A 111,344-nucleotide genomic window follows, 5' to 3' on the forward strand; every position below is an offset into this window, starting at 1 on the left:
CGTCTTCTGGATCCGTTGCCGGATCGGATGCGGGGTCGGATACGGGGTCGGATGCGTCTCTGCGGGACCGCACGGTCGCGACCCCCGTGGCCGTGGCCGGTGTGGCCGTGACCCGTGTGGGCCGTGGCCATGGGGTCACGGGGTCACGGGGTCATGGACCTGCCATACCGGTACGGACCCCGCGCTGTCACGGATCCGTGCCGATGGCACGGGTTCCGGCCGTTGGGCCCGGGCGGAAACGGACCGGGACCGACCTGTCGTCACGGCGCCGCGGCACCGTCGGCCCGTACCGCCGCACGTTCCGTACCGCTGCGAGGTCCGTTCGTACCGCTGCGAGGTCCGGATCGCGTCCGCCCGAGCCACGTCAGGCTCGCGTCGGTCCGAGTTGCGCCGGCCCGAGTCAGGTCGGCCCGGCTCGCGTCCGCCCAAGCCTCGTCAGGCTCGCATCGGTCCGCGTCGCACACCCCGGCTCGCGTCAGCCCGGCTCGCGTCAGTCCGTGGCGCCGGCGAGCGCGGTGGTGCCCGCCTCCCGCGCCCGGACGGCCTCCTCGTAGGCGAGTTTCGCGCGCTCGGGTGTGAAGTCGAGGCGGACGAGGACGCCGGGCACGGCGATGGCGCTCACCATGGTCCGCATCAGGTCGGCGACCCGCTCCACCATGTCCGCGTGCCGCGTCATGATCTTCGACAGCACCTGAACTCCGGTGAAACTGCCGGTGAACAGGGTGGCGGCGGAGGAGACGTCCACGTGCGGCAGCAGCTCGCCGGCCGCCTTCGCGCGGGCCAGGACGTCGGTGTTGTGGCTGATCCAGCCCTGCATCGGTACGCCGCGGTCCAGGCCGTCGTACGGCGAGCCCTGGTCGACGGTGAGGCGCACGCTGCCGCGCACCATGGGGTCGCCCACGTGCAGCAGATGCGCCAGGACGAGCGCCTCGTCGGTGAGCTGCTGGAGGAAGAGCTCACGCTCCGGGACCGGCGGCAGCGCGGCGACCTGCCCGGCGAGCACCTCCTGGGCCAGCTCCTCCTTGGAGGCGAAGTGGAAGTAGAGCGCGCCCTTGGTCACCCCACACCTCTTCAGGACCTCGGAAATCGTGGCGGCCTCGTAGCCGACCTCGTCGAACAGCTCCGCGGCCGCGAGCACGATCTTCTGGCGCGTGCGGATGGCTCGTTCCTGTTGTGCCACTACATCCTCCGTACCTCACGGCTCCGAAGGAGACCGGAGGCTGGTATTCCAACGGCTCGCATGGAGTGATGAGTCGGCGACCGGTCCCTGGATCGCCGCCGGCAGTAGGGTGAGCCGGGCGAGACCGGTTTCTTCACACGTCCACATTTCAAGAATAAAACCAGCTAGCCGGTTTGACAAGGCAAATTGAAACAAAACCGGTTGGTCCGTATCTTGTTGCGCAAGGTCACCACCTCTTCCCTGCCGGTCACACTCTTACGGGGGAGCCGATGCTCCAGCACGCGGAAGCACCACTCAGACACGATGGCGCCGTGGACACGGCCGTCCCCCCAGCCCAGCCGCCGGCCGTCCCCCTCGCCGATGACGGCGGGGACATACGGGCCCTCGCCGATCTGCTCTTCGACGGCGACGAACGCGCCCGCGTCCACGGGGAATGGCGGCGGCTGATCGCCGGACCGGCCTTCGCGCACCGGCCGGGACTGAGCCCCGCCGAGCGCACCGCCCTCTCCTACGAGCGGCTGCGCCGGGTCAACGACACGGTCGCCGGCCCGGCGGCCGAGGCCCTCGCGTACGACGCGCGGCGGCTCGCGGCCCTGCACGAATGGACCGGATTCGTGGACGGCGGCGTGTGCACGCTCGCCAGCATTCATTACAACCTTTTCCTCGGCAGCCTCCTCGATCACGACGGATATCGCCGCGACTTGACGGACTACACGTCAATGAAGCGCACCGGAACCTTCCTCTGCACCGAACTCGCCCACGGCAATGACGTCGCCGCGCTGGAGACGGTCGCCGTCCTCGACCGCGAGACCGGCGGATTCGTGCTGCACACCCCGAATCCGGGGGCGCGGAAGTTCATGCCCAACACGAGCCTCGCCGGCGGCCCGAAGACGGCCGTGGTCGCTGCCCGGCTGCTCGTCGACGACCGGGACCAGGGCGTCTTCCTCTTCCTCACCCCGCTCAGCGACGCCGACGGGCACCTTCCGGGCATCCACGTGCAGCGCCTGCCCGAGCGCACCGGCACCCCGGTCGACCACTGCCTCACCTCCTTCGACCACGTCCGGCTGCCCCGCGAGGCGATGCTGGAGGCCGCCCACGGCCGGCTCGACAAGGACGGGCGCCTGGTCAGCAACCTCGGCAACCGGCGCAAGCGGTTCCTGCGCTCCGTCGGCCGGGTCACCATGGGCAAGCTCTGCATGAGCGGCGGCACCCTCGGCATGGCCCGCGCCGCGCTCGCCATCGCCGTCCGTTACGCCCACCACCGTCAGGTCGCCGCGCCCAAGGCCGGCGAGCGGATACCCCTGAGTGCGCACCGCACCCACCACGGGCGGCTGCTGCGCTCGCTCGCCACCTCGTACGCGATGACCTTCCTGCACCGCGAGGTGCTCGACCGCTGGTGCGCCCACGACCCCGCGGACCCGCGACAGCGGGAGGAGGTCGAGCGGCTGATCGCCGTGGCCAAGGGCTGGATCACCTGGCAGGCCCGTGACATCGCGGTCGAGGCCCGCGAACGCTGCGGCGCGCAGGGGCTGTTCCCCGCGAACGGCATCTCCGAGCTGCCGCTCAACATCGAGGGCGGCATCACCGCCGAGGGCGACAACCTGGTCATCTGGGCCAAGGCCGCGTCCGAACTGGTCTTCGCCCACGAGGCCGGACCCGGCCCCGGCCCGGACCGCACCGCCGGCGGCGCGGCCGGTCCCGCCGCCCTCACGGACCTCGGCTTCCTGCGCGACCTGCACGCCCACGTCGAACGCATCTGGCAGACCCGGGCCAGGGCCGCCCTGCGCAACGGCCCCTCCGGCGACCCGATCGGGCGGTGGAACGAGACCTCCGGCGCCGCCCTGGAGATGGTCGCCGCGCACGCCCGCACCGCAGCAGCCGACGCCTTCCTGTCCGCCGTCGCCCGCGCCGCCACCCCCGGCAGCCGCCTCCTCCTGGAGCACCTGGCCCGCCTCTTCCTCCTCCAGGAGCTGCGCCCGCACACCGGCGACCTGCTCGCCGCGGGCCACCTCACCCCCGCCCAGGTCGAGGCCCTCCACCCCACCACGGACGGCACCCTCGCCACCCTGGCCCCCCACCTGCTCCCCCTGGTGGACGCCTTCGACCTCCCGCCCGAGTTCCTCACGACCACCCCGATCGCGAACCCGGACTACCTCACCCGCTTCGACACCTGAGCCCCCAACCCCCGGCACCCGCCATCCGCTACCCTGTTCACTGGTCCCGCCTTCGTAGCTCAGGGGATAGAGCACCGCTCTCCTAAAGCGGGTGTCGCAGGTTCGAATCCTGCCGGGGGCACCAGGCAGTGCAAAGGGCACCTACGGATATCCGTAGGTGCCCTTTCGTGTGACGCGCCGCCCGCCGACTAGCTCACCACCACGTTGTGGGCCGGGATGATCGTGGGCTGCAGGTCCGGGTGGCCCAGGGCGGTGAGGATGGGGGTGAAGGTTTTCGCGTGGGCTTCGAGGGCCTCCTGGTCGGTCCAGACCTCGGTGACGCGGAAGCCGCCCGGGACCGGGCCCGCCGCGTGGGAGAGGAGGCCCGGGTTGTGGACGTCGGCGAAGGTCGTGAAGCCGCGGCCCCCGGTGACGCGGTCGATGACCGCGTCGTAGAGCTCGGGGCCGGCGCCGGGGAGGTCGAAGGTGACGATGATGGCCATGGGGTGCCTCGGTCTGTCGTCGGGGGAATGGGTCAGGGCGCCAGGGAGGGCTGCTCGAAGGTGGTGGGGACCGGGAGGGTCGACCAGTGGGTGACCGGCCAGGCGACGACCACCGTGCGGCCGACCACGTCCGTCAGCGGGACCATGCCCGCGTGCGGGTCGGTCTGGTGGTAGCGGGAGTCGAGGGAGGCCTGGCGGTGGTCGCCCATGACCCAGACGCTGCCCTGGGGCACGGTGACCTTGAACTGGCCGGCCGGGTCCTGGCTGCACGGGGTGTTGCCGGGGTAGACGTACGGCTCGTCCAGCGGGTGGCCGTTGACCTTGAGCGGGCCGGTGCCCACGCACTCGACGGTGTCGCCCGCGACCCCGATCACCCGCTTGATCAGGTGCTTCTCACCGGCCGCCGGCATCAGGCCGATGAAGCCGAGCACGTTCTGGAAGGCGTTCGGCGGCGGCACCGGGCTGTTCGCCAGCCAGTCCGCCGGGTCGCGGAAGACCACGACCTCGCCCCGCTCGGGCTCCGAGCCGAACCACGGGGTCAGCTTGTCGACGAGCACCCGGTCGTCCTTCTGCAGGGTGTTCTGCATCGACCCCGAGGGGATCAGGAACGCCTGCAGCAGGAAGGTCTTGATCAGGAAGGCCAGGCCGAGCGCGATGGCGACCAGGATCGGGATCTCGACCCACATCGGACGCTTGCGCCGCGCCGCCTTCCCCTGGGGGGCCGGAGCCGCCGTCTCGTCCTGCGCGCCCGATCGCGCGTCCACCGCCATGTCGCCCACTGCTGTCCACCGCCGACTTCGCCACGTCACTTCCGTACGGACGGGACCCTATGCCCCTCGGCGCCCCCGGCCGGGCCGCTCCGGCCCCGCACCCCACGTACGAGTGACGTCAGCGCAGCTCCTCCGGACAGGCCGTGCCGCGCGGGAAGAGCTTGTACGGGGCGCCGAGCCGGTAGGTTCCGGCCTTCGGCGCGACGAGCTCGGTCCACTCGTCGCCCTCCGCGTCCGGCTCCGCCTTCAGCAGGCAGCCCTCCTCGTTGGCGAAGACCTTCGGGAGCTCGACGCCCGACTCCGCCTCGGCCTCCTCGCGGGCCTTCTTCGACGCCTCGGTCTCCTGCGGCGGCTCGATCTTGCCGCCGTTCCCGTCGAGCAGCGCCAGCCACGGCGAGTACGGCACCCGGATCCGGATCCTGGCCGGCCGGTCGAGGTCAAGGACCACCTCGTTGGCCTCGGCCCGCCGCACCCGGGCGGGCGCGTCGGCCAGCGGGGTCGGGTCGGTGACCGCGTACAGCCGCCAGTTCGCGTCCGACCACACCTGCTCCAGATACGGCAGACCGCCGTCGACCAGCTCCGCCTCGCGCTGCGCGCCCGAGTCCGGCGCCCCGGTCGGCAGCACCACGTAGTGCACGGCCCAGCGGTCGAGCCAGTCGTGGTAGTTCGCCGCGTTCAGGGTGTCGTCGTAGAAGAGCGGGTTGCGCTGGATGTCGGCCTGCCGGTTCCAGCCACGGGCCAGGTTGATGTACGGGGCGAGGGCGGAGGACTCGCGGTGGCTGGAGGCCGGCACGACCTCCACCCGGGCCTGCTCGGCGCCCCGCACCTGGAGCTGGTTGATCAGCGGCGCCACCTCACGCGCCCACGAGGCGTCCGGCGCGGTGCGGATGACGTCGTCGACGCCCTTGAAGCCGATCCACGCGTTCAGACCGGCGAAGGCCAGCAGCAGCGCGTACCAGCGGCGCGAGCGCGGCCGGGCGTACGGCAGCGCGGCCAGCAGCACGACGCCCGCGAACAGCATGACGAGCCGGCTGACGTTCGAGCCGATCTGGGAGTCGACCAGCCAGGTGAGCAGGGTGCCGGCCGCGTAGACGGCCGCCGCCGTGCGCACCGTGCGCCAGTCCTTCGGGACCAGCAGGAAGACGAGAACGCCGAAGAGGAAGGGGAGCGAGGTCGACGCGAGGCTCATCGGCTGGGTGCCGGAGAACGGGAACAGCCACGCCGAGAGCGCCACCACCGCGACCGGGGCGAGACCGACGGCGTACGCGCCCGGGCGCCGCTTGTTGAGGAAGAGCGCCGCCGCGACCACGCCCAGGAACAGCCCCGCGACCGGGCTGCACGCGGTCGCGAGCGCCGCGAGCGGCGCGGCCACGGCCGCCTTCGCCCAGCGGTGGTAGCGCCAGCGGTGCGGCCAGCAGAACACCGCGGCCACCGAGCCGATCGCGAACATCATGCCGAGGCCGAAGGTGACCCGGCCCGAGAGCGCGTTGCAGAGGAAGGCGAAGACGCCGGCCAGCGCGCACGCCATCGGATTGCGCACGGCCCGCACCCGCACCAGGATCAGCGCGGTCAGGGCCGCGGACAGCGTCCCGGCGATCATCATCGTGGTGCGCACGCCGAGCACCGACATCACGTACGGCGAGACGACGCTGTACGAGACCGGGTGCATGCCGCCGTACCAGGCGAGGTTGTACGCCGAGTCCGGGTGCCGGCCGACGAACTCGGCCCAGGCGTCCTGTGCGGCCAGGTCCCCGCCGCTGTTGGCGAAGAAGAAGAACCACAGGACGTGGGTGAGCGCGGCCACGGCGGTCGCGACGAGCACCGGGTAGCGGCGCTTGCGCCGCCAGGGCGGTGCCGTCGGAGCGGAGTCGTCCGGCGCGGAGCCGTCCGGCGCGGGATCGTCCGAAGCCGGGGCATCCGGGGCGGGGTCGCCCAGGGCTTCGGAGGGCGGCTCGGCGACCTCGGAGGGACCGGAGGGCGGCTCGGTGGGCGGCTCGGTGGGCTCGGAGGCCGCGCCGGAGCGCGGTTCGCCGGGCGGCCGCTGCTCGGGAAGTTCTATTCGCGAAGGTGAAGACACGTCGGGTTGGCCTCCAGCCTCACGGGTCCCCTCGGCGGTGCTCAATGCGGCCCTCTCCCGTGCAGCCCTTCTTCTCGTTCCCCCCGGGGAACGCTAACAGGCGGGCGCCCGGGGAGCTCCCCGGGCGCCCGTCCGATCAGCCCAGTCGGGTCAGCTTCTCCTGGAAACCGGGCTCCACGAGGTCCTTGGCCAGGGCCACCGGAGCGCTGACCGCGCCCGTGCCGGTGCCGATCGAGACCTGGCCGACGACGTCCCCGGCCTTCGCCGCGTGCGGCGGCTTCTTCCCGCCGTCACCGAGCCGGAGGCTCACCTTCAGGCCCGGCCAGCCGACCGCCTTCAGGTCCTTGGTGGACACCACCGGAGTGCGGCCGCCGAGGCCGTCGTCCACGTAGCCGACGACCTGTCCCTTCGTCACCACGGCGGCGGAGGTCACGTCGGCCTGCGCCTTCTGGATGACCTTGAGGCTGTTGGCGATCGCCAGGTCCAGCTTCTGGTAGAGCTGCGGGGCGTCCTTCGCCCCCATGACGATGCCGAGGATGCGGCGCTTCTGGCCGTCGACGACGGTGTTCGCCGCCCACAGCAGGTTGCCGCCGGCCGGGGTCGACGAGCCGGTCTTGATGCCGGTCACGCCCGGCTCCAGCAGGATCGTGTTGTTGTTCTCGATCCGGGTCGGGATGCCGTCGATGGTCACGTTCGGCATGTCGACGATCTCGCGGAACACGTCGTACTGCATGACCGCCTTCGCCAGCTTCAGCTGGTCGAGCGGGGTCGACACGGTGGTCGACTGCAGGCCGGACGGGTCCGTGTACGTCGAGCCGGTCATGCCCAGCTCCTTGGCGGCGGCGTTCATCTTGTCGACGAACGCGGCCTCGGAGCCGGCGTCCCAGCGCGCGAGCAGGCGCGCCACGTTGTTGCCGGACGGGATCATCAGGAGCTGGAGCAGCTCCTTCTCGCTGTAGGTCTGGCCCTCCTTGATGGGGGCCGTCGACTCGTCCTTGGCCTTCGCCTGCTCACCGGCGGTCCGGTCGACCTCGATCTCGGGGCCGTCGGCGTTCCCCTTGATCGGGTGGTCGCGCAGGATCACGTACGCGGTCATGGTCTTGGCCACGCTCGCGATCGGCGCCGGCTTCTGCGGGCCGTACGTGCCGAGCGAACCGACGCCCTCGACCTCGGCCGCGCCCTGGCCCTCGGACGGCCACGGCATCTGGAGCGGGCCGCCCTCGAAGGTGTACGTCGGGTCGGCGGAGAGCACGAGCTTGGGGTCCGGGAGCGGGCGCACGAACTGTACGACCGCAAAGACGACCAGGAGGAGAAGGACCAGCGGGGTCCAGATCTTCAGCCGCCGGAAGGTGGTCCGCAGCGGAGTCTCCGGCGGCGGCGGGGTGTTGGTCAGCTCCGCCAGGATCTCCAGCGGCGGGCGCGGCGGAAGCGGCTGCTGTCTGGTGCGCTCCGGCTCCGCGAGCGACGCGGGTACGGGCGCCGGCGCGGGCGTCGGCACCACGGCAACCGGCTCCTCGGGCTTCGGCCGGGCCGGCTTGGGCTGCTCCTGGGTGATGTCGCCCTGGAGCGGGCGGAAGGTCGACGGCGGCAGCTTGAGGGCCGTCGTCGGCTGGTCGACCGGCTTGGCCTGGGGCGGGGTGAACGCCTTGAAGACCGCGGTGGGCTGGTCCACGGGCGGGGCGGACTCCGCCTCGGGCGCGGGCTCGGCGGCCTCCGGCTCGGGCGTGGCAGCCTCGGGCTCGGGCTTGTGCTCCGACGTGCCCTCGGGCTTGGCGGCCTCGGGCTTGCCCTCCGGGGAGGGCGCGGGCGCGGGCGCGGGCTGGGCCGGCTTCGGCTGGGAGTTGCGCGGGGCGAACGCGTTGAAGACGGCCGTCGGCTGGTCGACCGGCTTGGCTGGTGTGGCCTCGGAGGCTTCGGCGGCCTCGGAGACTTCGGCGGCCTCCGCCTCCTCGCCCTCGCCCTCGTCCGCGGTCTCGTCCCCGTCCGCGTCCTCGGCCTCCGCGGTGGCAGGCTCCACCTCGGGCTCGTCGGCGTCGGGCTCGTCGGCCTCGGACCCGTCGCCCGTCTCCTCGGTCTCGTCCGCAACCGTCTCGCCCCCGGCCGCGTCCTCCGCCTTCGGGGAGTCCGAGGGCTCGGAGGGCTCCGAGGGCTCGGAGGACTCCGTCTCGGCGTTCACGGGCTTCTCGGCGGCCTCGGCGGCCTCGTCCCGGCTCTCCGGCGCCTCGGGCTCGTCCTCCGGCGCCGTCCGCGGGGCCAGGGCCCGGAAGACGGCCGTCGGCTCGTCCACCCGGTCCCGGAGAACGGACAGTCGGGGGTCCTTGCCGTCGCCTCCGACCGCGTTCTCCCGCTGCTCCGCCTTGTCGGGGGACTCGCCCGCCACCGTGCCTCCTCCATCGCTCATGCGCTCATGCCTACGTCCGAACCGTCTACCAGTGTCCTGTGTGAACCCCTTGGCTCCCGTGCTAGACGAGAACGACATACCTGCCGGTTCCCGTACGAACCGCCCAGGCACTCTCGACAGATGAATGTGAGAGGGGTCACCCTGTCATTCATCCACGCGGGGAGGCATGGATGGGCAGGAGCCGCAGAACTATTCCGGAGGAGCTTCTGCTGCTCGCTCTGGACCCGGCCACGGGTACCACAGCGCAGCCGCAGTCGCTCGACCTGGGCCTGGCCGGAGCACAGCTAGTGGAGCTGGCTCTGGCAGGACGGATAGCCCCTGACGGGGATCGTATCGCCGTGGTGATGCCACGGCCGACCGGAGATCCGACTCTGGACTCCGCACTGGAACTGCTGCGCAGACGTGGCAGTCCGGTCCGGGCCGTCCACTGGATCGGCGGGCCCCGACTGGGGCTGCGCCAGACGTATCTCTCGCATCTGGAGCGCTGCGGCATGGTGCATGCCGTGGAGGGCCAGATGTGCGGGGTGTTGCCGACGACTCGCTACCAGGCGACGGACACGGCCATCAGCCGGGAGATCAGGGCCCGGCTGGACAGTGCGATCCGCACCGGCGTACCGCCGGACCCGCGGACCGCGGCGCTCGCCGCCCTGGCCCACGCGGTCGGTCTCGGCAAGCACCTGTACCCCGGCAACGAAGGACGGTCGTCGCGGTCCCGGCTGCGCGACCTGATCCGGCACGACCCGATGGGCGGTCTCGTGGCGCACGCCGTCATGGACGTCCAGAACGGCGTGGGCGCCCAGCCCCGCCGGAGCGCCACGGCGGGCGGAGTGCCGTCCCAGCCGCGGCGCGGCACCATGGCGCGCGCCGCCATGTGACGCACGTTCCACGCACGTCCACGCGCGCGCCGGCCGAGCACGCGCACCGGCACCGCACCTGCACGGCACCACCGAGCACCACCAGGCACCACCGAGCACCACCAGGCACCGCCAAGCACCCCCACGTACGGGGCGGGCGTCCGCGACGGCGCCCGTCCCGTACGCGCACCTCCGCACCCGCCCCGCACGGGGCGCACGCACATACCCGGGCACAGGCCCACGCATATGCCCGCGTCTGGGCATTCGCCAGCGCACTCCACACCTTTGGTGGCAGTCTGCCAAGCGGTAGATACCCACAGCTACGCAGCCCGTCGGCGCTGCGCGGCCGACAGCCGGAGGTGCAGTTTCCGTGGCGTCCAATGTCAACCCCACCGTCAGGCGACGCCGATTGGGCCAGGAGCTGCGACGGCTCCGGGAGGCGAAGGGCATGACGGCCGAGCAGGTCGCCGAGCGCCTGCTGGTCTCCCAGTCGAAGATCAGCCGCCTCGAGAACGGCCGGCGCTCGATCAGCCAGCGCGACGTCCGCGATCTGTGCGGGGTGTACGAGGTCGAGGACGAGCGGATGGTCGACTCGCTCATGCAGATGGCCAAGGACTCCCGCCAGCAGGGCTGGTGGCACGCCTTCGGCGACATCCCGTACAGCGTCTACATCGGTCTGGAGACGGACGCGGAGAGCCTGCGGGTGTACGAGCCGCAGATCATCCCGGGGCTGCTGCAGACCCACGCGTACGCCGAGGCCGTGATCACCGGCGCGCTGCCCGAGTCCACCCCGGCGGACATCGAGAAGCGGGTCACCGTGCGCACCCGCCGCCAGGACCGCATCAAGGACGACGAGCGTCCGCTGCGCCTGTGGGCGGTCATCGACGAGGGCGCGCTGCGCCGGGTGGTCGGCGGCCGGCAGCTGATGGTGGAGCAGCTGGAGCACCTCGTCGAGCAGTCGCACCTGCCGCACGTGACGGTGCAGGTGCTGCCCTTCGACATGGGCGCGCACCCGGGCATCAGCGGGCATTACGCGATTCTGGAATTCCCGGACACGTCCGATTCGTCGGTGGTCTACATCGAGGGCGTGACGAGCGATCTGTATCTGGAGAAGGCGCAGGACGTCGGGAAGTACAGCGTCATGTACGAGCACCTGCGGGCACAGGCGCTGAATGTGGAGCAGACCCGGGAGTTCGTGACGCGGATTGCGAAGGAGTACGCCGGCGGGAAATAGGGGCAATGCGGGGTGTTGGCGGCTGAATGCCGCCATTCTGCCGGGGCCCGGGGGAAGAGGCCGGTACGGTACACCCCCGACTCGCCCCAGCGGAAGTCCACTTGGAATATGCCATCCGGTCGGGTGAACGCCGGTCCCGTACGACGTGGCCGGGCGAGTAGCGTCGATCACGCCAAAGCAAGCAGAACCTTGGCGCGATCACTCGCAGCACTCGCACTCGAAGAAACCGGAGTTGGGAACAATGGCGATTATTCAGGGCGGCACGGACAGCTGGACGAAGTCCTCGTATTCCGGCGGCAACGGCGCCTGCGTCGAGGTCAAGTCCCCCGTCGTGAACGCGATCGACGTGCGCGACTCGAAGGCCCCCGAGGGCCCCTCGATTTCTTTCGGACCGGGTTCGTGGAACGCGTTCGTGGGCGAGGTGAGCGCCGGGGCCCTGTGACCCCGCGCGCACCGCGCACTTCGTTACGGAATGAGCCCTCTCGACCGGTCCGCCGTCCTGGCCGAGGGGGCTCGGTCATGCCCGGCCGAACGCCCGGCCGAAAAACTTCGAACGTGCGTACAACCTCTTCCGGGGGTCGTGAGTCTGATCCGGCGCACCGCTGGTGCGACCGGTCAGACCCGAGGAGAACGCACTTGTCCCACGCACGTCCTGTCCGCCGTCGGCTCGCCGCGGCCGTCGTCACCGTGCTCGCCGTCACCGTCGGCGCGACCGCGCTGACCGCCCCGGCGTTCGCCGCCACCGCCGTCGAGGGCACGACGGCAGCGGACGCGACCACGAACGAGGTCGCCCCCTTCCCGAAGAAGAGCACCGTCTTCGGCGCGGGCACGACGGGCTACCTGGCCCTCACCCAGACCGCTCCCTACGGTGAGGAGGCCTACTCCCTGACCCGGTACTGGGTCCCCGCGGACGGTTCCGCACCGGAGGAGCTGAACTGGGGCACGCCGATCGAGAGCACCGGCTCGGGTGACATCGTGGCGACCCACGGGGGCGGCCAGGCCGCCCTCATCGACATGGCGACCGACAAGACGCTGCGCACCGTGCCGCTCGGCGGTGACGTCACGTACGCGGGTGCGGCCGGCAAGGCCCTGTTCACCACGATGCCGAACGCGTACGGGGACCGGATCCTCCACCTGAACGCCGTGGGCACGGCGAGCGGCAAGATGACCGTCGGCCTGCCGGGCGACGCGACGAACGTCCACGTCGCGCCGGGGACGGCCGAGCACGCGCTGCTGACGTACACCACGGGTGCGGACGCGGCCAAGACGTTCGTGGCGGCCACGATCGACCTCGCCACCAACACGGTGACCGAGACGTACCAGGCCTCGGCGCAGGGCGACATGGCCCTCTCGCCGACGCACCTGGCCTGGGTCGAGTACGACGCGGACGGCGTCGCCACCGTCGTGACCGTCGACCGCGCCACCAAGGCGACCCGCAAGACGGTGGTCGGCAAGGCGTGGCGGCGCGACGTCGAGGTGGGCCTGGTCGGGGACTGGGTCACGTACGGCACCCGCAGCGGTCTGACCGACCTGGAGAAGGACCCGCTGTACGCGCTGACCGCGCGCAGCCTGAAGGACGGCACGACCACCCGCAAGCTGCTCGACCACACCCTCTCGGCCACGGTGGCCCCGGACGGTGCCCAGATCGTGCGCGGCGGCACGGTCGCCCAGGGCGAGGGGCTCTACCGGATCGTCCAGGGCGCCGACGGGCTCCCGACGGCCACGCTGGTGGCGAGCAGCGGCGAGTCCACCAAGGTCGCCCTGCTGGGCTCCAAGGTCCCCGCCGTGGTCGACCTCGACCAGAACGGGGGCCGGGCGCGGCTCGAGTGGACGCTGTCCCGGTACAACGTGCACGCCAAGATCACCCTGCGGCACGTCCGCACCGGCAAGGTCTTCACCCAGACCTTCACCCAGCCGGAGAACGGCGTGGTCCGCCTCGACTGGGAGGGGCTGCTCAACGACGGGCGGTTCGAGAGCGCGTACAACGGCGACTACACCTGGGAGGTCAACGCCGAGCCGATGAACGGCATCGGCCCGAACCTGGTCACCTCCGGCACCTTCAAGGCCGTCCGCAAGGCCGCCCCGCACGACTTCAACGACAACGGCTCGCCCGACGTGCTCATGCGCGACAGCAAGGGCGGTCTGTGGCGCGTGGACACCTTCTACGACCGCTGGAACCACCAGCTCGGGTCCGGCGAGCAGAAGCTGATCGGCACCGGCTGGAACGGCTACAACCAGATCGAGGCCGCCGGGAACATCGGCGGCGCCGCCCACGCGGACCTCATCGCCCGTGACACCTCCGGCGTCCTGTGGCACTTCCTCGGCAAGGGCGACGGCACCTTCGCCGGCCGCTACAAGATCGCCTCCGGCATGGGCGGCTACAACAAGTTCGCCGCCGGCAGCGACCTCAACGGCGACGGCAAGGCCGACCTCGTCGCCACCGACACCGCCGGCGTCATGTGGCTCTACAAGGGCACCGGCAGCTGGAGCGCCCCCTACTCCCCGCGCGTGAAGATCGGCACGGGCTGGAACGGCTACAACCAGATCACCGCCACCGGCAACATCGCCGGCGGCACCGCCGGAGACCTCGTCGCCCGCGACAAGGACGGCGTCCTCTGGCTCTACCTCGGCAAGGGCGACGGCACCTTCGCACCCCGCGTCCGCATCGGCGCCGGCTGGGGCGGCTACAGCCACCTCGTCGGCATCGGCGACGCCGACCGCGACGGCCGCCCCGACCTCTACGCCGCCAACTCCGGCAACACCGACTCCTACCTCTACAAGGGCACCGGCAGCTGGAGCGCCCCCTTCGGCGCGCGCGAGTACACCGGCCTGCCCAACAACTGGCCCACCTCCCTCGCCTGATCCGGCAGCCCGAAGGCCCCGGTCCGACGTCACCTCACGTCGGGCCGGGGCCTTCGGCGCACCGCGAGGACCCGCCCAGTCGTTCACACACATGAACAGAGGTCAGCGAACCGAACGATTTTACCTCCCCTTGACCATACCCCGCATTGTCCCCGCCTCCCAACTCCCCACACCATGAACCGCGTTCACAAGGCGGACCGGATCCCAGGGAGAGGGAGGGGGCGCGATGAACAGTCTCGACTGGGCCGTGCTCATCGGCTATTTCGGCGTCATGGTCGCGATCGGCGTCTGGTCCCACAAGCGCGTGGACGACGTCTCCGACTTCTTCACGGCCGGCGGCCGCATGCCCTGGTGGCTGTCCGGGATCTCGCACCACATGTCCGGCTACAGCGCGGTGATGTTCACCGGGTACGCGGGCATCGCCTACACCTACGGCGTCACCTCCTACGTCACCTGGTCCTTCCCCATCGCGATCGGCATCGCCGTCGGCGCCCACCTGTTCGCGCCCCGGCTCAACCGGTTGCGGTCCCGGCTGCGGGTGGCCTCGCCGCTGGAGTACCTGAAGAGCCGCTACAACCTGCCCACCCAGCAGGCCCTCGCCTGGTCCGGGGTGCTGCTCAAGATCGTGGACGTGGGCGCCAAGTGGGCGGCGATCGCGACCCTGTTGTCCGTCTTCACCGGGATCTCGCTCAACCAGGGCATCCTCATCACCGGCGTCATCACCGGCATCTACTGCACGGTCGGCGGTCTGTGGGCGGACGCGCTCACCGAACTCGGGCAGTTCGTCATCCAGTTGCTCGCCGGACTCGCGATGCTGGTGGCCGTGCTCGGCAAGCTCGGCGGGATCGGGGCGCTGTGGACCGTGTGGGACCGGCCCGAGCTCCAGGGGCACACCGCGCCGACGGCCGGCCCGTACACGCTGACCTTCCTCCTGGCCTACCTCTTCATCAAGACCTTCGAGTACAGCGGCGGCATGTGGAACCAGGCGCAGCGCTACATGGCCACCCCGACCGCCCGCGAGGCCACCCGCTCCGGGCGACTGTCCGCGCTGCTGTGGCTGGTGTGGCCGCTGGTGCTGTTCTTCCCCATGTGGTGCGCGCCGCTGCTCGTGCAGCCGAAGAAGCCGGACGCCTCCGACGCGTACGCCCTGATGACCGAACAGCTGCTGCCGCACGGTCTGCTGGGCCTGGTCATCGTCGGCTTCTTCTCGCACACCATGGCCATGTGCTCCTCGGACGCCAACGCCATCGCGGCCGTCTTCACCCGGGACATCGCGCCGGTGCTGAGCAAGGCCGCCCGCTCGTGGACGCAGCGGGCGGGGCTGCTCGCGGCGCGCTGGTCGACGGTCGCCTTCCTCGCCCTGTCGATGGCGGTCGCGACCCAGGTCAACTCCCCCGCCTTCAAGGACATCATCACCGTCGTCATCAAGTGGGTGGCCGGGCTCATGGGGCCGATCGCGATCCCCTTCATGCTGGGTCTGCTGCGGGCCTTCCGGAAGTCCGGCCCGACCGCCGCGCTGGTCTCCTGGGCGGCCGGCCTCTTCGCCTTCTGGCTCACCAACTACGGCCTGGACGGCGTGGAGCTGCAGATCCAGATCGTCTCGCCGCTCGCCACCTCGCTGGTGCTGTACGTCCTGATCGGGTACGTGAAGCCCGAGGCGACGCCGGAGCGCGACGCGCTGCTGGACCGGCTGGGCGGCGGCGACGGTTCCGCTGCCCTGCCGGCCCAGGAGTCCGGCGCCCGGTCCGGTCAGCCCCTCGGGTAGCGGCTGAGCCAGCCCGAGGCCAGGTCGGAGGGGCCGTGCAGGGCGGCCCCCTGGGTCATCTCCATCGCGAAGTCGTCCGCCAGCGCCAGTACCGTGGCACGGCCCTCCAGCTCGGCCACCCAGGCCGGCGGGAGGGCCGTCTCGCCGTGCAGGGCGCCGAGCAGCGCCCCGGTGAGGGCGCCGGTCGCCGCCGACGGGCCGTCGTGGTTGACCGCGAGGCGCAGCCCGTGCCGGACGTCCTCGCCGACCAGCGTGCAGTAGACCGCGGCGGCGAGCTGTCCCTCGGCCCGGTCCTCGTCCGCCCCGAGGGCGGTGACCCGGGTGTCGTCCGGCACCCCTTGGCGTACGGCGTCCAGCGCGGCCCGAAGGGCCTCGGTCACCGGCTCGTGGCCCGGGCGCGGGGCGAGCTGGGCGAGCGCGGTCGCGACGGCCGCCTCGACGCCGCCGCCGCGGGCGAGGCCGTGCACCACGACGGCGAAGGCGCCGGCGGCGAGGTAGGCGGCGGGGTCGCCGTGCGTCTGGGCCGCGCACTCCACCGCGAGCTGGCACACCAGCTGCGGTTCCCAGCCGACCAGCAGCCCGAAGGGCGCCGAGCGGACCACGGCGCCGCTGTCGGCGGCCTGCGGGTTCTTGGGCCGGTCCAGGGTGCCGAGCCGGGCGTCGCCGAGACCGGTGAGGCAGGCACGGGCCGGGTCGCGGCGGGCGTAGAGCCACTCCTCGCGGGCCAGCCAGCCGAGGTCGGTGCGCCGCTCGTCGGGGCCCCAGTCGCGCTGGGTGGCGGCCCAGCGCAGATGGGCCCGGTGCACGTCGGTGGGCGGGTGCCAGTGGCCGGTGTCGCGGCGCACCTGGGCGCGGATCAGTCCGTCGACGGTGAACAGGGACATCTGGGTGGCGGCGGTGACCGCGCCGCGCCGCCCGTAGGCGGGGGCGAGCTCGGTCAGGCCCTCGGGGCCGTGCGCGGTGCGCAGCTCGGCGAGGGTGCGCCCCGCTGCCCCGGCGCCGAGGGCGTCGCCGACGGCCCCGCCGAGCAGGCAGCCGCGGACCCGCGCACGGAAGTCCTGCTGCTCGGTGCGGCCCCACACGGCCGCGGCTGTGGTGGTCACGACGTGCCCTCCCCCCGTACACCGGTCTGCTCAGCACTGTAATAGACCGGATCGGCTCGTTCGGGGGCCGGAACCTTATGTGGTCAGGCGCCCTTCAGGCCGCTTTTGACCGCAGTTGGTCTTCTCGGCTCGGGCCGCCTCGGTCCCCTGCGCCGGCAGGACCGGAAGGAGCTCCGGCAGGTGCCCGTCCGAGGCGCGGGCCGCGCGCTGCCGCTCCTCCGGGACCTCTCCGTAGAGGGTGGTGCGGGGGCGGGAGGGGCGGCCGGCGGCCTCGGCGATGGCCTCCAGGTCGCGGATCGAGCGGTACGAGCCGTAACTCGACCCGGCCATCCGGGAGATCGTCTCCTCCATCAGCGTGCCGCCGAGGTCGTTGGCGCCGGAGCGGAGCATCTCGGCGGCGCCCTCCGTGCCCAGCTTCACCCAGCTGGTCTGGATGTTCGGGATGTGCGGGTGGAGCAGCAGCCGGGCCATGGCGGTGACGGCGCGGTTGTCGCGGACGGTCGGGCCGGGGCGGGCGATGCCCGCGAGGTAGACGGGCGCGTTGGTGTGGATGAAGGGCAGGGTCACGAACTCGGTGAAGCCGCCCGTCTCCTGCTGGATCCGGGCCAGCGTGCGGAAGTGCCCGAGCCAGTGCCGGGGCTGGTCGACGTGCCCGTACATCATCGTGGACGAGGACCGGAGGCCCAGCTCGTGGGCGGTGGTGACGACCTCGATCCAGGTCGCGGTGGGCAGCTTGCCCTTGGTGAGCACCCAGCGGACCTCGTCGTCCAGGATCTCGGCGGCCGTGCCGGGGATCGAGTCGAGCCCGGCCTCCTGGGCGGCGGTCAGCCACTCGCGGATCGACAGGCCGGTGCGGGTGGCGCCGTTGACCACCTCCATCGGCGAGAAGGCGTGCACGTGCATCCCCGGGACCCGCTCCTTCACCGCGCGCGCGATGTCGAAGTAGGCGGTGCCGGGCAGGTCGGGGTGGATGCCGCCCTGCATGCAGACCTCCACCGCGCCGACCTCCCAGGCCTGCTGGGCCCGGTCGGCGACCTGGTCGAGGGAGAGGGTGTAGGCGTCGGCGTCGGTGCGGCGCTGGGCGAAGGCGCAGAAGCGGCAGCCGGTGTAGCAGACGTTGGTGAAGTTGATGTTCCGCGTGACGACGTACGTGACGTCCTCGCCGACCGCCGACCTGCGGACCTCGTCGGCCGTCCGGCACAGCGCGTCCAGGGCGGGGCCGTCGGCGTGCAGCAGGGCGAGGGCCTGCGGGTCGGTGAGCCGGGTCGGGTCGTCGGCGGCGACGGCGAGGGCCTCCCGGGCCTCGGCGTCGATCCGCTCGGGCGCGCGCCGGTCGGGCACCAGGCCGGGCGCGGCGGCCTCGCGCAGCGCCTCCCAGTCCCCGTACACCTCGTCGAAGTCGGCCCGGCGGTCGCCGGTGCGGCCGGTGGTGTCGATGGTGGCGTGGAGGTCGGTGCGGCCGCTCGCGGCGAAGGCCTCGTCGGGCTCCTGCCAGGGCAGGCCGCGGACGGGCGCGTCCGGGTTCGCCAGGCCGGTGGCGGGGTCGGCCAGCGCGCGCACGTGCGGCACGATGCGCGGGTCGAGCCAGGGCTCGCCGCGGCGGACGAACTCGGGGTAGACGCAGAGGCGTTCGCGCAGCTCGAAGCCGGCGGCGGCGGACTTCTCCGCGAGCTCCTCGATGCGGGGCCAGGGGCGCTCCGGGTTGACGTGGTCGATGGTGAGCGGGGAGACCCCGCCCCAGTCGTCGATGCCGGCGGCGATCAGGCGCTCGTACTCGGCGTCGACGAGGTTCGGCGGGGCCTGGAGGCAGGCGGAGGGGCCCATGATGAGGCGGGCGACGGCCACGGTGGCGACGAGGTCGTCGAGTTCGGCGTCCGGCATGCCGCGCATCGCCGTGTCCGGCTTGGCGCGGAAGTTCTGGATGATCAGCTCCTGGATGCCGTGGTAGGCGCGGGCGATCCGGCGCAGCGCGAACAGCGACTCGGCGCGCTCCTCGTGCGTCTCGCCGATGCCGAGGAGCAGCCCGCTGGTGAAGGGCACGGAGGAGCGGCCGGCGTCCTCCAGGACCCGCAGCCGGACGGCCGGTTCCTTGTCCGGGGAGCCGAAGTGCGGGCCGCCGGGCTCGGACCACAGCCGGGTCGCGGTGGTCTCCAGCATCATGCCCATGGAGGGCGCGACGGGCTTGAGCCGCTGGAGGTCGGTCCAGGACAGCACGCCGGGGTTGAGGTGCGGGAGGAGACCGGTCTCCTCCAGGACGCGGATCGCCATGGCGCGCACGTACGCGATCGTGTCGTCGTAGCCGTGCGCGTCGAGCCACTCGCGGGCCTCGGGCCAGCGGTCCTCCGGCTTGTCGCCGAGGGTGATGAGGGCTTCCTTGCAGCCGAGTTCGGCCCCGCGCCGGGCGATGTCCAGGACCTCGTCCGGCGACATGAACGCCCCCGCACTCTTCGAGGCGGGAGGTGCCCCCACCGCGGCCCGCTCCCGGCGCAGCTTGCCGGGCACGGTCGCGAAGGTGCAGTAGTGGCACTTGTCCCGGCAGAGCCGGGTGAGCGGGATGAAGACGCTCTTCGAGTACGTGATGACCCCGGGCCGCCCGGCGGCCGCGAGTCCCGCGTCCCGCACCCGCCCGGCCGTGGCGACCAGGTCCGCCAGATCCGCCCCGCGCGCCCGCAGGAGCACGGCGGCCTCCCCCACGTCGAGCGCGACCCCGTCCCGGGCCCGCTTCAGGGCCCTGCGCATGGCGTTCTCGGTGGGACGGGCGTCGCGTGCTGCCTGGTGATCCGTCATGGACCGAGCATACGAGCGGGCCGCCACGGCTCGGCAGGGTCGGGTCAGTCGGTGTCCTTGGGGTGCCGGCGAGCGGCGTACACCACGTGCACGGTGCGGCGTTCCTCGTCGACGAGGTGGCGCACCCGCCCGCCGGCCGTCACCTCGTACTCCCACCGCGGGTGGACACGGCCGCCCCTTACGGGCGGCCTCGCCACCTTCCGCGGCGAGGAGGGCGGCGAGGCCGCCTCAGAGGTACCGCGCGTATGCGTCGAGGACGCCCAGGACCTCCTTCTCGTCGGCCGGGGGGAGCTGGAGGACGACCTCCGGGCAGCCGAGGTCCGCGTAGTGGGCGAGTTTGCCCGGGTTGGGGTGGACGGCGAAGGGGACGACCTGGAGGGATTCCGGGGCGCGGCCGGCGGACGTCCAGGCCTCGCGGAGCAGCGGCAGGGTGGTGGACAGGCCGCGGCCGCCGATCGGCAGCCAGCCGTCGGCGTAGTCCGTGACGTGCGAGAACAGCGTGGGTCCCGCCGCCCCGCCGACGAGGACGCGCGGTGCGCCGCCGGACGGCTTCGGCCAGGCCTCGGAGGCGCTCACGGAGCGCCCGAACCGGCCCTCGTACGCGGTCGGTTCGGGCGCCCACAGGGCCCGCATCAGGTGCAGTGCGTCCCGGGTGCGCTCGCGCCGGGTCGCCCACGCGACGCCGTGGTCGGCGGCCTCCTCGCGGTTCCAGCCGAAGCCGACGCCGAGGGTGAAGCGCCCGCCGGAGACGTGGTCGAGCGTCGCGACGGTCTTGGCGAGCGCGATCGGATCGTGCTCGGCGACCAGCGTGATGCCGGTGCCCAGGAGCAGCCGCTCGGTGACGACGGCGGCCTGCCCGAGCGCCACGAAGGGGTCGAGGGTGCGGCCGTACGCGCGGGGCAGTTCGCCGCCGGCCGGATACGGGGACTCGCGCGAGACGGGGATGTGGGTGTGCTCGGGGAGGTAGAGCCCGGCGAAGCCGCGCTCTTCGAGGGCGCGGGCGAGGCGCACCGGGGAAATGGTCTCGTCGGTCAGGAAGATCGTGGTCGAGATCCGCATGGGGGCACGGTAGGGGGTGGGGCACGGAATTCCGAGGGGCGTGCGCGGGTGCGGTGCGGCGGGCCGCGCCGTGGGCCTCCCCGGGCCGCCCGGGGCCCCGGCCGGAATCCGCGCCCCCGGCCCGCTCCCGTTGTTCCGGTGTTCACGCGCGCGCGTCACAGTCGAAGGCATGACGGATACGACTCGACGCGCGCTCCTCGTGACGGGCGCCGCGACCGCGTTCACGTTGAAGGCCGTGAGCTTCGCGCAGGCCGAGAGCGGGGACTCCGGGGACGGGGCCTCCGGGGGCGTCCTGCGGCGGACGGTGAGCGGGACCTTGCCGTTCGGTGCGCCGGACTTCGTGTACCTGCCCGTGGAGCTGCCGCGCGGGGTGCGGGAGCTGCACGTCGCCTATTCCTACGAGCGGCCCGCCGTGCCGGCCGGCACCCAGGGGAACGCCCTCGACATCGGGCTCTTCGACGAGCGCGGGACCGCCCTCGGCGGGCGCGGGTTCCGGGGGTGGTCGGGCGGGGCGCGCACGGAGTTCTTCGTGCGGGCCGACGCGGCCACGCCGGGGTACGTGGCGGGGCCGCTGCGGGCCGGGACCTGGTACGTGGCGCTCGGGCCGTACACGGTGGCGCCGCAGGGGCTCGCGTACACGGTGACGATCACGCTGCGGCTGGGCCCGTCCGCGCCCGTCGTGCGCCACGCGTACCCGCCGGAGCGGGCCCGCGGCCGGGGCCGGGACTGGTACCGGGGCGACTGCCATCTGCACACCGTGTACTCGGACGGGCGCCGCACCCCGGCCGAGGTCGCCGCGCTGGCCCGGGCGGCCGGGCTCGACTTCGTCGTCGGCACCGAGCACAACACCCACGCCGGGCACGGCGCCTGGGCCGAGCACGCCGGCGACGACCTGCTGATCCTGCTCGGTGAGGAGGTCACGACGCGCAACGGACACGTGCTCGCCCTCGGCACCGACCCGGGCACCTTCGTCGACTGGCGCTACCGGGCGCGCGAGAACCGCTTCGGGCACTTCGCCCGCGCCATCCGCCGCGCGGGCGGCCTGGTCGTGCCCGCGCACCCGCAGGCGACCTGCATCGGCTGCGCCTGGAAGTTCGGCTTCGGCGACGCGGACGCCGTGGAGGTGTGGAACGGGCCCTACACCCCGGACGACGAGGTGGCCCTGGCGGGCTGGGACGCGGCGCTGGCCCGGGGCAGGTGGACGCCGGCCATGGGCAACAGCGACGCGCACCGGGACCCCGACCGGGTCGGGACGCCGCAGACCGTGGTGCTCGCGGAGGAGCTGAGCCGGGCGGCGGTCCTCGACGGGCTGCGGGCCGGGCGTTCGTACGTCGCCGAGTCCTCGGCGGTGGCGGTGGACTTCACGGTCGCCGACGCCCGGGGCCGCGCGGCCGGCCTGGGCGAGCGGCTCGCGGTGCCGCCCGACGAGCCGGTGACGGCCCGCCTGCGGGTGACCGGCGCGCCGGCCGGCGCGGTCCTCCGCCTCGTCACGGACCAGGGCGTGCTGCACACCGCGCAGGGCACGGACGCGACCGAGTGGACGACCACCGCCGCCCGGGCGGCCTACGTGCGGGCGGAGGTCCGCCGCCCGGCCACGGCGCCGCCGCTGCCGGGCGCGCTGGTGGCCCTCACCAACCCGGTGTTCCTCGGGGAGCCCGCCGGGCTCAGGCCTGGTACTCGGTGAGGTCGATGGCGTGGACCCGCAGCGGGTGCCCGTACACCGGGTGGACGGTCTCCCGCTCCGGGACCATGCCGAGCTTGCGCATCACGTTCTCCGAGGCGGTGTTCCCGATCCGGGCGATGCTGATCACCCGGTCGAGCCCGCGGTCCTGCAGGGCGAACTCCAGGGCCGCGTGCGCCGCCTCGGAGGCGTAGCCCTGCCCCCAGTAGGGCCGCCCGAGCCGCCAGCCGATCTCGACGGCGGGCAGCACCTCGGGCAGGAACTCCGGCACAGAGAGCCCGGTGAAGCCGATCAGCTCGCCGGAGCCGAGGAGCTCGACCGCGAAGAGCCCGAAGCCCTCCTCGTCCCACTCCTCCTCCATCCGCTCGATGCCCTCGGCGGTCTGCTCCAGGTCCCGCACGGACCCGTCGCCGATCCAGCGCATCACCTCGGGGTCGGCGTTGATCTCGGCCAGCGGCACGAGGTCGTCGTCGCTCCAGCGACGCAGCAGCAGGCGGGGGGTGAGGATCTCGGTCATGCCCCCATCATCCCGCGCGCACGCGCCGCGGGTATTCGGGTGCCGCCCGCCCGCCGTGTGCGTACGGTGGCCCGCATGCTGACGCGCCTCGAGAACTACTACGACTCCGTGCCCCGATCCGCCGCCCGCGCCGAGGAGTTCGGGCCGCTCACCCTCTTCGTACGGGAGGGGGAGGGCTGGCCGTACTACGCGCGGCCCGCGCTCGGGCACACCGGGGAGGTGCCGGTGGCCGCCGTGGAGAAGGTGCGGGCCCGGCAGCGGGAGCTGGGGGTGCCCGAGGCGTTCGAGTGGGTGGCCGAGACGACGCCGGGGCTGCGGGCCGCGGTGGAGGCGAGCGGGCTCGTGGTGCACGCGCATCCGCTGATGGTCCTGTCGGCGCCGGCCGAGGCCGTCCCGGACCTGCCCGAGGGGGTCACGGTGCGGAGGGTGGACGCCGGGGACCCGGGCCTGGCGAGCGCGGTCGCCGCCCCGTACGCGGCGTTCGGGATGAGCCCGGCGCCCGGTGCGGCCGAGCAGCTCGCGACCCGGCTCACGGCGGGCCTCACCCGGCTCGCGGCGGCCTTCGACGCCGCCGGCACCGCCCTCGCGGCCGGCCAGCACCAGCCGGTGGGCGCGGTCAGCGAGGTCGTCGGGGTGGGCACACGGCCGGAGGCGCGCCGCCGCGGGCTCGGCCTGGCGGTCACTGCCGCGCTGGTGGCCGACGCCCGGGCCCTCGGGGTCGAGACGGTCTTCCTGTCGGCCACGGACGCGGACGTGGCCCGGCTCTACGCCCGGCTCGGCTTCCGCACGGTGGGCACGGCGCTGATCGCGGAGCCGGCGGGCGACGAAGCCGCCTGAGCCGCGTCGGCCGTGCCCGGGCCGCCGGCCGGGCGGACCATCAACACGTCGATCGGGTCCTCGGACTCCACGGTGAAGCCCTCCCGCTCGTAGAGGCGGCGGGCCGCGCTGCCCTGGACCACGACGAGGTGCACGGGGGCGCCCTCGGCGTCCGCGCGGGCGAGGAGGGTGCGCAGCACCGCCGTGCCGAGGCCGCGGCCGCGGGTCTCGGGGGCGAGGTAGAAGTGCTCGACGTAATAGCCGGGGCCGGCCTTGTACGGGGCGAAGGAGACGCAGCCCGCGAAGGCGCCGTCGACCTCGACGACCGTGGTGTGGGCGGGGCGGAACTCGTCGCGCAGCCGCTGCCGCACCCGGTGCGGGTCGTACCGTCCGAGCCGCTCCAGGTCGGGCCGCATGACCCGGGCCTTCAGCTCGGCGACGGTCTCGACGTCGGCGGGGGTGGCGGGGCGGGCCGTCCAGTCGGGGCCGGTGGCCGGGGCAGGGGCGGGGGCCGAGTCCGGTGCGCCGTCGGCGACGGTGACCGTGGTGGTGTCCGGTGCGCTGTGCGGGGCGGGCATGGGCGCATCGTAGGAGGGTGGGCGTAACCCCGGGCGGCCGGGCGGCGTTCACGCGGCATGAAGAAGATCCTCACCACCCTCGCCCTGTCCTCCTTCGCCGTGGCGGGCGGCCTCGCCGCCGCCGGGACGGCCGCCGCCGACACCGGGGGCGCGAACCTGCCGTCCGTGGTGCCGCTGAGCGGTGTCCTCATGCCGAAGGCGAAGCCGGCCCAGGCCGAGCAGATGCCGGCCGCGAACAAGCTGGTGGAGGGGCTGCTGCCCGGGCAGTGACCGCCCTGCGGTGCCGTGGGAACGACGAAGGTGGCGGGACCCCCCACGGGCCCGCCACCTCGTCGTTTCCGTCACCGGACGGCCGAGGAGTCCATCAGTCCTCGACGACCAGCGACGGCGTCTCCTTGGTGAGCACCTCGCCCCGGAAGAACGCGGGGCTCTTGGCGCGCATCACCAGCATGATCACCAGGCCGAGCAGCAGCAGTCCGACGCCGATGACGAAGACCGAGCCGACGCCGAGGACGGCGGAGCCGGAGCCGTAGGCCGGGTCCCACATGTCGTACAGGGTCTTGCCGAAGACGGCCGCCAGGAGCAGTCCGCCGAGCAGCGGGAAGAGGCCCTTGAAGACCAGGTCGCGGAAGGACGAGGTCAGCTCGCGGCGGAAGTACCAGGCGCAGGCGAAGGCGGTCAGCGCGTAGTAGAAGCAGATCATCAGGCCGAGCGCGTAGATGGTGTCGACCAGGACGTGCTCGCTGACCAGGGTCATCACCGTGTAGAAGACGCCGGTGGCGACGCCGGCCACGATCGTGGCCTTGCCGGGGGTCTTGAAGCGCGGGTGGACCTTGGCGTACGAGGCGGGCAGGGCCTCGTAGGCGGACATCGCCAGGACCGTGCGGGCCACCGGGATGAAGGTGGTCTGGAGGCTGGCGGCGGCCGAGGCGAGCACCGCGAGGAAGAGCAGGATGCCGAGGGCGGGGCCCATGACGGGGCCGGCGAGGGCGGCGAAGACGTTGTCGGAGGTCTCCGGGTTGGCGAGGCCGAGGCCCTGGTCGCCGGAGCCGACGACCATCTGGGCGGCGACGCCGGTGGCGAGGTAGGAGCCGACCAGGACGACCATCGCGATGAGGGCGGCGCGGCCGGGGGTCTTCTCGGCGCCGACGGTCTCCTCGTTGGCGGTCAGGCAGGTGTCCCAGCCCCAGTACATGAAGATCGACAGCGAGAGTCCGGCGGTGAAGGCGCCGAAGGACTGCACCGCGAAGGGGTTCATCCAGGACCAGGAGAAGTCGACCGAGGTCTCGAAGGAGCCGGCCTTCGACAGCGCCATGCCGACGAAGACGGCGAGGACGAGGAGCTGGAGGCCGACGAGGGTGTACTGCACGCCCTTGGTGGCGGTCATGCCGCGGTAGCTGATCGCGGTCGCGGCGGCGATCAGGGCGAGGCAGGTGACGATGTGGACGGCCTTGTTGTCGTCCAGGGCGGCGATCGACGGGTCGGAGGTGATCTCCCCGGCGAGCAGCCAGAAGTAGGAGGTGGCGACGCCGGCCAGGTTGGAGAGCACGATGATCGTGGCGATCACCAGGCCCCAGCCGCACATCCAGCCGACCTTGGGGCCGAAGGCCTTCACGGTCCAGGTGAAGGAGGTGCCGCAGTCCGGCATGACCTTGTTGAGCTCGCGGTACGCGAATGCGACGAGCAGCATCGGCAGGAAGCCCGCGAGGAACACGGCGGGCATCTGCAGGCCGACCTCGCCGGCGGTGGAGCCGAGCGTGGAGGTCAGGCAGTAGACGGGGGCGACGGTGGAGATGCCGATGACGGCACTGCCGAGCAGGCCGACGGAGTTGCCGCCGAGGCCCTTGCCGCGCACGCCCTGGGCCGGCGCGTCGCCCGGGGCCGGGACGCCCCTTACCGTGTCTCCGGCCTGGGGCCGTACGTCCACCTGAGTCATGAACAGGACGTTAAATGCTGCGGTTTCCATATCCGGAAGATCAGAATCCGCTCACTTGAGCGATCACCCCCTTGCATTGAGAGGGCGAATCCGGACACTCGCCAATGATTGAAAGATCGACGACCGTGACGGACCGACCAACTGGTAGGCCCGTCGCCGGGTGTCCGATATGCGGGAACCGCAGCGCTGTCCCGAATGTCCGTTTTCAAATTTTCCCGAGGAATTTTTCGACGGGTCCTCAGCCCGGCCAGACCACCGCCTGCAGCTCGCTGTAGGCGTGCAGCGCGAAGGACCCGACGTCCCGCCCCACACCGCTCTTCTTGAAGCCGCCGAAGGGCGCCTCCATGTTCCGGCCGACGGTGTTCACTCCGACTCCGCCCGCCCGCAGCCGGGCGGCGACCCGGAAGGCGCGGGCCACGTCCCCTGACCACACGTAGTCGATCAGGCCGTAGTCGCTGTCGTTCGCGAGTGCGACGCCCTCCTCCTCGTCGTCGAAGGGCACCACGACCACCACCGGGCCGAAGATCTCCTCCCGCACCACCCGCATCTCCGGGGCGCACTCGGTGAGCAGCGTCGGCGCCACGTAGAAGCCGCGGTCCAGGCCGGGCCCGTCCGGGCGCTCGCCGCCGGTGACGACCCGCGCGCCCTCCTTGCGGCCCAGCTCCACGTACGCCTCGATCCGGTCGCGGTGGGCCGCCGAGATCACCGGACCGACCACCGTGCCCCGCTCGGCCGGGTGCCCCACCTTCAGGTGTCCGGTGTAGGCGGCGAGCCTCTCGACCAGCCGGTCGTGGATCCCGCGCTGGGCGAGCACCCGGGTCGGGGCGGTGCAGATCTGGCCGCTGTAGAAGGAGAAGGTCGTGCCGATGCCCGAGACGGCCGCGTCCAGGTCGGCGTCGTCGAAGACGAGGGCCGCGCCCTTGCCGCCCAGCTCCATCAGCTGCCGCTTCATGTCCCGGCCGCAGACCTCGCCGATGGCCCGGCCCACGGCCGTGGAGCCGGTGAAGGAGACCATGTCGACGGCCGGGGAGTCCACGGCCGCCTCGCCCACGGCGGGCGCCGAGCCGGTGACCAGGTTGACCACCCCGGCCGGCACGCCGGCCTCCTCCAGGGCCCGGACCATCGCGAACACCGACAGCGGGTCCTGCGGGGCGGGCTTCACCACGACCGTGTTGCCCATCGCGAGCGCGGGGGCGATCTTGCCGGCCGGGTTCGCCCAGGGGTTGTTGTACGAGGTGATGCAGGTGACCACGCCCACCGGGCGCCGTACCGCCACCGCCCCGAAGACGCCCGCCCGGCCCATCGGCCCGGCCTCGTTGATCTGCGGCGGGATCGCCTGCTCGACCGGCTCCAGGGCGCCGCGCGCGTACCGCCGGAAGCGGGCCGCGCCGACCGCGACCTGCATGCCGCGCGCGGTCGCGGTGGTGGCGCCGGTCTCGGCGCGGGCCAGCAGGGTGTGCGCGTCGGCGTCGCGGGCCATCAGGTCGGCGGCCCGGTCCAGGATCGCGGCCCGCTCCTCCGGCTTCGTGCGCGACCAGGTGGCGAAGGCGGTGCGGGCGGCCTCGGCGGCCTGGTGCACCTGGGCCCGGGAGGCCTCCGGGGCGAGGCCGACGAGCTCCCCGGTGGCGGGGTCGATCACCTCGTAGTGCCCGCCGTCGGGCTCGACCCACTCCCCTGCCACGTACAGGCGCTCGGCCCGGGTCATCGGGTGCTCACCGTCCTCGTGTCGCGGCCCGAGCGCAGCACCCGGCCCGGGATCGCGCCGGTGACCTGGTCGTCGCGGACCGTCTCCACGCCGTTGACCCGCACGGACACGATGCCGAGGGCCCGTGAGTCCAGGCGCGGGCTGTCGCCCGGCAGGTCGTGCACGAGGGTCGCCGGGCCCGCGTCGATCCGCTCGGGGTCGAAGAGCACCAGGTCGGCGTGGTGCCCCTGGGCGATCCGGCCGCGCCCGCGCAGCCCGAAGAGCCGGGCCGGGTCGTCGCTGAGCATCTTCACGGCCTGCTCCAGGGGCACCAGCTCGCGGCCGCGCAGACAGTCGCCGAGGAAGCGGGTGGTGTACGGGGCGCCGCACATGCGGTCCAGGTGGGCGCCCGCGTCGGAGCCGCCGAGCAGCACGTCCTCGTGCCGCCATGTCTCGGCGCGCAGCGCCCAGGACGCCGGGTCGTTGTCGGTGGGCATCGGCCAGAGCACGGTCTTCAGGTCGTCGTTGGCGCAGATCTCGACCAGGCACTGGAAGGGGTCCTGGCCGCGCCGGGCGGCGATGTCGCCGACCACCTGGCCGGTCAGGCCCTCGTTCTCGCGGCTGTAGGTGTCGCCGATGACGTAGCGCCCGAAGTTCGCCAGGCGGCGGAAGACGCCGGCCTCCCTGGAGTCGGCGCGGCGCAGCATCTCGGCCCGTACGGCCGGGTCGCGCAGCTTCGCGATCCGCTCGGGCACCGGCAGGCCGAGGATCTCGCCCCAGCCGGGGATGAGGTTGAGGGCGCAGAAGGTGCCGAGCGACATGTTCATGGGGGTGAGGATCGGCATGGTGAGGGCGACGATCCGGCCGCCGGACTTGCGGGCCCGCTCGGAGGCCAGGAGCTGGCGCGGGACGCGTTCGGGGACGGCGGCGTCGATGGTGAGGACGTTCCAGTTGAGGGGCCGTCCGGCGGCGGCGCTCATCTCGGTGAAGAGCTCGATCTCGGCGTCGGAGAACTGGTCGAGGCAGCCGGCGACGATGGCCTCCAGCTGGGTGCCCTCGTGCTCGCCGACGGCCCGGGCGAGGGCGATCAGCTCCTCGGGGCGGGCGTGCCGGGAGGCGACGGGGGCGCCGTCCCCGTCGGAGTGGGTGGCGGACTGGGTGGTGGACAGGCCCCAGGCGCCGGCCGCCATGGCCTCCTTGAGCAGCCCGACCATCCGCGCGAGCTGTTCCTCGCTCGGCTGTCCGCCGACCGCGTCGGGCCCCATCACGTACCGGCGCAGCGCGCAGTGCCCGACCATGAAGCCGGCGTTGACCGCGATCCGGCCCTCCAGCGCGTCGAGGTACTCGGCGAAGGAGGACCAGGTCCAGTCGACGCCCTCTTCGAGGGCCTTCAGCGCCATGCCCTCGACCCTGGACATCATGCGGCGGGTGTAGTCGGCGTCCTCGGGCCGGTCGGGGTGGAGCGGGGCGAGGGTGAAGCCGCAGTTGCCGCCGGCGACGGTGGTGACGCCGTGGTTCATGGACGGGGTGGCGTAGGGGTCCCAGAACAGCTGGGCGTCGTAGTGGGTGTGCGGGTCGACGAAGCCGGGGGCGAGGACGAGCCCGGTGGCGTCCTCGGTGGTGCGCGCCGTGGCGCCCGGGCCGGGGAGGACGATCCTGCCGTCCCGTATGCCGACGTCGGCGACGCGGGCGGGGGCGCCGGTGCCGTCCACGACGGTGGCGCCCTTGATGAGGTGGTCGAGCATGGCGATCCGTGACCTTTCTGCGCGTGGACGCGGGTGCGCCCCGGACCGGGGCCGCCGCGGGGGCCTCGGGCCGGGGCCGTGCGGGCGGCGGTCCGGGAAGACGCCGCCCGCGCTCGGGTCCGCTACTGCCCGGCCGCCTGCCGGAAGCGGGTGGTGCGGTGGACGGGGTCGGTGTCGATCTCGGGGATCACGTGCTCGCCGATCAGCTTGATCGTGTTCATCGTGTCCTCGTAGGAGATGCCGATCGGCAGGCCGAAGGACAGCTGGTCAGCGCCGGCCTGCTCCCAGCGCCGGCACTGGGCGAGCACCTCGCCGGGGTCGCCGCAGATCATCAGCTCCTCGCTGATGAGGAGTTCGATGATCTCGGCGGAGTACTCGGGGAGGAGCTCGGGCCACTCGGGGATGCCCTCGGGGCGCGGGAAGGTGTCGTGGTAGCGGAAGAGCAGGGACTGGAGGTAGTTGAGGCCGCCGCCGACGGCGATCTCGACGGCCTTGTCGTGGGTCTCGGCGCAGATCGCGGTCGAGGTGACCATGACGTTGTCGTTGACGAAGTCGCCGACCGCCTTGGCCTCCTTGATCGCGTTCTTGTAGGACTCGACGACCCACTCCATGTCGGAGACCTTCTGCACGCTGAAGCCGAGGACGCCGAGGCCCTTCCTGCCGGCCATGGCGTACGAGGCGGGCGAGCCGGCGGCGTACCACATGGCGGGGTGGGAGGCGCCGTACGGCTTGGGGAGCACCTTGCGGGGCGGGAGCGACCAGTGCTTGCCCTGGAAGCCCTCGTACTCCTCCTGGAGCCACATCTTGGGGAACTCGGCGATGGTCTCTTCCCAGATCTCCTTGGTGTGGTTCATGTCCGTGATGCCCGGGAAGAAGCCGAGGATCTCGTGGGAGCCGGCGCCGCGGCCGGAGCCGAACTCGAAGCGCCCGCCGGAGAGGTGGTCGAGCATGGCGACCTTCTCGGCGACCTTCACGGGGTGGTTGACCTGGGCGAGCGGGTTGAAGATGCCGGAGCCGAGGTGGATGCGCTCGGTGGCGTGGGCGAGGTAGCCCAGGTAGACGTCGTTGGCGGAGAGGTGGGAGTACTCCTCCAGGAAGTGGTGCTCGGAGGCCCAGGCGTACTTGAAGTTCGACTTGTCGGCCTGGATGACGTACTCGGTCTCCTCCATGAGCGCCTTGTGCTCGGCCTCGGGATCGGTCTCGGCCCGCTTGCCGACGTATCCCTGTACGAAGATCCCGAATTCCAAGGAAGGTCACCGCCCTCGTCCTTATCTGACGGTCCGTCAGATTCTTTGATGTGCCCGACTGTCGCACCGTGCGCCGGTGCGGTCAATACCTGACGAGACGTCAGCTCCCCGACTGGCCGCGCCTAGAAGAGCTTCACGCCGGCCAGCCACCCGCCGTCGATGACGAAGGGCTGTCCGGTGATGTACGAGGAGTCCTCGGCGGTCAGGAAGAGCGCGAGGGCCGCCACCTCCTCCGGCCGCCCGATCCGCCCCAGCGGCACCAGATCGCGGTAGAGCGCGGCGGTGGCCGCCGGGTCCACGCCCTCGGGGTTGCTCATCGGGGTGTCGATCGCCCCGGGGCAGACCGCGTTGACCCGGATGCCCCGCGGCGCCAGCTCCAGGGCCGCGACCCGGGTCAGGCCGAGCACCGCGTGCTTGGTCGCCGCGTAGGCCCCGACCCCGGCCATGCCGGTGACGCCGGTGTACGAGGCGGTGTTGACGATCGTGCCGCCGCCGGCCTCCGCGATCCGCGGCGCCACCGTCCTGATCCCCAGGAAGCAGCCCACCTGGTTGACCTGGACCAGCGTCTGGAACTCCTCCAGCGGGGTCGAGACCAGTTCGTTGAAGCGCAGGATCCCCGCGTTGTTGACCAGGCCGTCGATCCGCCCGAAGCGCTCCTCGGCGCGCGCGACCGCCGCCGCCCAGTCCTCCTCGCGGGTCACGTCCAGGTGGACGAAGACCGCCCGCTCCTCCCCCAGCTCCTTGGCCAGCGCCTCGCCCGGGGCGTCCAGGACGTCCGCGAGCACCACCTTCGCGCCCTCGGCGGCGAAGAGCCGCGCCTCCTGCTCGCCCTGCCCGCGCGCGGCGCCCGTGATGACGACGACGCGCCCGTCCAGCTTGCCCATGCGGTCCTCCTACAGATGGGGGGCGACCTCGGTCGCGAACGCGGCCATCTGGTCGGTGAGTTCGTCGCGGCTCCGGGAGCGGAACCGGACCTGGATCTGCTGCACGCCCATCGCCGCGTAGTCGCGCAGCGACTCGGCGAGGGCCTGCGGCTTGCCGGTGAGGGCGCGCCGACCGGTGTCCCAGCGGGGCTCGCCCACGTACAGCGCCTCGGTGATCGCGCCGACCGTGATCGGGGCCTCGACGCCGGCCTCGGCGCGCAGCCGCCGCAGCCTCGCGATCTGCCCGGGGAGCCGGTCGCGCGGGTCGCCCTGCGGCAGCCAGCCGTCGCCCTTGAGCGCGGCCCGGCGCACGGCGGCCGGGGACGAGCCCCCGACCCAGACCGGCACCCGGTCCTGGGCGGGCCGGGGCCGCTGCCCCAGGTCGCGGAAGGCGAAGCGCGGCCCGGCGTGCTCGGGGTACTCCTCGGGCCCGAGCGCGGCCCGCAGCGCGTCGATGGTCTCGTCGAGCACCCCGCCGCGCCCCTCGAAGTCGGCCCCGACGGCCGCGAACTCCTCCGCCACGTGCCCGGCCCCCACCCCGAGCACGAGCCGGCCGCCGGAGAGGTGGTCCAGGGTCGCGTACGCCTTGGCCGTGACCAGCGGGTGGCGCAGGCCCACGACGGCGACGTGCGAGAGCAGCCGGACCCGCCGGGTGGCGGCGGCGAGGAAGGAGAGGGTGGCCACCGGGTCGTACCAGACGGTGCTCATCGCCCCGGCGAGCCGGCGCGGGATGGCGACGTGGTCGCAGCAGGCGACGTAGTCGAAGCCGTGCGCGTCCGCGGCGCGGGCCACGGCGAGCAGGTCGTCCGGGCCGGCGGCGGCCTCCCAGGGTTCGGCGTAGAGGGTGCTCTGGGACTGGACGGGCAGCTGGATCCCGTAGACGACCATGGGAGACTCCCCTCTCGTGAACTGACGCTCCGTCAGTTCCGCTCGGGGAGCCATGCTGTCCGCTGACGAGCCGTCAGGCAAGGGGTCGGGCGGCCTCGACTCCGCCGCCGGATTGCGCCGGAATGTGGATGGCGTACAATTTTTTGTACAACGCCAACATCGTGCGAGGTGCGGCATGGCTGTGACCCAGATCGACATAGACGATGACGCGCTGCAGCGTGCCATGACGCTGTCCAAGGCCAGGACGAAGAAGGAGGCCGTCAACCTCGCCCTCAGGTTCTACGCTGACCGGCAGGAGCGCGCGGCACGCATCAGCCGCCACTTCGAGCGGGCACGCGCGTGGGGGGCGGTCGAGGACGCTCGGCGTCGGCATCAGGCCGAGAAGGACAGTCGGTGATCTACCTCCTGGACACGTCCGGCCTGGTCCGGCTGCTCAGCGACCCCGAACTCCAGGCGGCCTGGTACGACGCCATCGACGCCGAGGCGATCGCCTCCTGCTACCCGCAGCGCACCGAGTTTCTGTACAGCGCTCGGGACGGTCGCGAGTACGGCGAGATCTCGGAGATGTTCGCCGACCTCTACCCCGACGTGGCGGTGCCCAAGAACGCGGGACGCTGGATCGGCTCCGTACAGCATCGGATGGCGAAGGCCGGGGAGCACAGGAGCGCCTCGGCCGTCGACCTGATCATCGCGGCCACGGCAGCCCATCACGGGCTGACGGTCCTCCACGACGACACCGACTACCGCACCATCGCCCGGCACGCACCCGACCTGAGCGAACACTCCGTCCGTGACGCCCTGGGGTACGCGGCCCCCGCCGACTCCCAGGACGACGAGGACCGCGCCTAGGGGGTGTCTTGTCGATCAGGCCGGATCAGCGAGCGGCGTCCGGTGCATGGGGTCTCCCCAGGCCCGTCAGGGCCGAGGGGACGGATCGCAAGGCGGAGGAGGGAAGCGATGCGGTGGGGGTACCTCCCGGGCGAAGCCCAGGGGGCCATCGGCGACCGACGACAACGCGGCGAGGCGCGGTGCCGGACGCCGAGAGCCCGGCATGATCGGCGAGACACCCCTAGGGCGTCGCTTCCGGATCCTGCCGGAGCTCTCGACGCCCCGCTCCGCCGGTGAGCGCCCCCGTCACGGCACCCAGAGGCCGTCCTCCGTGAGCCCGAGCAGTTCGATCGCGTTGCCGCGCACGATCCGCTCGACGACGTCCGGGGGGAGGTGTCCCATCTGGGCCTCGCCGACCTCCCTCGACTTGGGCCAGGTGGAGTCGGAGTGCGGGTAGTCCGTCTCGTAGAGGACGTTCCCGGCGCCGATGGCGTCGAGGTTCCGCAGCCCGAAGGCGTCGTCGAAGAAGCAGCCGTAGACGTGCTCGGCGAACAGCTCCGAGGGCGGGCGCAGCACCTTTCCGGCCACCCCGCCCCAGCCGCGGTTCTCCTCCCAGACCACGTCGGCGCGCTCCAGGATGTACGGGATCCAGCCGATCTGACCCTCCGCGTACATGATCCGGAGGTTCGGGAAGCGCTCGAACTTGCCGCTCATCAGCCAGTCGACCATCGAGAAGCAGCAGTTGGCGAAGGTGATGGTGGAGCCGACCGCCGGCGGCGCGTCGGCCGAGGTGGACGGCATCCGGCTGGACGAGCCGATGTGCATCGCGATCACGGTGCCGGTCTCGTCGCAGGCCCGCAGGAAGGGGTCCCAGTGGTCGGTGTGCACCGACGGCAGCCCGAGGTGCGGCGGGATCTCGGAGAACGCCACCGCGCGCACGCCCCGCGCCGCGTTGCGCCGCACCTCGGCGGCGGCGAGCTCCGGGTCCCACAGCGGGATCAGGGTGAGCGGGATCAGCCGCCCGTGCGCCTCGGGCCCGCACCACTCCTCGACCATCCAGTCGTTGTAGGCGCGCACCCCGAGCAGACCGAGTTCACGATCCGAAGCTTCGGTGAAGGTCTGCCCACAGAACCGGGGGAAGGTCGGGAAGCAGAGCGCGGACTGCACGTGGTTGACGTCCATGTCGGCGAGGCGCTCGGGGACGCTGTACGAGCCGGGGCGCATCTGCTCGTAGGTGATGACCTCCAGTCGGATCTCGTCGCGGTCGTAGCCGACGGCGGTGTCGAGCCGGGTGAGCGGGCGGTGCAGGTCCTCGTAGACCCACCAGTCGCCGATGGGGCCTTCGTCCCCTTTGGCGCCCATCACGGGGGCGAACTTTCCGCCCAGAAAGGTCATTTCCTTCAACGGGGCGCGGACGATCCGGGGTCCGGTGTCGCGGTAACGGGACGGGAGCCGGTCCTGCCAGACGTGCGGGGGCTCCACGGTGTGGTCGTCCACCGAGATGATCTTGGGGAAGCTCTCCATGCGCTTCACGGTAGCGCCGATCTGACGATCCGTCAGTAAACTGGGTCGGACGCCCGCCCGAGGACCCCTCCCTATGCGGTGCGCACCGGTCCGGATCGGCCGACCCGATGCTGACGCGCGGCCCGGGGACAAGGCAGACTGTCTTGGGCGAAACCAGCGGTACGGGCAGGGGGACATATGGACCGTGAGAACGGGCCGCGCGTTCCGGAACAGCGGACACCGGCACCGGGTTCCGTCGGCACCGGCGACAGCGGTGACACCGGGGGCGGCACGGGCGCGGGCGCGGCCGTGCGCGCGGACGCCGGTGTACGTGCGGATCCGGCCACCGGGGCGACGGAGGCCGGCGGCGGCCCGGCGCGGACCGACGGCACGGTCGGCGGTGCGGCTGCCGGCGCGGCCACCGACGGCACGGCCGACGCCGCGTCCGCCGGCGCCGACGCGACGTCCGGCACCCCGGCCGACACCACCTCCGGCGCAGGGTCCGGCACCCCGGCCGACACCACCTCCGGCGCAGGGTCCCGCACCCCGGCTGACACCACCGCCCACACCACCTCCGGGGCCGCGTCCGGCACCCCGGCCGACACCACCTCCGGGGCCGCGTCCGGCACCGGGCCCGTCACCGCCCCCGCCGACGGCGGGCTCCGCTTCGCCGTGCTCGGGCCCGTGCGGGCCGCCCGGGGCGGCGAGCCGCTGCCCACCGGCTCGCCCCAGCAGCGCGCGCTGCTCGCCGCCCTGCTGCTGCGCAACGGCCGCACCGCCACCGCGGCCGAGCTCATCGACGCCATCTGGGGCGAGGACCCGCCCTCCCAGGCGCTCGCCGCCGTCCGCACCTACGCCTCCCGGCTGCGCAAGGCCCTCGATCCCGGCGTCCTCGTCAGCGAGTCCGGCGGCTACGCCATCCGCACCACCGCGCTCGACCTCAACACCGCCCACGACCTGGCCGCCGAGGCCGAGAAGCTGCGCGCCGGCGGACTGCGGCACGAGGCCCGTGAGCGGCTCGGCGAGGCCCTCGCGCTGTGGGACGGCGAGGCCCTCGCCTCCGTGCCGGGCCCCTACGCCGAGGCCCAGCGGACCCGCCTGGAGGAGTGGCGGCTCCAGCTCCTGGAGACCCGGCTCGACCTCGACCTGGAGGTCGGCGCGCACGCCGAGGCCGTCTCCGAGCTCACCGCGCTCACCGCCGCGCACCCGCTGCGCGAGCGCCTGCGCGAGCTGCTGATGCTCGCCCTGTACCGGTCCGGCCGGCAGGCCGAGGCGCTCGCGGTGTACGCCGACACCCGGCGGCTGCTCGCCGACGAGCTCGGCGTCGACCCGACCCCCGAACTCTCCCGCCTCCAGCAGCGCATCCTCCAGGCCGACGCCGAGCTCGCCCGCCCGGTCGAGGAACCGGCCCCGGCCGCCGCGCCCGTCGCCCGCCCCGCCCAACTCCCCGCCACTGTCCCGGACTTCACCGGCCGGGCCGCCTTCGTGCGGGAGCTCGGCGACCGGCTCGCGACCGCCGAGGGCTCCGTCATGGCCGTGTCCGCGCTCGCCGGCATCGGCGGGGTCGGCAAGACCACGCTCGCCGTGCACGTGGCCCACGAGGCCCGCCCGCACTTCCCGGACGGGCAGCTGTACGTGGACCTCCAGGGCGCCGGCGCCCGGGCGGCGGCCCCCGAGGCCGTGCTCGGCGCCTTCCTGCGGGCGCTCGGCACCCCGGACTCCGCGATCCCGGACTCGCTCGACGAGCGCGCCGCGCTCTACCGCTCCACGCTCGACGGACGGCGCGTCCTGGTGCTCCTCGACAACGCGCGGGACGCCGCCCAGATCCGCCCGCTGCTCCCCGGCACGGCGGGCTGCGCGGCCCTGGTGACCAGCCGGATCCGCATGGTCGACCTGGCGGGCGCGCACCTGGTGGACCTGGACGTCATGTCCCCCGAGGAGGCCCTGCAGCTCTTCACCCGGATCGTCGGCGAGGAGCGGGTGCGGGCGGAGCGGGAGGCGGCCCTGGACGTGGTCGCGGCGTGCGGCTTCCTGCCGCTGGCGATCCGGATCGCGGCCTCCCGGCTGGCGGCCCGGCGCACCTGGACGGTGTCCGTCCTCGCCGCCAAGCTGGGCGACGAGCGGCGCCGCCTCGACGAGCTCCAGGCGGGCGACCTCGCGGTCAAGGCCACCTTCGAACTCGGCTACGGCCAACTGGAGCCGGCCCAGGCCCGCGCCTTCCGCCTGCTCGGCCTCGCCGACGGCCCGGACATCTCCCTGGCGGCGGCGGCCGCGGTCCTGGACCTCCCGGAATGGGAGACCGAGGACCTCCTGGAGGCGCTCGTCGACACCTCCCTGGTCGAGTCCGCGGCCCCGGGGCGCTACCGCTACCACGACCTGGTGCGGCTCTACGCGCGTGCGTGCGCGGAGAGGGACGAACAGCCGCCGGCGGAGCGAGAGTCGGCGCTGTCGCGGCTGCTGGACTTCTACCTGTCGACGGCGGCGCAGGTGTACGCGATCGAGCGCCCGGGCGACCGCCTGGTCGACCACCTGGAGCCCACCCACTACGAGGGCCTCACCTTCACCGACCGCCACGCCGCCCAGGACTGGCTCTACGCCGAGGCCAACTGCCTCCTCGCCTGCGTCCGGCAGTCCGCCTCGGCGCCGGGGACCCTGCGCCGGGCGGTGGACCTGCTGTGGGCGGCGCTGGATCTGGGGGAGTCGGGAGCGAACGCCAAGGAGTTCGAGGCGGTCGGCTGTCTCGTCCGCGACGCGGCCCGGGACTTCGGCGACGCGCGGGCCCAGGGCCGGGCGCTGATGGCCCTGGCGGGCGTGCACCACACGGCCGGCCGCTTCACCGAGGCCGACCGGGACGCGGAGCTGGCCCTGCCGCACGCGGAGGCCGCCGGGGATCCGCTGCCCGCCTGCTGGGCCGCGAACGCCCGGGGGATCATCGCGCTGTACCAGAACCGCTTCGACGAGGGCGAGGTGCACCTCGCCCTCGCCATCGAGCGCTTCCGCGGCGTCGGTGACCGGCCGGGCGAGGCCAGTGCCCTGTGCAACCTGTCCCGGATCCACCTGGCGAAGGGCCGCACGACGAAGGCGATAGAGCTCGCGGAGGAGGGCACCCGGATCTACGACTCGATGGGGCACGCGCTGCGCGGCGCCAACGGGCGGTACGCGCTGGGGCTCGCCCTCACCGAGGCCCGCCGCCTCGTCGAGGCGGCGGAGCGGCTGGGCGAGGCGCTCGAGGTGTTCCGGGACAGCCGGCAGCGGCTCTGGGAGGGCATGACCCTGTTCCGGCTGTCCGAGGTGGACATCGCCGCGCGCCGCCACGCGCAGGCGGCGTCCAATGCCGAGATGGCGCTCACCGTCCTGCGCGGCATCGGCGGCGAGTGGCGGCGCGGCAACGTCCTGACCGTCCTCGGCCAGGCCCTCCAGGGCATCGGGCAGTCCGGCCGCGCGCAGGTCTGCTGGCAGGAGGCGCTGGACATCTTCGACGGTCTCGAAGCCCCCGAGGCGGCCCACGTCCGCCGGCTGCTGACCCCCGCCGCGGCGTAGTCCGCGGCGGGGCCGTGCCCGCCGGGGCGGCGGACTCGGGTGCGGTGTGCCCGGGTGACCTCCCGGCCTGCGCGTTCATCGTTCGTTTATCGCCGACCGGCATGCTCGTTGTTGTCGATCCGTCGCGTCGGGGGGCAGGCGAATCGACACGAGGCCCCACCGCTAAGGTGATCGGCTTTGGACGTCGTCCGCCCGGCGATTCACGGGGGAATGGCCGGGCGGACGACTCTTCTATCCGCCAGTGAAGACAATTTCAGGAGTCGACTCCATGGCTGACAACCTCAAGCCCGCTGACTCGCACGCCGACGGCGCGGACATCACCACGAAGGACATGCACGCCACGTCCGAGCCGGCGATCGACGCGATCACCGCGAAGGTCACGGGCGCCGCGGCGGGCGAGGAGCTCATCACCACGCAGGACATGCACGCCACGTCCGAGCCGATCAAGCCGTAACGGCCTGGGGCCACTTCGTACGGGGGACGGTTCCGGCGGCGCCATCGGGGGAGTCGCCGGGGCCGGGCGGGGACGTAGGGGCGCGTGCTCGGGGGACGTCTCAGGGGACCGGGGGGAAACCTGGGGCAGGGCGCGCGGGTCGTACGGACCCGGACGCGGAGGGGTCGGGCGAGCCGCCCGGCCCCTCCGGTGTGTTTCGGCCAGCGACCTGACGGATTCGGCGCGAATGACTCGCTCCCGCGTTCGACCTCGGGTGATGATCGAACCCGGCCGGGACGGCAGGCGGTGGGGACCGCCCGTCGGAGCGGCCGGCACGCCACGCGCGCGCAGGGGGGAGGGCCCGGGCCGGGAAACCGGTCCGGGCCCTTGGCGCGTCAGGAGGAGACGCGGGCGCGGAGCTCGGTCTTGAGCACCTTGCCGCTCGCGTTCCGCGGCAGCTCCTCCACGAACTCCACCTCCCTCGGCACCTTGTAGTTCGCCATCTCGCGGCGCGACCACGCGATCAGGTCGTCCGCCGTCGCCCGTGCGCCCGCGCGCCGGACCACGTACGCCTTGCCGACCTCCCCGAGCCGCGCGTCCGGGACGCCCACGACCGCCACGTCGGCCACGTCGGGGTGCAGGCCGAGGAGCTGCTCGATCTCGGCCGGGTAGGCGTTGAAGCCGCCGACGATGAACATGTCCTTGATCCGGTCGGTGATCCGGAGGTTGCCCTCGGCGTCCAGGACGCCGACGTCGCCGGTATGCAGCCACCCCTCCGCGTCGATCGCCGCCGCCGTCGCCGCCGCGTCCTCGAAGTAGCCCCGCATGACGTGGAAGCCGCGCACCAGGACCTCGCCCGCCTCCGAGAGGCGCAGCTCCGTGCCGGGGATCGCCCGGCCCGAGGTGCGGGCGACGACCTCGGGCGGGTCGCCGCGGCGGCACATCGTGACGATGCCGCTCGCCTCGGAGAGGCCGTACGCCGTGAGGACCGTGCCCACGCCCAGCTCCGTGCGCAGCCGCTCCACGAGCCGCAGCGGCACCACCGCCGCGCCCGTGACGACGAGCCGCAGGCTGGACAGGTCGTGGGCGCGGCGGGCGGGGTGGTCGAGCAGCGACTGGTGGAGGGTCGGCGGGCCGGGCAGCACCGAGATGCGCTCGGCCGCGATGTTGGCGAGCACGGTGTCCACGTTGAAGACGGGCTGCGGGACCATGACCGCCCCGCGCAGCAGGCAGGCGATGATGCCGGCCTTGTAGCCGAAGGTGTGGAAGAAGGGGTTCACGATCAGATAGCGGTCGCCCTCGCGCAGCCCGGCGAGCTCGCTCCAGGTCTCGTAGCAGCGCAGGGTCTGCTCGTGGGTGATGACGGCGCCCTTGGGGCGACCGGTGGTGCCCGAGGTGTAGACGATGTCGGAGGGGTCCGAGGGGACGATCCCGTCGGCCCGGGCCCGCACCCGCGCCGGGTCGACCCCGTCGCCCTCGGCGAGGAAGGACTTCCAGGTGCGGTACGCCGGGTCGTCGGGCACCGTGTCGCTGAACACCACCACCCGCCGCAGGTGCTGCAGTTCGGCGCGGGCGCGGCGCAGCGAGGCGACGTAGGAGGTGCCGAGGAAGGTGCCGGTGACGAAGAGCAGCCGGGCCCGGGAGCGGGCCAGCACGTCGGCGGCCTCGCTGCCCTTGAAGCGGGTGTTGAGCGGCACCAGGACCGCGCCCGCGCTCACCGCGCCGAGGGCGGCGACGATCCAGTCGAGGGTGTTGGGCGCCCAGATCGCGACCCGGTCCCCGGCCCGTACGCCGGCGGCGAGGCACGCGGCCGCCGTCCGTTCCACCCGGGCGCCCAGCTCGGCGTACGAGACGCGGGTGCGGCCCTCGACGACCGCCTCCCCGGGCCCGTACCGCTCGGCCGCCCCGCGCACCAACTCCGGTATCGAGCCCCACTCCATGCGCCCACCACCTCCGTAGCTGACTATCCGTCAGATTAGCTGTAGCCTGACGCGCTGTCAGCCATCAGGCGCACCGAGGGGGTCGACGTGCTCAAGGACCGCACCGCCATCGTCGGGATCGGCCAGACGGCCTTCGCCAAACACCTGCCGGAGACCGAGCGGACGCTCGCCTGCCGGGCGATCCTCGCCGCCCTCGACGACGCCGGGATCGCCCCCTCCGAGGTCGACGCCTTCGCCTCGTACACGATGGAGGAGACCGACGAGGTCGAGGTCGCCAAGGCCATCGGCGCCGGCGACGTCACCTTCTTCTCCAAGGTCGGCTACGGCGGCGGCGGCTCCTGCGCCACCGTCGGCCACCTCGCCGCCGCCGTGGCGAGCGGCCAGGCGAGCGTCGGCGTCGCCTGGCGGTCACGGAAGCGGGGGTCCGGGCCCCGGCCCTGGAAGAACACCAGCGTGCAGCTGCCCACCCCCGGGCAGTGGACCCGGCCCTTCGGGCTCCTGCGGCCCGCCGACGAGATCGGCATGCTCGCCCGCCGCTACATGCACGAGTACGGCGCCACCCGCGACCACCTCTTCAACGTGGCCCTCGCCTGCCGCAACCGGGCCAACCAGAACCCCGCCGCGATCATGTACGAGCGTCCGCTGACCCGCGAGATGTACATGACCTCCCGCTGGATCAGCGAACCCCTCTGCCTCTTCGACAACTGCCTGGAGACCGACGGCGCCCTCGCCTGCGTCCTCGTCTCCGCCGAACGCGCCCGCGACTGCCGGCAGAAGCCCGTCTACGTGCACTCCGCCGCCCAGGGCCTGCCCGCCCAGCACCACGGCATGGTCAACTACTGGAACGACGACCCGCTCTCCGGCCCCGCCTGGACCGCCGCCCGGCACCTGTGGAAGACCGCCGACTTCGGCCCCGAGGACGTCGACGTCGCCCAGATCTACGACGCCTTCACCCCGCTCGTCCCGCTCTCCCTGGAGGGCTACGGCTTCTGCGGCCGCGGCGAGGGAGCGGCCTTCACCGAGGGCGGCGCCCTGGAGATCGGCGGCCGGCTGCCCCTCAACACCGGCGGCGGCGGCCTCTCCGAGGCGTACGTCCACGGCTTCAACCTCATCAACGAGGGCGTGAAACAGCTCCGCGGCAGCTCCACCGCCCAGGTCCCGAACGCCGCCACCTGCCTCGTCACCGCCGGCGAGGGCGTCCCCACGTCCGCGATCCTGCTGAGGAGTTGAGATGCTCACCCCCGTCATCGACGAGGACGGCGCCCCCTTCTGGGAGTACGCCGCCCGGCACGAACTGCGCGTCCAGGGCTGCGCCGACTGCGGCCGACTGCGCTTCCCGCCCCGCCCCTGCTGCCCGCACTGCCAGTCCTTCGACAGCGAGTGGCGGCTGATGTCCGGTCGCGGCCGGATCTGGTCCTACGTCCTCCCCCACCCGCCGCTGCTGCCCGGCTACGCCGAACAGGCCCCGTACAACGCGGTCCTCGTCGAACTCGCCGACGCCCCCCGCATCCGGCTCGCCGGCAACGTCGTCGCCGCCCCCGACGCGCCCCTGAACTCGGTCGACCCGGTCCGGCTGCGGATCGGCGCCGCCGTGCGGGTCGCCTTCACTGAGATCGACGGCGTGACCGTGCCCCGCTGGCTCCTGGAGCGCGGATGACGATCGGGCTGGAGAGGAACAAGGAGACCGGGGTCGCCGTCGTCACCCTCGACCGGCCCGAGAAGCACAATGCCGTCACCCTGGAGATGGCCCGCCGGCTCGGCGAGGTGTGGCGGGGCTTCCGGTACGAGGACGAGGTCCGGGCGGTCGTCGTCACCGGGGCCGGCGGGCGGGCCTTCTGCACCGGCATCGACCGCGCCGACGCCGCCCGGGTGCCGCAGCCCCCGTCCCCGTACACCATCGACGATCCGCTGATCGCGCTCGGCCCCAAGGCCAACGACCTGTGGAAACCGGTGATCGCCGCCGTCGAGGGCATGGCCTGCGGCGGCGCCTTCTACCTGCTCGGCGAGGCGGAGTTCCTGATCGCCGGCGAGGGCGCCACCTTCTTCGACCCGCACGTCAGCTACGGGATGGTCAGCGCCTTCGAGACCATCCACATGGCCCAGCGGATGCCCTTCGGCGAGATCGCCCGGATGGCCCTGATGGGCAGCGCCGAACGCGTCTCCGCCCGGCGGGCGTTCGAGATCGGCCTGGTCAGCGAGGTGACCGAGCGCGGCGGGGCGCTCGCGGCGGCCGTGCGCGCCGCCGAGGTGATCGCCGGCGCCCCCACCGAGGCCGTCCAGGGCACCGTACGGGCCCTGTGGACCGCCAAGGAGGCGGCCAGGTCCCAGGCCCTCGCCCAGGCCCCGCACCTGGTGGCGCTCGGGAACCTGCCGCCGGAGCGGCAGGCCGAGCTGTTCACCGGGCGGGCCCGGGGCGGGGGCGCGGGCGGGGGCTTCCGGCTGCGCTGAGGCGCGTCGCCCCGGGCACCCGGGGCGCGGTGCGTCAGGCGGAGTCGCGGCTCGCGAAGGCGACCTCGCACTTGGTGTACTCGGACCCGTCGCCCTTGCCGGTGTACGGGGTGCTCGCCTCGGTCGACTTCGAGGCGCCGCCCTCCACCCGCAGGTCGCTGACCTGCGCGATCGCGAGGTCGACGGTCTGGCCGGCGGCGCCCTTGAACTGCAGGGTGGCGTCGTACAGGTAGGCCGAGGAGTCGCTGTTGGTGAAGGTCAGCTTGGCGACCAGCTGCTTGCCGTCCGCGCTGAGCGCGCACTCGTCGATCTTGATGTCGCGCATGGCGCGGTCCCGCGACGAGCCGCCGACGCCGGCCACGCTGCCCGAGGAGCCGCTGCTGGAGCTGGAGCTGCCGTCGGAGCCGCTGCTGGAGTGGCTGGAGCTCCCGCCGGAGCCGTGGCTGCTGCCGCCGCAGCTGGCGCCGTGGGAACCGCGGGCGCCGGTGAGGGCGACGACGGCGAGACTGAACACGGCAATGGCACGGACATGACGAAGCTTCACGCTTCAACCCCCGTTGAGTGTGTGCGAGTGCATAGGAAAGGGCCCGTCCGAAACCTCGTTGACAGGCGCACGACACCCTACTGGACGTTGACGCTCTCGACTTCACACCGCTTGGTCTGTCCGACCCTCTTCGGGTTCCGCATCGCAACGTCCACGGTCTTCGCGGCGTTGCCGTCCACCGAGACCACGACCTCGGCCCGGTCGACGTCCTGGCCCGCCACCCCCTCGAACTCCACGACGACCCGGAAGGTGCGCGGGTACGAGGTGTGCGAGACCACCTTCAGACTGGCGGTGGTGTCGGCCTTCCGGGCCGGCCTGCCCTTGCGCTTGCTCTGCGCGGGCTCGACGCAGTCGACGATCCAGGCCTCGACGTCCGAGGTCGGCGAGGAGGTGACGGTCGGCTCGGACGTGTAGGTCGAGTCGTTCGACCCCGAGCCGCTCGAACCGCCCGAGCCGCCGTCGTCGTCGTAGTCGTCGTTCTTCTTCTTGGAGCTGGAGCAGCCGCCACCGCTGCTGCTGTGGCTCTTGCTCTTGCCGCCCTTGCCGCTCTTGCCGCCCGTGCTCGTCTGGAAGCCCGTCAGGGCGAGCACCACCACCGTGAGCGTCGCCGCCAGCTTCAGCCTGGTGCGGACCATCGCCGTCCCCCGTCCGTCCTCGTGTCCGTCCCCGTGTCGTTCGCCGTGCGCACGTCACCCTAGCGCCGGTCCTCCGCCACGTGGCGGGCCCCCCGCACCCGGCGTAGCGTCGACAGCGAGAGCCGGATCCGCTGGAGCCGCACCCGAAGGAGGCCGACCGGTGATCCGTAACGTCGTCGGCTCCGTCCTGGCCCTCGCCGGAGCGACGGCCGCCGTCTGGAGCCCCTTCCGTGCCTGGTACGACGGCCGTCATGGGCGCACCTATCGGATCGATGACCTCTTCACCGGCATCACCGACGCCAGGGCCGAGGTCATCGGCTCGATCCTGCTGCCCTTCGCCTTCGCCGCGCTGCTGACCCTGGTCGGGGTCGTCATCCGCAGCCGCTGGCCGGTCGCCCTCGCCGGCCTGGTCGTGCTCGGTTTCACCGTCCTGTGGATGGTCCGGGTCGGCCAGGTCGAGGACGGCATCGGCGTCGGCTCCGACGGGCGCGGCCTCGGCACCGGCGTCGCGCTCGCCCTCGGCGGCGGCGTCCTGCTGCTGCTCGGCGCGCTGGTCATGTCGGGACGCCCCAAACCGCACGCCACCCGCGTCGACGGCCCGGCCACCCGACCGTCCGACGGCCCGGCGACCCGACCGACCGACGGCCCGGCGACCCGACCGTCCGACGGCCCGCCGGACAGCCCGCCCCCGGAGGACCGGACCTAGTCACCCGTACGAGGGACGGACGAAGACCGGCGAGGGACGGGGCGACGGGCCACCGGGGGGTGATCGGGGGTCAGGCGCTGCCGCGGTTGGTCGCCGTGCCCTTCACCGCGTCGAGCGCGTACACGCAGCGGTCCTTGCTGCACGCGTACACGACGCCGTTGCGGGCCACCGGCGAGCCGGTGATCTCGCCGCCGGTCGCCAGCTTCCAGCGCAGCTGCCCACCGCTCGCGTCCAGCGTGTACAGCACGTGGTCGGCGGAGCCGAAGTGCACCCGGCCGTCGGCGACGACGGGGGCGCCGATCAGCTCGCCGCCCGCCGCGAACCGCCACTTCGGGGTGCCGGTGACCGCGTCCAGGGTGTAGAGCGCGCTGCCGCTGCCCACGTGCACGTTGCCCGCCGCGACCAGCACCGGCTCGGTCGACTGGCGCGGCTCGGTCGCGATCCGCCAGCGGTCCTTGCCGGTCGTCGCGTCGAGCGCGTACACCGTGCCCAGGTGGTCGGCGAGGTACACGCCGCCGCCGGTGACCGCCGGGCCGGGCGCGAAGGCCGGCGGCGACAGGAAGACGGCCGGGGCCTCGAAGTGCCAGCGCACGTGCCCGCTCGCGATGTCCACGGACAGCACGCGGGTGCCGGCGGAGACGTACACGCAGCCGTCCTCGGCCGGTGCCACCCGCACCGGCACGTGGGCGCAGGAGGCGGCGTCGCCGACCGGGTACGACCAGCGTTCCGTGCCCGTGCGGGCGTCGAGCGCGACGAGCCGGGCGTCGCGCCACACGTACACGGTGTCGCCGTGCACGGCGGGCCCGCCCTCGGGCGTCTCGAAGTCGGTCTGGGCGCCGGTGATCTCCCACAGCTTGGCGCCGTTGGAGGCCTCCCAGGCCTGGACGCCGCCACCGCGGGTGCCGGTGACGACGGTGCCCCGGTCCACCCGGAGGGAGTACACCCAGGCGTCCGTGTGCAGCCGCCAGCGCTCGCTCCCGTCCTGCGCGTCGAGCGCGTACAGCGTCGGGCCGTCCGAGGCGTGGATGCGGCCCCCGGACACCGCCATCGACCAGGCGACGTCCCGGGTCTTGAACTGGCGCCGGCCGCTCGCCGTGTCCAGCGCGTGCACCTCGAAGGAGGTCACGTAGAGCAGGTCGCCGTCGACCACCGGGGTGCCCCACACGTCGTTCGACATGCGGAAGCGCCACGGCCGCCAGTGCCCGGGCCCCTCGGGCGCCGGGGTGGCCGGCTCCGGCGCGCGGGACGGGCCGGGCAGCGGGCGGGAGCCGGGCGGCGGGCCCGGCTCGGCGCCGTTCGCGCCGCCGCCGGGCGGCCGGATCCAGCCGGTGGCCGTGTCGGCGGAGGAGCCGGGGCCGACCCGGAGCGCGGTGCGGGTGTCGGCCACCCGCGGGCCGGGGCCGATCGGCAGCGCGGCGCCGGCCAGACGTACCGGACCGGGGTCCGCGGACGGCGTCGACGCGGGTACGGACACGGGCGCGGAGGCCGGCACCGACACGGGCGCGGACACCGGCGCGGAGTCGCCGGCCGGACCGGCGTGCCGCCCGCCCGGGAAGCGCGGGTCGCCGCCCGGCGCGGCGGGTTCGCGCGGCGGGCGCGGCGGCATCGGCGGCTGCGCCGGGGCCGGCGGGGCGGGGCGGCCGCCGCGGCGGGTCTCGATCATGGCGACGGCGCGCTGCGGCAGCCAGGCCGCGGCGGTGCCGCTGTCGTCCTCGCCCGAGCCGAAGAGGTGCGGGGCCAGCATGGCCTGGAGGTCGGCCGGGGTCGGGCGCTGGGCCACGTCCATCTGCATGCAGGCGTCGATCAGCGGCCGCAGCTCGTCGGGCAGGCCCTCCAGGTCCGGGCCCTCGCGCAGCAGCATGAACACGGTCTCGACCGGGTTCGCGCCGTGGAAGGGGGCGTGGCCGGTGGCCGCGAAGACCAGCATGGAGCCGAGCGAGAAGACGTCGCTGGCGCCGGTGACGCTGCGCGAGTCGCGGGCCTGCTCGGGCGACATGTAGGCGGGGGTGCCGACGGCGACGTTGGTCATGGTCAGGCGCGTGTTGGAGACGCCCGACGCGATGCCGAAGTCGATCACCCGGGGGCCGTCCTCGACCACGAGGACGTTGGAGGGCTTGAGGTCGCGGTGGACGAGGCCGGCGCCGTGGATGGACTGCAGGGCCTCGGCGACGCCGGCCGCGAGCCAGCGCACCGCCTGGGCCGGGAGCGGCCCGCACTCGTTCACTATCTCCTCGAGCGAGGGCGCGGGCACGTACGCCGTCGCGAGCCACGGCACGGCGGCGCGCGGATCGGCGTCGACGACGGCCGCGGTGTAGAAGCCGGAGACCGCGCGCGCGGCCTCGACCTCCCGGGTGAAGCGGACCCGGAACAGCTGGTCCTCGGCGAGCTCCGTCCGCACGGTCTTGATCGCCACGCGCCGCCCGGACGCCGAGCGCGCGAGATAGACGAGGCCCATTCCGCCCGCGCCGAGCCGGCCCAGCACCTCGAAGGGCCCGATCCTTCTCGGGTCGTGCTGCGTCAGCTGCTCCACTTGCCTGCCACCTCCCCGTAGGGCCATGAGATTACGGCCCCGTGGCCCCTGATTGTTCCTGTCCGGGGCGGTGGTTGCGAACCCGGGGGCGGATCGGGGTGTCCTATCGCATATCGGAGCGCGGGGCGGGGGGCGTGTCGCCGCGCTCCGTGGCCGGATTCGTTCGCTCCGTGGCGGTTCCGGACTCCCGTACGGGGGCGGTTCCTGGCTCCCGTACGGGGGCGGTTCCGGTGTCCCGTACGGGGGCGGGCTCGGCCCCTGGCTCCGTCGCCGGCTCAGTCGCCGGCTCGGGTCCGGACTCGGGTCCGGGCTCGGGTCCGGGCCCCGCCCCCGGCTCCCCGCCCCGCTCCCCGGTCCGGCCGTCGGTCCGCTCCTCGGTCCGGTCCGCCGCCGACTCCGCGGCCGGGGCCGGGGTCGGCTCGGCCAGGACCGCGAAGCGGGCGCCCTGGTTGTCGTGGAGGACGGCGACGCGCCCGTACGGGGTGTCGACCGGGCCCTCGGCGACCCGGCCGCCGAGGCGGACGGCGGTCGCGCAGGCCTCGTCGCAGTCGCGGACGGCGAAGTAGACGAGGACGTGGCCCGGCATCTCGGCCGGGAAGGCGTCGGTGATCACGGCCCGGCCGCCGAAGGCGGTGTCGTCGCCGGGCCGGGAGCCGGGCGGGGACCACACCCGGTAGTCGAAGCCCTCCGCGCGCCCCTCCTCGGCGGGGTCGACCTGGCGGCCGAGCCAGCCGAAGACCTTCGCGTAGAAGGTGTCGACCGCCTCCGGCTGCCGGGTGTAGACCTCCATCCAGCAGAAGGAGCCGGGCTCGCCGGTGACCTCGAAGCCGTCCTCGTCACCGGCCTGGCGCAGCCCGAGCACGGCGCCGCCGGGATCGGCGGCGAGCGCGAGCACCCCGAAGGGGCCGACCGGGTAGGGCTCCATCACCATCCGTCCGCCGGCCGCCTTCACCCGGGCGGCCAGCGCCCCGGCGTCGTCGGCGGCCAAGTAGACGGTCCAGGTGGTCGGCATCCGCCCGTCCCGCTTGGGCACGAGCCCGGCCACGCGCCGGCCGTCGAGCAGCGCCTCGTCGCGCGAGGGGTCGAAGCTCCAGCCGAAAAGTTCACCGTAGAAGCGCTTGCCCCCTTCGAGGTCGGGGAGCTGCGCGTCCACCCAGCAGGGGGTGCCCTGTGCGAATGCGGCCATGCCACCAGAATGGGTCGGCTCCGCCCGCCCCGCACCCGCCCGAAATGAAACATACGTTCCCTTTGGGTGGCTGGAGCCCTTGTCCCGCCTGGCTTGTCCACCGAAGTTGTCCACAGGCTGTTCATAAGCCTTATGAGGGGGGCGGCCTGCGGGGAGCACGCGGAGGCAGGGCTCCGGGGGTCGCTCGGCGGCCCTCAGCCGGGGGTGCACCCCATTTGCAGTCGGCCGAATCGCGCGTCGATCACCCCTCGGTAAGCTGACGGCATGACAGGACAAGTACGCACCGTCGACGGCCGCGTGGCCGGACGACGCGGCCAGGCGACGCGGCAGAAGCTGCTCGACTGCCTCGGTGAGATGCTCAGCTCCTCGCCCTACCGGGACGTGAAGGTCATCGACGTGGCCCGGAAGGCGGGTACGTCGCCCGCGACGTTCTACCAGTACTTCCCTGACGTCGAGGGTGCCGTCCTCGAGATCGCGGAGGAAATGGCCAAGGACGGCGCCGGGTTGACCGATCTGGTCGCCGGGCGTTCCTGGGTCGGCAAGGCCGGCTGGCAGACCTCCGAGGAGCTGGTCGAGGGATTCCTCGACTTCTGGCGCAAGCACGACGCGATCCTGCGGGTGGTGGACCTCGGGGCCGCGGAGGGCGACAAGCGCTTCTACAAGATCCGCATGAAGATCCTGAACTCGGTCACCAACTCCCTGACGGACGCGGTGAAGGAGCTCCAGTCGAAGGGCAAGGTCGACAAGGACGTCAGCCCCGCGGCGATGGCGGGCTCGCTGGTGGCGATGCTGGCCGCGGTCGCCGGCCACCAGAAGGGCTTCCAGACCTGGGGCGTGAAGCAGGCCGAACTCAAGCCGAACCTCGCCCTGTTGGTGCACCTGGGGATCACGGGCAAGAAGCCCACGAAGTAGCCCCGCCCCTCCCCTTTCCCCCTTCCCCCAGCCCCAGCCCCCAGCTCCCTTCACCCGTCCTGTCGCGCCGGCGGCGGTCGTCCCGTACCCCTCCCCGAGGTCGTACGGGAGACCGCCGCCGTTCTGCTTTCACCCCTGGGGCCCCACGCGCGTCAGCCGGAAGAGGCGGATCTCGCGCTCGATCCGCGCCTGGTACGTGGCGTAGGGCGGCCAGAAGACGAGCGCCGCCCGCCAGGCCTCGGCGCGTTCCTCGCCGGTGAGCAGTCCGGCCCGTACGGCGATGGTCTCGCCGCGCCAGCTGATGTGGGCGTCGGGGTGGGCGAGCAGGTTGGCGGTCCAGGAGGGGTGGCCGGGGCGCCCGAAGTTGGAGCCGACGAGCAGCCAGCTGCCCTCGCCCTCGGGCATGCAGGCGAGCGGGGTGGTCCGGGGCCGCCCGGTCCTCGCGCCCTTCGCGGTGAGCACCACGCCGGGCAGCATCCGGGCGCTGAGCAGCACTTTTCCGCCGGTGAGCCGGTGCACGGCGCGGTCCACGGCGGGGATGACGCGGGGCGCGACCTTCGCGAAGGCGCGGGTCGAGGAGACCTTCTGGATCAGGCGGAGTCCGACCGGCATCAGGCCACCGCCCCGTCCGCCCCGAGGAGGCCGTCCCGTTCGGCGGCGCGGGCCCGGAGCCGTACGGCGGGGCCGAAGAGGAGTTCGTCGGCGGTCGCCCGCTTGAGGTACAGCTGGGCGTCGTGTTCCCAGGTGATGCCGATGCCGCCGTGCAGCTGGATCGTCTCGGCCGCGGCGGCCCGCTGGGCGTCGAGGGCCTGGGCGAGGGCGAGTCCGGCGGAGACGGGGTCGCCGTCGGCGACGGCGCAGCGGGTGAGCGAGCGGGCCGACTCGATCTGGACGAGGAGGTCGGCGAGGCGGTGCTTGACCGCCTGGAAGGAGCCGATGGGGCGGCCGAACTGCTCGCGGGTGGCGGTGTGTTCGACGGTCCGGTCGAGGGCGCCGCGGGCGGCTCCGACGGCCTCGGCGGCGAGCATGACGGCGGCGGTGCGGCCGGTGGCGGCGAGCGCTCCGGGGACGTCGAGGGGTTCCTCGCCGAGCAGTTCGGCGCCGACGTCGCGGAGTTGGACGGTGGCCTGGGGGCGGGTGAGGTCGAGGGTGGGTTCGCGGCGGCGGACGAGGCCGGGGACCGGTTCGGCGCCGTCCGTCCGGACGAGGAGGAGCAGGGTGCGGCTGCGCGGGAAGCCGCCGGCGTGGGCGGCGACGAGGAGCAGTCCGGCGCTGTGTCCGTCGAGGACGTGCCCGGCCTCGCCGTAGAGCGTCCAGCCCTCGCCGCCGGGCGCGGGGACGGCCTGGACGCCGCCGGCCCGGCCGCCGCCCGCCCAGGGGGTGGCGGTGTTGTCGCCGGTGAGGCCGAGGGCGAGCGGGAGGGAGCCGCCGGGCAGGGCGAGGGCGCAGGTCAGGCTGCCGTCGGCGATCCGGGGCAGGAGTGCGGAGCGCTGTCGTTCGGTGCCGAGGGCGGCGATGAGCGGGGCGGCGAGGACGCCGGTGGCGAGCAGCGGGGTGGGGGTGAGGGTGCGGCCGGTCTCCTCGCAGGCGAGGGCGAGTTCGGCGGGTCCGCAGCCGGCTCCTCCGTAGGCGGTGGGGAGGGCGAGGCCGGGCAGGCCCAGGGTGCCGGCCAGGGTGGCCCAGAGTCCGGTGTCGTATCCCTCGGGGGTGGCGACGGCGGCGCGGGTGTCGGCGGGGCCGGCGCGTTTGGCGAGGAGTTCGCGCAGGGTGCGGCGGATCTCCCGGTGCTCTTCGGGGTCGGTGGCGGCGCTGTCCATGGGCTGGGGCTCCCCTCCGTATCTGACGGGCCGTCATATTAGGGCCCGGCCAGGCAGAAGCACAGCCCGCCGGGGCCCTCCGGATCCGGCCGCATCCCGGGCGGGGTGGAAGCACGGCCCGCCGGGGCCCTCCGGATCCGGCCGTATCTGATGTACCGTCAGATTCATGCCCACCACATCACGGGACCGCCGTCGCGTCGCCGTCGTCGGTATATCCCTCTCCGACAGCGGCCGGGTCGACGAGGCCACTCCCTACGCCCTGCACGCCCAGGCCGCCCGCCGCGCGCTCGCGGACAGCGGCCTGGACCGTTCCGTGATCGACGGCCTCGCCTCGGCGGGCCTCGGCGTCCTCGCCCCGGTGGAGGTCGCCGAGTACCTGGGGCTGCGTCCGCGCTGGGTGGACTCCACCTCGGTCGGCGGCGCGACCTGGGAGGTCATGGCGGCACACGCCGCCGACGCGATCGCCGCCGGGCACGCGAACGCGGTGCTGCTCGTCTACGGCTCCACCGCCCGCGCCGACATCCGGGCGCGCCGCCGCACGGGCAACCTCTCCTTCGGCTCGCGCGGCCCGCTGCAGTTCGAGGTGCCGTACGGGCACAGCCTGATCGCCAAGTACGCGATGGCCGCGCGCCGTCACATGCACGAGTACGGCACGAGCCTGGAGCAGCTCGCGGCGGTCGCCGTCGAGGCGCGGGCGAACGCGGCGCACAACCCGGAGGCGATGTTCCGCGAGCCGATCACGGTCGACGACGTGCTGGGCGGCCCGATGATCGCCGACCCGTTCACCAAGCTGCACTGCTGCATCCGCAGCGACGGCGGCTGCGCGGTGCTGCTGGCGGCCGAGGAGTACGTGCCGGACACGGCGAAGGCCCCGGTCTGGATCCTCGGCACGGGCGAGCACGTCTCGCACACCACGATGTCGGAGTGGGCGGAGTTCACCGTCTCGCCGGCGGCGGTCAGCGGCCGGCTGGCCTTCGAACGGGCCGGGGTGCGGCCCGCGGACGTCGAGGTGGCCGAGGTCTACGACGCCTTCACCTACATGACCCTGGTGACGCTGGAGGACCTCGGCTTCTGCCCGAAGGGCGAGGGCGGGGCCTTCTTCGCGGAGAAGGACCGCATCCCGGTGAACACCGACGGCGGCGGCCTCTCGGCCTGCCACCCGGGGATGCGGGGCCTGTTCCTGCTGGTCGAGGCGGTGCGACAACTGCGCGGCGAGGCGCCGGGCGTCCAGGTGCGCAGGCCGGACGGCTCACTGCCGGAGCTGGCGGTGGCCTCGGGCACGGGCGGCTGGTTCTGCTCCTCGGGGACGGTGGTGCTCGGCCGGGGCTGAGCCCGCCCCCGACCCGGGGCCGAGCCCCGGGCCTCACCATCCCCTCGATCTATACATACGTCATAGACAGTCGTGTAGGACATCCGTATAGTCGTCGGTGCGGGGCCGGGCGGCCCGCCCCGCGTCACCCGACAAGGAGTCCTGCCATGCGCGCTGCCCGCACCGTCCTGATCTCCGGCGCCTCCGTCGCCGGTCCGGCCCTCGCCCTCCAGCTCAAGCGCCACGGCTTCGCCCCCACCGTCGTCGAGCGCGCGCCCGAGCTGCGCGCCGGCGGCTACAAGGTCGACATCCGCGGCACCGCGATCGAGGTCTGCCGCCGGCTCGGCATCCTCGACGCGGTCCGCGCCCACTCCACCGACATGGCCGGCGGCTCGTACGTCGACGACACCGGGCGCACCATCGGCGAGCTGCCCGCCGACATCTTCGGCGGGCGGGCCGAGGGGGACGACGAGGTCATGCGCGGCGACCTGGCCCGCATCCTGTACGAGCGCACCCGCGACGAGGTCGAGTACGTCTTCGGCGACTCCATCGCCTCGCTCGACGACGACGGCGACGGCGTGGACGTCGTCTTCGCGAGCGGCGCCCGGCGCCGCTTCGACCTGGTGGTCGGCGCGGACGGGATGCACTCGAACACCCGGCGCCTGGTCTTCGGCGACGAGCGGCGCTTCAAGCGCCACCTCGGCGCGTACATCTCCATCTACACCGCGCCCAACCACCTGGGGCTGACCCGCTGGGAGACCTACCACGCCCTGCCCGGCAAGCTGGTGTGCGTCTACAGCTCGGCCGGCGAGAGCTCCGCGAAGAACCTCTTCGTCTTCCGCTCGCCCGGGGAACTCCCGTATCACCACCGGGACGTCGCCACCCAGAAGCGCCTGCTCGGCGAGGCGTTCGCGGGCGACGGCTGGGAGATCCCCCGGCTGCTCGGACACGCGGCGGACGCCGACGACTTCTACTTCGACTCGATCAGCCTGATCGAGATGGACCGCTGGTCGCGCTGCCGGGTCGTGCTGCTCGGCGACGCCGCCCACTGCGCCTCCCCCGCCTCCGGCCAGGGCACCGGGCTCGCCCTCACCGGCGCGTACGTCCTCGCGGGCGAGCTGGCGGCGGCGGGCGGCGACCACCGGCGGGCGTTCGCGGAGTACGAGCGCGTGATGCGGCCGGGCGTCGAGCTCAACCAGCGGATGGCGGAGGGCTTCGTGAAGGAGATGGTCGTGGACACCCGGTGGAAGATCGCCCTGCGCATGTTCATGGTGCGGACGCTGCCGAGGACCCCGTGGAAGAACCTGATCGCGAAGAAGATCCGCGACGACATCCAGAAGGCGGCGAACGCGATCCCGTTGAAGGAGTACGAGGCGTACGCGACCGGCCGCGCGAGCGCCTGAGCGGGCGGCCGGGGGCCCATGATGGACGCCATGGACGACGAACGGCGTTTTCAGGAGGCCCTGCGGTCTCTGCGGGTGTGGGACACCGAGCTGCCTGGCTTCGACCCGGCGGACGTGCCGGAGGAGCCGGTGGCGCTCTTCCACGGCTGGTTCACCGAGGCGGTCGAAGCAGGCGCGGTCGAGCCGCACACCCTGTCCCTGGCCACCGCCGACGCGGCCGGGCGCCCCGACGTGCGGATCGTGATGCTGCACGGGGCGGACGCCCGCGGCTGGCACTTCGCCTCGCACGCCGGCAGCGCCAAGGGCCGCCAGCTGGCCGCCCGGCCCGAGGCGGCGCTCGTCTTCTACTGGCCGGTGCGCGGCCGCCAGGTGCGGGTGCGGGGCCGGGTGGTGACCGGGACGCCCGAGGAGGCGTACGCGGACCTGCACGCCCGCACCCCCGGGGCGCTCGCCTCCGCGCTCGTGGGCCACCAGAGCGAGCCGCTGGAGTCCCTCGACGCGCTGGCCCGGGCGAGCGAGGCCGCCTGGGACCGGGCCCACCGGGAGCCGGAGGCGCACGCGGAGAGCTGGACGCTCTACGTGCTGGAGCCCGAGGAGGTCGAGTTCTTCCAGGGCGACGAACGCCGCCGGCACGTACGGCTCCGCTACCGCCGGGCCGAGGGCGGGAAGCGCTGGACGCGCGAACTCCTCTGGCCCTAGGCCCTGTCCGGAAAGTTTCGCCTGGCTCGCGGCGCCTGGCACGCACTCCCCCGTAGCCCTGCGGGCACGGGAGGTGCCCCCACGCCGCGTTGTCGTCGGTCGCCATGGCAAGCCATGTCTCCGCCCCCTCGGCCTGGCGGCCGGGGAGGTACCCCCACCTCCGCCTTGCGATCGCACGCACCAGACACCGCGAGCCCTGCCCTGCGGGCAAACGACGCCACTTTCCGGACAGGACCTAGCGCCCGTTGTCGTACATCTCGTCGACCTCCTTGGCGAAGTCCCGCAGCACCGCCCGCCGTTTCAGCTTCAGCGACGGGGTGAGGTGGCCGCTCGACTCGGTCCACTCGGTGCTCAGGACGCGGAAGGCGCGGATCGACTCGGCCCGGGAGACCAGCCGGTTGGCGTCGTCGACGCCCCGCTGGACGACGGCGAGGAGTTCGGGGTCGCGGACGAGTTCCCACAGGGCGAGGTGGTCCTTGCGGCGCATCCGGCGCCAGTGCAGCAGCCCCTCGTGGTCGAGGGTGACGAGCGCCGTGACGTACGGGCGGTGGTCGCCCAGGACCATGCACTGGGCGATCAGCGGGTGGGCGCGCAGCCAGTCCTCGAGCGGGGCGGGGGCGACGTTCTTGCCGGCGGAGGTGACGATCATGTCCTTCTTGCGGCCGGTGATCCGCAGATGGCCCTCGTCGTCGAGGGAACCGAGGTCTCCGGTGGGGAACCAGCCCTCGTCGGTGTACGGCAGGGCGACCCCGCGCTGGGAGTCCCAGTAGCCGGCGAAGACGTGCCCGCCCCGGACCCAGATCTCGCCGTCCCGGGCGATCCGCACGGCGGTGCCGGGCAGCGGGCGGCCGACGGTGCCGGGGCGCGGTCCGTGCAGCGGGGTGACGGTGGTGGCGGCGGTGGTCTCGGTCAGGCCGTACCCCTCGTAGACCTCGATGCCGGCGCCGGAGTAGAACTCGGCGAGCCGGGCGCCGAGCGGGGAGCCGCCGCTGATGACGTGCCGGACGCGGCCGCCGAGCACGGCCCGGATGCGCTTGTAGACGAGCGGTTCGTAGAGCGCGTGGGCGGCCCGCAGGCCCAGGGCGGGGCGGGCGGCGGCGGCCGTGCTCTGTCCGTAGCGCTCGGCGATCCTTGCGGCGCGGTCGAAGGCGGCGGCGCGGCCGGAGCGTTCGGCGGTGGCGCGGGCGGTGTGGAAGACCTTCTCCAGGACGTAGGGGATGGCGAGGAGGAAGGTGGGCCGGAAGGAGGCGAGGTCGGCGAGGAGTCCGTCGCCCTCGACGCTCGGCGCGTGCCCGACCCGGACCCGGGCGCGGACGCAGCCGATGGCGACCATCCGCCCGAAGACGTGGGAGAGCGGCAGGAAGAGCAGGGTGGAGGCGGGTTCCTTGGTGGCCGAGCGGAAGACGGGGTGGAGGAGGGCGACGGCGTTGTCGACCTCGGCGAGGAAGTTGGCGTGGGTGAGGGCGCATCCCTTGGGGCGGCCGGTGGTGCCGGAGGTGTAGATGAGGGTGGCGAGGGTCTGCGGGGTGAGCAGCCCGCGGCGGGCGGTGACGGCCTCGTCGGCGACCCGGGCTCCGGCGGCCCGCAGCTGGCCGACGGCGCCGGTGTCGAGCACCCAGAGCTGGCCGAGGGAGGGCAGTTGGCGGCGTTCGCCGGAGACGAGCCGGGCCTGGGCGGCGTCCTCGACGACGCAGGCGGCGGCGCCGGAGTCCTGGAGGATCCAGCGGACCTGGTACGCCGAGGAGGTGGGGTAGAGCGGGACGGTGACGAGTCCGGCGGCCCAGGCCGCGAAGTCGAGCAGGGTCCACTCGTAGCGGGTGCGGGCCATCAGGGCGAGGCGGTCGCCGGGGCGCAGGCCCTGGGCGACGAGCCCCTTGGCGACGGAGTGCACCTCGGCGGCGAAGGCGGCGGCGCTGACGTCGGTCCAGGTGCCGTCGGGATCCTTGCGGGAGAAGAGCGGGACGGCGGGTTCGGCGCGGGCGGTGTCGTAGGGCAGGTCGGCGAGGGAGCCGCGGCGGGGCGGCGGCACGAGGGCCGGCACGGAGGCCTCCCGCACGATGCCGTCGACGCGGACCAGCTCGGGCTGGGGCGCGGGCCGCGGTCCGTACCGCGACGCGGAGTGCGGCTCGTGCTGCGGCGCGGAGTGCGGCTCGCGCGGTGGCTCGGGGACGGGCACGTGCGGCTCCTCGGGCGGGAGAACCGGACAGTAACCTTACTTCCGAGTAAATCTAGGGCGTGGAAAGGGATTTGGACAGATCCGGCACCAGGCTTCCCAGCCCGCGCCACACCAGCCCCATCAGGGTCTCGGCCGCCCGCTCGGGCGGCACCCCGGGCCGCCCGTTCGCCCAGTTCGCCAGCGCCTCGGCGGCGCCGACCAGCGCCTGCGCGAGCCCCTCCGCATCGCAGGACCCCTGCGCGGCGGCGGCGACGAGCTGCCCCACGTACCCGGTGATCCGCTCCCGCATCCGCTCGGCCTCGGTGGCGAACGGCTCGCCGTGCGCCCGCGCCTGGCGGCTCAACACCGCCCAGGAGTCGGGGTGTTCGGCGGTGTGCGTGAAGAAGGCCAGGACGCCGGCCCGCAGCCGCTCCTCCGCGGGCCCGTCGCCCTCCACGGCGGCGGCGACCACCCCGAGCAGCGCCTCGGACTCGCGCCGGATGCACGCGGTGAACAGCTCCTCCTTGGAGTGCAGATACAGATAGACCAGCGGCTTCGACACCCCCGCCAGCTCGGCGATCTCGTCCATCGACGCCGCCTGGTACCCCCGCCGCCCGAAGGTCCGCACGGCCGCGTCCATCATCTGCCGCTCGCGCACCTCGCGCGGCAGCCTCTTCGTCCCCGCCACGCGCCCCACCCTATGCGGCCCCGACAACCCACCCGCAGCCCACGCACGACGCCCCGGAACCCCGGCCGCGGATCGCCCGCCCGCAGCCATCGCAGCTCACCGGGGGCAGCGCCGCGGGCGACGTCCCGCCAGGACAGCAACAGCCGGGGATCGGCGAAAGCCCGATCGTCACGCGCCGCGCCACGATCCGACCGGGCCTCGATCGGGAGTTACGCCGACGTGGTGTGGGTGAAGCCGAGGGAGGTGAGTGCTTCGGCCTGGCACAGCCGGTCGGAGGGGCCGCCGACCTCGGTCTGGAGGAGTTGGTAGGCGGCGCCGTTGGACCGGCCCCAGTGCATCGCCGCTCGCCACAGGACGCGTCCCAGGCCCTGGCCTCGAGCCTCGGGCAGGACGGCGAAGTACTGGGGCATGAGTTGAGGGCGTCCCATGGCGTCGGGCTGGATCTCCATGGGGCCGATCGCGCCCACGATGCGGTCCTCGATCGCGGCGGCGAGAACCGGGCCGCACCGGCCTGCCTGCATCCGGGCGTGGAGGAATGCCAGACCATCGCCCGCCATGGTCTCGGCGAACGGGGCGAAGGTCTCCTGCACGGCGGTCGGCCAGCCGGTGACGGGCCGGACCGGGCCACCGGGGGCGGGGCAGGAGCCGGCGGTGAAATCCTTCAGCTGGATGCGGGTGCCGTGCGGGTGCGCGGTCTCGGGACCGAGGGGCCTCACGACTCGGGCGCCGACCACGTCGTGCACGGCGGCGAGTTTTGCGGCCAGGTCGGCGGCCTCCTCCACGACGCTGTCGCGGAGCCCGTAGGCGAAGACCTTCACGCTGCCGCGTCCGCGTCGCATCAAGGTGGGAACGAGCGTGCGCTCCGGCTGGTGAACCACGTCCTCGTGGAGGACTCTCTCATCCTTCCCGCCACCCCACCGCCGGTCCTTGTCGTAGGGCAGGAAGTCCCCGGTTTCGGCCGCCCGCAGGACGTCCTCGAAGATCTTGGCCGTCAGGATGTCGGGATGGACAGGCCCGAGGGTCGGCACAATCGGCGCGGTCAGTTGGGGCCGGAGCCAGTCCCAGCGGAAGAACATGAGCGGCACCCTAGCGGTGAGACGGGCAGGGCTCAGGCCCCGGCGCGAGTACGCCGGGGCCTGAACGGAGCTGACCGGATCGTGTTGGTCAGTGGGGGTTGTCGTCCCCAGCGTCGCAGGAGCACTCCGCGCTCTCCACGATCACGTCGAGGTCCTGGACGGCAGTGATCGACGCGGTCGCGACGGGCGGGGCGGCGTGGCGGGCCGAGGTCGGCGGGCCGGGGAGGATGGTCACCGGTACGGGCGGGGTCATGAGGTGTTCTCCTTGTCTCCGTGCTGGCAGTAGCTCTGCAGCGGCGCCTTGGCCTCCTGGTAGTGCTTGGCCAGGGGGCGGCAGACCCGGCAGGTGCCGGACAGGGCGCAGCCCTCGCACCCACCGGTGCGAAGCATGAGGCGGTCGGCGATGGCGCCGAGCCGGGTGAGGCCGTCGATGCCTTCGGCCATCAGGTCGATCTGGTCGTCGCGGCCGACCTTGCAGATCGAGACCTTGGCGTGCGGGTCGGCGTGGAAGAAGGTGTGTCCCGCGTTGCAGCCGGCGAACGGCTTGCGCTGCCGCAGGTGAGCGGCGGACTGGGCGAGCAGCGGCTCACCACCGCCGTAGATCGTGGGCGTCATGTTCGTGTACGCGTGGTTCTCGACGTTCCACTCGTCGGCGAGGGCGGCCATCTCGTCGGCCTCGGAGGCGTTGTCCTCGGTCACCACGACGTTGATGCGCAGTGGAAGCCCTGCCTCACGGGCGGCGTCCATGCCGCGCCGGAACACCTTCCATGCGCCACGGCGCTGGGTGAGCGTGTCGAAGGACTCCTCACTCGCCCCGTACATGCTCACCACCAGCCGGTAAGGCGGGCAGTCGCGGAAGAGCTTGAGGAGGTCCGGCCGCCAGAGCAGCGAGCCGTTGGTGGAGATGGTGAGCATCATCCCGACCTGCCAGGCGTACCGGTAGGCACCCTGGAAGTCCGGGTCCATGGTGGGCTCACCGCCGGTGATCTGGAGCCAGAGGACACCGGCCTCGCGCATGATGTCCAACAGCCGCACCTTCTCCTCCCAGCCGAGGCCGGAGAAGGGCCGCTCGCCGAGGTAGCAGTGCTTGCAGCCGAAGTTGCAGCCGAGGTTGATCTCCCAGGAGGCCCGGCAGTAGCCGTACGGGGACGGCTCGCGCACCAGCACGGTGCCCTGCGCGGTCTGGCCACCCAGGTCCAGGCCCCACACGTCGGCGGCGGTCTGCACTGCCCAGGCTGGGAGCGACTCACCCTCGGTGGCGGCCTGGCGCAGGCCCTCGTAGTGGTCGGCGGAGATGCGGGCGCCAGCCCGCGCTCCCGGCTTGAGGAGAAGGTGTCCGTCGAGGAACGGGGAGGCGATCAGAGCGTGGGCCATCGGTGGCCCTCCTTCCGGATCACGGAGCGGGACAGCACACGGAACTGCTGGTGGCCGACGCGGCAGTGGATCTCGCCCAAGCCGTTGCAGGTGCCGCAGGTCTTGCCGGACGAGTTGGCGCCGCTGCCACCGCAGTCCCCGCACTGTTCGTTTCGAGGCGATCGAGGGCGCCGGGACTTGTGCAGGCTCGCGATCAGCTGGTGCACGAGACCCCCTCCAGGACGTCTTCCCAGGTGTGCTGTTCAGAGTGGTCGGCGAACAGACAGCAGCCCTCGCCGTCGGGCCCCTGGGCGGCCACCGGGCAGTCCGGCAGTACGACAAGTTCCGTCTCGTCCGGCCCGCTCCAGCGCAGCCACAGTGCGGTCCCGTATGCGGCGGCGTCGGTGAGGAGACCGAAGTGCTCACCTTCGTCGTGCGCGGACAGCTGGCACTGCACGGCCCTGTCGATGTACGTAGCGGCCGACTTCTCCCGCGCTTCCCGCGCCAGGTCGAGGGGCACCCGGCGCCAGTGCACGCACCGCATCACGACACCATCCGGAAGGACGCGACGGAGTTCCGGGCCTGCTGCGAGCACCGGGGGCAGACGCACGGCGGGTAGCGGCCCGGGTTCTCCGGGACCACCGGGTCCTCGCCCACGCGTACCTCCGTACGAGGTCCCCACGTCTGGCCGGAGTCGCGGGAGACCCGCAACGTCATCCGTACGTTGTCCTGTCCGTTCGTCATGGTCAGGAGCATCGCGATCTGCGGGCACGGCCAGAAAGGCCAAGCGGATTACCCAACTTGGGTAACATCACGCTCGGTTGACCAAGTGCAGCGATCCGTAGTCCTCATGTCGGAGCGTGCCCGATGCCCGAGCCATCTCGCTCGAAGGAACTCCCGGTCAGCCTGCTCACGGACCCAGTGATGATCGAGGCATGCCAGGCCAGAGACTTCGGCCGCATCTTTCAGCTGGTCAAGGCACGAGCAGGCATCCATCCGTCGATGATCGCGCGGCGCTGCGACCTGACCCCGAGCCGCGTGGGCGAGGTGATCGCCGGACGACGGCAGTTGCTGCACATGGACGTGATCGAACGGATCTCGGACGGGCTGCGCATCCCCGGACACATGCTCGGCCTTGCCCGACGCTCCTGGGAGACGCCGCGCAGCCTGACGGTCACACCCCGCGAGCCGGGTGAGGTACCGGCCCCCTCAGCCGTCGGACCACTGGCCGCCGGACTACCGGGGGCGGACGTCGACAGCATCCTCGCCCTGGCGGCCGAGCGGGATCTCAGCGCCTCGACGCTGGACGCGCTGCATTCGTCGATCACGGACTACTGGCGCCGGGACGACGAGCACGGCGGCGAGACCTTACGGCCGGCGGTCGTCGGCCAGCTCCGCTACGTCGTCGACCTCCTCAAGGAGCAGCGTCCGGCTCCTCTGCGGGACGGCCTGCACGGCATCGCGGCCGAACTGGCCCGGCTCACCGGATGGACCTACTTCGACGCCCGCCAGTACAACCAGGCACGCTCTTACTTCACCGAAGCCCTCGGACTGGCCAAGGCCATCGACGACCGCCAGTTCATGGCCAACGTCCTCGCCTGCATGAGCCTCCAGGCCACCTACCAGGACAAACCCGGCGACGCCCTCGCCCTCGTCACGGCCGCCCAGGACCAGGCCCGAGCAGCCGCCGGAACGACACCGCGTGTGCTGGCCATGCTCGCGATGCGCGAAGCCTTCGCCCACGCCACCCTTGGCAACCGCGGCGCGACCCACACCGCGATCTCGGAAGCCCACACCCAGTTCGGCCGGATCAGCACCAGCGACCCGGACCCGGCCTGGGTCGCCTACTTCGACGAGCCGAAGCTGATCGTCGACACCGGCATCGCGCACGGTCGCCTGGGCGAAGCCGCCCTCGCCGAGCCCCTCATCACGGACGCCCTGCGCCGGGAACACCAGACGAACCACCGAGGCCGCGCCTTCCACGCCTTCTGGCTCGCCCGCACTCAGCTCCAGCGGGGCAAACTCGACGAGGCGTGCCACACGGCCGTGGACGCCCTTGTCCCGGCAGCGGCCGTCAGCTCGCAACGAGTCGCCGGCCACCTCCGCGAGTTCTACGAGCAGCTGGAGCCCTTCCGTCGCGAACCCGCCGCGGTGGCGTTCGAGTCCCGGCTCCGGGAGGTGCTGCCCCGTCAGGTCAGCGGATCGCTTCGTCCATGAGCACATAGAGCAGCCCGACCAGAGAGCCACTGCTGACGATCTCGCGGCGGTCGATCATCCCCCGCACGTCGGCCAGCGGGATCCACTCGATCCGGTCCGACTCGTTCTTCTCGGTTGGCGGACCCTCGTACGCCGCCCCGTCGGCCCGGAAGACGTGGTGCTGGGAGTCGGTGATGCCGTTCGCCGGCTCGGCGTAGATCAGCGGCTTGATGGGGCCCGGGCGCCAGCCCGTCTCCTCCAGCACCTCACGGGCCGCCGCCTCAGCAGGAGTCTCGCCCTCCTCGACCAGTCCCATGGGCAGCTCCCACGCCCAGGCGTCCGTGATGAAGCGATGCCGCCACATCATGAGAACTTCGCGCCGCTCGTTGACGACAGCGGCCACCGCCAGGTGCCGGAGCTTGACGACGTGGTGCTCCCAGCGGTTGCCGTCCGGGGTCTCGACGTCGGTGAGCCACAGGTTCACCCAGCTGTTCTCGTAGATCGGACGTTCCCCGTGGATCTTCCACTGCATCGCTGCGGCCCCTCTCGATCGACCTCCAGCATCGCAGAACAAGGAGAGGAGCCAACGAGGTTCGGGGCTTTGCCGTCACTCCGACGAATAAACGACCTCCCGAGAGACAACGACCGAGGCCCGCACCCCCTCCAGGGGTGCGGGCCTCGAAGGCCTGGGTGGGCGGCGGGTCAGGCGGCTGCCGGGACCGGGGTCTTCTGGTCGGCGGACGGGGCCGGGTCCAGGTCGTCGACCGGGGAGGCCGAGGCGGACTCGTAGGCGTTGACGTCCAGGATCTTCTCGCGGGCCGAGACGATGACCGGGACCAGGGCCTGGCCGGCCACGTTGGTGGCGGTGCGCATCATGTCGAGGATCGGGTCGATCGCCATGAGCAGGCCGACGCCCTCCAGCGGGAGGCCGAGCGTGGACAGGGTCAGGGTGAGCATGACCGTCGCGCCGGTGAGGCCGGCGGTGGCCGCCGAGCCGATGACCGAGACGAAGGCGATCAGCAGGTACTCCTTGACGCCCAGCTGGACGTCGAAGATCTGCGCGATGAAGATCGCGGCGAGCGCCGGGTAGATCGCGGCGCAGCCGTCCATCTTGGTGGTGGCACCGAACGGCACGGAGAAGGAGGCGTACTCCTTCGGGACGCCGAGGCGCTCGGTGACCCGCTGGGTGACCGGCATGGTGCCGACCGAGGAGCGGGAGACGAAGGCCAGCTGGATGGCGGGCCAGGCGCCCTTGAAGAACTGGATCGGGTTCAGCTTGGCGACGGTCGCGAGCAGCAGCGGGTAGACGCCGAAGAGGACCAGGGCGCAGCCGATGTAGACGTCGGCGGTGAAGGTGGCGTACTTGCCGATGAGGTCCCAGCCGTAGTTCACGATGGCGCGGCCGATGAGGCCGGCGGTGCCGATCGGGGCGAGCCGGATGACCCACCACAGGGCCTTCTGGAGCAGCTCCAGGACGGACTCGGAGAGGGACAGAATCGGCTGGGCCTTCTCGCCGAGCTTGAGCGCGGCGATGCCGGCGACGGCGGCCATGAAGACGATCTGCAGGACGTTCAGCTCGGTGAAGGGCGTGATGACGTCGGTCGGCACGATGCCGGTGAGGAAGTCGATCCAGCTGCCCTGGTGCTCGGGGAGCTTGCCGTCCTTCGGGGTGAGGCCGGTGCCGGCGCCCGGGTTCGTGATCAGGCCGATGGCGAGGCCGATGGCGACCGCGATCAGCGAGGTGATCATGAACCAGACGAGGGTCTGCGCGGCGAGCCGCGCCGCGTTGTTGACCTTCCTCAGGTTGGTGATGGAGACCAGGATCGCGAAGAAGACGAGCGGGGCGACGGCCAGCTTCAGCAGCTGGACGAAGATGCCGCCGACCTGGCTCAGGGTCTCCTTGAGCCAGTTGACGTCCTGGCTGCGGGCGAGCCAGCCGAGCAGGACGCCGAGGACGAGACCGGCGACGATCTGGGCCCAGAACGGGACCTTGGGTATGCGGGACTTCGTCACGGGCGCGGACGAGGACGCGGACACGGACACACTCCAGTGGTGCGTATCGGGGAAATACGGGGACGGGTGTGCGGCACTCACACGCGCTCGAAGCGCGGGCGCCGCTGCATGATGCCGGGTCAGAGCTCGCGGCAACAGACCGCGGACATACAGCGGCACAGATCGACGTGCAGGCGCGCCACGAGCGGGGTGCCCGGGGCAGGAGGAAAGCGCACTGGTGTCGTCATGTCGACTACGTTAACACTTGAACTTTGAGAACCTCAAAGCCATTCTTTGAGGCAAGATCGCGCCACAGCGGGCCGAAACCCCTGCGAAACGCAGAAAACCCCAGGCGGGAGCCTTCGAAGGCACCCGTCCGGGGTCGGGACGAATCGGTCGGCGCGGAGCGGCGCAGAGCGGCGCAGGCGCGTTACGCCGCGTCCTCCGCCGAGCGGTTGGCCTCCAGGCGGCCCTTCGCCCGGTCGACCCGCTCCACGATCTGCGCGCTCATGTCGTCCCGCTGCTTGCGCAGCAGCACGAAGCTGAGCGGCGCGGAGACGACGAGGGAGAGCAGCAGGACCCAGAGGAAGTTGGAGTCGCCGAGGCCGCGCGGCAGCACGCCGACGTAGACCAGGCCCCACAGCGCGAGGAAGCTGCCGGCGAAGATGCCGAGGCGCATCAGGGTGTAGCGGAGCATGTGCGTGTTCCTCCCATACCGGACGAGCGTCCCTCCAGTGAAGCACGGGGCGGACCGGCGGCCCGGAGGGGGGCCCGGAATCCCCTTGAGGCCCCTGCCGGTAATAGGTAATCTCCGGCTATGAGTCTTACGTTCCAGCTGGATCCGGCCGTCGACCGCGAGCTGCGCGACGGCGTCCTCGCCCTCTGGGCGGACGTCAGCAACGCCGGCGGCGCCGTCGGCTTCGTCCCGCCCGTGACCCCGGAGGAGATCCGGCCCGCGCTGCTCAAGCACCTGACCGGCATGGCCGAGGGCACCACGCGGCTGCTGGTCGGCCGGGACGAGGAGGGCAGGATCGCCGCCACCGCCTTCCTCGCGCAGAACGGCCACCGGCTGATGGCCCACTGGCTGTGGCTCTACACGGTGATGGTGCATCCCCGGCACCAGGGCAAGGGGTACGGACTCGACCTGATGGCCGCGGTCGAGGAGGCGGTCCGGACCGGCGAGGGCCTGGAGCACATCGAGGCGATCCGGCTGGGCGTGCGCGGCGGCACCGGCGTGGACGCCTTCTACGCGCGCGCCGGCTACAAGGAGGTCGGACGCGTCCCGGCCGCCATCCGGGTGGCCCCCGGCGACGACCGCGACGACATCACCATGCTGCTCCGGCTGACGTGACGTCCGCCGTGGGTCCTCAGACCCGCATCGGCTGCGGCGACTCGCGGCGCGAGGCGTCCGGGCCGGGGTACTCGCGGATGATCTCGTAGCGCGTGTTGCGCTCGACCGGCCGGAAGCCCGCGTCCTGGATCAGCTCCAGGAGGTCCTCCCGGGTGAGCTTGTTCGGCGTGCCGTAGTTGTCGGCGTCGTGCGTGATCTTGTACTCGACGACCGAGCCGTCCATGTCGTCCGCGCCGTGCTGGAGCGCCAGCTGCGCGGTCTGCACGCCGTGCATGACCCAGAAGACCTTGACGTGCGGCACGTTGTCGAAGAGCAGCCGGGAGACCGCGAAGGTCTTCAGGGCCTCGGCGCCGGTCGCCATCGTGGTGCGCGCCTGGAGCTTGTTGCGGACCTTGCCGTCCTGCATGTCGACGAAGTCGTGCTGGTAGCGCAGCGGGATGAAGACCTGGAAGCCGCCGGTCTCGTCCTGGAGCTCGCGCAGCCGCAGCACGTGGTCCACGCGGTGACGCGGCTCCTCGATGTGGCCGTAGAGCATCGTGCACGGGGTCTTCAGACCCTTCTCGTGCGCGAGCCGGTGGATCCGGGACCAGTCCTCCCAGTGGGTGTTGTGGTCCACGATGTGCTGCCGGACCTCCCAGTCGAAGATCTCGGCGCCGCCGCCGGTCAGGGACTCCAGACCGGCCTCGATCAGCTCGTCGAGGATCTCGGAGGCCGACAGGCCCGAGATGGTCTCGAAGTGGTGGATCTCGGTGGCGGTGAAGGCCTTGAGCGAGACGTTCGGCAGCGCCTTCTTCAGCTCGGAGAGCGAGCGCGGGTAGTAGCGCCAGGGCAGGTTGGGGTGCAGGCCGTTGACGATGTGGAGTTCGGTGAGGTTCTCGTTCTCCATCGCCTTCGCGAGGCGCACGGCCTCCTCGATGCGCATGGTGTACGCGTCCTTCTCGCCCGGCTTGCGCTGGAAGGAGCAGTAGGCGCAGGAGGCGGTGCAGACGTTCGTCATGTTGAGGTGACGGTTGACGTTGAAGTGGACGACGTCGCCGTTCTTCCGCGTCCGCACCTCGTGGGCGAGACCGCCGAGCCAGGCGAGGTCGTCCGACGCGTACAGGGCGATGCCGTCCTCACGGCTCAGCCGCTCGCCGGCGAGGACCTTCTGCTCCAGCTCACGCTTGAGCCCGACGTCCATCACGGCCGCCTCCCTTTATCTCCGAAACCAGGCTTGCCCACCGTACTCTCAGGCCTCTTCCGGCAGATCCCCGACCCGGTTCTCCCACTTGGTGGAGAGCACGATCGTGGTGCGGGTGCGGGAGACGCCCTTGGTGCTGGAGAGGCGGCGGATGGTCTTCTCCAGGCCGTCGACGTCGCTGGCGCGGACCTTGAGCATGAAGGAGTCGTCGCCGGCGATGAACCAGCAGTCCTCGATCTCGGCGAGGTCCTTCAGCCGGCGGGCCACGTCCTCGTGGTCGGCGGCGTCGGAGAGGGAGATGCCGATGAGCGCGGTGACGCCGAGGCCGAGGGAGGCCGCGTCGACGGTGGCGCGGTAGCCGGTGATGACACCGGCGGCCTCCAGGCGGTTGATGCGGTCGGTCACGGAGGGGCCGGAGAGCCCGACGAGCCGGCCGAGCTCGGCGTACGAGGCGCGTCCGTTCTCGCGCAGGGCCTGGATGAGCTGCCTGTCCACGGCGTCCATAGGGAAATACCTTCCATTGTCCAGCGGTACCGCGAGTTTAGGTATAGAATCTAAGGTACACAGGGGCCGACACCCTGTGAATCTTTCAGCGGATCAAAGACGATCTTTCAGGAGTGGTGTTTCACCGTGTACACGATCGAGATGGCCTACGCCCGTATGCGCGAGCTGCAGGAGATGGCCAACCGCTCGCGTGCCCACCAGCCGTCCGCCTCGAAGCGCGGTGCGAAGAAGCGCACCGCCGCCAAGAAGCGCTAGTCCGGGCGGGGAGCGGCACCACCGAGCTCTCCCTCCCACCGGCGGTACAGCTCGTGCGGCACCCCTGCCGCGTCGAGCACCCGCCCGGCGACGAAGTCCACGAGGTCCTGGATGTGCGTCGCCCCCGCGTAGAACGCCGGAGAGGCGGGCAGCACCACGGCGCCCGCCTCGTCCAGCGCCACCATGTGCTTCAGGGTCTGCCCGTTCAGCGGAGTCTCCCGCACGGCGACCACCAGCGGCCGGCGCTCCTTGAGCGTCACGCTCGCCACGCGCTGCAGCAGGTCCTTCGAGAGGCCGAGCGCGATCCCCGCCACCGCGGCCGTCGACGCCGGCACCACCAGCATCCCCTTCACGGGGTACGAGCCCGAGGACGGCCCCGCCGCCAGGTCACCGGCCGGCCAGTAGCGCACGCCGCCCACCTCGACGTCGAACGTGTCCGGCTTGCCGTCGGCGCCCCGCGCCAGCCAGGCCGCCAGGTCCTCGCGCCAGTGCGCGTCCCGGAAGGCGATCCCCGTCTCGTCGAGCAGCGTCAGCCGCGAGGCCCGCGAGACCACGAGGTCGACGTCCTCGCCCGCCGCGAGCAGCCCCCGCAGCACGGCGGCGGCGTACGGGGTCCCCGAGGCCCCCGACACCCCCACGACCCACGGACGACGCTGCTGCTTGTTCACCGGCTCCACGCCGACGAGCCTATCCGGCGGCTAGGGGGTGTCTTGTCGGGCAGGCCGGATCAGCGAGCGGCGTCCGGTGCATGGGGTCTCCCCAGGCCCGTCAGGGCCGAGGGGACGGATCGCAAGGCGGAGGAGGGAAGCGATGCGGTGGGGGTACTCCCCCTGGGCTTCGCCCGGGGGCACCCCCACCCGGGCGAAGCCCAGGGGGCCATCGGCGACCGACGACAACGCGGCGAGGCGCGGTGCCGGGCGTCGAGAGCCCGGCCTGCCCGGCGAGGCACCCCCTAGACCGTCAGCCCGCGCACCAGCAGGTCGAGCAGGGCGCAGACGAACAGGGCGATGCCGATGAAGCCGTTGACGGTGAAGAAGGCCCGGTTCAGGCGGGACAGGTCGTGCGGCTTCACGATGGAGTGCTCGTAGCAGAAGGCCGCCACCACGATCACCAGACCGGCCCAGAAGAACGTCCCCGCCTGCGTGGCGAGCGCGTACCAGACCAGCAGGCCCGTGGTCACCACCGCCGAGGCCCGCGCGCCCCACAGGGCGGCCGGGATGCCGAAGCGGGCCGGGACCGACATCACGCCGTGCGCGCGGTCCGCCTGGACGTCCTGGCAGGCGAAGATCAGGTCGAAGCCGCCGATCCAGACGCCGACCGCGAGCCCGAGGATCACCGCGTCCCAGGACCACTCCCCCGTCACCGCCAGCCAGGCGCCGATCGGGCCGATGGACTGGGCGAGGCCGAGGATCGCGTGCGGGAAGTTGGTGAACCGCTTCCCGTACGGATAGACCACCATCGGGATCACGGCGAGCGGCGCGAGCGCCAGGCACAGCGGGTTGAGCAGCGCCGCCGCGCCGAGGAAGACCACGACGGCGACGCCCGCCCCGGTCCACGCCGAGCGCACCGACACCGCGCCGGTCACCAGCTCGCGGTTGGCGGTGCGCGGATTGCGGGCGTCGATCTCGCGGTCGATGATCCGGTTGCAGGCCATGGCGAAGGTCCGCAGGCCCACCATGCAGACCGTCACCAGGAACAGCGTCCACCAGTGGATCCGCCGGTCGAGCTGGTACATCGCGGTCAGCGAGGCGATGTACGCGAAGGGCAGCGCGAAGACCGAGTGCTCGATCATCACGAGCCGCAGGAAGGCCTTGGTGCGGCCCGGCTGCGCGCCGGGCACCGCGGCGGTGGTCACAGCCCGTACTCCTTCCAGCGGCGGTCCACGAGGGCCGCCGTCGCCGGGTCCGACTCGACCATGTCCGGCCAGCCGCCGTCCCGGGTGTAGCCCTCCTCGGGCAGCTTCTTCGTCGCGTCGATGCCGGCCTTGCCGCCCCAGAACTGCTGGTACGAGGCGTGGTCCAGGTGGTCGACCGGGCCCTCCACGACGGTGAGGTCGCGGGCGTAGTCGGTGTTGCCGAGGGCCCGCCAGGACACCTCGTGCAGGTCGTGCACGTCGCAGTCCTTGTCGACCACGACGATCAGCTTGGTCAGCGACATCATGTGCGCGCCCCAGATGGCGTGCATGACCTTCTGCGCGTGCTTCGGGTACTTCTTGTCGATCGAGACGATCGCGCAGTTGTGGAAGCCGCCGGACTCCGGCAGGTGGTAGTCCACGATGTCCGGCACGATGATCTTGAGCAGCGGCAGGAAGAAGCGCTCCGTCGCGCGCCCCAGCGGCCCGTCCTCGGTCGGCGGCCGGCCGACCACGATCGACTGGAGCAGCGGGCGCCTGCGCATGGTGACGCAGTCGATCTTCAGGGCCGGGAAGGGCTCCTGCGGGGTGTAGAAGCCGGTGTGGTCGCCGAAGGGACCCTCCGGCAGCATCTCGCCCGGCTCCAGCCAGCCCTCGATGACGACCTCGGCCTGCGCCGGGACCTGGAGCGGGACGGTCTTGCAGTCGACCATCTCGATCCGCTTGCCCTGCACGAAGCCGGCGAAGAGGTACTCGTCGATGTCGCCCGGCAGCGGCGCCGTCGAGGCGTACGTGACGGCCGGCGGGCAGCCGAAGGCGATGGCGACCGGCAGCCGCTCGCCGCGCTCGGCGGCGACCGCGTAGTGGTTGCGGCTGTCCTTGTGGATCTGCCAGTGCATGCCGATGGTGCGCTTGTCGTGCCGCTGGAGGCGGTAGAGGCCGAGGTTGCGCACCCCGGTCTCCGGGTGCTTGGTGTGGGTCAGGCCCAGGTTGAAGAAGGAGCCGCCGTCCTTCGGCCAGGTGAAGAGCGCGGGCAGCCGGTCCAGGTCGACGTCGTCGCCGGTCAGGACCACCTCCTGCACGGGGGCGTCCTTCACCTTCTTCGGCGGCACGTGCACCATCGAGCCGAGTTTGCCGAAGGCCTCGCGGACCCCGACGAAGCCGTGCGGCAGCTCCGGCTTGAGCAGCCCGCCGATCTTCTCGCTGATCTCCTCGTACGACTTCAGGCCGAGCGCCTTGAGCAGCCGGCGGTCCGTCCCGAAGACGTTCATCGCGAGCGGCATGGCGGAGCCCTTGACGTTCTCGAAGAGCAGCGCCGGGCCCCCCGCCTTGTTCACCCGGTCGACGATCTCCCCGACCTCCAGGTACGGGTCGACTTCGGCCTTGATGCGCTTGAGGTCGCCTTCGCGCTCCAGCGCCCGGAGCAGCGAGCGGAGATCGTCGTAAGCCATAGGGGTCAGTATCGGTCACCGGCTAGGCTGGGCGCGTCACCGGGGCCGCCGAAACCGCTGCCCGCCGATGCTTCCAGGGGGCTGTCCCACATGCTCAGGGCGCTGATGTACATCCTGCCGCTGGCGCTGACGATCTACGCGTTCATCGACTGCCTCAACACCCCCGAGGACGAGGCCAAGCACCTGCCCAAGGTCGTCTGGGTCATCATCATCCTGCTCTTCTGGATCGTCGGGCCGATCGTCTGGTTCGCGGCCGGCAAGATGCGCCGCGCCCCGGCCGGCGGGCGGACGCCCAGCGAGTGGCACCGCAACCACCGGCACGAGTGGGTCGCCCCGGACGACAACCCCGAGTTCCTGAAGTCGCTCCGCGAGGAGAACAAGAAGGACGAGGCCCTCCTCAAGGACTGGGAGGCCGACCTGCGCCGCCGCGAGGAGGAGTTGAAGCGCCGCGAGCGCGGCGAGGAGACCGAGGGCTGATGGAGCTGCGGCTCCTCGTCACTTTCGAGAAGGTGGCCGCGGTCGGCTCCTTCACCCGGGCCGCCGCCGAGCTGGCCTACGCCCAGTCCAGCGTCACCAGCCAGGTCAGGGCCCTGGAGACCTCGCTGGGCGTCGAGCTCTTCGAGCGGCTCGGCTCCCGGATCCGGCTCACCGAGGCCGGCGAGCGGCTGCTGCCGTACGCCCGGCAGATCCTCGCGCTCGCCGAGGAGGCCCGGACCGCCGTCACCGGCGACGGCGAACCGGCCGGCACGATCGCGGTCGGCACCATGGAGTCGCTGACCTCCTACCGGCTGCCGCCGCTGCTCGAACTCTTCCACCACCGCTATCCGGCCGTCCGGCTCGCCCTGCGCCCCACGCTCGGCGACGCGACCCGGCAGGCGCTGCGGGAGGGCACCTACGACCTCGGCCTGCTGATGGAGCGGGAGACGGAGCACGAGGGCCTGGAGTCCGAGGTGCTGGCCGAGGAGCCGCTGGTCCTGGTGGCCGCGCCGCGCCATCCGCTGGCCGGCCGCACCGGGCTCACCGCCGCCGAACTGGCCGGCGCCGCCCTGGTGGGCACCGAGCCGGGCTGCGCCTACCGGGACCTGTTCGAGGCCGAACTGAAGCCGTACGGGCCGGTGTTCACCGAGTACGGGACGATCGAGGCCAGCAAGCGGGGCGTGGCGGCGGGGCTCGGGATCGCGCTGCTGCCCCGGATCGCCGTCTCCGGGGAGCTGGCGTCCGGGGCGCTGGTGGCGCTCGACTGGGAGCCGCCCTTCACCCTCTTCACGCAGCTCGCGTGGCGGCGGGGGAAGCGGCTGCCGGCGCACGTCCGTCTGTTCGTGGAGCAGGCGCGGCGGCTCGTGCGCGAGTCACCCTGAGCCCGGCGAGGACGATCAGCGGGACGCCGAGGGCCTGGACGAGCCCGATGTGGTGCCCGTACACCGCCCAGTCGGCGATCATCGCGACGGCCGGGTAGGTGAAGGCGAGCACCGCGATCCGGGCGGTGGGGAGCTTGGCGTAGGCCGCGTACATCAGCACGTACATCACCCCGGTGTGGACGATGCCCAGCCCGGCGAGCCAGCCCCAGCCGGTGCCGAGCCGGGCGGCCTCGCCGAAGTCGGCGAAGGGCAGCAGGAGCGGGATGCCGACGGTGACCTGGACGAGGGCGACGAGGTGGGGGCGCACGCCGGTGACGCGCTTGGTGACGATGGTCGACAGGGCGTAGAGCACGGCGGCGCCGAGCGCGAGCCCGAGGCCCTTGAGGGAGGCGGTGTCCCCGGGCCGCACGCCCGAGACGAGCACGAGCCCGGCGAAGGCGACGACGAGCCAGCCCAGCTTGTCGGCGGTGATCCGCTCCCGCAGGACGACGGCGCCGAGCAGCACCAGGAAGAACGGCTGGGTGTGGTAGACGACGGTGGCGAAGGAGATCGAGGTGGCCTGGTACGCCTCGAAGAGGAACACCCAGTTGAAGACGATGAGCGCGCCGCCGAGGGCCGCGAGGCCCAGCTTGCGGGGGGTGAGGCCGTGCCCGGTGAAGAAGCCGCGGGCCAGGCTGTAGGCGCCGAGGGCGAGGGCCCCGAAGACGCAGCGGAAGAACACGACGGTGAACGGGGAGGCCCCCGACTCGACCACGAAGATGCCGAGGGTGCCGGAGAGCACCATGGCGAGGACGAGTTCGAGGGTTCCCCGGGTCTGCTGTGCGCTGGTCTCGTTTCTCATGTCCCCGACGCTACGAACGGGCCCGCTGCCCGGTCCACGAGCCAGTGGGGCCTCCTGCCGATCGGGCCATCGGGCCGGCCGATCGGCCCAGGTCGAGGACGCTGAGCCCGAACATGAGCACCCCGAGCGGGACGTGCGCGGCGGGCACGTGCGCGATGCCGAGGACCACCTGGACCGAGGCGAGGACGAGGAAGCCGGTGGCGTGGAGGACCGGGCGGGGCGAGCGGCCGCCGGGCTTCCAGGCGAGGACGGCGGCGAGCACGTAGAGCATGCTCGCCCCGTACATGACGCGGGCGCCGACGCCGTGCAGGGTCTCGCCGTAGGAGGTGGAGAGCAGCAGTCCGGCGCTGGTGGCCTGGAGGAAGAGGGTGAGGGTCTGCAGGCCGATCGAGATCCGGACGAACGCGGAGTCGGGGGCTGACGAGGTGGCGGTCGGGGTGTCGGTTGAGATCTTGGTCTCGCTCATCACGAAATCCTTTGGGTCCGGGCCGGTCGGGGGTGTGTCGTATCCCCGACGGAACAGCCCGGCGGATTGTGAGGCGCGGGGCGGCGGACGAGGGGGACGGGCGTGGGGACGGTCACGGACGGGCGGGACGACGTCGTCGGCGAGCGGCACCAACTGATCAACCTGGCCTACCGGTTGCTGGGTTCGGTGGCCGAGGCCGAGGACGCGGTGCAGGAGGCCTACGCGCGCTGGTACGCGCTGTCGCGGGAGCGGCGGGCGGCGGTCGACCGGCCGGGCGCGTGGCTGACCACGGTCGCCACCCGGGTCTGCCTGGACCAGCTGGGCTCGGCGCGGGCCCGGCGGGAGCGCTACGTGGGCGAGTGGATCCCCGAGCCGCTGCCCGATCCCACCGAGTGGGCCGGCGACCCGGCGGACCGGATCACCCTGGACGAGTCGGTGAACATGGCCTTCCTGGTGGTCCTGGAGGCGATGACGCCGGCCGAGCGGGTCGCGTTCGTCCTGCACGACGTCTTCCGCTACCCCTTCCCCGAGGTCGCCGCGATGGTCGGCCGCAGCCCGGCCGCCTGCCGCCAGCTGGCCACCTCGGCCCGCCGCCGGCTCCGCACCGCGGCCCCCGGCCCGGCCCCGGCCCCGGCCGGACTGGTCCGCGCCTTCAAACGGGCCTGGGAGGCCCGGGACATCGACGCCCTGGTGTCCCTGCTGGCCCCGGACGCCACCCTGGTCGCCGACGGCGGCGGCCTGGCCGGCGCGATCCTCCGCCCCCTCCGGGGCGCGCCCCGGATCGCCGACTACCTCCTCTTCATCGCCACCAAGGCCCCGGACCTCACGCTCCTGGAACGCACGGTCAACGGCACCCCGGGCCTGGTCGCCCGCACGTCGGGCCGAACGGTCACGGTCGCCGCCTTCGACACCACCCCCGACCGCGTCACCCGCATCTGGGCGGTCCGCAACCCGGAGAAGCTGGGCCCGTGGCAGACCGAGGGGTGAGCGTCGTCCGGGCCGGCGGCGGGGACCGCCCCGTGCCGGAATACCCCCGGGCGTACCGGAGTTGGCACCGGCATGAGCCTTGACGACGTGAGCTTCTTCGGTCGCGACGACCGCGACGACCGTACCGACCGCTCGTTCCTGTTCGTGCTCGGGAGTTCCCGTGCGGACGGGAACTCCGAGATCCTCGCCCGGGCCGCCGCCGCGCACCTGCCTGCCGGGGTGGCGCAGCGGTGGGTGGATCTGAACCGGATCGAGTTGCCGGACTTCCAGGACGGGCGGCACGAGAGCGGGGAGCACGCGGTGTCGGCGGGCGAGGAGTTGCTGCGGCGGGCCACGGTGGAGGCCACCGACGTCGTGATCGTCTCGCCGCTGTACTGGTACAGCCTGTCCGCGCAGACCAAGCGCTATCTGGACTACTGGTCGGGCTGGCTGAACGTGCCCGGTTCGGACTTCAAGGAGCGGATGGCGGGCGGCACGCTGTGGGGGGTGACGGCCATGGCCCACGACGAGCACGTCGTCGCGGACGGTCTGGTGACCGGTCTGAGTCTGTCGGCGGCCTATCTGCGGATGCGGTTCGGCGGGGTCCTGACCGGGACGGGCTCCCGGCCCGGCCGGGTGCGGGCCGACGAGGGGGCGATGAGCCGGGCCGGGACCTTCTTCCAGGGCGAGGCGCCGTTCGCCCGCTTCCCCTACGAGGAGGAGGCCGGCGCCGTCGCGTGATCCCGGCGCCCCGCCGGGGAAGGCTGTCCGCATGGACCAGGACGAGGCACGCAGCCGGCTGGCCGTCGCCCTCGACGAGGCCCGGGCCGGGCTCGCCGAGGGCGGGGTGCCGATCGGGGCGGCGCTGTACGGGGCGGACGGGCGGCTGCTCGGACGCGGGCACAACCGGCGGGTGCAGGACGGCGACCCGTCGGCGCACGCGGAGACCGCCGCCTTCCGCGCGGCGGGACGCCAGCGCTCGTACCGCGGCACGACGATGGTGACGACCCTGTCGCCCTGCTGGTACTGCTCCGGGCTCGTCCGGCAGTTCGGCATCTCGCGGGTGGTGGTCGGCGAGGACCGCACCTTCCGGGGCGGCCACGACTGGCTGGCCGAGCACGGGGTGGAGGTGCTGGTCCTGGACGACCCGGAGTGCGCCGCGCTGATGCGCCGCTTCGCCGCCGAGCACCCGGCCCTGTGGCACGAGGACATCGGCGAGGAGCCCGGCGCGTGAGGAAGCCCCCGGACCCCCGCCGGCAACGCCCCTGAGCGCGGGCCGAAACCGATCCGACGCCGCACTTCCGCTCTCGCCCCGCCCGTGCCCGTACCGTGCCCCGATCGGGATCCCGAAACCTCTGGCTCTCCGTCAACTCGGCGTCGATAATTCGGACTTGAAGATGTGACGGGGCACGTCTGGTGGGATGCGGGGGGTGTCGGTTGGCAAGGGACCTGTACGGCCGCGAGGCGGTGCTCCAGCGCACGGGGCTCGCCGCGCGCCTGATCGGGCTCGGCGGCGAGGAGCTCGCCCGGGTGCCGTACGAGCACGGCGACGACCCGCCGGTCGTCGTCTTCACCGGCGGGCGCGGCATGGGCAAGACCGCGCTGCTCAAGCAGCTCCGCGACACCTACAAGGGCGCCACGCCGCTCGCCCTGCTCGACTGCGACCGGATCGAGCCGCCCGCCGACCACGGCCCCGGCTGGACCGAGGTGACCGGCGCGCTCGCCGAGTTGGCGGTGCAGCTGGCGCCGCGGGTGACCGGCGCGAAGGCCGTGCAGTTCCCGCGGCTCTCGCTCGGCCTGGTCGCCGTCGCGTCGGTCGGCTGGTCCCGGGAGGACGAGGAGCGGGCCCAGCGGGACCTCCAGCGGCTCGGGCCGGTGCTCTCCACCGTCGACGCCACCAAGGGCGCGGCCGCCAACTGGGTCACCAAGGTGCTCACCAAGCTCGCCGCCACCTTCGCCGAGACCGCCGCCCCGCTCGCCGGACTGCTCGCCGAGGCCACCGTCGAGACCGTCCTGGAGGAGGTCTTCGGCCGGATGCAGCAGAAGTCCGAGGGCTGGTACGGGAGTTACCGCAACGCCGGCGGACGCGGCAAGGCCGGGCTCCAGCAGCTCGCCATCGACTTCGAGCAGGGCGGCCGGCGCCGCCGCGAGGCCGAGGGCTTCCTCGTCGGCGCCCTCGTGGAGGACCTCGGCCAGGCCTACCGCGGCCTCACCCGGGTCGGCACCCGGCGCGGCCGGCCCGTCGTGCTGCTCGACAACGCGCACGGCGAGCTGGGCCGCCGGCTCGTCGAACCGATCCTGCGGGCCCGCCACGAGGGCCGCCGCGACAAGCTCGTGGTGCTCGCCGCCTCCCGGGTCCGCGAACACGAGGGCCTGCGGCACGCCCACCGCATGAAACTGCCCGAGACCGCGCACCGGGCGCCCGCCCCGCGCGGCGAGGACGTCACCTCCGGCATCCTCGCGGTCGAGCTCACCCCGCTCTCCCCGGGCCAGACCCAGGCCGCCTTCGACCGGCTCGACCCGTCCGGCCGCACCCCCGCCGACCTGGCCCGCGGGGTGCACCGGCTGACCGGCGGCCGCCCGCTCGGGGTGCTCCTGCTCGGCCGGGCAGCCGCCGAGGCGCCACGCGCCGAACGCCCCCACCTCACCCCCGGCGCGCTGCTCGACCTGACCGTCGAGCTGCGCGAGGACGCGCACCCGGTGCCGGTCGCGCCGACCCTGCTCGCGGCCCTGCTGCCGCAGCCCCGCCTGGAGCCCTTCACCGTGCTCGCCGCCGCGCACGACGAGGAGTCCGCCCGGCTGCTCGCCCGCACCCGGCTGCGGGCCGAGAACCGGGACGGCGACATGGCGCTGCTCGTCCGCGACCGGCTGCGCGCCGAGGACTGGGCGGAGGGCCCCGAGCACTTCGTCGCCGACCCGCTGCTGCGCGCCCTGCTGCTGCACCGGCTGCGCTTCGAGGACGCCGACCATCCGCGGCACGCGGCCTGGCGCGCGGTGCACGAGACCCTGCACCGGCACTACGGGCGGGACGGGGCGCCCGCCGCCGAGCTGCCCTACCGCCTGTTCCACGAGCTCGCCCTGGGGCGCGCCGAGGACGCGGTGACCCATCTGCGGACCACCTTCCCCGAGCCGGACGTGCTCGGCTGGCTGGGCCGGCTGCGGTTCGTGGCCTCGGCCCCGTACCCGCGCGAGGCCGGGGCCGGCGGTCCCGACCCGCGCCGGGCCGCCGCGCTCGGCCGCCCCGCGCCGGACGGCCGGCCCGTCCCGCTGCCCGAGGGCCTGGACGCCGAGGCGACCGCCCTGCACCTGTCCGTACGACGCCTGCTGCACGCCCTGTGGCTGCTGACCGATCCGCTGGCGCTGCCCGACGAGGAGGTGACCGAGAAGCTGGCGCACGAGCTGCGGCAGCTGTCCGGGCGCCACCTCACCGGCAACAGCCCGCTGTGGGACGCGGCCACCCACTGGCCCAGGGACATTCACGCCTGGCGGCGGCCCTCGCTGCCGCCGGGCCGCGAGGACGGAGTCTGAGGCGATGACCGACCGGCCGCACCACCGCGACAGTTTCCTCGCCCGCCATCTCTACACCCCGAGACAGCGGTTCTTCGCCGCCCTGCTCGCCCTGCTCGTCATCGGGCTGCCGCTGGGCTGGGCGATCAAGACCTGGACCACCCCGGAGAACCGTTCCTGTGCGACCGGGGTGGAGCGCCCCGAGGGCTCCGCCGAGTGCATCGGCGTCAACGGCGACGGCTTCGCCTTCCGCGTCCCCGAACTCGCCGGGATCGCCGGCCTGATCGGGCGCGAGAACGCCACCCTGAAGCCCGGCGAGTACGCCACCGTCGCCGTGCTGCTGCCGCTCACCTCCCCCGACCCGGGCATGCGGGTCAAGGTGCTGCACGAGCTCCAGGGCGCCTACGCCCGCCAGCACCGGGCCAACCACGAGTCCAACAGCGAGACCCCGAAGATCCGCCTCGTGCTCGCCAACACCGGCAGGAACAACGCCCACTGGCGCACCACCGTCGATCTCCTGAAGGGCATGACCGACGCCCCCGACCACCTGCGCGCGGTCACCGGCGTCGCCACCTCCTCCACCGAGGTCCGCCAGGCCGTCACCGCCCTCACCCGGGAGGCCGGCCTCGCCGTCGTCGGCACCACCATCACCGCCGACGACATCGCCAACGGCCCCGGCCACAACCGCTTCCCCGGCCTCGCCCGGGTCTCCCCCACCAACGGCGACGAGGCCAAGGCCCTCGCCCACTTCGGCAAGGTCGACGGCGCCAAGGCGATCCTCGTCCAGGACACCCGCACCGGCGACCACTACACCGACACCCTCAAGGCGGCCTTCGCCGCGTCCCTGAAGGGCGCCCCCTACGAGCCGCAGGTCTTCACCTCGCCGCCCGACCCCACCGACGAGGGCACCACCGCCAACAAGTTCCGCCAGATCACCCACCTCATCTGCGACACCCGCGCCGAGACGGTCTTCTTCGCCGGCCGGCACACACAGCTGCGGCAGTTCATCAACGCGCTCGGCTCCCGCGGCTGCGCCGAGCGCTCCTTCACCATCCTCACCGGCGACGAGGGCTCCTACCTGGGCGCCGACGAGAAGCTCGACCGGCGCGCCCTCAAGGCCCGGCTGACCGTGCGCTACGCCTCGCTCGCGCACCCCGACGCCTGGCGGCCCGCGCCGGGCCGGCCGGTGCCGGCGACGGGCGGGTCGACGGTCGCGTACGACACCTTCCTGGCCGACATCGCGCGCGCGGACGAGAAGCCGGTGGCGCTCGCGGACGGGCAGGCGATCGTCGCGTACGACGCGATGGCGACCGCCGTCCACGCGATCCGCCAGGCCACTCCGGACGGCGCGGCCCTCCCGGAGCTCGACGACGTGGCCACCCAGTGGCCGCAGGTGAAGGGCTCGCTGCGGGTGCAGGGCGCGAGCGGCTGGATCTGCCTGGACAACTTCGGCAACCCGTACAACAAGGCGGTCCCGATCGTGGAGCTCACCGGGGACGGCACCCAGCGCTTCGTGGCGACGGCCTGGCCGGAGGGCGCCCCGCCGGCCGCGAGCTGCCTCCCGCCACGGCGGGGGTGACCGTACGGGCACGGGGTGCGGGCCGGGGCGCGGGGTACGGGCCGGGTGCTACGGCTCCCACTTGGGCCAGGGCGCCTCGTCCCGCTCGTACAGCTCGCGCAGCTCGCGCCACCGCTCGGGCGTCCAGTCGCGCCAGTCGGTGGGGTGCCCGTCCAGGGCCGCCACCAGCCGCTCCAGGTGGTCGTGCCAGCCGGCCAGCATGTCGAGGCGGGCCTCCTTGGAGCCGCTGAACTCGGCCGTGAAACGCAGCACGGTCGACCCGTCGTGGTCCGGGCCCGGCTCCAGGTGGAAGCGGATCCGGCCGTGCGGCGGATCGACCGTGTATTCGGCGACGTACTCGGGGTCCCAGGCGGTGACCCGCCCGGAGACCTCGGTGTCGCTGTTGAGCCAGCGGAGCGTGACCCGGCCGCCGAGCCGGGGCTCCAGGGGGTCGGCGGCGCACAGCCAGGCCGGCAGCCCCTCGGGGGTGGCGACGGCGGCCCACACCGCGATCGGCGGGTGCCTCAGTTCGACCACGTAGCGCAGCAGGTGGGTGCCGCCTTCGTGGGTCTCGCTCCGGCCCCGGGGTATCTCGCTCATACCTCCAGCGTGGCCCCGGGGCCGGGCGTCCGCTAGCTCACACGCCCGCGTAGGAGTGCTTGCTGCTCACGAAGATGTTCACGCCGTAGTAGTTGAAGAGGAAGCAGCCGAAGGCGATGAGCGCGATGTACGCGGCCTTGCGGCCCTTCCAGCCGGCGGTGGCGCGGGCGTGCAGGTAGGCCGCGTAGCCGACCCAGGTGATGAAGGACCAGACCTCCTTGGCGTCCCAGCCCCAGTAGCGGCCCCAGGCGTCGCCGGCCCAGATCGCGCCCGCGATGATCGTGAAGGTCCACAGCGGGAAGATCGCCGCGTTGACCCGGTAGGCGAACTTGTCCAGGGAGGCCGCGGCGGGCAGCCGCTCCAGGACGGAGCGGGCGAAGGAGCCGGGGTTGCCGCCGGTCGCGAGCTTGTTCTCGTACGCGTCGCGGAACAGGTACAGCAGGGTGGCGACGGCGCCCAGGTAGAACACGGCGCCGCAGAAGATCGCGGTGGAGACGTGGATCCACAGCCAGTACGAGTGCAGGGCCGGCACCAGCTGGTCGCTGTCGGTGTAGAGCCAGGTGGTGGCCACGCCGAGGTCGAGCAGCACGGTGGTGACCAGCGGCAGGCCGATCCAGCGCACGTTCTTGCGGGCCGCGAGGAAGCCGAGGTACGCGCCGGTCGCCACCGTGGAGAAGGTGATCGAGAACTCGTACATGTTGCCCCAGGGGGCGCGCTGCACGGAGAGCGCACGGCTGATCACGCCGGCCGCCTCGATGAGGAAGGCGAGTGCGGTCAGCGAGACCGCGATCCGGCCGTAGAGGTCGCCCTTGACGGTGCCGCCGGCCGCGCCGGGGCCGTCGGGCACGTCGCGGGTGCCGGCGGCGGAGCGGGTGACGACCTGCGGCCGGTCGAGCACGGCGGTGGTGCCGCCCTTGCGGACCTGGACGGCCGGGGCGGCGGCGGTCTGCCGCGCTCCGGCGTTCTGGGTGAGCGCGGCGGCGGTGCGGCCGACCTTGCTGCGGCTGCCGAGGACCCACTCGGCGATGTGGGCCAGGAAGGCGAGGGTGTAGACGGCCATGGACGAGTAGACGAGCGTGTTGCTCATCTGTGCCAGGCTCTCGTTGGTCGCGGCGGCGAGGATCACTTCTCAGGCCCTTCGGACTCTTCGGCAGGTTCTTCTGCGGATGCTTCCGCGGCTTCGGCTTCGGCTTCGGCTTCGGGCGTGGCTTCGGCTTCGGGCGCGGCCTCGGCCTCGGTTTCGGGCGCGGCCTGGGCTTCGGCCTCGGGCGCGGTCGGCGCCCGGTCGTGGAGGGCGGCGGCCAGCCGGGCCAGCTCCTCGGGGACCTTGGCGGACTCGCTGCGGCCGAGGCTCGCCATCTCGACGACGGTGACGCCGTCGGCGCCGCGGACCGCGCGGACCCAGACCCGGCGGCGCTGGATGAACAGCGAGCCGGCCAGGCCGCCGATGGCGGCGATCGCGCCGGCGAGCGCGAGGCCGTTGCCGGGCTGCTGGGAGATCTGGAAGCTGGCCCACTCCTTGATCTCCTTCTCGAAGGTGATCGAGCCGGCGCCGTCGGGCAGCGTCATGGTCTCGCCGGGCAGCAGCCGGTTGGCCTTGCCGGTGCCGCCGGCGACCGCGAACTGCTTCATCTTCGAGGTGTCGAGCTGGTACACGTTCTGCGGCAGGCCGGAGTTGACCCGCAGGTCGCCGTGATAGCCGGTGAGCGCCATCACGGGGAAGTCGAGCGCCGGGAACTGGGAGAACATCGTGCCCTTGCCGGCGCCGGCGAAGGTCGGCACGAAGAAGGCCTGGAAGCCGAGCTGTTCCTTCTTGCCGTTCTTGTCGCGGTAGCCGTCCATCACCTTGATCGCGCCGGTGGAGGTGAGGTTGTTGTCCATCGGCAGCAGCGGCACGGCGCCCTGGTAGACGAGCTTGCCGCGGCCGTCGCGGACGGTGACGACCGGGGCGTAGCCGTGGGCGATCAGATAGACCTTGGAGCCGCCGACCTTGAGCGGTTCGTTGACCCGGATCGAGGTCTTCTTCGGGGTGCCGCCGGGCTCCGAGTAGGTGACGTCGGCCTCGAAGGTGCGCGGGGTGCCGCGCTGCGGGCCGTCCTTCTCGTAGGTGCCGGTGAACTTGTCCAGGGTGAAGCTGAACGGGGGCAGCTCGTCGGAGCCGAACCAGGAGCCGGACTTGAAGTCGTCGTACTGGGTGAGCGTGTTGGAGAAGCCGTCGCCCTCGACGATCAGCTTGCCGCCCTCGGACTTGAGGAGCTGGCCGAGCGCGAAGGCCACCAGCATGACGATGAGCGCGACGTGGAAGAGGAGGTTGCCGGCCTCGCGCAGATAGCCCTTCTCGGCGGCGACGGCGTCACCGGCGACGTGGGCGCGGAAGCGGTGGCCGCGCAGGATGCCGAGGGCGGCCTCGCGGACCTCCTCGGGCGCGGCCTCGGTGCGCCAGGTGGTGTGCGCGGGCAGTCGGGTGAGGCGCTTGGGGGCGGCCGGCGGGCGGCCGCGCAGCTGGCCGACGAACTGCCAGGTGCGGGGCAGGATGCAGCCGATGAGCGAGACGAACAGCAGGATGTAGATCGCGGAGAACCACACCGAGCTGTAGACGTCGAAGAGCTGGAGCTTCTCGTAGAGCGGGGTGAGCGTCTCGTGGGCTTCCTTGAACTGCGCGACCTTGAACTCGTCCGCGCTGTTCTGCGGGATGAGCGAGCCGGGCACGGCGCCCAGGGACAGCAGGAAGAGCAGGATCAGGGCGACCCGCATGGAGGTCAGCTGTCGCCAGAACCAGCGGATCCAGCCGACGACGCCGAGGGCCGGGCCGCCGACGACGCCGTCGGAGCCGTCCTCGCGGGGTGCGGTGGACAGCCGCTGCCCGGCCTCGTCGAGGCCGGGCTCGGGCTGGGGTGTCGTGTCGGTCTTGCTCATCGGAACTCTCAGATCCCCACCGTGAAACCGTTGGACCAGCTCTGCATCGTGGAGACCATGCTGTCCCACGCACCTGTGAGGAGCAGCACGCCGGTCACGATCATCATGCCGCCGCCGATCCGCATCACCCAGGCGTAGTGCTTCTTCACCCAGGTGAACGCGCCGAGCGCCTTGCGGAAGGCGATGGCGGTGAGGATGAAGGGGAGGCCGAGGCCGACGCAGTACGCGAAGGTCAGCAGCGCCCCGCGGCCGGCGCTGGCCTGGTTGGCGGCGAGCACGTTGACGGCCGCCAGGGTGGGGCCGATGCACGGGGTCCAGCCGATGCCGAAGAGCGCGCCGAGCAGCGGCGCGCCGGCGAGTCCGGCGACCGGCTTCTTGTGGAAGCGGAACTCGCGCTGGGTGAGCCAGGGCATGAGGCCCAGGAAGAAGACGCCCATGAGGATCATGAGGACGCCGAGGACGTCGGACAGGATGCCCCGGTAGGACTGGAGCGACCAGCCGAAGAAGCCGAAGAGCGCGCCGCTGGAGACGAAGACGGCGGAGAAGCCGAGGACGAAGAGGGCGGCGCCCGCGGTCATCCGGCCGCGCCGGGCCTCGCCGAGGTCGGTGCCGGTGACGCCGGTCACGTAGCTCAGGTAGCCGGGCACGAGCGGCAGGACGCACGGCGAGAAGAAGGAGACCAGCCCGCCGAGGACCGCGATCGGCAGCGCGAGCAGCAGGGCGCCGCTCAGCACCGTCTGGTTGGGATCCATGTCCGCTACCTCGTCACTTCTCGGCGACGAGCGGTTCGATCATGGAGCGGAGCTTGGCCTCGTCGAGGGCCATCAGGGCCCGCGCGGCGATCTTTCCGTCCTTGTCGAGGACGATGGTGGTCGGGATGCCCTGCGGGTTCAGGGTGCCCTTGGGAAATCCGCTGAGGATCAGTTCACCGCGCGGATCGTAGAGGCTGGGGTAGGTGATCCCGTGTTCCTCTTCGAAAGTGACGGCGGGCTGCTTGTTGAAATCGCGGGTGTTGATCCCGACGAACTGAACGCCCTTGTCCGCCAGGTCGCCGGAGACCTTGACGAAATGCTTCGCCTCGGCGCGGCAGGGGCCGCACCAGGAGCCCCAGAGATTGAGGACGACGACCTTGCCCTTGAAATCGGCGACGTCGAGCCGCTTGCCTTCGAGGGTCTCGCCGGCGAGCTTGCCGGGCGCGACCCGCTCGCTCTTGGCGACGGCCTCGACACCCCCCGTGCTCCTGACGAAGTTGGTGCCTCCGCCGCCTCCGGACTTGCCGTTGTTGTCCGAGCTGCAGGCGGTGAGCGCGAGCGCGGCGGCCAGGATTCCGGCCGTCAGCAGGGTGCGGCGGGGCGCGCGTCCATGACTCATGTGAAAAGTTTCGCATGGGCGATTCGGGGATCTTGGGCACCCCCCTGGGTGCCCGTAAAGCCCCTTGTCAGGAAAACCTAAGCGGCGGCGTCAGACGGCCTTGAGGAATGTGTTCCAGCCGCCCGCCGGGGACTGGCCGACTTCCAGGGTACGCAGGCGGGCGAGGATCTTGGGATCCTGCACGTCCAGCCAGTCGGTGAACTGGCGGAAGGAGACGAGCCGCACGTCCTTCTTGCCGGCCATTCCCTTCAGCGCCTCCTCGACGGCGTCCATGTAGATGCCGCCGTTCCACTGTTCGAAGTGGTTGCCGACGAAGAAGGGCGCGCGGTTGGTCTCGTAGGCGCGGCGGAAGCCGCTGAGATACGCCTCGGTGGCCTGCTTGCGCCAGCCGGGGTAGCGCGAGGGCATGCCCTTGGTCGAGTTCTTCGACTGGTTGGCGAGCATGTTGTAGTCCATCGACAGGACCTCGAAGGAGTGCCCGGGGAAGGGCACGGCCTGGAGCGGCAGGTCCCACACGCCGCCGCGCTTGACCGGCCACATCTGGCGGCCGCCGGGCGAGCTGGCGTCGTAGCGCCAGCCGAGGCGCTGGGCGGTGGGCAGCAGGTTGTCCTGGCCGAGCAGGCAGGGGGTGCGGCCGCCGACGAGCTCCTTGGTGTAGTCGAAGGGCAGCGGCGGCAGGTCGGTCCAGCCGGTGTGGGTCTTCCACTTGGTGACGAAGCCGACGGCCTGGTCGATCTCGTTCTGCCACTGCGCCGGGGTCCAGTGGGCGACGGAGCCGGAGCCGCCGCAGAAGTGCCCGTTGAAGTGGGTGCCGATCTCGTGTCCGTCGAGCCAGGCCTGGCGGACGTTCTTCAGCGTCTCCTTGATGTGGTCGTCGGTCAGGTAGCCGATGTCGGAGGCGCCGACCCGGTTGTTCGGCGGGCGGTAGAGGTCCTTCTTGGACTCGGGCAGCAGATAGAGGCCGGAGAGGAAGAAGGTCATCGCCGCGTCGTGGTTCCTGGCGAGTTCGAGGAAGCGCGGGAAGAGGCCGTTGCCGACCTCGCCGGCGCCGTCCCAGGAGAAGATCACGAACTGCGGCGGGGTCTGGCCGGGTTCGAGCGGCACGGGGGCGTCGGGCTGGTGGGGCTGCTTTCCGGTGTCGGCGGTGGAACCGTCGCCGATGAGCCGGCCGTCGTCCCGGGTGGGCGTGCCGGAGGGCTCCGGGGCGCCCGTGACGTCCCCGCCCTTGCCGGGTCCGGAACGTCCCGTGTCGTCCTTGTCGTTGCCGGTGCAGGCAGCCAGTCCCAGTGCGGCGGCGGCACCGACTCCCGCCCCGAGCAGACTCCTCCGATTGATCCCGCGCATGACATCCCCATTCGCGCTGACGTAAGACCTGAATGCCTGAACGTCATCCAAACCGACAATGAGTGAGATGACGGGAGGAACACGGAGGTTCCGGGAAATCGCACAAATTTCAGGGCGGCCGAACGACGTTCCGTCGTCCGACCGCCCTGAGGGTGTACCGCTCGCGCGGCCCGGCGTCTACGCGCCGAAGGCCTTCGCCTTGCCCGGCACCGGCTTCGCGCCCGCGCGCAGGTGCACGGGGACCAGGTCCAGGGCGGGCTCGCTGTAGCCCACCGAGACGATCTTGTCGCCCTTGTACGTGAACGTGGTCAGCGAGGCCAGCGTGCACTGCCGGCGCCGCGGGTCGTGCCACAGCCGGCGCTTCTCCACGAAGCTGCGCACGATCCAGATCGGCAGCTGGTGGCTCACGCACACCGCCTCGTGGCCGCGCGCCGCGTCCTTCGCCGCGTCCAGGGCGCCCATCATGCGGACGACCTGCTCGACGTAGGGCTCGCCCCAGGACGGCTTGAACGGGTTGGTGAGGTGCTTCCAGTTGCCCGGCTTCTTCAGCGCGCCGTCGCCGACGCCGAAGGTCTTGCCCTCGAAGACGTTCGCCGCCTCGATCAGGCGCTCGTCGGTGGCCAGGCTCAGCCCGTGCGTCTTGGCGATCGGCGTCGCCGTCTCCTGCGCCCGCTCCAGCGGGGAGGCCACGACATGGGTGATGTCCCGGTCGGCCAGGTGCTCGGCGATCCGGTCGGCCATCCGCCGGCCCAGCTCGGACAGGTGGTAGCCGGCCCGGCGCCCGTAGAGCACGCCGTCCGGGTTGTGCACCTCGCCGTGCCGCATCAGGTGGACGACGGTGATCTCCTCGTCGCTCTTCGGCCGGCTCGTCGCGTCGCTCATGCGGTGGCCTCCGCGGCGGCGCGGGCGGCGGCGGGCAGCGCGGCGGCGATCCGCTCGACGGCCCGCTCGTCGTGCGCGGTCGACACGAACCAGGACTCGAAGGCCGACGGCGGCAGGTAGACGCCGTCCGCGAGCATCGAGTGGAAGAAGGCGTTGAAGCGGAAGGCCTCCTGCTTCTTGGCGTCCTCGTAGTCGCGGACCTCGCCGTCGGTGAAGAACACCGAGAACATGTTGGACGCGGTCTGCAGCCGGTGCGCCACGCCCTCCTTCGTCAGCGCGTCCGTGACCAGGCCCTGGATCTCCTTCGAGACCGCGTCGACCTTCTCGTACGCGGCGGCGTCGAGCAGCCGCAGCTGCGCGAGGCCGGCGGCGGTGGCGACCGGGTTCCCGGACAGCGTGCCCGCCTGGTAGACCGGGCCCGCCGGGGCCAGGTGGCCCATGACGTCCGCGCGGCCGCCGAAGGCCGCCGCCGGGAAGCCGCCGCCCATGACCTTGCCGAAGGTCATCAGGTCCGGCTTCACGCCGTCCACGCCGTACCAGCCGGCCCGGCTGGTACGGAAGCCGGTCATCACCTCGTCGGAGATGTACAGCGCGCCGTTCTTCGCGCAGGCGTCCTTGAGCGCCTGGTTGAAGCCGGGCAGCGGCGGGACGACGCCCATGTTGCCCGGGGAGGCCTCGGTGATCACACAGGCGATCTCGCCCGGGTACCGGTGGAAGGCCTCGTGCACGGCCTCGATGTCGTTGTACGGCAGGACGATGGTGTCGCCGGCCTGCGCGCCGGTCACACCGGGCGTGTCGGGCAGGCCGAAGGTGGCGACGCCGGAGCCGGCCGCGGCGAGCAGCGCGTCCACGTGCCCGTGGTAGCAGCCGGCGAACTTGACGACCTTCGCGCGGCCGGTGAAGCCGCGGGCCAGCCGGATCGCCGACATCGTCGCCTCGGTGCCGGAGGACACCAGGCGCACCTGCTCGACCGGCTCGATCCGGGCCACGATCTCCTCGGCGAGCGCGACCTCGCCCTCGCCCGGGGTGCCGAAGGAGGTGCCGCGCGCCACGGCCGCCTGCACGGCCGCCGTCACCTCGGGGTGCGCGTGGCCGAGGATCATCGGTCCCCACGAGCAGACGAGGTCGACGTACTCGCGCCCGTCCGCGTCGGTGAGGTACGGACCGGTACCGGACACCATGAACCGGGGCGTTCCCCCCACGGCCCGGAAGGCCCGCACCGGCGAGTTCACGCCGCCGGGCGTCACAAGGGAGGCGCGGTCGAAAAGCGTCTGTGAGACTGGGGCTTCGTATGAGTACGGCACTGTGATCCTGACCTGATCCTGACCTGCGAGGACGACGTCGAGTACGGGGGGACGGTGTGGGCACCCTGTGAATTACGCCGGGGCGTGTCTCCCTCGCGTCTGCGAAACTGGGGCGTCATAAGGATGGCTCACGGAATCCATGGTGTCAGAGGCCACGGCGATCTTGCGGACAGGTGTTTCACCGTACGACCGTGGGGGAGGTCACTGTCACGATGATCGGGCCGCGCGCTCAGACCGCGGCCCGGAACAGCAGTCGGGTGGAGATATGCATCGCGGTGGCGGACCGGGCGAGGGGACGGACGACCTGGGTCCCGAGCCTGTCCGGAGGGGGAGGCACCGGCGCCGGCGGACGGAGGAGCCGCGGGCCAACGAGCCGAGGACGGGCGGCGAGCCCGCGCGTCCCGCGGAGCCGGGCGACCGTCCCTCCGCGAGCGCTGCCCCTTCGCCGTCCCCTTCTCCCTCCCCTTCACCGTCTTCACCGTCCCCTTCCCCGGCGCCCGAGCGGGCCCAGCCGGCCGCGGACGAGTCCCGGCTCGGCCGGGCCCGGGCCCGGCGCGCCGCCCGCGCCCGCGAGGCCGGCCCGGGCGAGGGCAAGGTGACGCCGGTGCGCGGCGGTGCCGACGGCGGCACGGACGGCGGCGGCCTGGACGGCGCCGGGCACGGGCCCGGCGGGAACGGGGGCGGTCGCTTGGGCGTCACGTACAAGTACTTCGGCGCCCCCGACGGCGCGACGGCGGCCCGCGTCCCGATCTCGATGCGCCCCGAGGAGCTGGGCGGCGACGAGCTCGGCATGGGCGGCATGTTCACCAAGATCAAGCCGGAGACCATAGCCGCGATGGTCCTCACCGGCATCCAGGGCATGCCCCTGCACAAGGTGCCCCCGCTGGAACTGGTCGTCCTCCACCCCGACTACGCGGTCGTCAAGCTGCCGATGACCGTGGTGGACCCGCTGCGCGGCATCGGCGAGGAGTCCGTGGGCGCCGCCGCCTTCATCTGGTCCACGGTGCCCGACCGCGGCGGCCCGCAGGACGCGTTCAACGTCTACCGGCTCCTGCACGAGTGGCAGGACTTCAGCCACCGCCTCCACGAGGCGGGACACCAGCCGTACTGCCTCGTGTGGCCGTAGGGGCGTCTCGCCGGGTACGGCTCCGCCGGACGCCCTAGTGACGGGCGTTTCATCACGCTTCCCGCGTACATAAGTGCTGAAGTTAGGACGAATCGGATGTAATGCGCGGAAGTCGCGCCTGCCCGCGCCCCGGACGAGGGGCCCCGGAGGAAGGACCCGATGTGCTCAGCAGCCCCGTGCGCCCCATGAAGATCGGTGAGGTAGCGGCCCGGACCGAGCTGTCCCTGCGCACCATCCGCCAGTACGAGGACAGCGGCCTGGTCGTCCCGTCCGCGGCCTCCGAGGGCGGCTTCCCGCTCTACACCGACGCCGACGTCGCCCGGCTGATGGTGATCCGCCGGATGAAGCCGCTCGGCTTCACGCTCGACGAGACCCGCGAACTGCTCGACGCCGTCGACCGGCTCGCCGCCGACGCCCCGGACACCCCGCACGAGCTCGACCCCGCCACCCGCGACGCCCTCCTCGCCCGCGTCCGCGGCTACGAACGGGCCGCGGCCGAACGCGTCGCGGAACTGCGCGCCCAGCTGGCCCGCGCGGAGGAGTTCGCGGCCTCCCTGCGGGCGCGCCTGCCGTAGCGGGAGGCCCCGGGGCCGGCCGGGATCAGGACGCCGGCTCCTCCAGGGCGGCCGTCAGGTCCCGGAAGAAGCGCACGAAGGCCGCCGGGCTCGGCGGGGTCTCCGGGTTCCAGGAGGCGAGGCGGGCGCCCGGAGGGACCCGATGGGGCGGCACCGCGTTCGCCCGGCTGTCGAAGAGCACCAGGTCGGGAGCGAGCCCGAGGGCGTACTCCCAGTCGGTGGTCAGCCAGTTCGCGCCCGGACCCGGACCCGGGTCGAGCAGCCGGACCCCCAGCTCGGCGAGACGGGCCAGCTCCGGCCAGGCCTGCGGCCGGGCCAGGTGCACCTGCTCGGGGCCCGCGCCCGAGAGCGCGAGGACCCGAAGCCCCGTACGCCCCGCGGCGGCCCGCAGCGCGGCCTCCGCGTCCGCCACCCGCCCGCCGGCGCCGGCGCCCGGCCCGCCGGGCAGCGCCCCGGACAGCGCCCCGGCCAGCTCCGTGAAGCGGGCCACGATCGCCGGGAGCGGCAGCTGGTTGCCGACCGACAGGGCGACCAGCGGCGCGCCCAGCTCCTCCGCGAGCGCCTCGTCCAGCGCGTACGGGGCCTTGCCGTCGTACGTCACGTCCACCACCAGGTCCACGCCGCCGGGCCCGCACAGCTCGCGCACCCGCGCCGCGGTCAGCGTCCGCCCCGGCCCCAGGTACGGCACCCCGGCCGCCGCGAGCCCGCCCGCCTTCACCGGGTCAAGGAGCTCCCCGTCGTGCCCGGAGCCGTAGACGGCCACCGGCCGCACGCCCAGGTCGAGCAGCGCCGCCCCGGCCCGTACGTACGCGAGGACCCGCTCCGGGCGGCCCGCGGCCGTCGGCGCGGCGCCCCGGTCGTCCGTGAAGGCCCAGCCCCCACCGGCCGATCCGGTCCCGCCCGTGTCCGTGTTCGCGTCCGTACCCGTGCCCGTGTCCGTGGCGTCCGACATGCGGCTGCTCCCTCCCCGGCCGGAAATCTCGGTCCCCGCCACCTTGGGACGGTTCCCGGACCCGCACAAGAGGGCCTCGGGCGGGGTGCCGGGCCGGGGGGCGGCGCTTAGCATGCGGGCATGACGGGACCGGAGACGGAGACGGAGACGGGGGCGGGGGCGGGGACGCGGCGGGACACCCGGGGGATCGTCGACGCCGCCGAGCTGCTGAGCCGGGTCCGCTTCCGGCGCCATCTGCCGGCGCCCGAGCTCCGGCCGTATCTGGAGCACTACTGGCTGATCGACTGGGACCTGACGGAGCCTTACGTCTCCCAGGTGGTCCCGCACCCCTCCGTGAACGTGGTGTTCGAACGCGGGGTCCGTCCGGGCGGCGGGGCCGCGGACGCCCCCTCCGTGGTGGACTCCGCGGTGGTCTCGGGCGTCGGCCTGGAGCTGTTCACCCGGGAGCTGACCGGCACGGGGCGGGTCTGCGGGGCGCAGTTCCGGCCCGGCGGTTTCCGCCCGTTCGCCCCCGGGTGGCCGGTGTCGCACTGGACCGGCCGGATCGCGCCACTGGAGGAGGCCTTCCCGGAGCCGGAGGCCGGGCCGGAGTCGGAGCCCGGGTCGGGGGCGGGGCCGGGGTCCGAAGGCCGGGTCACGCGTGTGGTGGCGCCCGACGGCGACCACGCGCGCGTGGCGGCGCTCGACGCCTTCCTGCTGGCCCGCGGCCCGGACCCGGACCCGGCGGCGCGGGAGGCGATGGCCCTGGTGGAGCTGGTCCGCACGGACCGGGCGATGCGCCGGGTGTCCGCGCTGGCCCGGGCGGCCGGGCTGTCGCCGCGCTCGCTCCAGCGCCTCTTCGCGTCCCACGTGGGCGTGGGCCCGAAGTGGGTCATCCTCCGCTACCGCATCCACGAGGCCCTGGAACGCACCGAGTACGGGGACGGCTCCCCCGGCACCCCGGACTGGGCCGGGCTCGCCGCCGACCTCGGCTACAGCGACCAGGCCCATCTCGTACGGGACTTCACGGCCACGGTCGGGGTGCCGCCGACCGCGTACGCGCGGGCGCTCTCCGCGGCCTGAGCCGCGTGGGAGCGGCGTGGGAGCGGCGTGGGAGCGGCTTTGTCAGTGGCCGGTCCTAGGGTGCGGTCATGGTGACGAACGGCGGTGCGGGGACGGGTGCGCGTGCGGGGACGGGTGCGGGTGCGGGGGTGCGGCTGGTCCCGTGGTCGGACGCGGACGCGGGGCTGCTGCGCGCGGTGAACGCGCCGGAGCTGATGGGCCATCTGGGCGGCCCGGAGAGCGAGGAGAAGCTCGTCGCCCGCCAGCGGCGGTACGTGGAGCTGAGCGCCGCCGCCGACCGGCCCGGTTGCATGTTCCGGGTCGAGGTGCTGCCGGAGGGCCGTGCGGCGGGCTCGATCGGCTTCTGGGAGACGTCCTGGGAGGGCGAGCCGGCGTACGAGACGGGCTGGACGGTCCTGCCCGGGTTCCAGGGCCGGGGCGTGGCCACGGCCGCGACGCTCGCGGTGATCGCGAAGGCCCGGGCGGAGGGCCGGTTCGGCGCGCTGTTCGCCTTCCCGTCGGTCGACAACGGGCCGTCGAACGCGGTGTGCCGCAAGGCCGGTTTCACCCTGCTCGGGGAGCGGGACCTCGAGTATCCGCCGGGCCGCCCGATGCGGTGCAACGCGTGGCGGCTCGACCTGGCACGGCGGGCGGCGCCGGGCGGGGGTGTCACGGCAGGGGCTTGAGCTCCCGGGTGAAGTGGAAGGCGACGATGTCGAAGCGTTCGCGCAGGTAGAAGCGGTGGGCCCCGGTGCGGTGGGTGCCGGAGTCCAGGTTGAGCTCGTAGCAGCCGGCCGCGCGGGCGTGGCCCTCCAGGTGGGCGATCATCGCGTGCCCGACGCCGCCGGAGCGCGCGTTCCCGGCGGTCACCAGGTCGTCCACGTACAGCTTCTTCAGCGAGCTGGTGTTGACGACGATCCGCCATCCGGCGGCGCCGACGCAGGTGCCGTCGTCGGCGTAGGCGGCGCTGAAGCGCAGGCCCTGGGCGTGGCCGGTGGCGTAGACGTCGTGGAACAGCTCGGGCGTGAGGTGCGGGCGCAGTTCGCGCAGCACGGGCAGCAGCTCGGTCTCCAGGCGCGGGTCGCCCGGCTCCAGGTCGATGATCTTCATGCCCGGACCGTACCGCGGTGCCGGCCCGCGGCGGGGGGAATTGCCTGGCAGGGCCGGTGCGGGCGGTGCCATCCTGGCTGCGTGAACGGACCGGAGATCCAGATCGCCTTCGCCCCCGAACTGCGCCTCTTCGTCGCGGCGGAGCGCCGCGCCGGGCGCACGGCCGTGACCACGGACGGCGCCTCCTCGCTCGGGCACGTCGTGGAGTCGCTCGGCGTGCCGCTGACCGAAGCGGGGCGGCTGCTGGTGGACGGGCGTCCGGTGGAGCCCTCGCACGTGCCGGCGGCCGGCGAGACGGTCGAGGTCGAGGGGGTGGAGCGGCCCCAGCCGGTGCCGGGCGCGCCGCTCCGCTTCCTGCTGGACGTGCACCTGGGGACGCTGGCCCGCCGGCTGCGGCTGCTCGGCGTCGACGCGGCGTACGAGAGCGAGGACATCGGCGACCCGGCGCTGGCCGCGCTGTCCGCGAAGGAGCGGCGGGTGATGCTGTCCCGGGACCGCGGGCTGCTGCGCCGCCGCGAGCTGTGGGCGGGGGCCTACGTCTACAGCGACCGGCCGGAGGCCCAACTGCGGGACGTCCTGGAGCGTTTCGCGCCGCCGCTCGCGCCGTGGACCCGCTGCACGGCGTGCAACGGTCCGCTGACGGAGACGGACAAGGACGCGGTGCGCGAGCGGCTGGAGAAGGGCACGGAGAACACGTACGACGTGTTCGCGCAGTGCACCGCGTGCGGCAGGGTCTACTGGCGGGGCGCCCATCACGCGCGCCTGGAGGCGATCGTGTCGGACGCGGTCCGCGAGTTCGGCGGGGCGTCGGCGCCCCGGGGCTGATCCGTCCCCCGGACCGCGTGGGCCCTACGGGCCCTCCGCGGTGAGGTAGCGCTGGATGGTGGGGGCGAGCCAGGCGATCACGTCCTCGCGCGACATCTCGGCGACCGGCTGGAAGCGCAGGACGTAGCGGGTGAGCGCCATGCCGAGGATCTGCGAGGCGACGAGTCCGGCGCGGCGCGGGGCGTCGGAGGGGTCGGGGCAGACGCCGGCCACGACGGGGCCGATCTGTTCGGCGAAGAGCCGCTGCATGCGCTCGGCGCCGCTGTCGTTGGTGACGCCGACCCTCAGCATGCCGGTCAGCACGTCGTCGCGCTCCCAGCGGTCGAGGAAGTGGGTGACCAGCGCGGTGCCGATGTGCCGCGCGGGCAGCGAGCCGAGCTCGGGGAGCTCCAGCTCGATGGCGGAGGCGGCGGCGAACAGCCCCTCCTTGTTGCCGTAGTAGCGCATGACCATCGACGGGTCGATCCCGGCGTCCCGGGCGATGGCGCGGATGGTCGCGCGCTCGTATCCGTCGGCGGCGAAGCGCTCGCGGGCGGCGTAGAGGATCGCGGCGCGGGTGGCGTCGGAGCGGCGTGCGGTCGTCATGTCAACAAGTGTAGGCCCACGGGCGTTGACAGCGCGATGCGGGCGGGTCCACAATTGCCAACACGCGTTGACCCACAAGCGTTGACCCACAGGCGTTGGCCCACCGGTCGTGGACCGAGGCCGCGGACACCGCACCCACCGAAGGCACCACCGCAGGCACCCCCTGGAGGCAGCGATGAGCACCAAGGGCACCACGGACACCACCCACGCCACGGACCACGACGCCGACGTCCTCGTCGTCGGCGCCGGCCCCACCGGACTCCTCTTCGCCGGCGACCTCGCCACCGCCGGACTCCGCGTCACCCTCGTCGAGCGCCGGCCCGCCGGCCGCTCCAACCTCACCCGCGCCTTCGCCGTCCACGCCCGCACCCTGGAGCAGCTCGACGCCCGCGGCCTCGCCGACGAACTGATCGCCACCGGCACCCCCATCAGCGACGTGCAGTTCTTCGGGCGCCTCTCGCTCACCCTCTCCCGCCTCCGGACCCGCTTCCCCTTCCTCCTCATCACCCCGCAGTACGAGGTCGAGCGCCTCCTCGAACGGCGCGCGCGGGCCGCCGGCGTCGACTTCCGGCACGGCACGGAGCTGCACGCCCTGCGCCAGGACGCCCACAGCGTCACCGCCGAACTCACCGGACCCGACGGCGCCGACGGCCCCGTCACCGTCCGCGCCCGCTACCTCGTCGGCACCGACGGCCTGCGCAGCGCCGTCCGCTCCGCCCTCGGCCTGCCGTTCCCCGGCGTCTCCGTCATCCGCTCCATGGTCCTCGCGGACGTGCGCCTCGACGAGGAACCGCAGCGCCTGATGACCGTGGCCGCCTCCCCCGACGGCGACGCCTTCGCCTTCATCGCCCCCTTCGGCGACGGCTGGTACCGGGTCATGGGCTGGGACCGGCACCACCACGTCGCCGACGACGAGCCCGTGGACCTCGACGAGATCCGCGACATCGCCCGCCGCGCCCTCGGCCGCGACTACGGCATGCACGACGCGCGCTGGATCTCCCGCTTCCACAGCGACGAACGCCAGGCCCCCGCCTACCGCGCCGGCCGCGTCTTCCTCGCCGGCGACGCCGCCCACGTCCACTCCCCCGCCGGCGGCCAGGGCATGAACACCGGCCTCCAGGACGCCGCCAACCTCTCCTGGCGCCTCACCGCCGTCCTCCGCGGCACCGCCCGCGACCCCGAAGCCCTCCTCGACGGCTACCAGGCCGAGCGGCACCCCGTCGGCGCCCGCGTACTGCGCAGCAGCGGAGCCATCATCCGCCTCGCCATGGCCCACACCCCGCTCCAGCGCGCCGCCCGCGACCTCGCCACCCTCCTCGTCCGCACCGCCCGCCCCGTCGCCGACCGCGCCATCGGCCAGATCAGCGGCATCGGCATCGCCTACGGACCCCGCACCCACCGGGTCCCCGACGTCAAGCTCCGCGAGGGCCGCCTCTACGAACTCCTCCGCGCCGGCCGCTTCGTCCTCATCACCCCCGAGCGGCCCGAGGGCACCGCCACCCCGCCGCTCCCCGAAACGGCGCCCGTCACCGCCGACGCCCCGGTCCACGCCACCTGGGCCAACCCGGCCCGCCGCGAGACCCTCCTCGTCCGCCCCGACGGCTACACCGCCGCCCTCCGATGAGGACGGCGGTGCGGACGGGAGCCGGGCGGACGACGGCGGGGCGGACCTCAGAAGACGTACGGGTCACCCGTCGCCAGGACCAGGACGCGATGGCGGTCGTTGCGCGGGTTGCCGTCGGCCGGGCCGTCGCGCCAGACCGTGCGGATGTCCACGGTCAGCTCCTCGGGACGACCCGCCGTCCGCAGGTCCAGCGCGAGCTCGCCGGCCGCCCCGGCCGCCCGCAGCCCGCCCGTACGGCAGGAGACCACCCGGTCACTGCTCCACAGACAGGCCTCCGGCAGCTCCCCGCCCGCCAGGGGCACCGAGAAGGCGAGCCGGACGGTCGCCTGGGAGATGTCCGCGGGGCCGTGGTTCTCGCTCACCAGCCAGACCCCCAGCCGCCCGTCCCACAAGGACACGTGCCCGTGGTGGGCCAGATCCGCCTCGGGCCCCGCCTCCCGGGCCGCGGTCCCGGTGGCGGTGCCGCCCACCAGGGCGGCCGCCGTGATCATGCCGAGCAGCACCTTGCGCATCGCACTCATGCCCCGAAGATACCGACTGATCCGCATATATTCTGACTACCAGTCAGTACGATGCGCCCGCGTGTCCCCCCGCACCCCACCGCACCCCCACGCCCCACACCCCACGCCCCACGCCCCACGCCCCCAGGGCACCGCACGCCCGCCGCACCACCCCGCCTATCCTGACCAGGCCACCGACCACCGCACCGAACCCCCGCCCGAGGAGCCCCTCATGACCGCCCCCGGCAAGCCCATCGCCGTCGTCACCGGAGCGAGCAGCGGCATCGGCGCGGCCACCGCCCGACAGCTCGCCGCCGCCGGCTACCGCGTCGTCCTCACCGCCCGCCGCAAGGACCGCATCGAAGCCCTCGCCGCCGAGATCGAAGCAGCCGGCCACCAGGCCACCGCCTACGCCCTCGACGTCACCGACCGCGCCGCCGTCGACGAGTTCGCCACCGCCTTCCGCACCCTCGCGGTCCTCGTCAACAACGCCGGCGGCGCCCTCGGCGCCGACCCCGTCGCCACCGGCGACCCCGAGGACTGGCGCCGCATGTACGAGGTCAACGTCCTCGGCACCCTCAACCTCACCCAGGCCCTGCTCCCCGCCCTCACCGCGAGCGGCGACGGCACCGTGGTCGTCGTCTCCTCCACCGCCGCCCACGCCACCTACGAGGGCGGCGCCGGCTACGTCGCCGCCAAGAACGGCGCCCGCGTCCTCGCCGAGACCCTCCGCCTGGAGATCGTCGGCACCCCCGTCCGCGTCATCGAGATCGCCCCCGGCATGGTCAGGACCGAGGAATTCGCCACCACCCGCTTCCGCGGCGACACCGAGAAGGCCGCCAAGGTCTACGCGGGCGTGGCCGAACCGCTCACCGCCGACGACGTCGCCGACACCATCACCTGGGCCTGCACCCGCCCCCCGCACGTCAACATCGACCTCCTGGTCGTCCGCCCCCGCGCCCAGGCCTCCAACACCAAGGTCCACCGCGAGCTCTGACCCACCGCCCACCCCGGAGCGCCGCCCGGCCCCGCGGCGCTCCGGCTGCTTCACTGACGGCATGCCCTTCGAACGCTACGGCGTGCTCTCGGGAACCCTCCACCACCACTACCGCGACCAGCCCGACAACCAGGGCCGCTGGTTCCACGTCAACGTCGAGGTGGACGCCCCCGACGGGCGCTACCACTGTGCCGTCGACGTCGACAGCCACAAGTCCAACGTCGGCGTCCACTGGAAGACCCTCGTCCTGGACGCCGCCGCGCTCGGCCCGGCCACCGCCCTGACCCCCGGCTACCACGACCTGGCCCCCGCCCCCGAGCCCGGCGCCCTGGACTACCTCCGCCACCCCGCCCTGGTCGACCACTCCGGCGTCCTCTTCCAGCGCCGCCCGCCGACCTGGCTCCAGGAGCTCCTCGACCTCCTCGGCTCCCACCCCTGGCAGGCCGGCTCCAACGCCGAGGCCGCCGACGCCCTGGAACCCCTCCTCGTACCCGGCCGCCGCACCCTGATCTTCGGCGAGCCCTTCACCCACGACCCCGAAGGCGACCTGGGCATGCACAACGTCCACCAGAACCAGGGCGACCCGGTCGGCTCCCAGTGGTGGGACGAGAACGGCATCTGGCAGGACGGCGCCACGGCCACCCTCCGCCCCGACGGCCGCTACGACCTCTTCCTCAACCGCTTCTCCAGCCAGTCCGCCCACACGAACGTCCTCGGCCACCCGAACTGACCCTTTCGGGTGAACCACCCCGAAAGCCCCCACGACACCCGAACGCCAGACCTACGGTCGACACAACTCCCTACAGCAACGGCCCTCGGCCGGGACGGCAATCCCGACCGAGGGCCTCACCATCAGGAAGGCAACAACTTCCCATGGCTGAACCCGACACTAGCGCGCTGACGCTCTTCGACCTCGCCGCACCCGCCACGTCCTTCATGGACCTGACGAACCCCGACTACGCGTACATGTTCGGCTTCCTCCAGGCCGACGGACACCTGCAAGCGGGCACCGGACGCAAGGGGAAACTCACGGTCGAGATCAACGCCCGCGACATCGCGATCCTGGAAGAGTTCCAGCGCCTCACGCCCTACAACAGCAGCATCACTCGGCGCACGCGGTCGACCAACTTCGCCGAGGTCAGCCACACCGCGACCTGGGCCCTCTGCGCACTGGAAGCCCGCACACAGCTCAACGAGCTCGGACTCCCCTACGGCCGCAAGTCCAAGCGCATCACGCCACCCCGCGTGCCGTTCTCCCGCCCCGACTACCTGCGGGGCATCATCGACGCCGACGGGTCGGTGGGCTTCACGAAGGACGGTCATCCCTTCATCAGTCTCACGACACAGAGCACGGCGATCGCGGTGTACCTGTGCCACTACACCAACCGCACCCTCGGCATCCGGAAGATCCCAGGCCGCAACAAGCGCGACAGCGCCTACAACGTCGTGTACCTCCGCGAAGGGGCCACCGCCCTCGCCCAGCACCTCTACACGCCTGGCGCTCTCGCCCTGGAACGAAAGCAGGCGGCCGCAGCCGACGTCAGCGCCTGGCGGCGCCCCGCCGACATGCCGCCACCGCGCCAGGTGCGCACCTGGACACCACTCGAAGACAGCATTCTGCTGGGCGCAGCGACGATCCAAGAGGCCGCCGACGCCCTCGGCAGGACCTACCAGTCCTGCAATCTGCGCCGCTGGCGCCTGATGAAGAAGGGTTGATCCCCAGCACCACGTGATGAGGGCCGATGCGCATGCATCGGCCCTCATGACATCGTGCGTCTCAGCCCTTCACGCAGATGACCTGCTTCAGCTTCGCGACCACCTCGACCAGGTCGTGCTGCTGCTCCATGACCTGCTCGATCGGCTTGTACGCACCGGGGATCTCGTCCACGACGCCCGAGTCCTTGCGGCATTCGACGCCCCGGGTCTGCTCCTCCAGGTCCCGCGTCGAGAAGCGCCGCTTCGCCGCGCTGCGGCTCATCCGGCGGCCCGCGCCGTGCGAGGCCGAGTTGAAGGAGGCCTCGTTGCCGAGTCCCTTCACGATGTACGAGCCGGTGCCCATGGAGCCCGGGATGATGCCGAACTCGCCGGAGCCGGCCCGGATCGCGCCCTTGCGGGTGACGAGCAGGTCCATGCCCTCGTACCGCTCCTCCGCCACGTAGTTGTGGTGGCAGGAGATCACCGGCTCGAAGGTCACCTTCGCCTTGCGGAACTCCCGGCGGACGACCTCCTGGAACAGCGCCATCATGATCGCGCGGTTGTACTTGGCGTACTCCTGCGCCCAGAACAGGTCGTGCCGGTAGGCGGCCATCTGCGGGGTGTCCGCGACGAAGACCGCGAGGTCACGGTCGACCAGGCCCTGGTTGTGCGGAAGCTTCTGCGCCTGGCCGATGTGGTACTCGGCGAGCTCCTTGCCGATGTTCCGGGAGCCGGAGTGCAGCATGAGCCACACCGAACCGGACATATCTAGACAAAACTCCACGAAGTGGTTGCCCTGGCCAAGGGTTCCCATTTGCGTAGCCGCCCGCTCCCGGCGGAACTTCACCGCGTCAGCGACCCCGTCGAACCGCGACCAGAAGTCCCCCCACCCCGCCGTCGGGAACTGGAAGAGGCGCTTCGGGTCCACCGGCTCGCGGTGCATGCCGCGGCCCACCGGGATGGCCTGCTCGATCTTGGAGCGGAGGCGGGAGAGGTCGCCCGGGAGGTCGTTCGCCGTGAGGGAGGTCTTGACGGCCGACATGCCGCAGCCGATGTCCACGCCCACCGCGGCCGGGCACACCGCGTCGCGCATCGCGATCACGGAGCCGACCGTCGCGCCCTTGCCGTAGTGCACGTCCGGCATCACGGCGAGGCCCTTGATCCAGGGGAGGGTCGCGACGTTCTGGAGCTGGCGCATCGCGCCGTCCTCGACCGAGGACGGGTCGGTCCACATGCGGATGGGCACCTTCGCGCCCGGTACCTCGACGTACGACATACTTCCTCGATTCCCCCGAAAAGTCTGATAACGCAAAAACCGGAGCCAAAGCCCGTACAGGTGACTGCGGACCGGCATCGACGGCTGTGCTTGCGATACACATTGTGTTCACCGCGCCGTGCGGCGCGGCAATCGGTTTTCGGGGGTCGCCTCCCGGAGAAGGGAGCCTGGGATCGTGCAGCGCAAGGCGTACGCACGGGGGCGGGGGCCGGGTCGGGGCGGGGTCGCGGTGGCGTCCGCGGTGGTCCTGGCCCTGGGTCTCGGGGCGGGTCTCACGGGCTGTTCCTCCGGCGCTCCCGCGGACACGGAGGCGGTCGACTCGAAGGCGGGCCCGGCGTCCTCGACCGCGGCGCCCGGGCGCTACCGGACGCTGTTCGAGCCGTGCGGCGCGGTACCACAGGCGACGCTGAAGGATCTGCTGCCGGGTGCGGCGGCGCTGCCGGAGGCGGAGCGGGACCGGGCGTACCGGGGGACGGCGGCGGCGACGTTCGACACGGACCGGCGGGTGGGGTGCAGCTGGAAGGCGGACGCGCCGGACGCGACGCACCGGCTGACGCTGGACATCGAGCGGGTGGTGTCGTACGACCCGGCGGTGAGTGACGACGATCGTGCGCAGCAGGTGTTCGGGGCGAAGCAGGCGGCGGCGGGGATCGTCGCGCCGCCGACCGCGCCGCCGCCCTCGTCCGCCCCGGCCTCGCCCACCCCGACCTCGTCCGCCCCGCCGGTCTCGCCGTCGGCGGGTGTCGCGACCTCCGCGCTCGCGGGGCATCAGCCGCAGGGGCCGCGGGTTCCCGCGGCGGCGCACGCGTCCTCGGCGCCGCCGGCGGGCGCGACGGGGGCGACGGCGAGCGCGGGCGCGACGGCCTCGCCGTCCCAGAGCAGTGGTCTGGAGCCGCGGATGCTCGACGGTCTGGGTGAGGTGGCCTTCGTGGACGACACGTTGGTGACGCCGGGTCCGTCGGGTGCGAAGCGGCTCGTCAGCGTGGTGTTCCGCACATCGAACGTGATCGTGACGGTGTCGTACGAGGAGCTGACGACGGGGTCGGCGGAGCTTCCGGACAGCAGGGAGCTGCAGGAAAGGGCCCGGAGCCTGGCCCGGCTGCTGGCGGAGCGGCTGGAGGAGTAGTCGTTCGGTGCCGCTCCGTGAGGGGCGGGGGACCACGTAACGTGTCGGCGTATCCGCCCGTCGGCAGCCGGCCGTCGGCCGGCCGGAGTGCCTCGGGTGCCCGGGCCGTACGACAAGCGACTGAAGGAACCATGCAGCGATCTGTCCCGCGACTTTCCCGCGTTCTCGCCTGTGCCGCCGTCCCGGTGATGCTCGTCGCCGTGGGCTGCTCGTCCGGATCGGATTCCGGGGACAAGGGTTCGGGTTCGGGTGCTCCGGACGCGGCGTCCTCGGCGTCGGCGGCGCCGAAGCCGACGCAGTCGACGAAGGCGGTGGAGCCGGCGCGGTTCGCGAAGCTGCCGGTGATCTGCAAGGCGATCTCGACGAAGACGGTCGAGGGTCTGGTGCCGAAGGTGAAGAACAAGAACGGCACGGAGGCCACGTCGAGTGATGTGGCGAGTCGTGGCGGTTGTTCGTGGAACGGTCTTGAGGACAAGGGCACGAAGGGTTCGCAGTACCGCTGGCTCGACGTCTCCTTCTACCGCTACGAGTCGGACGCGACGCTCGGCAGTGGTCAGGAGCGGGCGGTGGAGAGCTATGCCAAGGAGTTGGCGAAGGTCCAGGCGACCGAGGGCGCGAAGAAGCTGCGGACGGTGAAGACGCCGGGCGTGGGTGAGCAGGCGGACACCGTGACGTTCCAGGTGCGCAAGACGGACGAGGACTTCCAGTACGCGTCGGTGGTGGCCCGTTCGGGCAATGTGGTGGTGCTGCTGTCGTACAACGGTGCGGGGTACGCGGGGGCGGACACGCCGTCCGAGAAGACGATCGCGGAGGGTGCGCTGAAGGCCGTGAAGGAGGCGGTCGCGGCCGTCGAGGCGGCCAACAAGTAGGCGTTTGTACGGTTTTGCACGGAGCCCGGCCCTCCCCCGAGGGCCGGGCTTCGCGCATGTGTGCCAGTCTGTGCCCGCGAGATGTCGATCGACGGGAGGGATCGCGGGTGGCCGCGATGCAGCTGACACGCACGCACCGCATACTCATCGGCCTGGTCGTGGCGGGCGCGGTGGTCATTGCGGGCATCGGTTTCGCCGGGTCGTACGCGGCGGTGCGCGAGCTCGCCGTCGACAAGGGTTTCGGCACGTTCTCGTACTTCTTCCCGATCGGCATCGACGCGGGCATCTGTGTGCTGCTGGCGCTCGATCTGCTGCTGACCTGGATCCGCATCCCGTTTCCGCTGTTGCGGCAGACGGCGTGGGTCCTGACGGCGGCGACGATCGCGTTCAACGGTGCGGCGGCGTGGCCGGATCCGCTGGGTGTGGGCATGCACGCGGTGATTCCGGTGCTGTTCGTGGTGGCGGTGGAGGCGGCGCGGCATGCGGTGGGCCGGATCGCGGACATCACGGCGGACAAGCACATGGAGGGTGTGCGGCTGACGCGGTGGTTGTTGTCGCCGGTTCCGACGTTTCGGTTGTGGCGGCGGATGAAGCTGTGGGAGCTGCGTTCGTACGAGCAGGTGATCAAGCTGGAGCAGGAGCGGCTGGTCTATCAGGCGCGGTTGCAGGCGCGGTACGGGCGGATGTGGCGGCGGAAGGCGCCGGTGGAGGCGTTGATGCCGCTGCGGCTGGCGAAGTACGGGGTGCCGTTGGCGGAGACGGCGGCGGCGGGTCTGGCGGCGGCGGGTGTGGAGCCGGTGCTGTTGCCGCCGGCGCCGGCGGCCGCGCAGGTCGCGGCGGTGGCCTCGGGCCCGCAGCTGGGTGCTGCGCAGGCGGTGGCGCCGCAGCTGGAGCTGGGGCAGCAGCCGCAGGCCCAGGGTCAGAATCCGGCTCAGGCTCAGGCCCAGGCCCAGGCGCAGGCGCCGGGCGTGCCGCAGCCGCTGCCGGCCCAGGTGCCGGTGAATCACGAGAGTCCGTGGTTCGACGCCCCTCAGGTCTCGCCGGAGGCGTACGAGGGCAGCTACAACCCGAACATCGTGGAGGGGCTTGAGCCGACTCCGGTGCCGGTGCCGCTGGGGCCGGACGACGTGCCGCCGGCGTCGGTGCCGGAGGAGTTCGTGGAGTATCCGGAGTACGTGGACGCGGAGCCGCCGGTGGAGGTCTTCGAGGAGGCCGTCTACAAGGCGATGTGGGAGTACACGCAGGAGCACCAGCAGTACCCGACCATGGAGCAGCTCGACATACTGCTGCGTGAGCGGTACGGCGTGACGCATCCGCGCAGTGTGGCGATGCTGCGCCAGGTCGCGCCGGGGATCCGTCAGCGGCTCGACCAGGAGATGGCGGAGAACCACATCGCCTGATCTCCGCCCCGTGTACGGCGAAGGCCGTCGCCCCCGGCTGGGGGCGACGGCCTTTCGCGTGTCCCGTGAGGGTCAGGCGCCGAGCAGCTTGCGCACCCGGTCCGCGCCGACGGCGAGGAGGAGGGTGGGCAGGCGGGGGCCGGTCTCGCGGCTCACGAGGAGCTGGTAGAGGAGGGCGAAGAAGGAGCGCTGGGCGAGCTTGAGCTCCGGGGTGGGCTTGGCCTCGGGGTCGAGGCCGGCCATGACCTTCGGCACGCCGTAGACCAGGGTGGTGAGGCCGTCGAGGGACCAGTGGGTGTCGAGGCCTTCCAGGAGGAGGCGGAGCGAGGTGCGGGCCTCGTCGTCGAGCGAGCCGAGGAGTGCGGTGTCGGGCTCGTCGCGGACGATGGTGCGCTGGTCGGCGGGGACCTGGGTGGTGATCCAGTTCTCGGCGCGGTCCAGGCGCGGGCGGACCTCGTCGAGCGAGGTGACCGGGTTGTCCGGGTCGAGCTCGGTGAGGATGCGCAGGGTCTGCTCGTCGTGGCCGGCGGTGATGTCCATGACGGAGGCCAGCGTGCGGTACGGCAGGGGGCGCGGGGTGCGGGGGAGCTCGCCGGCGGCGGTGCGGGCGGCGCGGGTGTGCGCGGCGGCGTCGGCGGGGAGCACGGTGCCGTCGGCGACCTTGGCCTCCAGCTTGTCCCACTCGTCGTAGAGGCGCTGGATCTCCTGGTCGAAGGCGATCTTGAAGGACTGGTTGGGGCGGCGGCGGGCGTAGAGCCAGCGCAGCAGCTGGGGCTCCATGATCTTGAGGGCGTCGGCGGGGGTGGGGACGCCTCCGCGGGAGGAGGACATCTTGGCCATGCCGCTGATGCCGACGAAGGCGTACATGGGGCCGATGGGCTGGACGCCGTCGAAGATGCCGACGATCTGGCCGCCGACCTGGAAGGAGGAGCCGGGCGAGGAGTGGTCGACGCCGGAGGGCTCGAAGATGACGCCTTCGTAGGCCCAGCGCATGGGCCAGTCGACCTTCCAGACGAGCTTGCCGCGGTTGAACTCGCTGAGCTTGACGGTCTCGGCGAAGCCGCAGGCGGTGCAGGTGTAGGAGAGTTCGGTGGTGTCGTCGTCGTAGGCGGTGACGGTGGTGAGGTCCTTCTCGCACTGTCCGCAGTAGGGCTTGTACGGGAAGTAGCCGGCGCCGCCGCCGGAGCCGTCGTCCTCGGCCGCGGCGCCGGAGCCCTCGGCGGCCTCCAGCTCGGCCTCGTCGACGGGCTTCTGGGACTGCTTCTTGGGGGCCTTCTTCGTGCGGTACTGGTCGAGGATGGCGTCGATGTCGGCGCGGTGGCGCATGGCGTGCAGGATCTGCTCGCGGTAGACGCCGGAGGTGTACTGCTCGGTCTGGCTGATGGGGTCGTACTCGACGCCGAGCTCGGCGAGGGCCTCGACCATGGCGGCCTTGAAGTGCTCGGCCCAGTTGGGGTGGGGGGAGCCGGCGGGGGCGGGGACGGAGGTCAGGGGCTTGCCGATGTGCTCGGCCCAGGTCTCGTCGACGCCCTCGATGCCGGCCGGCACCTTGCGGTAGCGGTCGTAGTCGTCCCAGGAGATGAGGTGGCGGACCTGGTGGCCGCGGCGGCGGATCTCGTCGGCGACCAGGTGCGGGGTCATGACCTCGCGGAGGTTGCCGAGGTGGATGGGGCCGGAGGGGGAGAGGCCGGAGGCGACGACGACCGGTTTGCCAGGCGCACGTCGCTCCGACTCGGCGATGACCTCGTCCGCGAAACGGGAGACCCAGTCGGTCTCGGTGCTGCTCTGAGCCACGGTCGGTTCGTCCTTCTTCCTTGGTTCCTTCGAAAAGCCTGCGGGCCGGTCGGCCCCACAGGAGTCATTGTCCCAGACGGAACGGCGCGCTCCGAGGTTGTCCACAGGGGAGAAAACCCGTTGCCGGGCCGTGGGACACTTGACGGGCGAAACATCCCGTAGGACTCCCACCACAGGAACGGAAGCTCATGGCCTCGGTCCCTTCCCTCGCTTCGACCGTGCAGCAGCGCCTCGCGGAAGGCCTCTCGGCAGCCCTGCCGGAGGCCGGGTCCGCCGATCCGCTGCTGCGACGAAGCGACCGGGCCGATTTCCAGGCCAACGGCATCCTGGCGCTGGCCAAGCGGCTCAAGGGCAATCCGCGGGAGCTGGCGACCAAGGTCGTCGAGGCGATCCCGGCCAATGACGTCCTCAAGGACATCGAGGTCTCGGGTCCTGGCTTCCTCAACATCACCGTCTCGGACGCGGCGATCGTGAACACGCTGGCGGCGCGGTACGCGGACGCGCGCCTGGGCGTGCCGTTCGCGGAGGACGCGGGCACGACGGTGATCGACTACGCCCAGCCGAACGTGGCGAAGGAGATGCACGTCGGGCACCTGCGTTCGGCGGTGATCGGCGCGGCGATGGTGGAGATCCTGGAGTTCACCGGCGAGAAGGTGGTCCGGCGTCACCACATCGGCGACTGGGGCACCCAGTTCGGCATGCTCATCCAGTATCTGATCGAGCACCCGCACGAGCTGGACCACAAGTCGGAGGGCGCGGACGCGGAGGTCTCCGGCGAGGAGGCCATGTCGAACCTGAACCGCCTCTACAAGGCCTCGCGGGCGCTGTTCGACTCCGACGAGGAGTTCAAGACGCGCGCCCGGGCCCGGGTGGTGGACCTGCAGGCGGGCGACGAGGAGACCCTCGCGCTGTGGCAGCGGTTCGTGGACGAGTCGAAGATCTACTTCTACTCGGTCTTCGAGAAGCTCGACATGGACATCCGGGACCCCGACATCGTCGGCGAGTCCGGGTACAACGACATGCTCCAGGAGACCTGCCGGATCCTGGAGGAGTCGGGTGTGGCGGTGCGCTCGGAGGGTGCGCTGTGCGTGTTCTTCGACGACGTCAAGGGCCCGGACGGCAACCCGGTGCCGCTGATCGTGCAGAAGTCGGACGGCGGTTTCGGGTACGCGGCGACGGACCTGTCGGCGATCCGGGACCGGGTGCGGAACCTGAAGGCGTCGACGCTGCTGTACGTGGTGGACGCCCGGCAGTCGCTGCACTTCAAGATGGTCTTCGAGACGGCCCGCCGGGCCGGCTGGCTGAACGACGAGGTGAAGGCGCACCAGCTGGCCTTCGGCACGGTGCTCGGCAAGGACGGCAAGCCGTTCAAGACCCGTGAGGGCGAGACGGTGCGGCTGGTGGACCTGCTCGACGAGGCGATCGAGCGGGCGACGGCCGTGGTGGAGGAGAAGAAGGAGAAGGCGGGTCTCACCGACGAGGAGGTCGTGGAGAACGGCCGGTACGTGGGCATCGGCGCGGTGAAGTACGCCGACCTGTCGACCTCGGCGGTGCGGGACTACAAGTTCGACCTGGACCAGATGGTCTCGCTGAACGGCGACACCTCGGTCTACCTCCAGTACGCCTACGCCCGTATCCAGTCGATCAAGCGGAACGTGACGGACGCGGAGCCGGTGGCGCACCCGGAGCTGGAGCTGGCGCCGGCCGAGCGGGCGCTGGGTCTGCACCTGGACCAGTTCGGCGCGGCGATCGCCGAGGTGGCGGAGGAGTACGCGCCGCACAAGCTGGCGGCGTACCTCTACCAGCTGGCCTCGCACCTGACGGCGTTCTACGACCAGTGCCCGGTGATGAAGGCCGAGACGCGGGAGCTGAAGGAGAACCGGCTGTTCCTGGTGGACCTGACCGCCCGGACGCTGCACCAGGGCATGGCCCTGCTGGGCATCCGGACCCCCGAGCGGCTCTGACCGCTCCCGAACGGGTGAGGACGGCCGCGCCTTCGGGCGCGGCCGTCCTCGTTTTCTTTTCCAAGAAAACGTGGCGGCTCGTCAAGGAATGTCAAGACTGAAAGATATTTCAAGATTGACATGGCGGATCGTCAGGAGCGGGGGATGATCGGGGATTTCGGCGTTAGCTTGCGGGCATGGATATCTTCTCGCTGCCCCGTTTCGGGGTGTTGGTTCCCCCGGAGAACCCGATAGCGGAACCGGAGTTCCAGCAGTTGCTGGGCTCCGAAATGAATGTGTACGCAACGCGTTTCCCGGTGACTCCCGGATTCACCCGGGAGACGATGGAGATGTACAACGAGGTGCTGGCGGACGTGCTCGGCACGTTCGGTGCGATGCGTCTCGACGCCGTGGTGGTGGCCTGCAACGCCTCGCACTACCTGCTGGATCCGGAGGGCGACCGGGCGTTCTGCGCGGAGCTGTCGGAGCGGCTGGGTTTCCCGGTGCTGTCGACGACGCGGGCGATCCTGGAGCTGTGCGGGGCGCTCGGCACGAAGAGCCTGACGCTGGTCTCCCCGTACGCCTCGTGGCTGACCGAACTCTCCCGCGGCTACTGGGAGAAGGCGGGTCTGGAGGTCGAGCGGATCGTGTACGCGCCGGCGGTGCCGGGCCCGGCGGGCGGCGGCGAGGAGCCGGACGAGCACTTCAACCCGTATCTGGTGACGACCGAGACGCTGCTGACCCGGATCGCGGCGGCGGGCGTTCCCGAGGACGGGACCGTGCTGTTCACGGGCACCGGCATGGGGACGCTGCCGGCCGTGGCGGCGCTGGCGGCCGAGACGCCGGGGCGCACCCTGATCACCTCCAACATGGCGGCGGCCTGGTGGGCGCGGCGCACCGCGGGCCTCGCGGGTGCCGGTGAGCACGCCGCGCTCCGGCGGATCGAGGGGGCGCTGCGATGAGGACGTACGACTCCCTGGTGGCCGTGGTGAGCGGTGCCGCGTCCGGGATCGGGGCGGCCGCCGCGGCCGCGCTGGCCGAGCGGGGCGTCCGGGTCGCGGGCCTGGACCTGAAGCCCTCGGAGGTGGCGGCGCCGGCGGTCGGGATCGCCTGCGACGTCTCCGACGACGCCTCCGTGCGCGCGGCGGTCGCCGAGACGGTGGAGCGCTTCGGCCGGATCGACATCGTCGTGAACAACGCCGGGATCGCCGCCCAGGGCGACGTCGCGGGCAACGAGGACGACGAGTGGCGGCGGGTCCTGGACGTGAACGTCATCGGGATGGTGCGGCTCGCGCGGGCCGCGTTGCCGAGCCTGCGCCAGTCGCCGGCGGCGGCGATCGTCAACACCTGTTCGGTCTTCGCGCTGACCGGGGTGCCGCGGCGCACGCTCTACTCGGCGTCGAAGGGGGCGGTGTACTCGCTGACGCTGGCGATGGCCGCCGACCACGTGCGCGAGGGGATACGGGTGAACGCGGTGGCCCCGGGCGCCGTGGACACGCCGTGGATCACGCGCGTCCTCGCGCTCGCCCCGGACCCGGCGGCGGCCCGTGCGGAGCTGGACGAGCGGCATCCGCTGGGCCGCCTGGCGCGGCCCGAGGAGGTCGGCGAGGCGATCGCCTATCTGGCGACGCCCGTCTCCTCCGGCACCACCGGCACGGTCCTCACCGTCGACGGCGGCATCCACGCCCTGCGCCTCTAGCGGGCCACCGGCCGCCGGGCACCGGTGGCCTGACCAGCACCTTCAACGCCCCGCGGGGCCGCCCCCGGGTGCGCCCTTCGCGCGTCGGCCCCGCACGGCCTTGACCTTCACATCAATGGAAAGGTTTCAGGATTTCGTCATGACCAGTACCGAGCCCTCCGTCGGCACCGCTCCTCCCGATTCCGCCGTCCCGAACTCCGCCGCCGCGCCGCCCGCCGAGGGCGCGAAGCTGCCCCTGGGCGCGCTGCTCGCGCTGGCCGTCGCGGTCTTCATCACCAGCCTCACCGAGACGCTGCCCGCCGGTCTGCTGCCGGCCATGAGCGACACCCTGCACGCCAGCGAGTCGGCCGTCGGCCAGACGGTGACGATCTACGCGCTGGGCACCGTGCTCACCACCATCCCGCTGTCCGCAGCCACCGCCGGCTGGCGCCGCAAGCGCCTGCTGATGGCCTCCATGGGCGCCTTCGCCGTGGCCAACACGGTCACGGCCCTCTCGGCGAACTACCCGCTCACCCTGGTCGCCCGGTTCCTCGCCGGTGTCGCCGCCGGCCTCGCCTGGGCCCTGCTCGCCGGCTACGCCCGCCGCATGGTCGCCCCCCACCAGGAGGGCCGCGCCATCGCCATCGCCATGGCCGGCATCCCCGTCGCCCTGTCGCTCGGCGTGCCCGCCGGCACCTTCCTGGGCAAGGTGGCGAACTGGCAGTCGGCGTTCCTCGCCATGACCGGGCTGACCGTCCTGCTGCTCGTCTGGATCGCGGCGATCGTGCCCGACTTCCCGGGGCAGCGGGCGGGCGGCAAGATCCCCGTGCGGAGCACCCTCAAGGTGCCCGGCGTCACCCCGGTGCTCTTCGTGATGCTGGTCTTCGTCCTGGCCCACACGCTGCTGTACGCGTACATCGCCTCCTTCCTCGACGACATCGGCATGGGCGACCAGACGGACGCGGCCCTGCTGGTCTTCGGCGTGGCGTCGCTGGTGAGCATCTGGGTCGTCGGAACGTACATCGCCGCCCACTTGCGCACCCTGACCATCGTCAGCACGCTCCTGGTCGGCCTCGCGGTCGCGGTGCTCGGCGCCTTCTCCGGCACCGACGCCCTGGTGTACGTGGCGGCGGCGCTGTGGGGCCTGGGCTGGGGCGGCGTGCCGACGCTGCTGCAGACCGCCGCGGGCCAGGCCGGCGGCGAGGCGGCGGACGCCGCGCAGGCCATCCTGGTGGTGCTGTGGAACGTGGCCATGGCCGGCGGCGGCATCGCCGGCGGTCTGGTGCTCCAGGCCGTCGGGGTCTCCCCCTTCCCGTGGATCGTGCTGGCCCTGCTGGTCCCGGTGCTGGTCGTGGTCCTGGTCTCCCGGGCGCACGGCTTCCCGGCGAAGAGCCGGGCCTGACCCGCCCCTCCCGGGCCCCGCGGGGCCCGGGACCGAAACGCCGCGAGGCTCCCCGGCCGTTGCCCCGGCCGGGGAGCCTCGCGGCGTTCAGGTGCGGTGCGCGCCGCGGGTCAGGCGGTGTAGCCGCCGTCGACGGCGAGCGAGGTGCCGGTGACGTAACGGCCGCCGGGGCCCGCGAGGAAGGCCACCGCGGCGGCGATGTCCTCGGCCTCGCCGAACCGGCCCAGGGCGGTCAGACCGCGCTGGAAGTCGCCGCTCTCGCCGGCGGCCGGGTTCATGTCGGTGTCGATCGGGCCCGGGTCCACGGCGGTGACGGTGATGCCGCGCGGGCCGAGCTCCCGGGCGAGGGCCTTGGTGAAGCCGATGAGCGCGGTCTTGGCCATCGCCTGGACGACGAAGTTGGCGCCGGGGACGCGCCCGTTGAAGCAGGAGCCGATGCTGATGATGCGGCCGTCGTCGCCCAT

At 72.6% G+C, this 111,344-nt stretch carries 101 protein-coding genes, 1 tRNA gene and 2 pseudogenes (1 of these 104 only partly in view); 48 read left to right on the plus strand and 56 right to left on the minus strand.

The window, feature by feature from the left end; translation table 11 throughout:
• Positions 1-490: 490 nt before the first annotated feature.
• Positions 491-1,180, minus strand: coding sequence for a ScbR family autoregulator-binding transcription factor (locus tag ACIGW2_RS31620; protein WP_361585961.1), 690 nt, complete (start codon positions 1,178-1,180; stop codon positions 491-493).
• Between the two features lie 311 nt (positions 1,181-1,491).
• Between ACIGW2_RS31620 and ACIGW2_RS31625 the strand changes: the two genes are divergently transcribed.
• Both ACIGW2_RS31625 and ACIGW2_RS31630 read left to right on the plus strand, forming a co-directional pair.
• Positions 1,492-3,354 carry an acyl-CoA dehydrogenase gene (locus ACIGW2_RS31625; RefSeq protein ID WP_399847447.1) on the plus strand — a complete coding sequence of 621 codons (1,863 nt, stop codon included), beginning with the start codon at positions 1,492-1,494 and terminating at the stop codon, positions 3,352-3,354.
• Between the two features lie 48 nt (positions 3,355-3,402).
• Positions 3,403-3,478: transfer RNA gene (locus ACIGW2_RS31630), tRNA-Arg, on the plus strand.
• 64 nt (positions 3,479-3,542) lie between these two features.
• Here the strand turns inward: ACIGW2_RS31630 and ACIGW2_RS31635 are convergent.
• The 4 genes from ACIGW2_RS31635 to ACIGW2_RS31650 form a co-directional block, all read right to left on the minus strand.
• Positions 3,543-3,836, minus strand: a complete 294-nt coding sequence (locus ACIGW2_RS31635; protein WP_391654744.1) for a hypothetical protein — start codon at positions 3,834-3,836, stop codon at positions 3,543-3,545.
• Positions 3,837-3,868: 32 nt separating this feature from the next.
• Positions 3,869-4,606 carry a signal peptidase I gene (lepB, locus tag ACIGW2_RS31640; RefSeq protein WP_399847450.1) on the minus strand — a complete coding sequence of 246 codons (738 nt, stop codon included), beginning with the start codon at positions 4,604-4,606 and terminating at the stop codon, positions 3,869-3,871.
• A gap of 118 nt (positions 4,607-4,724) precedes the next feature.
• Positions 4,725-6,683 (minus strand): MFS transporter, encoded by a 1,959-nt coding sequence (locus ACIGW2_RS31645; protein WP_399847452.1) that lies wholly within the window; start codon positions 6,681-6,683, stop codon positions 4,725-4,727.
• A 136-nt stretch (positions 6,684-6,819) separates the two neighbouring features.
• Complete coding sequence (locus tag ACIGW2_RS31650; protein ID WP_399847453.1) at positions 6,820-9,084, minus strand: D-alanyl-D-alanine carboxypeptidase; 2,265 nt, start codon at positions 9,082-9,084, stop codon at positions 6,820-6,822.
• A gap of 170 nt (positions 9,085-9,254) precedes the next feature.
• Here ACIGW2_RS31650 and ACIGW2_RS31655 point away from each other — a divergent pair, with 170 nt between their 5' ends.
• The 5 genes from ACIGW2_RS31655 (at position 9,255) to ACIGW2_RS31675 (ending at position 15,799) form a co-directional block, all read left to right on the plus strand.
• Positions 9,255-9,959 (plus strand): GPP34 family phosphoprotein, encoded by a 705-nt coding sequence (locus ACIGW2_RS31655; protein WP_356074051.1) that lies wholly within the window; start codon positions 9,255-9,257, stop codon positions 9,957-9,959.
• Between the two features lie 349 nt (positions 9,960-10,308).
• Positions 10,309-11,172 carry a helix-turn-helix transcriptional regulator gene (locus ACIGW2_RS31660; protein ID WP_361585976.1) on the plus strand — a complete coding sequence of 288 codons (864 nt, stop codon included), beginning with the start codon at positions 10,309-10,311 and terminating at the stop codon, positions 11,170-11,172.
• Between the two features lie 241 nt (positions 11,173-11,413).
• Entirely contained in the window at positions 11,414-11,614 is a 201-nt protein-coding gene (locus ACIGW2_RS31665) for a DUF397 domain-containing protein (protein ID WP_356074046.1), read from the plus strand.
• A gap of 194 nt (positions 11,615-11,808) precedes the next feature.
• Positions 11,809-14,034, plus strand: a complete 2,226-nt coding sequence (locus ACIGW2_RS31670) for an FG-GAP repeat domain-containing protein (protein ID WP_399847455.1) — start codon at positions 11,809-11,811, stop codon at positions 14,032-14,034.
• Positions 14,035-14,260: 226 nt separating this feature from the next.
• Complete coding sequence (locus ACIGW2_RS31675) at positions 14,261-15,799, plus strand: sodium:solute symporter family protein (protein ID WP_391654749.1); 1,539 nt, start codon at positions 14,261-14,263, stop codon at positions 15,797-15,799.
• On the opposite strand, the gene ACIGW2_RS31680 is transcribed toward ACIGW2_RS31675, so the two are convergent.
• The 3 genes and pseudogenes from ACIGW2_RS31680 to ACIGW2_RS31690 all read right to left on the minus strand — a co-directional run bounded on the left by ACIGW2_RS31680 (position 15,784) and on the right by ACIGW2_RS31690 (position 20,748).
• A complete protein-coding gene (locus tag ACIGW2_RS31680; protein ID WP_361588734.1) occupies positions 15,784-16,902 on the minus strand; it encodes an ADP-ribosylglycohydrolase family protein in 1,119 nt (372 codons plus the stop codon). The genes ACIGW2_RS31675 and ACIGW2_RS31680 overlap by 16 nt on opposite strands.
• Positions 16,903-17,058: 156 nt before the next feature.
• Positions 17,059-19,689 (minus strand): annotated as a pseudogene (locus tag ACIGW2_RS31685) (bifunctional FO biosynthesis protein CofGH); the annotation flags it as partial.
• A 228-nt stretch (positions 19,690-19,917) separates the two neighbouring features.
• Positions 19,918-20,748 (minus strand): TIGR03619 family F420-dependent LLM class oxidoreductase, encoded by an 831-nt coding sequence (locus ACIGW2_RS31690; protein ID WP_399847456.1) that lies wholly within the window; start codon positions 20,746-20,748, stop codon positions 19,918-19,920.
• Positions 20,749-20,917: 169 nt separating this feature from the next.
• Here ACIGW2_RS31690 and ACIGW2_RS31695 point away from each other — a divergent pair, with 169 nt between their 5' ends.
• Complete coding sequence (locus tag ACIGW2_RS31695) at positions 20,918-22,432, plus strand: CehA/McbA family metallohydrolase (protein WP_399847458.1); 1,515 nt, start codon at positions 20,918-20,920, stop codon at positions 22,430-22,432.
• Here ACIGW2_RS31695 and ACIGW2_RS31700 read toward each other — a convergent pair.
• Positions 22,413-22,946: a GNAT family N-acetyltransferase gene (locus ACIGW2_RS31700; protein ID WP_361588742.1), complete on the minus strand. Its 534-nt coding sequence runs from the start codon at positions 22,944-22,946 to the stop codon at positions 22,413-22,415. The genes ACIGW2_RS31695 and ACIGW2_RS31700 overlap by 20 nt on opposite strands.
• A gap of 75 nt (positions 22,947-23,021) precedes the next feature.
• Between ACIGW2_RS31700 and ACIGW2_RS31705 the strand changes: the two genes are divergently transcribed.
• Entirely contained in the window at positions 23,022-23,783 is a 762-nt protein-coding gene (locus tag ACIGW2_RS31705) for a GNAT family N-acetyltransferase (protein ID WP_391654753.1), read from the plus strand.
• Here ACIGW2_RS31705 and ACIGW2_RS31710 read toward each other — a convergent pair.
• Positions 23,711-24,340, minus strand: coding sequence for a GNAT family N-acetyltransferase (locus ACIGW2_RS31710; RefSeq protein ID WP_399847461.1), 630 nt, complete (start codon positions 24,338-24,340; stop codon positions 23,711-23,713). The genes ACIGW2_RS31705 and ACIGW2_RS31710 overlap by 73 nt on opposite strands.
• Before the next feature lie 57 nt (positions 24,341-24,397).
• Here ACIGW2_RS31710 and ACIGW2_RS31715 point away from each other — a divergent pair, with 57 nt between their 5' ends.
• A complete protein-coding gene (locus tag ACIGW2_RS31715; RefSeq protein ID WP_391654755.1) occupies positions 24,398-24,610 on the plus strand; it encodes a hypothetical protein in 213 nt (70 codons plus the stop codon).
• A gap of 94 nt (positions 24,611-24,704) precedes the next feature.
• Here ACIGW2_RS31715 and ACIGW2_RS31720 read toward each other — a convergent pair whose 3' ends face one another.
• The 6 genes from ACIGW2_RS31720 to ACIGW2_RS31745 all read right to left on the minus strand — a co-directional run bounded on the left by ACIGW2_RS31720 (position 24,705) and on the right by ACIGW2_RS31745 (position 32,763).
• On the minus strand, positions 24,705-26,276 hold the full coding sequence (locus ACIGW2_RS31720; protein WP_361588746.1) for an APC family permease: 1,572 nt from the start codon (positions 26,274-26,276) through the stop codon (positions 24,705-24,707).
• Positions 26,277-26,514: 238 nt separating this feature from the next.
• Positions 26,515-27,981, minus strand: coding sequence for an aldehyde dehydrogenase family protein (locus ACIGW2_RS31725; RefSeq protein ID WP_391654756.1), 1,467 nt, complete (start codon positions 27,979-27,981; stop codon positions 26,515-26,517).
• Entirely contained in the window at positions 27,978-29,705 is a 1,728-nt protein-coding gene (locus tag ACIGW2_RS31730; protein ID WP_399847463.1) for an amidohydrolase family protein, read from the minus strand. The genes ACIGW2_RS31725 and ACIGW2_RS31730 overlap by 4 nt, the downstream gene beginning before the upstream one ends.
• Before the next feature lie 122 nt (positions 29,706-29,827).
• Positions 29,828-30,952, minus strand: a complete 1,125-nt coding sequence (locus ACIGW2_RS31735) for an LLM class flavin-dependent oxidoreductase (RefSeq protein ID WP_391654758.1) — start codon at positions 30,950-30,952, stop codon at positions 29,828-29,830.
• Between the two features lie 122 nt (positions 30,953-31,074).
• A complete protein-coding gene (locus ACIGW2_RS31740; RefSeq protein WP_399847466.1) occupies positions 31,075-31,836 on the minus strand; it encodes an SDR family NAD(P)-dependent oxidoreductase in 762 nt (253 codons plus the stop codon).
• Positions 31,837-31,845: 9 nt separating this feature from the next.
• The gene (locus ACIGW2_RS31745; protein WP_399847468.1) at positions 31,846-32,763 is read right to left on the minus strand and encodes a TIGR03619 family F420-dependent LLM class oxidoreductase; all 918 of its coding nucleotides are present in this window, start codon (positions 32,761-32,763) and stop codon (positions 31,846-31,848) included.
• A 175-nt stretch (positions 32,764-32,938) separates the two neighbouring features.
• Between ACIGW2_RS31745 and ACIGW2_RS31750 the strand changes: the two genes are divergently transcribed.
• Complete coding sequence (locus ACIGW2_RS31750; protein WP_361588756.1) at positions 32,939-33,160, plus strand: type II toxin-antitoxin system VapB family antitoxin; 222 nt, start codon at positions 32,939-32,941, stop codon at positions 33,158-33,160.
• Positions 33,157-33,612: a PIN domain-containing protein gene (locus ACIGW2_RS31755; RefSeq protein WP_391654761.1), complete on the plus strand. Its 456-nt coding sequence runs from the start codon at positions 33,157-33,159 to the stop codon at positions 33,610-33,612. Before ACIGW2_RS31750 ends, ACIGW2_RS31755 begins: the two co-directional genes overlap by 4 nt.
• Positions 33,613-33,897: 285 nt before the next feature.
• Here the strand turns inward: ACIGW2_RS31755 and ACIGW2_RS31760 are convergent, their stop codons facing one another.
• Entirely contained in the window at positions 33,898-35,115 is a 1,218-nt protein-coding gene (locus ACIGW2_RS31760) for an amidohydrolase family protein (RefSeq protein ID WP_399847472.1), read from the minus strand.
• 177 nt (positions 35,116-35,292) lie between these two features.
• Between ACIGW2_RS31760 and ACIGW2_RS31765 the strand changes: the two genes are divergently transcribed.
• Both ACIGW2_RS31765 and ACIGW2_RS31770 read left to right on the plus strand, forming a co-directional pair.
• Positions 35,293-38,634, plus strand: a complete 3,342-nt coding sequence (locus ACIGW2_RS31765; protein ID WP_399847474.1) for a BTAD domain-containing putative transcriptional regulator — start codon at positions 35,293-35,295, stop codon at positions 38,632-38,634.
• Between the two features lie 268 nt (positions 38,635-38,902).
• Positions 38,903-39,088, plus strand: a complete 186-nt coding sequence (locus ACIGW2_RS31770; protein WP_356064664.1) for a hypothetical protein — start codon at positions 38,903-38,905, stop codon at positions 39,086-39,088.
• Between the two features lie 374 nt (positions 39,089-39,462).
• Here ACIGW2_RS31770 and ACIGW2_RS31775 read toward each other — a convergent pair whose 3' ends face one another.
• The gene (locus ACIGW2_RS31775) at positions 39,463-41,007 is read right to left on the minus strand and encodes a FadD3 family acyl-CoA ligase (protein WP_399847477.1); all 1,545 of its coding nucleotides are present in this window, start codon (positions 41,005-41,007) and stop codon (positions 39,463-39,465) included.
• Between the two features lie 87 nt (positions 41,008-41,094).
• On the opposite strand from ACIGW2_RS31775, the gene ACIGW2_RS31780 reads away from it, so the two are divergent.
• From ACIGW2_RS31780 to ACIGW2_RS31790, 3 genes are read left to right on the plus strand one after another with little or no spacing between them, the layout of a single operon-like run.
• Positions 41,095-42,237 (plus strand): lipid-transfer protein, encoded by a 1,143-nt coding sequence (locus ACIGW2_RS31780; protein WP_356064670.1) that lies wholly within the window; start codon positions 41,095-41,097, stop codon positions 42,235-42,237.
• Position 42,238: 1 nt separating this feature from the next.
• On the plus strand, positions 42,239-42,664 hold the full coding sequence (locus ACIGW2_RS31785; RefSeq protein WP_391654765.1) for a Zn-ribbon domain-containing OB-fold protein: 426 nt from the start codon (positions 42,239-42,241) through the stop codon (positions 42,662-42,664).
• The gene (locus ACIGW2_RS31790) at positions 42,661-43,455 is read left to right on the plus strand and encodes an enoyl-CoA hydratase/isomerase family protein (RefSeq protein ID WP_391654766.1); all 795 of its coding nucleotides are present in this window, start codon (positions 42,661-42,663) and stop codon (positions 43,453-43,455) included. The genes ACIGW2_RS31785 and ACIGW2_RS31790 overlap by 4 nt, the downstream gene beginning before the upstream one ends.
• A gap of 34 nt (positions 43,456-43,489) precedes the next feature.
• Here the strand turns inward: ACIGW2_RS31790 and ACIGW2_RS31795 are convergent, their stop codons facing one another.
• Positions 43,490-43,969: a hypothetical protein gene (locus ACIGW2_RS31795; protein WP_391654767.1), complete on the minus strand. Its 480-nt coding sequence runs from the start codon at positions 43,967-43,969 to the stop codon at positions 43,490-43,492.
• 107 nt (positions 43,970-44,076) lie between these two features.
• Entirely contained in the window at positions 44,077-44,634 is a 558-nt protein-coding gene (locus ACIGW2_RS31800; protein WP_399847482.1) for a hypothetical protein, read from the minus strand.
• Positions 44,635-44,794: 160 nt separating this feature from the next.
• Between ACIGW2_RS31800 and ACIGW2_RS31805 the strand changes: the two genes are divergently transcribed.
• A complete protein-coding gene (locus ACIGW2_RS31805; protein ID WP_399847484.1) occupies positions 44,795-45,340 on the plus strand; it encodes a hypothetical protein in 546 nt (181 codons plus the stop codon).
• 70 nt (positions 45,341-45,410) lie between these two features.
• Here ACIGW2_RS31805 and ACIGW2_RS31810 read toward each other — a convergent pair whose 3' ends face one another.
• Together ACIGW2_RS31810 and ACIGW2_RS31815 are read right to left on the minus strand one after the other, a co-directional pair.
• The gene (locus tag ACIGW2_RS31810) at positions 45,411-47,897 is read right to left on the minus strand and encodes a PQQ-binding-like beta-propeller repeat protein (RefSeq protein ID WP_391654770.1); all 2,487 of its coding nucleotides are present in this window, start codon (positions 47,895-47,897) and stop codon (positions 45,411-45,413) included.
• Positions 47,898-48,279: 382 nt separating this feature from the next.
• A pseudogene (locus ACIGW2_RS31815) lies at positions 48,280-49,056 on the minus strand (VOC family protein); the annotation flags it as partial.
• 264 nt (positions 49,057-49,320) lie between these two features.
• On the opposite strand from ACIGW2_RS31815, the gene ACIGW2_RS31820 reads away from it, so the two are divergent.
• Positions 49,321-49,968: a TetR family transcriptional regulator gene (locus ACIGW2_RS31820; protein ID WP_356064688.1), complete on the plus strand. Its 648-nt coding sequence runs from the start codon at positions 49,321-49,323 to the stop codon at positions 49,966-49,968.
• Between the two features lie 129 nt (positions 49,969-50,097).
• Here the strand turns inward: ACIGW2_RS31820 and ACIGW2_RS31825 are convergent, their stop codons facing one another.
• Together ACIGW2_RS31825 and ACIGW2_RS31830 are read right to left on the minus strand one after the other, a co-directional pair.
• Positions 50,098-50,580: a nitroreductase family deazaflavin-dependent oxidoreductase gene (locus ACIGW2_RS31825; RefSeq protein WP_391654771.1), complete on the minus strand. Its 483-nt coding sequence runs from the start codon at positions 50,578-50,580 to the stop codon at positions 50,098-50,100.
• Positions 50,580-51,785: an acyl-CoA dehydrogenase family protein gene (locus ACIGW2_RS31830; RefSeq protein ID WP_391654772.1), complete on the minus strand. Its 1,206-nt coding sequence runs from the start codon at positions 51,783-51,785 to the stop codon at positions 50,580-50,582. The genes ACIGW2_RS31825 and ACIGW2_RS31830 overlap by 1 nt, the downstream gene beginning before the upstream one ends.
• 166 nt (positions 51,786-51,951) lie before the next feature.
• On the opposite strand from ACIGW2_RS31830, the gene ACIGW2_RS31835 reads away from it, so the two are divergent.
• The 3 genes from ACIGW2_RS31835 to ACIGW2_RS31845 all read left to right on the plus strand — a co-directional run bounded on the left by ACIGW2_RS31835 (position 51,952) and on the right by ACIGW2_RS31845 (position 55,196).
• Positions 51,952-53,115: a thiolase C-terminal domain-containing protein gene (locus ACIGW2_RS31835; protein ID WP_399847487.1), complete on the plus strand. Its 1,164-nt coding sequence runs from the start codon at positions 51,952-51,954 to the stop codon at positions 53,113-53,115.
• 146 nt (positions 53,116-53,261) lie between these two features.
• Positions 53,262-54,497 (plus strand): FAD-dependent monooxygenase, encoded by a 1,236-nt coding sequence (locus tag ACIGW2_RS31840; protein WP_399847489.1) that lies wholly within the window; start codon positions 53,262-53,264, stop codon positions 54,495-54,497.
• 30 nt (positions 54,498-54,527) lie between these two features.
• Complete coding sequence (locus tag ACIGW2_RS31845) at positions 54,528-55,196, plus strand: pyridoxal 5'-phosphate synthase (RefSeq protein WP_399847490.1); 669 nt, start codon at positions 54,528-54,530, stop codon at positions 55,194-55,196.
• 235 nt (positions 55,197-55,431) lie between these two features.
• On the opposite strand, the gene ACIGW2_RS31850 is transcribed toward ACIGW2_RS31845, so the two are convergent.
• The 7 genes from ACIGW2_RS31850 to ACIGW2_RS31880 form a co-directional block, all read right to left on the minus strand.
• On the minus strand, positions 55,432-57,273 hold the full coding sequence (locus tag ACIGW2_RS31850) for an AMP-dependent synthetase/ligase (RefSeq protein ID WP_399847589.1): 1,842 nt from the start codon (positions 57,271-57,273) through the stop codon (positions 55,432-55,434).
• A gap of 151 nt (positions 57,274-57,424) precedes the next feature.
• On the minus strand, positions 57,425-58,021 hold the full coding sequence (locus ACIGW2_RS31855) for a TetR/AcrR family transcriptional regulator (protein WP_391654851.1): 597 nt from the start codon (positions 58,019-58,021) through the stop codon (positions 57,425-57,427).
• A gap of 227 nt (positions 58,022-58,248) precedes the next feature.
• Complete coding sequence (locus ACIGW2_RS31860) at positions 58,249-59,115, minus strand: GNAT family N-acetyltransferase (protein ID WP_391654776.1); 867 nt, start codon at positions 59,113-59,115, stop codon at positions 58,249-58,251.
• Positions 59,116-59,203: 88 nt separating this feature from the next.
• Complete coding sequence (locus ACIGW2_RS31865; RefSeq protein ID WP_391654777.1) at positions 59,204-59,368, minus strand: hypothetical protein; 165 nt, start codon at positions 59,366-59,368, stop codon at positions 59,204-59,206.
• Positions 59,365-60,489 (minus strand): radical SAM protein, encoded by a 1,125-nt coding sequence (locus ACIGW2_RS31870; RefSeq protein ID WP_399847493.1) that lies wholly within the window; start codon positions 60,487-60,489, stop codon positions 59,365-59,367. Before ACIGW2_RS31870 ends, ACIGW2_RS31865 begins: the two co-directional genes overlap by 4 nt.
• Positions 60,490-60,682: 193 nt before the next feature.
• Positions 60,683-61,012, minus strand: coding sequence for a hypothetical protein (locus tag ACIGW2_RS31875; protein ID WP_391654779.1), 330 nt, complete (start codon positions 61,010-61,012; stop codon positions 60,683-60,685).
• Positions 61,012-61,212: a hypothetical protein gene (locus tag ACIGW2_RS31880; RefSeq protein WP_391654780.1), complete on the minus strand. Its 201-nt coding sequence runs from the start codon at positions 61,210-61,212 to the stop codon at positions 61,012-61,014. The genes ACIGW2_RS31875 and ACIGW2_RS31880 overlap by 1 nt, the downstream gene beginning before the upstream one ends.
• Before the next feature lie 123 nt (positions 61,213-61,335).
• On the opposite strand from ACIGW2_RS31880, the gene ACIGW2_RS31885 reads away from it, so the two are divergent.
• On the plus strand, positions 61,336-62,685 hold the full coding sequence (locus ACIGW2_RS31885) for a hypothetical protein (RefSeq protein WP_391654781.1): 1,350 nt from the start codon (positions 61,336-61,338) through the stop codon (positions 62,683-62,685).
• On the opposite strand, the gene ACIGW2_RS31890 is transcribed toward ACIGW2_RS31885, so the two are convergent.
• The 3 genes from ACIGW2_RS31890 to ACIGW2_RS31900 all read right to left on the minus strand — a co-directional run bounded on the left by ACIGW2_RS31890 (position 62,663) and on the right by ACIGW2_RS31900 (position 65,353).
• On the minus strand, positions 62,663-63,196 hold the full coding sequence (locus ACIGW2_RS31890; RefSeq protein ID WP_391654782.1) for an NUDIX hydrolase: 534 nt from the start codon (positions 63,194-63,196) through the stop codon (positions 62,663-62,665). The two genes, ACIGW2_RS31885 and ACIGW2_RS31890, sit on opposite strands and share 23 nt — an antisense overlap.
• Before the next feature lie 170 nt (positions 63,197-63,366).
• Positions 63,367-64,701 (minus strand): dicarboxylate/amino acid:cation symporter, encoded by a 1,335-nt coding sequence (locus ACIGW2_RS31895; RefSeq protein ID WP_391654783.1) that lies wholly within the window; start codon positions 64,699-64,701, stop codon positions 63,367-63,369.
• Between the two features lie 385 nt (positions 64,702-65,086).
• Positions 65,087-65,353, minus strand: coding sequence for a DUF4229 domain-containing protein (locus ACIGW2_RS31900; protein ID WP_356064704.1), 267 nt, complete (start codon positions 65,351-65,353; stop codon positions 65,087-65,089).
• A 120-nt stretch (positions 65,354-65,473) separates the two neighbouring features.
• Between ACIGW2_RS31900 and ACIGW2_RS31905 the strand changes: the two genes are divergently transcribed.
• On the plus strand, positions 65,474-66,007 hold the full coding sequence (locus ACIGW2_RS31905) for a GNAT family N-acetyltransferase (protein ID WP_361588814.1): 534 nt from the start codon (positions 65,474-65,476) through the stop codon (positions 66,005-66,007).
• Positions 66,008-66,023: 16 nt separating this feature from the next.
• Here the strand turns inward: ACIGW2_RS31905 and mqnE are convergent, their stop codons facing one another.
• Positions 66,024-67,187 carry an aminofutalosine synthase MqnE gene (gene mqnE / locus ACIGW2_RS31910; protein ID WP_356064708.1) on the minus strand — a complete coding sequence of 388 codons (1,164 nt, stop codon included), beginning with the start codon at positions 67,185-67,187 and terminating at the stop codon, positions 66,024-66,026.
• A gap of 48 nt (positions 67,188-67,235) precedes the next feature.
• Positions 67,236-67,691, minus strand: a complete 456-nt coding sequence (locus ACIGW2_RS31915) for an Lrp/AsnC family transcriptional regulator (protein ID WP_356064711.1) — start codon at positions 67,689-67,691, stop codon at positions 67,236-67,238.
• A 126-nt stretch (positions 67,692-67,817) separates the two neighbouring features.
• Between ACIGW2_RS31915 and ACIGW2_RS31920 the strand changes: the two genes are divergently transcribed.
• On the plus strand, positions 67,818-67,946 hold the full coding sequence (locus tag ACIGW2_RS31920; protein ID WP_356064884.1) for a hypothetical protein: 129 nt from the start codon (positions 67,818-67,820) through the stop codon (positions 67,944-67,946).
• Here ACIGW2_RS31920 and ACIGW2_RS31925 read toward each other — a convergent pair.
• The 3 genes from ACIGW2_RS31925 to ACIGW2_RS31935 all read right to left on the minus strand — a co-directional run bounded on the left by ACIGW2_RS31925 (position 67,943) and on the right by ACIGW2_RS31935 (position 71,249).
• Positions 67,943-68,614, minus strand: coding sequence for a UbiX family flavin prenyltransferase (locus ACIGW2_RS31925; RefSeq protein WP_361588998.1), 672 nt, complete (start codon positions 68,612-68,614; stop codon positions 67,943-67,945). The genes ACIGW2_RS31920 and ACIGW2_RS31925 overlap by 4 nt on opposite strands.
• A gap of 284 nt (positions 68,615-68,898) precedes the next feature.
• The gene (gene mqnP / locus ACIGW2_RS31930) at positions 68,899-69,801 is read right to left on the minus strand and encodes a menaquinone biosynthesis prenyltransferase MqnP (protein WP_391654784.1); all 903 of its coding nucleotides are present in this window, start codon (positions 69,799-69,801) and stop codon (positions 68,899-68,901) included.
• Positions 69,798-71,249 (minus strand): menaquinone biosynthesis decarboxylase, encoded by a 1,452-nt coding sequence (locus tag ACIGW2_RS31935; protein WP_391654785.1) that lies wholly within the window; start codon positions 71,247-71,249, stop codon positions 69,798-69,800. Before ACIGW2_RS31935 ends, mqnP begins: the two co-directional genes overlap by 4 nt.
• 90 nt (positions 71,250-71,339) lie before the next feature.
• Here ACIGW2_RS31935 and ACIGW2_RS31940 point away from each other — a divergent pair, with 90 nt between their 5' ends.
• A complete protein-coding gene (locus tag ACIGW2_RS31940) occupies positions 71,340-71,726 on the plus strand; it encodes a PLD nuclease N-terminal domain-containing protein (protein ID WP_391654786.1) in 387 nt (128 codons plus the stop codon).
• Positions 71,726-72,607: a LysR family transcriptional regulator gene (locus ACIGW2_RS31945; RefSeq protein ID WP_391654787.1), complete on the plus strand. Its 882-nt coding sequence runs from the start codon at positions 71,726-71,728 to the stop codon at positions 72,605-72,607. The genes ACIGW2_RS31940 and ACIGW2_RS31945 overlap by 1 nt, the downstream gene beginning before the upstream one ends.
• On the opposite strand, the gene ACIGW2_RS31950 is transcribed toward ACIGW2_RS31945, so the two are convergent.
• Together ACIGW2_RS31950 and ACIGW2_RS31955 are read right to left on the minus strand one after the other, a co-directional pair.
• Positions 72,513-73,448: a DMT family transporter gene (locus tag ACIGW2_RS31950; RefSeq protein ID WP_391654788.1), complete on the minus strand. Its 936-nt coding sequence runs from the start codon at positions 73,446-73,448 to the stop codon at positions 72,513-72,515. The genes ACIGW2_RS31945 and ACIGW2_RS31950 overlap by 95 nt on opposite strands.
• Positions 73,449-73,458: 10 nt before the next feature.
• On the minus strand, positions 73,459-73,914 hold the full coding sequence (locus tag ACIGW2_RS31955; RefSeq protein WP_399847501.1) for a hypothetical protein: 456 nt from the start codon (positions 73,912-73,914) through the stop codon (positions 73,459-73,461).
• 102 nt (positions 73,915-74,016) lie between these two features.
• Here ACIGW2_RS31955 and sigJ point away from each other — a divergent pair, with 102 nt between their 5' ends.
• The 5 genes from sigJ to ACIGW2_RS31980 all read left to right on the plus strand — a co-directional run bounded on the left by sigJ (position 74,017) and on the right by ACIGW2_RS31980 (position 79,966).
• On the plus strand, positions 74,017-74,901 hold the full coding sequence (sigJ, locus tag ACIGW2_RS31960) for an RNA polymerase sigma factor SigJ (RefSeq protein WP_399847502.1): 885 nt from the start codon (positions 74,017-74,019) through the stop codon (positions 74,899-74,901).
• Between the two features lie 72 nt (positions 74,902-74,973).
• The gene (locus ACIGW2_RS31965) at positions 74,974-75,621 is read left to right on the plus strand and encodes an NAD(P)H-dependent oxidoreductase (protein ID WP_391654791.1); all 648 of its coding nucleotides are present in this window, start codon (positions 74,974-74,976) and stop codon (positions 75,619-75,621) included.
• A gap of 31 nt (positions 75,622-75,652) precedes the next feature.
• A complete protein-coding gene (locus ACIGW2_RS31970; protein ID WP_399847505.1) occupies positions 75,653-76,114 on the plus strand; it encodes a nucleoside deaminase in 462 nt (153 codons plus the stop codon).
• Between the two features lie 203 nt (positions 76,115-76,317).
• Entirely contained in the window at positions 76,318-78,408 is a 2,091-nt protein-coding gene (locus ACIGW2_RS31975) for a hypothetical protein (RefSeq protein WP_399847508.1), read from the plus strand.
• Positions 78,409-78,412: 4 nt separating this feature from the next.
• Positions 78,413-79,966 carry an ABC transporter substrate-binding protein gene (locus ACIGW2_RS31980; protein WP_399847509.1) on the plus strand — a complete coding sequence of 518 codons (1,554 nt, stop codon included), beginning with the start codon at positions 78,413-78,415 and terminating at the stop codon, positions 79,964-79,966.
• Positions 79,967-80,014: 48 nt separating this feature from the next.
• Here the strand turns inward: ACIGW2_RS31980 and ACIGW2_RS31985 are convergent, their stop codons facing one another.
• The 8 genes from ACIGW2_RS31985 to hemL form a co-directional block, all read right to left on the minus strand.
• Positions 80,015-80,545: an SRPBCC domain-containing protein gene (locus ACIGW2_RS31985; protein WP_391654795.1), complete on the minus strand. Its 531-nt coding sequence runs from the start codon at positions 80,543-80,545 to the stop codon at positions 80,015-80,017.
• A 37-nt stretch (positions 80,546-80,582) separates the two neighbouring features.
• Positions 80,583-81,671, minus strand: a complete 1,089-nt coding sequence (gene ccsB, locus ACIGW2_RS31990) for a c-type cytochrome biogenesis protein CcsB (RefSeq protein ID WP_399847512.1) — start codon at positions 81,669-81,671, stop codon at positions 80,583-80,585.
• Positions 81,668-83,461 carry a cytochrome c biogenesis protein ResB gene (locus ACIGW2_RS31995; protein ID WP_399847514.1) on the minus strand — a complete coding sequence of 598 codons (1,794 nt, stop codon included), beginning with the start codon at positions 83,459-83,461 and terminating at the stop codon, positions 81,668-81,670. Before ACIGW2_RS31995 ends, ccsB begins: the two co-directional genes overlap by 4 nt.
• Positions 83,462-83,469: 8 nt before the next feature.
• Positions 83,470-84,213, minus strand: coding sequence for a cytochrome c biogenesis CcdA family protein (locus tag ACIGW2_RS32000; protein WP_391654798.1), 744 nt, complete (start codon positions 84,211-84,213; stop codon positions 83,470-83,472).
• Positions 84,214-84,226: 13 nt separating this feature from the next.
• Complete coding sequence (locus ACIGW2_RS32005) at positions 84,227-84,832, minus strand: TlpA disulfide reductase family protein (protein ID WP_356064749.1); 606 nt, start codon at positions 84,830-84,832, stop codon at positions 84,227-84,229.
• Positions 84,833-84,922: 90 nt separating this feature from the next.
• On the minus strand, positions 84,923-86,176 hold the full coding sequence (locus ACIGW2_RS32010; protein ID WP_391654799.1) for a hypothetical protein: 1,254 nt from the start codon (positions 86,174-86,176) through the stop codon (positions 84,923-84,925).
• 177 nt (positions 86,177-86,353) lie between these two features.
• Positions 86,354-87,058, minus strand: a complete 705-nt coding sequence (locus ACIGW2_RS32015; RefSeq protein WP_399847516.1) for a histidine phosphatase family protein — start codon at positions 87,056-87,058, stop codon at positions 86,354-86,356.
• Positions 87,055-88,362 carry a glutamate-1-semialdehyde 2,1-aminomutase gene (gene hemL, locus ACIGW2_RS32020; protein ID WP_392174424.1) on the minus strand — a complete coding sequence of 436 codons (1,308 nt, stop codon included), beginning with the start codon at positions 88,360-88,362 and terminating at the stop codon, positions 87,055-87,057. Before hemL ends, ACIGW2_RS32015 begins: the two co-directional genes overlap by 4 nt.
• Before the next feature lie 604 nt (positions 88,363-88,966).
• Here hemL and ACIGW2_RS32025 point away from each other — a divergent pair.
• Both ACIGW2_RS32025 and ACIGW2_RS32030 read left to right on the plus strand, forming a co-directional pair.
• A complete protein-coding gene (locus tag ACIGW2_RS32025; RefSeq protein WP_391654801.1) occupies positions 88,967-89,488 on the plus strand; it encodes a hypothetical protein in 522 nt (173 codons plus the stop codon).
• A 185-nt stretch (positions 89,489-89,673) separates the two neighbouring features.
• Positions 89,674-90,063, plus strand: coding sequence for a MerR family transcriptional regulator (locus ACIGW2_RS32030; protein ID WP_361589003.1), 390 nt, complete (start codon positions 89,674-89,676; stop codon positions 90,061-90,063).
• A gap of 25 nt (positions 90,064-90,088) precedes the next feature.
• Here ACIGW2_RS32030 and ACIGW2_RS32035 read toward each other — a convergent pair whose 3' ends face one another.
• Positions 90,089-91,015 carry an ABC transporter substrate-binding protein gene (locus ACIGW2_RS32035; RefSeq protein WP_399847519.1) on the minus strand — a complete coding sequence of 309 codons (927 nt, stop codon included), beginning with the start codon at positions 91,013-91,015 and terminating at the stop codon, positions 90,089-90,091.
• A gap of 120 nt (positions 91,016-91,135) precedes the next feature.
• On the opposite strand from ACIGW2_RS32035, the gene ACIGW2_RS32040 reads away from it, so the two are divergent.
• The gene (locus ACIGW2_RS32040) at positions 91,136-92,077 is read left to right on the plus strand and encodes a DUF6597 domain-containing transcriptional factor (RefSeq protein ID WP_399847521.1); all 942 of its coding nucleotides are present in this window, start codon (positions 91,136-91,138) and stop codon (positions 92,075-92,077) included.
• A gap of 68 nt (positions 92,078-92,145) precedes the next feature.
• Positions 92,146-92,742, plus strand: a complete 597-nt coding sequence (locus ACIGW2_RS32045) for a GNAT family N-acetyltransferase (protein WP_399847522.1) — start codon at positions 92,146-92,148, stop codon at positions 92,740-92,742.
• Here the strand turns inward: ACIGW2_RS32045 and ACIGW2_RS32050 are convergent.
• Complete coding sequence (locus tag ACIGW2_RS32050) at positions 92,726-93,166, minus strand: GNAT family N-acetyltransferase (RefSeq protein ID WP_361588872.1); 441 nt, start codon at positions 93,164-93,166, stop codon at positions 92,726-92,728. The genes ACIGW2_RS32045 and ACIGW2_RS32050 overlap by 17 nt on opposite strands.
• An 81-nt stretch (positions 93,167-93,247) precedes the next feature.
• Between ACIGW2_RS32050 and ACIGW2_RS32055 the strand changes: the two genes are divergently transcribed.
• Positions 93,248-93,991, plus strand: coding sequence for a Mut7-C RNAse domain-containing protein (locus ACIGW2_RS32055; protein ID WP_399847526.1), 744 nt, complete (start codon positions 93,248-93,250; stop codon positions 93,989-93,991).
• A 24-nt stretch (positions 93,992-94,015) separates the two neighbouring features.
• On the opposite strand, the gene ACIGW2_RS32060 is transcribed toward ACIGW2_RS32055, so the two are convergent.
• Complete coding sequence (locus ACIGW2_RS32060; RefSeq protein WP_399847528.1) at positions 94,016-94,576, minus strand: TetR family transcriptional regulator; 561 nt, start codon at positions 94,574-94,576, stop codon at positions 94,016-94,018.
• A 175-nt stretch (positions 94,577-94,751) separates the two neighbouring features.
• On the opposite strand from ACIGW2_RS32060, the gene ACIGW2_RS32065 reads away from it, so the two are divergent.
• Positions 94,752-96,200, plus strand: a complete 1,449-nt coding sequence (locus ACIGW2_RS32065) for an FAD-dependent monooxygenase (RefSeq protein ID WP_399847530.1) — start codon at positions 94,752-94,754, stop codon at positions 96,198-96,200.
• A 47-nt stretch (positions 96,201-96,247) separates the two neighbouring features.
• Here ACIGW2_RS32065 and ACIGW2_RS32070 read toward each other — a convergent pair whose 3' ends face one another.
• Positions 96,248-96,721 (minus strand): hypothetical protein, encoded by a 474-nt coding sequence (locus ACIGW2_RS32070; protein ID WP_391654808.1) that lies wholly within the window; start codon positions 96,719-96,721, stop codon positions 96,248-96,250.
• Positions 96,722-96,932: 211 nt separating this feature from the next.
• Between ACIGW2_RS32070 and ACIGW2_RS32075 the strand changes: the two genes are divergently transcribed.
• The 3 genes from ACIGW2_RS32075 (at position 96,933) to ACIGW2_RS32085 (ending at position 99,413) form a co-directional block, all read left to right on the plus strand.
• Positions 96,933-97,697 carry an SDR family NAD(P)-dependent oxidoreductase gene (locus ACIGW2_RS32075; protein WP_356064775.1) on the plus strand — a complete coding sequence of 255 codons (765 nt, stop codon included), beginning with the start codon at positions 96,933-96,935 and terminating at the stop codon, positions 97,695-97,697.
• A gap of 61 nt (positions 97,698-97,758) precedes the next feature.
• Complete coding sequence (locus ACIGW2_RS32080; protein ID WP_399847533.1) at positions 97,759-98,427, plus strand: DUF2278 family protein; 669 nt, start codon at positions 97,759-97,761, stop codon at positions 98,425-98,427.
• A gap of 143 nt (positions 98,428-98,570) precedes the next feature.
• The gene (locus ACIGW2_RS32085) at positions 98,571-99,413 is read left to right on the plus strand and encodes an LAGLIDADG family homing endonuclease (RefSeq protein WP_391654811.1); all 843 of its coding nucleotides are present in this window, start codon (positions 98,571-98,573) and stop codon (positions 99,411-99,413) included.
• A gap of 61 nt (positions 99,414-99,474) precedes the next feature.
• On the opposite strand, the gene ACIGW2_RS32090 is transcribed toward ACIGW2_RS32085, so the two are convergent.
• Positions 99,475-100,668, minus strand: a complete 1,194-nt coding sequence (locus ACIGW2_RS32090; protein ID WP_391654812.1) for an RtcB family protein — start codon at positions 100,666-100,668, stop codon at positions 99,475-99,477.
• A gap of 229 nt (positions 100,669-100,897) precedes the next feature.
• Here ACIGW2_RS32090 and ACIGW2_RS32095 point away from each other — a divergent pair, with 229 nt between their 5' ends.
• The 3 genes from ACIGW2_RS32095 (at position 100,898) to ACIGW2_RS32105 (ending at position 104,063) form a co-directional block, all read left to right on the plus strand.
• Complete coding sequence (locus ACIGW2_RS32095; protein ID WP_399847538.1) at positions 100,898-101,794, plus strand: DUF3558 domain-containing protein; 897 nt, start codon at positions 100,898-100,900, stop codon at positions 101,792-101,794.
• A 131-nt stretch (positions 101,795-101,925) separates the two neighbouring features.
• The gene (locus tag ACIGW2_RS32100; protein ID WP_391654814.1) at positions 101,926-102,663 is read left to right on the plus strand and encodes a DUF3558 domain-containing protein; all 738 of its coding nucleotides are present in this window, start codon (positions 101,926-101,928) and stop codon (positions 102,661-102,663) included.
• A 107-nt stretch (positions 102,664-102,770) separates the two neighbouring features.
• A complete protein-coding gene (locus ACIGW2_RS32105) occupies positions 102,771-104,063 on the plus strand; it encodes a DUF2637 domain-containing protein (RefSeq protein ID WP_399847541.1) in 1,293 nt (430 codons plus the stop codon).
• A gap of 72 nt (positions 104,064-104,135) precedes the next feature.
• Here the strand turns inward: ACIGW2_RS32105 and lysS are convergent, their stop codons facing one another.
• Positions 104,136-105,857, minus strand: a complete 1,722-nt coding sequence (gene lysS, locus ACIGW2_RS32110) for a lysine--tRNA ligase (protein ID WP_356064786.1) — start codon at positions 105,855-105,857, stop codon at positions 104,136-104,138.
• A 188-nt stretch (positions 105,858-106,045) separates the two neighbouring features.
• On the opposite strand from lysS, the gene argS reads away from it, so the two are divergent.
• From argS to ACIGW2_RS32130, 4 genes are all read left to right on the plus strand, one after another.
• Positions 106,046-107,821: an arginine--tRNA ligase gene (gene argS, locus ACIGW2_RS32115; RefSeq protein ID WP_399847544.1), complete on the plus strand. Its 1,776-nt coding sequence runs from the start codon at positions 106,046-106,048 to the stop codon at positions 107,819-107,821.
• A gap of 176 nt (positions 107,822-107,997) precedes the next feature.
• On the plus strand, positions 107,998-108,762 hold the full coding sequence (locus tag ACIGW2_RS32120; RefSeq protein ID WP_361588906.1) for an arylmalonate decarboxylase: 765 nt from the start codon (positions 107,998-108,000) through the stop codon (positions 108,760-108,762).
• Positions 108,759-109,499, plus strand: coding sequence for an SDR family NAD(P)-dependent oxidoreductase (locus ACIGW2_RS32125; RefSeq protein ID WP_399847546.1), 741 nt, complete (start codon positions 108,759-108,761; stop codon positions 109,497-109,499). Before ACIGW2_RS32120 ends, ACIGW2_RS32125 begins: the two co-directional genes overlap by 4 nt.
• A 139-nt stretch (positions 109,500-109,638) precedes the next feature.
• Positions 109,639-110,880 (plus strand): MFS transporter, encoded by a 1,242-nt coding sequence (locus ACIGW2_RS32130; protein ID WP_391654818.1) that lies wholly within the window; start codon positions 109,639-109,641, stop codon positions 110,878-110,880.
• Between the two features lie 110 nt (positions 110,881-110,990).
• Here ACIGW2_RS32130 and ACIGW2_RS32135 read toward each other — a convergent pair whose 3' ends face one another.
• Positions 110,991-111,344, minus strand: partial view of an SDR family oxidoreductase gene (locus tag ACIGW2_RS32135; protein ID WP_399847592.1) — the 3' end only. The gene runs 387 nt beyond the window's last position; 354 of the gene's 741 nt are visible here — the last part of the coding sequence; its start codon lies off the right edge, out of view; it ends in the stop codon at positions 110,991-110,993.

Origin of the sequence: Streptomyces sp. NPDC053541, assembly GCF_044544705.1 — a bacterium.
In the GTDB taxonomy this organism is placed as follows: Bacteria; Actinomycetota; Actinomycetes; order Streptomycetales; family Streptomycetaceae; genus Streptomyces.

What these genes read in the sequence shown, in the direction of transcription:
- ACIGW2_RS31635 (WP_391654744.1), bottom strand. Translation starts at nt 3,836, where the DNA reads ATGGCCATCATCGTCACCTTCGACCTCCCCGGCGCCGGCCCCGAGCTC.
- lepB (WP_399847450.1), bottom strand. Translation starts at nt 4,606, where the DNA reads ATGGCGGTGGACGCGCGATCGGGCGCGCAGGACGAGACGGCGGCTCCG.
- ACIGW2_RS31650 (WP_399847453.1), bottom strand. Translation starts at nt 9,084, where the DNA reads ATGAGCGATGGAGGAGGCACGGTGGCGGGCGAGTCCCCCGACAAGGCG.
- ACIGW2_RS31655 (WP_356074051.1), top strand. Translation starts at nt 9,255, where the DNA reads ATGGGCAGGAGCCGCAGAACTATTCCGGAGGAGCTTCTGCTGCTCGCT.
- ACIGW2_RS31665 (WP_356074046.1), top strand. Translation starts at nt 11,414, where the DNA reads ATGGCGATTATTCAGGGCGGCACGGACAGCTGGACGAAGTCCTCGTAT.
- ACIGW2_RS31675 (WP_391654749.1), top strand. Translation starts at nt 14,261, where the DNA reads ATGAACAGTCTCGACTGGGCCGTGCTCATCGGCTATTTCGGCGTCATG.
- ACIGW2_RS31690 (WP_399847456.1), bottom strand. Translation starts at nt 20,748, where the DNA reads ATGCGGATCTCGACCACGATCTTCCTGACCGACGAGACCATTTCCCCG.
- ACIGW2_RS31695 (WP_399847458.1), top strand. Translation starts at nt 20,918, where the DNA reads ATGACGGATACGACTCGACGCGCGCTCCTCGTGACGGGCGCCGCGACC.
- ACIGW2_RS31700 (WP_361588742.1), bottom strand. Translation starts at nt 22,946, where the DNA reads ATGACCGAGATCCTCACCCCCCGCCTGCTGCTGCGTCGCTGGAGCGAC.
- ACIGW2_RS31705 (WP_391654753.1), top strand. Translation starts at nt 23,022, where the DNA reads ATGCTGACGCGCCTCGAGAACTACTACGACTCCGTGCCCCGATCCGCC.
- ACIGW2_RS31710 (WP_399847461.1), bottom strand. Translation starts at nt 24,340, where the DNA reads ATGCCCGCCCCGCACAGCGCACCGGACACCACCACGGTCACCGTCGCC.
- ACIGW2_RS31715 (WP_391654755.1), top strand. Translation starts at nt 24,398, where the DNA reads ATGAAGAAGATCCTCACCACCCTCGCCCTGTCCTCCTTCGCCGTGGCG.
- ACIGW2_RS31720 (WP_361588746.1), bottom strand. Translation starts at nt 26,276, where the DNA reads ATGACTCAGGTGGACGTACGGCCCCAGGCCGGAGACACGGTAAGGGGC.
- ACIGW2_RS31725 (WP_391654756.1), bottom strand. Translation starts at nt 27,981, where the DNA reads ATGACCCGGGCCGAGCGCCTGTACGTGGCAGGGGAGTGGGTCGAGCCC.
- ACIGW2_RS31730 (WP_399847463.1), bottom strand. Translation starts at nt 29,705, where the DNA reads ATGCTCGACCACCTCATCAAGGGCGCCACCGTCGTGGACGGCACCGGC.
- ACIGW2_RS31740 (WP_399847466.1), bottom strand. Translation starts at nt 31,836, where the DNA reads ATGGGCAAGCTGGACGGGCGCGTCGTCGTCATCACGGGCGCCGCGCGC.
- ACIGW2_RS31745 (WP_399847468.1), bottom strand. Translation starts at nt 32,763, where the DNA reads ATGGTCGTCTACGGGATCCAGCTGCCCGTCCAGTCCCAGAGCACCCTC.
- ACIGW2_RS31750 (WP_361588756.1), top strand. Translation starts at nt 32,939, where the DNA reads ATGGCTGTGACCCAGATCGACATAGACGATGACGCGCTGCAGCGTGCC.
- ACIGW2_RS31760 (WP_399847472.1), bottom strand. Translation starts at nt 35,115, where the DNA reads ATGGAGAGCTTCCCCAAGATCATCTCGGTGGACGACCACACCGTGGAG.
- ACIGW2_RS31765 (WP_399847474.1), top strand. Translation starts at nt 35,293, where the DNA reads ATGGACCGTGAGAACGGGCCGCGCGTTCCGGAACAGCGGACACCGGCA.
- ACIGW2_RS31770 (WP_356064664.1), top strand. Translation starts at nt 38,903, where the DNA reads ATGGCTGACAACCTCAAGCCCGCTGACTCGCACGCCGACGGCGCGGAC.
- ACIGW2_RS31775 (WP_399847477.1), bottom strand. Translation starts at nt 41,007, where the DNA reads ATGGAGTGGGGCTCGATACCGGAGTTGGTGCGCGGGGCGGCCGAGCGG.
- ACIGW2_RS31785 (WP_391654765.1), top strand. Translation starts at nt 42,239, where the DNA reads ATGCTCACCCCCGTCATCGACGAGGACGGCGCCCCCTTCTGGGAGTAC.
- ACIGW2_RS31790 (WP_391654766.1), top strand. Translation starts at nt 42,661, where the DNA reads ATGACGATCGGGCTGGAGAGGAACAAGGAGACCGGGGTCGCCGTCGTC.
- ACIGW2_RS31800 (WP_399847482.1), bottom strand. Translation starts at nt 44,634, where the DNA reads ATGGTCCGCACCAGGCTGAAGCTGGCGGCGACGCTCACGGTGGTGGTG.
- ACIGW2_RS31810 (WP_391654770.1), bottom strand. Translation starts at nt 47,897, where the DNA reads ATGGCCCTACGGGGAGGTGGCAGGCAAGTGGAGCAGCTGACGCAGCAC.
- ACIGW2_RS31820 (WP_356064688.1), top strand. Translation starts at nt 49,321, where the DNA reads ATGACAGGACAAGTACGCACCGTCGACGGCCGCGTGGCCGGACGACGC.
- ACIGW2_RS31825 (WP_391654771.1), bottom strand. Translation starts at nt 50,580, where the DNA reads ATGCCGGTCGGACTCCGCCTGATCCAGAAGGTCTCCTCGACCCGCGCC.
- ACIGW2_RS31830 (WP_391654772.1), bottom strand. Translation starts at nt 51,785, where the DNA reads ATGGACAGCGCCGCCACCGACCCCGAAGAGCACCGGGAGATCCGCCGC.
- ACIGW2_RS31835 (WP_399847487.1), top strand. Translation starts at nt 51,952, where the DNA reads ATGCCCACCACATCACGGGACCGCCGTCGCGTCGCCGTCGTCGGTATA.
- ACIGW2_RS31840 (WP_399847489.1), top strand. Translation starts at nt 53,262, where the DNA reads ATGCGCGCTGCCCGCACCGTCCTGATCTCCGGCGCCTCCGTCGCCGGT.
- ACIGW2_RS31845 (WP_399847490.1), top strand. Translation starts at nt 54,528, where the DNA reads ATGGACGACGAACGGCGTTTTCAGGAGGCCCTGCGGTCTCTGCGGGTG.
- ACIGW2_RS31860 (WP_391654776.1), bottom strand. Translation starts at nt 59,115, where the DNA reads ATGTTCTTCCGCTGGGACTGGCTCCGGCCCCAACTGACCGCGCCGATT.
- ACIGW2_RS31865 (WP_391654777.1), bottom strand. Translation starts at nt 59,368, where the DNA reads ATGACCCCGCCCGTACCGGTGACCATCCTCCCCGGCCCGCCGACCTCG.
- ACIGW2_RS31870 (WP_399847493.1), bottom strand. Translation starts at nt 60,489, where the DNA reads ATGGCCCACGCTCTGATCGCCTCCCCGTTCCTCGACGGACACCTTCTC.
- ACIGW2_RS31875 (WP_391654779.1), bottom strand. Translation starts at nt 61,012, where the DNA reads ATGCGGTGCGTGCACTGGCGCCGGGTGCCCCTCGACCTGGCGCGGGAA.
- ACIGW2_RS31880 (WP_391654780.1), bottom strand. Translation starts at nt 61,212, where the DNA reads ATGACGAACGGACAGGACAACGTACGGATGACGTTGCGGGTCTCCCGC.
- ACIGW2_RS31885 (WP_391654781.1), top strand. Translation starts at nt 61,336, where the DNA reads ATGCCCGAGCCATCTCGCTCGAAGGAACTCCCGGTCAGCCTGCTCACG.
- ACIGW2_RS31890 (WP_391654782.1), bottom strand. Translation starts at nt 63,196, where the DNA reads ATGCAGTGGAAGATCCACGGGGAACGTCCGATCTACGAGAACAGCTGG.
- ACIGW2_RS31900 (WP_356064704.1), bottom strand. Translation starts at nt 65,353, where the DNA reads ATGCTCCGCTACACCCTGATGCGCCTCGGCATCTTCGCCGGCAGCTTC.
- ACIGW2_RS31905 (WP_361588814.1), top strand. Translation starts at nt 65,474, where the DNA reads ATGAGTCTTACGTTCCAGCTGGATCCGGCCGTCGACCGCGAGCTGCGC.
- mqnE (WP_356064708.1), bottom strand. Translation starts at nt 67,187, where the DNA reads ATGGACGTCGGGCTCAAGCGTGAGCTGGAGCAGAAGGTCCTCGCCGGC.
- ACIGW2_RS31915 (WP_356064711.1), bottom strand. Translation starts at nt 67,691, where the DNA reads ATGGACGCCGTGGACAGGCAGCTCATCCAGGCCCTGCGCGAGAACGGA.
- ACIGW2_RS31935 (WP_391654785.1), bottom strand. Translation starts at nt 71,249, where the DNA reads ATGGCTTACGACGATCTCCGCTCGCTGCTCCGGGCGCTGGAGCGCGAA.
- ACIGW2_RS31940 (WP_391654786.1), top strand. Translation starts at nt 71,340, where the DNA reads ATGCTCAGGGCGCTGATGTACATCCTGCCGCTGGCGCTGACGATCTAC.
- ACIGW2_RS31945 (WP_391654787.1), top strand. Translation starts at nt 71,726, where the DNA reads ATGGAGCTGCGGCTCCTCGTCACTTTCGAGAAGGTGGCCGCGGTCGGC.
- ACIGW2_RS31950 (WP_391654788.1), bottom strand. Translation starts at nt 73,448, where the DNA reads ATGAGAAACGAGACCAGCGCACAGCAGACCCGGGGAACCCTCGAACTC.
- ACIGW2_RS31955 (WP_399847501.1), bottom strand. Translation starts at nt 73,914, where the DNA reads ATGAGCGAGACCAAGATCTCAACCGACACCCCGACCGCCACCTCGTCA.
- ACIGW2_RS31965 (WP_391654791.1), top strand. Translation starts at nt 74,974, where the DNA reads ATGAGCCTTGACGACGTGAGCTTCTTCGGTCGCGACGACCGCGACGAC.
- ACIGW2_RS31970 (WP_399847505.1), top strand. Translation starts at nt 75,653, where the DNA reads ATGGACCAGGACGAGGCACGCAGCCGGCTGGCCGTCGCCCTCGACGAG.
- ACIGW2_RS31980 (WP_399847509.1), top strand. Translation starts at nt 78,413, where the DNA reads ATGACCGACCGGCCGCACCACCGCGACAGTTTCCTCGCCCGCCATCTC.
- ACIGW2_RS31985 (WP_391654795.1), bottom strand. Translation starts at nt 80,545, where the DNA reads ATGAGCGAGATACCCCGGGGCCGGAGCGAGACCCACGAAGGCGGCACC.
- ACIGW2_RS31995 (WP_399847514.1), bottom strand. Translation starts at nt 83,461, where the DNA reads ATGAGCAAGACCGACACGACACCCCAGCCCGAGCCCGGCCTCGACGAG.
- ACIGW2_RS32000 (WP_391654798.1), bottom strand. Translation starts at nt 84,213, where the DNA reads ATGGATCCCAACCAGACGGTGCTGAGCGGCGCCCTGCTGCTCGCGCTG.
- ACIGW2_RS32005 (WP_356064749.1), bottom strand. Translation starts at nt 84,832, where the DNA reads ATGAGTCATGGACGCGCGCCCCGCCGCACCCTGCTGACGGCCGGAATC.
- ACIGW2_RS32010 (WP_391654799.1), bottom strand. Translation starts at nt 86,176, where the DNA reads ATGCGCGGGATCAATCGGAGGAGTCTGCTCGGGGCGGGAGTCGGTGCC.
- ACIGW2_RS32015 (WP_399847516.1), bottom strand. Translation starts at nt 87,058, where the DNA reads ATGAGCGACGCGACGAGCCGGCCGAAGAGCGACGAGGAGATCACCGTC.
- ACIGW2_RS32030 (WP_361589003.1), top strand. Translation starts at nt 89,674, where the DNA reads ATGAAGATCGGTGAGGTAGCGGCCCGGACCGAGCTGTCCCTGCGCACC.
- ACIGW2_RS32035 (WP_399847519.1), bottom strand. Translation starts at nt 91,015, where the DNA reads ATGTCGGACGCCACGGACACGGGCACGGGTACGGACGCGAACACGGAC.
- ACIGW2_RS32040 (WP_399847521.1), top strand. Translation starts at nt 91,136, where the DNA reads ATGACGGGACCGGAGACGGAGACGGAGACGGGGGCGGGGGCGGGGACG.
- ACIGW2_RS32045 (WP_399847522.1), top strand. Translation starts at nt 92,146, where the DNA reads ATGGTGACGAACGGCGGTGCGGGGACGGGTGCGCGTGCGGGGACGGGT.
- ACIGW2_RS32050 (WP_361588872.1), bottom strand. Translation starts at nt 93,166, where the DNA reads ATGAAGATCATCGACCTGGAGCCGGGCGACCCGCGCCTGGAGACCGAG.
- ACIGW2_RS32060 (WP_399847528.1), bottom strand. Translation starts at nt 94,576, where the DNA reads ATGACGACCGCACGCCGCTCCGACGCCACCCGCGCCGCGATCCTCTAC.
- ACIGW2_RS32065 (WP_399847530.1), top strand. Translation starts at nt 94,752, where the DNA reads ATGAGCACCAAGGGCACCACGGACACCACCCACGCCACGGACCACGAC.
- ACIGW2_RS32070 (WP_391654808.1), bottom strand. Translation starts at nt 96,721, where the DNA reads ATGAGTGCGATGCGCAAGGTGCTGCTCGGCATGATCACGGCGGCCGCC.
- ACIGW2_RS32075 (WP_356064775.1), top strand. Translation starts at nt 96,933, where the DNA reads ATGACCGCCCCCGGCAAGCCCATCGCCGTCGTCACCGGAGCGAGCAGC.
- ACIGW2_RS32080 (WP_399847533.1), top strand. Translation starts at nt 97,759, where the DNA reads ATGCCCTTCGAACGCTACGGCGTGCTCTCGGGAACCCTCCACCACCAC.
- ACIGW2_RS32085 (WP_391654811.1), top strand. Translation starts at nt 98,571, where the DNA reads ATGGCTGAACCCGACACTAGCGCGCTGACGCTCTTCGACCTCGCCGCA.
- ACIGW2_RS32090 (WP_391654812.1), bottom strand. Translation starts at nt 100,668, where the DNA reads ATGTCGTACGTCGAGGTACCGGGCGCGAAGGTGCCCATCCGCATGTGG.
- ACIGW2_RS32100 (WP_391654814.1), top strand. Translation starts at nt 101,926, where the DNA reads ATGCAGCGATCTGTCCCGCGACTTTCCCGCGTTCTCGCCTGTGCCGCC.
- argS (WP_399847544.1), top strand. Translation starts at nt 106,046, where the DNA reads ATGGCCTCGGTCCCTTCCCTCGCTTCGACCGTGCAGCAGCGCCTCGCG.
- ACIGW2_RS32120 (WP_361588906.1), top strand. Translation starts at nt 107,998, where the DNA reads ATGGATATCTTCTCGCTGCCCCGTTTCGGGGTGTTGGTTCCCCCGGAG.
- ACIGW2_RS32125 (WP_399847546.1), top strand. Translation starts at nt 108,759, where the DNA reads ATGAGGACGTACGACTCCCTGGTGGCCGTGGTGAGCGGTGCCGCGTCC.
- ACIGW2_RS32130 (WP_391654818.1), top strand. Translation starts at nt 109,639, where the DNA reads ATGACCAGTACCGAGCCCTCCGTCGGCACCGCTCCTCCCGATTCCGCC.